At 74.6% G+C, this 100,682-nt stretch carries 59 protein-coding genes, 1 tRNA gene and 1 pseudogene (1 of these 61 running past the window's edge); 33 read left to right on the forward strand and 28 right to left on the reverse strand.

What is annotated here, in order from left to right:
* Positions 1–197, reverse strand: the beginning of a protein-coding gene (locus DEH69_RS08360) for a response regulator transcription factor (RefSeq protein WP_113686259.1). The gene continues 238 nt to the left of window position 1, outside the view; only the first 197 of its 435 coding nucleotides appear in the window; the start codon lies at positions 195–197; its stop codon lies beyond the left edge, outside the window.
* A 137-nt stretch (positions 198–334) separates the two neighbouring features.
* On the opposite strand from DEH69_RS08360, the gene DEH69_RS08365 reads away from it, so the two are divergent.
* Positions 335–406, forward strand: a tRNA-Arg gene (locus DEH69_RS08365).
* A gap of 78 nt (positions 407–484) precedes the next feature.
* Positions 485–586: pseudogene (locus DEH69_RS32485) on the forward strand (regulator); the annotation flags it as partial.
* A 107-nt stretch (positions 587–693) separates the two neighbouring features.
* On the opposite strand, the gene DEH69_RS08375 reads toward DEH69_RS32485, so the two are convergent.
* The gene (locus DEH69_RS08375; RefSeq protein WP_181727320.1) at positions 694–1,332 is read right to left on the reverse strand and encodes an NAD(P)H-dependent oxidoreductase; all 639 of its coding nucleotides are present in this window, start codon (positions 1,330–1,332) and stop codon (positions 694–696) included.
* A gap of 110 nt (positions 1,333–1,442) precedes the next feature.
* On the reverse strand, positions 1,443–2,282 hold the full coding sequence (locus DEH69_RS08380) for a helix-turn-helix transcriptional regulator (protein WP_113686261.1): 840 nt from the start codon (positions 2,280–2,282) through the stop codon (positions 1,443–1,445).
* Positions 2,283–2,505: 223 nt separating this feature from the next.
* On the opposite strand from DEH69_RS08380, the gene DEH69_RS08385 reads away from it, so the two are divergent.
* The 4 genes from DEH69_RS08385 (at position 2,506) to DEH69_RS08400 (ending at position 10,339) form a co-directional block, all read left to right on the forward strand.
* On the forward strand, positions 2,506–3,444 hold the full coding sequence (locus DEH69_RS08385; protein ID WP_113686262.1) for an SDR family oxidoreductase: 939 nt from the start codon (positions 2,506–2,508) through the stop codon (positions 3,442–3,444).
* Between the two features lie 404 nt (positions 3,445–3,848).
* A complete protein-coding gene (locus DEH69_RS08390; RefSeq protein WP_258534532.1) occupies positions 3,849–4,319 on the forward strand; it encodes a sigma-70 family RNA polymerase sigma factor in 471 nt (156 codons plus the stop codon).
* The gene (locus DEH69_RS08395) at positions 4,316–5,542 is read left to right on the forward strand and encodes a hypothetical protein (protein ID WP_113686264.1); all 1,227 of its coding nucleotides are present in this window, start codon (positions 4,316–4,318) and stop codon (positions 5,540–5,542) included. Before DEH69_RS08390 ends, DEH69_RS08395 begins: the two co-directional genes overlap by 4 nt.
* A 117-nt stretch (positions 5,543–5,659) precedes the next feature.
* Entirely contained in the window at positions 5,660–10,339 is a 4,680-nt protein-coding gene (locus DEH69_RS08400) for an FtsK/SpoIIIE domain-containing protein (protein WP_258534533.1), read from the forward strand.
* A gap of 80 nt (positions 10,340–10,419) precedes the next feature.
* Here DEH69_RS08400 and DEH69_RS08405 read toward each other — a convergent pair whose 3' ends face one another.
* The 3 genes from DEH69_RS08405 to DEH69_RS08415 all read right to left on the reverse strand — a co-directional run bounded on the left by DEH69_RS08405 (position 10,420) and on the right by DEH69_RS08415 (position 12,202).
* Positions 10,420–10,860, reverse strand: coding sequence for a hypothetical protein (locus tag DEH69_RS08405; RefSeq protein ID WP_113686266.1), 441 nt, complete (start codon positions 10,858–10,860; stop codon positions 10,420–10,422).
* A gap of 7 nt (positions 10,861–10,867) precedes the next feature.
* Positions 10,868–11,173 carry a hypothetical protein gene (locus tag DEH69_RS08410; protein WP_113686267.1) on the reverse strand — a complete coding sequence of 102 codons (306 nt, stop codon included), beginning with the start codon at positions 11,171–11,173 and terminating at the stop codon, positions 10,868–10,870.
* A gap of 66 nt (positions 11,174–11,239) precedes the next feature.
* On the reverse strand, positions 11,240–12,202 hold the full coding sequence (locus DEH69_RS08415) for a serine/arginine repetitive matrix protein 2 (RefSeq protein ID WP_113686268.1): 963 nt from the start codon (positions 12,200–12,202) through the stop codon (positions 11,240–11,242).
* 265 nt (positions 12,203–12,467) lie between these two features.
* On the opposite strand from DEH69_RS08415, the gene DEH69_RS08420 reads away from it, so the two are divergent.
* Genes DEH69_RS08420 through DEH69_RS08430 form a run of 3 tightly spaced genes read left to right on the forward strand, consistent with a single transcriptional unit; the run spans position 12,468 to position 29,216 of the window.
* The gene (locus DEH69_RS08420) at positions 12,468–26,024 is read left to right on the forward strand and encodes a hypothetical protein (protein WP_113686269.1); all 13,557 of its coding nucleotides are present in this window, start codon (positions 12,468–12,470) and stop codon (positions 26,022–26,024) included.
* On the forward strand, positions 26,021–28,342 hold the full coding sequence (locus DEH69_RS08425) for a right-handed parallel beta-helix repeat-containing protein (RefSeq protein ID WP_113686270.1): 2,322 nt from the start codon (positions 26,021–26,023) through the stop codon (positions 28,340–28,342). The genes DEH69_RS08420 and DEH69_RS08425 overlap by 4 nt, the downstream gene beginning before the upstream one ends.
* A gap of 13 nt (positions 28,343–28,355) precedes the next feature.
* The gene (locus DEH69_RS08430; RefSeq protein ID WP_113686271.1) at positions 28,356–29,216 is read left to right on the forward strand and encodes an RICIN domain-containing protein; all 861 of its coding nucleotides are present in this window, start codon (positions 28,356–28,358) and stop codon (positions 29,214–29,216) included.
* On the opposite strand, the gene DEH69_RS08435 is transcribed toward DEH69_RS08430, so the two are convergent.
* The 14 genes from DEH69_RS08435 to DEH69_RS08500 form a co-directional block, all read right to left on the reverse strand.
* Positions 29,210–29,950, reverse strand: coding sequence for a hypothetical protein (locus DEH69_RS08435; protein ID WP_113686272.1), 741 nt, complete (start codon positions 29,948–29,950; stop codon positions 29,210–29,212). The two genes, DEH69_RS08430 and DEH69_RS08435, sit on opposite strands and share 7 nt — an antisense overlap.
* Entirely contained in the window at positions 29,943–31,094 is a 1,152-nt protein-coding gene (locus tag DEH69_RS08440) for an acyl-CoA dehydrogenase (protein WP_258534534.1), read from the reverse strand. The genes DEH69_RS08435 and DEH69_RS08440 overlap by 8 nt, the downstream gene beginning before the upstream one ends.
* 5 nt (positions 31,095–31,099) lie before the next feature.
* The gene (locus tag DEH69_RS08445) at positions 31,100–32,086 is read right to left on the reverse strand and encodes a 3-oxoacyl-[acyl-carrier-protein] synthase III C-terminal domain-containing protein (RefSeq protein WP_113686274.1); all 987 of its coding nucleotides are present in this window, start codon (positions 32,084–32,086) and stop codon (positions 31,100–31,102) included.
* 23 nt (positions 32,087–32,109) lie between these two features.
* Positions 32,110–32,370, reverse strand: a complete 261-nt coding sequence (locus DEH69_RS08450; protein WP_113686275.1) for an acyl carrier protein — start codon at positions 32,368–32,370, stop codon at positions 32,110–32,112.
* 85 nt (positions 32,371–32,455) lie between these two features.
* Positions 32,456–34,021, reverse strand: coding sequence for an amino acid adenylation domain-containing protein (locus DEH69_RS08455; RefSeq protein ID WP_113686276.1), 1,566 nt, complete (start codon positions 34,019–34,021; stop codon positions 32,456–32,458).
* On the reverse strand, positions 34,018–34,461 hold the full coding sequence (locus DEH69_RS08460; RefSeq protein ID WP_113686277.1) for a holo-ACP synthase: 444 nt from the start codon (positions 34,459–34,461) through the stop codon (positions 34,018–34,020). The genes DEH69_RS08455 and DEH69_RS08460 overlap by 4 nt, the downstream gene beginning before the upstream one ends.
* Positions 34,458–35,213: a hypothetical protein gene (locus tag DEH69_RS08465; RefSeq protein WP_113686278.1), complete on the reverse strand. Its 756-nt coding sequence runs from the start codon at positions 35,211–35,213 to the stop codon at positions 34,458–34,460. Before DEH69_RS08465 ends, DEH69_RS08460 begins: the two co-directional genes overlap by 4 nt.
* A complete protein-coding gene (locus DEH69_RS08470) occupies positions 35,206–36,339 on the reverse strand; it encodes an acyl-CoA dehydrogenase family protein (RefSeq protein ID WP_113686279.1) in 1,134 nt (377 codons plus the stop codon). Before DEH69_RS08470 ends, DEH69_RS08465 begins: the two co-directional genes overlap by 8 nt.
* Positions 36,336–36,959 carry an acyl-CoA dehydrogenase family protein gene (locus tag DEH69_RS08475; protein WP_113686280.1) on the reverse strand — a complete coding sequence of 208 codons (624 nt, stop codon included), beginning with the start codon at positions 36,957–36,959 and terminating at the stop codon, positions 36,336–36,338. The genes DEH69_RS08470 and DEH69_RS08475 overlap by 4 nt, the downstream gene beginning before the upstream one ends.
* Complete coding sequence (locus tag DEH69_RS08480; protein WP_113686281.1) at positions 36,956–37,912, reverse strand: 3-oxoacyl-[acyl-carrier-protein] synthase III C-terminal domain-containing protein; 957 nt, start codon at positions 37,910–37,912, stop codon at positions 36,956–36,958. The genes DEH69_RS08475 and DEH69_RS08480 overlap by 4 nt, the downstream gene beginning before the upstream one ends.
* Before the next feature lie 2 nt (positions 37,913–37,914).
* Positions 37,915–38,202, reverse strand: coding sequence for an acyl carrier protein (locus DEH69_RS08485; RefSeq protein ID WP_113686282.1), 288 nt, complete (start codon positions 38,200–38,202; stop codon positions 37,915–37,917).
* Positions 38,202–39,530 carry a type III PLP-dependent enzyme gene (locus DEH69_RS08490; protein WP_113686283.1) on the reverse strand — a complete coding sequence of 443 codons (1,329 nt, stop codon included), beginning with the start codon at positions 39,528–39,530 and terminating at the stop codon, positions 38,202–38,204. Before DEH69_RS08490 ends, DEH69_RS08485 begins: the two co-directional genes overlap by 1 nt.
* Complete coding sequence (locus tag DEH69_RS08495) at positions 39,527–40,894, reverse strand: ATP-grasp domain-containing protein (protein WP_258534535.1); 1,368 nt, start codon at positions 40,892–40,894, stop codon at positions 39,527–39,529. The genes DEH69_RS08490 and DEH69_RS08495 overlap by 4 nt, the downstream gene beginning before the upstream one ends.
* 44 nt (positions 40,895–40,938) lie before the next feature.
* Positions 40,939–42,585, reverse strand: coding sequence for a condensation domain-containing protein (locus tag DEH69_RS08500; RefSeq protein WP_181727321.1), 1,647 nt, complete (start codon positions 42,583–42,585; stop codon positions 40,939–40,941).
* A 236-nt stretch (positions 42,586–42,821) separates the two neighbouring features.
* On the opposite strand from DEH69_RS08500, the gene DEH69_RS31350 reads away from it, so the two are divergent.
* The 12 genes from DEH69_RS31350 to DEH69_RS08550 all read left to right on the forward strand — a co-directional run bounded on the left by DEH69_RS31350 (position 42,822) and on the right by DEH69_RS08550 (position 57,404).
* The gene (locus tag DEH69_RS31350; protein ID WP_181727322.1) at positions 42,822–43,034 is read left to right on the forward strand and encodes a hypothetical protein; all 213 of its coding nucleotides are present in this window, start codon (positions 42,822–42,824) and stop codon (positions 43,032–43,034) included.
* A gap of 102 nt (positions 43,035–43,136) precedes the next feature.
* A complete protein-coding gene (locus DEH69_RS08505; RefSeq protein ID WP_113686286.1) occupies positions 43,137–43,730 on the forward strand; it encodes an acyl-CoA dehydrogenase family protein in 594 nt (197 codons plus the stop codon).
* Positions 43,727–44,887 carry an acyl-CoA dehydrogenase family protein gene (locus tag DEH69_RS08510; protein WP_113686287.1) on the forward strand — a complete coding sequence of 387 codons (1,161 nt, stop codon included), beginning with the start codon at positions 43,727–43,729 and terminating at the stop codon, positions 44,885–44,887. The genes DEH69_RS08505 and DEH69_RS08510 overlap by 4 nt, the downstream gene beginning before the upstream one ends.
* Positions 44,884–45,387, forward strand: a complete 504-nt coding sequence (locus DEH69_RS08515) for a hypothetical protein (RefSeq protein ID WP_113686288.1) — start codon at positions 44,884–44,886, stop codon at positions 45,385–45,387. Before DEH69_RS08510 ends, DEH69_RS08515 begins: the two co-directional genes overlap by 4 nt.
* Positions 45,384–45,842: a hypothetical protein gene (locus tag DEH69_RS08520; protein WP_113686289.1), complete on the forward strand. Its 459-nt coding sequence runs from the start codon at positions 45,384–45,386 to the stop codon at positions 45,840–45,842. The genes DEH69_RS08515 and DEH69_RS08520 overlap by 4 nt, the downstream gene beginning before the upstream one ends.
* The gene (locus DEH69_RS08525) at positions 45,835–46,284 is read left to right on the forward strand and encodes a hypothetical protein (protein ID WP_113686290.1); all 450 of its coding nucleotides are present in this window, start codon (positions 45,835–45,837) and stop codon (positions 46,282–46,284) included. The genes DEH69_RS08520 and DEH69_RS08525 overlap by 8 nt, the downstream gene beginning before the upstream one ends.
* On the forward strand, positions 46,272–46,856 hold the full coding sequence (locus DEH69_RS31355; RefSeq protein WP_181727323.1) for a GNAT family N-acetyltransferase: 585 nt from the start codon (positions 46,272–46,274) through the stop codon (positions 46,854–46,856). Before DEH69_RS08525 ends, DEH69_RS31355 begins: the two co-directional genes overlap by 13 nt.
* On the forward strand, positions 46,853–50,152 hold the full coding sequence (locus DEH69_RS08530) for a S41 family peptidase (RefSeq protein WP_181727324.1): 3,300 nt from the start codon (positions 46,853–46,855) through the stop codon (positions 50,150–50,152). Before DEH69_RS31355 ends, DEH69_RS08530 begins: the two co-directional genes overlap by 4 nt.
* Entirely contained in the window at positions 50,149–50,895 is a 747-nt protein-coding gene (locus DEH69_RS31360) for a 4'-phosphopantetheinyl transferase superfamily protein (RefSeq protein WP_181727325.1), read from the forward strand. Before DEH69_RS08530 ends, DEH69_RS31360 begins: the two co-directional genes overlap by 4 nt.
* A 45-nt stretch (positions 50,896–50,940) precedes the next feature.
* A complete protein-coding gene (locus DEH69_RS08540; protein WP_113686292.1) occupies positions 50,941–54,120 on the forward strand; it encodes a type 2 lanthipeptide synthetase LanM family protein in 3,180 nt (1,059 codons plus the stop codon).
* The gene (locus tag DEH69_RS08545) at positions 54,117–54,386 is read left to right on the forward strand and encodes a hypothetical protein (RefSeq protein ID WP_113686293.1); all 270 of its coding nucleotides are present in this window, start codon (positions 54,117–54,119) and stop codon (positions 54,384–54,386) included. Before DEH69_RS08540 ends, DEH69_RS08545 begins: the two co-directional genes overlap by 4 nt.
* Positions 54,387–54,464: 78 nt before the next feature.
* Entirely contained in the window at positions 54,465–57,404 is a 2,940-nt protein-coding gene (locus tag DEH69_RS08550) for an AAA family ATPase (protein ID WP_113686294.1), read from the forward strand.
* Between the two features lie 51 nt (positions 57,405–57,455).
* Here DEH69_RS08550 and DEH69_RS08555 read toward each other — a convergent pair whose 3' ends face one another.
* The 3 genes from DEH69_RS08555 to DEH69_RS08565 form a co-directional block, all read right to left on the reverse strand.
* Positions 57,456–58,400 carry a TIGR03564 family F420-dependent LLM class oxidoreductase gene (locus DEH69_RS08555; protein ID WP_113686295.1) on the reverse strand — a complete coding sequence of 315 codons (945 nt, stop codon included), beginning with the start codon at positions 58,398–58,400 and terminating at the stop codon, positions 57,456–57,458.
* Positions 58,397–60,838 carry an AfsR/SARP family transcriptional regulator gene (locus DEH69_RS08560; RefSeq protein WP_113686296.1) on the reverse strand — a complete coding sequence of 814 codons (2,442 nt, stop codon included), beginning with the start codon at positions 60,836–60,838 and terminating at the stop codon, positions 58,397–58,399. The genes DEH69_RS08555 and DEH69_RS08560 overlap by 4 nt, the downstream gene beginning before the upstream one ends.
* Positions 60,839–60,920: 82 nt before the next feature.
* The gene (locus DEH69_RS08565; RefSeq protein WP_113686297.1) at positions 60,921–62,264 is read right to left on the reverse strand and encodes a pyridoxal-dependent decarboxylase, exosortase A system-associated; all 1,344 of its coding nucleotides are present in this window, start codon (positions 62,262–62,264) and stop codon (positions 60,921–60,923) included.
* Positions 62,265–62,753: 489 nt separating this feature from the next.
* Between DEH69_RS08565 and DEH69_RS08570 the strand changes: the two genes are divergently transcribed.
* The 8 genes from DEH69_RS08570 to DEH69_RS08605 all read left to right on the forward strand — a co-directional run bounded on the left by DEH69_RS08570 (position 62,754) and on the right by DEH69_RS08605 (position 88,981).
* Positions 62,754–71,105, forward strand: coding sequence for an SDR family NAD(P)-dependent oxidoreductase (locus DEH69_RS08570; RefSeq protein ID WP_181727326.1), 8,352 nt, complete (start codon positions 62,754–62,756; stop codon positions 71,103–71,105).
* A 13-nt stretch (positions 71,106–71,118) separates the two neighbouring features.
* Positions 71,119–75,831, forward strand: a complete 4,713-nt coding sequence (locus DEH69_RS08575) for a type I polyketide synthase (protein WP_113686299.1) — start codon at positions 71,119–71,121, stop codon at positions 75,829–75,831.
* Between the two features lie 7 nt (positions 75,832–75,838).
* Positions 75,839–84,754 (forward strand): type I polyketide synthase, encoded by an 8,916-nt coding sequence (locus tag DEH69_RS08580; protein ID WP_113686300.1) that lies wholly within the window; start codon positions 75,839–75,841, stop codon positions 84,752–84,754.
* Between the two features lie 70 nt (positions 84,755–84,824).
* On the forward strand, positions 84,825–85,670 hold the full coding sequence (locus DEH69_RS08585; protein ID WP_113686301.1) for a 3-hydroxyacyl-CoA dehydrogenase family protein: 846 nt from the start codon (positions 84,825–84,827) through the stop codon (positions 85,668–85,670).
* 12 nt (positions 85,671–85,682) lie between these two features.
* On the forward strand, positions 85,683–86,012 hold the full coding sequence (locus tag DEH69_RS08590) for an acyl carrier protein (protein ID WP_113686302.1): 330 nt from the start codon (positions 85,683–85,685) through the stop codon (positions 86,010–86,012).
* A 4-nt stretch (positions 86,013–86,016) separates the two neighbouring features.
* Positions 86,017–87,147 carry an acyl-CoA dehydrogenase family protein gene (locus DEH69_RS08595; RefSeq protein WP_113686303.1) on the forward strand — a complete coding sequence of 377 codons (1,131 nt, stop codon included), beginning with the start codon at positions 86,017–86,019 and terminating at the stop codon, positions 87,145–87,147.
* The gene (locus DEH69_RS08600) at positions 87,144–88,220 is read left to right on the forward strand and encodes an HAD family hydrolase (RefSeq protein WP_113686304.1); all 1,077 of its coding nucleotides are present in this window, start codon (positions 87,144–87,146) and stop codon (positions 88,218–88,220) included. The genes DEH69_RS08595 and DEH69_RS08600 overlap by 4 nt, the downstream gene beginning before the upstream one ends.
* The gene (locus DEH69_RS08605) at positions 88,217–88,981 is read left to right on the forward strand and encodes a thioesterase II family protein (protein WP_113686305.1); all 765 of its coding nucleotides are present in this window, start codon (positions 88,217–88,219) and stop codon (positions 88,979–88,981) included. Before DEH69_RS08600 ends, DEH69_RS08605 begins: the two co-directional genes overlap by 4 nt.
* A 378-nt stretch (positions 88,982–89,359) precedes the next feature.
* Here the strand turns inward: DEH69_RS08605 and DEH69_RS08610 are convergent, their stop codons facing one another.
* The 5 genes from DEH69_RS08610 to DEH69_RS08630 all read right to left on the reverse strand — a co-directional run bounded on the left by DEH69_RS08610 (position 89,360) and on the right by DEH69_RS08630 (position 96,400).
* The gene (locus DEH69_RS08610; RefSeq protein ID WP_113686306.1) at positions 89,360–92,785 is read right to left on the reverse strand and encodes a polyketide synthase; all 3,426 of its coding nucleotides are present in this window, start codon (positions 92,783–92,785) and stop codon (positions 89,360–89,362) included.
* 110 nt (positions 92,786–92,895) lie between these two features.
* On the reverse strand, positions 92,896–93,687 hold the full coding sequence (locus tag DEH69_RS08615; RefSeq protein WP_113686307.1) for an ABC transporter permease: 792 nt from the start codon (positions 93,685–93,687) through the stop codon (positions 92,896–92,898).
* A complete protein-coding gene (locus DEH69_RS08620; RefSeq protein WP_113686308.1) occupies positions 93,677–94,510 on the reverse strand; it encodes an ABC transporter ATP-binding protein in 834 nt (277 codons plus the stop codon). Before DEH69_RS08620 ends, DEH69_RS08615 begins: the two co-directional genes overlap by 11 nt.
* The gene (locus tag DEH69_RS08625) at positions 94,504–96,036 is read right to left on the reverse strand and encodes an acyl-CoA ligase (AMP-forming), exosortase A system-associated (RefSeq protein WP_220131210.1); all 1,533 of its coding nucleotides are present in this window, start codon (positions 96,034–96,036) and stop codon (positions 94,504–94,506) included. The genes DEH69_RS08620 and DEH69_RS08625 overlap by 7 nt, the downstream gene beginning before the upstream one ends.
* Positions 96,037–96,127: 91 nt before the next feature.
* Positions 96,128–96,400: a phosphopantetheine-binding protein gene (locus tag DEH69_RS08630; protein ID WP_113686310.1), complete on the reverse strand. Its 273-nt coding sequence runs from the start codon at positions 96,398–96,400 to the stop codon at positions 96,128–96,130.
* A 172-nt stretch (positions 96,401–96,572) separates the two neighbouring features.
* Here DEH69_RS08630 and DEH69_RS08635 point away from each other — a divergent pair, with 172 nt between their 5' ends.
* From DEH69_RS08635 to DEH69_RS08650, 4 genes are all read left to right on the forward strand, one after another.
* Positions 96,573–97,730 carry a hypothetical protein gene (locus DEH69_RS08635; RefSeq protein ID WP_147255479.1) on the forward strand — a complete coding sequence of 386 codons (1,158 nt, stop codon included), beginning with the start codon at positions 96,573–96,575 and terminating at the stop codon, positions 97,728–97,730.
* A gap of 33 nt (positions 97,731–97,763) precedes the next feature.
* Complete coding sequence (locus DEH69_RS08640) at positions 97,764–98,225, forward strand: hypothetical protein (protein ID WP_113686312.1); 462 nt, start codon at positions 97,764–97,766, stop codon at positions 98,223–98,225.
* A complete protein-coding gene (locus DEH69_RS08645) occupies positions 98,207–100,444 on the forward strand; it encodes a hypothetical protein (RefSeq protein WP_113686313.1) in 2,238 nt (745 codons plus the stop codon). Before DEH69_RS08640 ends, DEH69_RS08645 begins: the two co-directional genes overlap by 19 nt.
* A gap of 11 nt (positions 100,445–100,455) precedes the next feature.
* Positions 100,456–100,682: hypothetical protein (locus DEH69_RS08650; RefSeq protein WP_147255481.1), on the forward strand; the 227-nt coding region annotated here is incomplete at its 3' end.

Raw genomic sequence — 100,682 nt, forward strand, 5'->3', positions numbered from 1 at the left:
CGCATGCCGTCGAGGCGCGGCATGGCGAGGTCGAGGGTGATCACGTCGGGCGCGAAGCGGTGGACGGCCTCCAGGCACTCCTCGCCGTCGGACGCGGTCATGACCTCGAAGCCGTCGAGCTCGAGGTTGACTTTGATCAACTGCCGGATGACCTGGCTGTCGTCGACGACAAGGACCCGGCCGACATCGCCTGGCACCCCACCAGGGTAAGCACGCCCCACCCCGCGCGTCCGGCGTTCCCCCGAAGACGTACCCGGCGGTAGCTCCCACGCCCCCACGCACGGAAATCACCCGTGCGAACCCCCACCCCCGAGCTGGTAGTGTTTCCCCCGTCGCCCCCGTAGCTCAGGGGATAGAGCAACGGCCTCCGGAGCCGTGTGCGCAGGTTCGAATCCTGCCGGGGGCACGGGTGATGCTTTGATTGAGCCCCGGTGACCAGCAGGCTTGTTGGCGGCGGGGTCTTTGTGTGTGCGTCGGAGGCGGCCGCGCCGCACGCATGGGCATCGCACGTGTGGCCACACCGACGCTCAAGGCCCAGTCCCACGCCATGGAGGCCCGCGCCCCGGCCCGCACCGGCGACGGGCGTGCCCTCGCCCTCCGGAGCCGTGTGCGCAGGTTCGAATCCCGCGCGGGGCCCGTCCAGGTAAGCGTGCCCGCATGCCTGGATCCGCTGTGACAGTGCGCTGGCCATGGTCAGCTCTCCGCCGTCTCGGCACGCACCGGAGCCAGCGCGCGACTCCACACGGCGACCTGGTCCAGGACCTTCGCCAGATCGCCCGCGTGGCGCTCGTCCGGGGCGAAGACGCCGGTGACGGTGGGCTCGGTGATGCCGATGCCGGTGTGGTCGAAGTCGGTGTAGGTGTTCAGCGCCACCTGTGCCCCGACATCGGCAAGCTTCAGGTCCCCGGCGATCTGCCGCAGCTGCTCCACGGCCCGCACGCCGCCGTGGACGCCATAGCTGACGAACCCGTTCTTCAACGGCCAGGACACCCCGTGGTTGTACCCCGGGGTTACGAACACATACCCGTCGAAGGACGCGACCGCCTCGGACCACCGTTGGGTGTGCTCGTGGGCGTAGACGCCCCAAGCACCCGAAGCGGGCTCGTCGAGGACCGGCAAGTCGAAGTCGGCCGGGTCGACCAGCTCCCCCTCGCGAAGGCGCTCCGCGTAGCCGAGGTGGTCGACGTCCCCGTGCGTCAGGACGACGCCCCTGATGTCGCCCGGGGTGGCGCCAATCGCGGTCAGCTCCCGCAGAAGCGGCCTCCAGAACCCGGGAAACCCGGCGTCGACCGCGGTGATGCCCTCGTCGGTGACGACGAGGTAGGCGGCCACGTGGTCGCTGCCGACGCGGTGGATGCCGGGGGATCTCCACGGTCCGGTGCTCCTGGGGTGGTGCGGCGGGCGCGACGCTTCGGCCGCGCCGAGTGCGTCGAGAACCCGCGTCAGCGAAGCGCCTGCGCTCCGATGACGGACAGCATCTGCAGCTTCTCGTGGCTCTCGGTGCCGGGAATGGCCGTGTAGACCATCAGCGAGTGGGCCTGCCCCGGGTCGACCAGCCGCTGGCACGTCAGCTCCAACGCGCCAACCTCGGGGTGGACGAAGCGCTTGACCTCGTGGGGGCGGATCCCGATCTCGTGCTGGTCCCACGCCCCGCGGAACTCCTCGCTGCTGGCGAGGAGCAGGTCGGCGAGGTGCGCGGCCCGTGAGCCGGGGCCGCGGAGGGTGACGAGCTGGCGCAGCCCCGAGGCGTACATGCGGGTGAGGAACGCGTGCTCATCGGGCGCGTGGCGCTCCCGGACGGCGGGCATGGTGAACCACCGGTATCCGGAGCTGCGTTCGGGCCCGGTGTACCGCGTCGTGTCGCCGGTGAGCGCGACGCCCATGGGGGTCTGCCGCAGGGTCTCGCCGAGCTCGGTGACGATCTCGGCGGGGGTGTCGTTCAGGCGGTCGAAGATGCGCAGCAGGCCGGGGCTGATGTGCTCGCTGACCCCGCCGCGGGCGGGGGGGTTGTGCCCCGCGAGCCGGAAGAGATGGTCCCGCTCGTCGAGCGAGAGGTGCAGCCCCTGCGCGATCGAGCCGAGCATCTGGCTCGACGGCTGCGGCCCGCGCTCCCGTTCGAGCCGGGAGTAGTAGTCGGTCGACATGTGGCACAGCGACGCGACCTCCTCGCGCCGCAGCCCGTCGGTTCTGCGGCGGGGCCCGCGCGGAAGACCGACGTCCTCGGGTTGCAGTGCCGCCCGGCGGCTCCTGAGGAATTCGGCCAGCCCAGCGCGGTCGATCATGAGGTCTCCCTGGTCTCGCGGTGCTGCCTCGTTTGTACCTCGCCCGGACGCCGGGTAGCCACGGATCGCCGATCCCCCCATCGGGGGCGGGGGCCGCGCCGCCAAAAGGGGTGGATCGGCGATCCGTGGACAGCGCGGCCCTGAATCCGCTGACGGAGAGGTTCGAGCATGGACTCACACGCCGACCCGCGGCACGCGCGCCGCGGAACGAAGGAGACCGCTCATGTCCCGCACCATCGACATCACCATCCCCGATCTGTCGGGGAAGCTCGCCGTCGTCACCGGGGCGAGCGACGGGATCGGGCTCGTCATCGCCCGCCGCCTGCTCGCGGCGGGCGCCGAGGTGATCACGCCGGTCCGCAACCCCGCCAAGGGCGAGAACGCCGTGGGTCGCCTCCGCGATCTCGTCCCGGGCGCCAGCGTCTCCACCCGGTCCCTCGACCTGTCCTCGCTCGCCTCGGTGACCGCCCTCGCGGACCAGCTCGTGGCCGAGGGCCGCCCGATCCATATCCTCATCAACAACGCCGGGGTGATGACGCCACCGAGCCACCAGGTCACCCAGGACGGCTTCGAGCTCCAGTGGGGCACCAACCACCTCGGCCACTTCGCGCTCACCCAGGGGCTGCTGCCGCTGCTGCGGCAGGGCGGGGCCAGGGTCACGCACCAGACGAGCATCGCCGCACGGAGCGGCAAGATCAACTGGGACGACCTGAACTGGGACCGCGGCTACCACGTCATGAACGCCTACCGGCAGTCGAAGATCGCCGTCGGCCTGTTCGCCCGCGAGCTGGACGCGCGCAGCACCGCGGCGGGGTGGGGCATCACCAGCAACCTGTCCCACCCCGGGATCTCCCCGACGAACCTGCTTGCCGCGCAGCCGGGTCTTGGGCGGCGGAAGGACACCGGCGGACGCCGCATGATCGGCCTGCTCTCCCGCTGGGGCATCCTCGCGGGCACCGTCGAGAGCGCGGCCCTGCCCGCGCTGCTCGCCGCGACGGGCCCCGACGCGCGGGGCGGCGAGTTCTACGGCCCCAACGCGCGCAGCCACCTGCGCGGCGCCCCCGCCCTGCGCGAGCTGTGGCCCCCGCTGCGCGACATGGACGAGGCCCGCAGGGTCTGGGAGGTCTCCGAGGAGCTGGTCGGCGCGCGCTTCCCGGTCTGACGAAGGGCCCCAGGGCCGCGGGCCCCCGGGGGGTGCGGAGCGATCGTCAAGACGGCCCGGGGGCGGGGCCGTTGAGGTTCAGAGGTTCTCTTGAGCTACAAGTACCCCCTTTGCCCCGATAGCGTGGCGGCCGCAACCCAAACGAAACGTCGGACACCGTTTCGCGCACATAGCCTCAGGGGTGCCCCCCGCAACGCGCCGTTGGAGCACACGCGATGACTCTGGCTCACTCGCCTCACCACGTTGCCCGGCGGGTCGGCACGCCCGGCCCCCCCCTCGCCGCACGACAGCCGCCGCCCGTGCCGCCCCCGCCGCGGGCGGCGCCCGCCCCGCGGGCGCCGGTCGCGCGCGCCGCGTCCTCCGCCGGGCCGCGGCCTCCGGCGGCCGAGCGGCACAGGGACCGGTTGCTGCGGTATGTGAACCGGCTGACGGCGGGCGACTCGCACCGCGCCGAGGACATCGTCCAGGAGACGATGCTGCGCGCCTGGCTCGCCGCCGACGAATTCGCCGGGGAGGGCAGCGGGTTCCGGCATGACGACGACCACCTCGCCGCCTGGCTGCACATCGTGGCCCGCAACCTCGCCGTCGACGCCCGCCGCCGCGACCGCAGCGTCCCCGTGGGGATCACGCCCCCTGACCTGCTCCAACGGGCCACCGATGACGCCGACGTGGCCGAGGCCGCCGTCAACCGCGTGGCCGTCGCCAGGTCGTTGGCCCGCCTCGGCCCCTGGCACCGCGACGTGCTGGTCCATGTGCACCTGCGCGACCGGTCCAGGTCCGACACCGCGCGCATCCTGGGCATACCCCAGGGCACCGTCAAGTCGCGGCTGCACTACGCCCTGACCGCCCTGCGACGGGAGTTCGCCGGAGCATGAGGACCACCGACCCCTTCGAGTTCCTCGACCGCCATCGGGACACCATCTTCCGCGTGCTCGGCCTGCTCGCCGCGCTGCTGGTGGTCTTCCTGGTGATCAGGGCCGTGGCCATGCGGTTCGGCGGCTGGAGCGCCGCGTGGGCACGCCTGCGCCGCGAGTGCGCGATCACCGCGCACGCCTTCGCCGCCCCGGTGAAGGCGTGGGTGCGCCACCGGCGTTCGCTGCGCGTCCTGGTGCACGGCCTGCGGGCGCCCGCGACCTGGCGCGACGCCGAACGGGCCGTGGCCGCCGCCCGGGAGGCCGCGGGGCCCGGCGGGCCAAGGCCCTACGCCGTGCTGGTCGCCGCGCGGACGGTGACCGTGCTGCTCACCGGGCCTCGCATCCAGGCCCCCGAGCGCGAGCCCTGGTGGATCGCCGAGGGCGAGGGCCCCGACCACTGGAGCGCGGACCGCGCCGACCTGCCGCCCGTGGTGCCGGTGCCCGACCTGGCGCTCCCTGTGCTGGTGGCGGTCGGCGAGGTCGAGGGGCAGTGCGCGTTCCTGGACCTGGCGGCGGGCCCGCCGATGGTCTGCGTGGAGGGCGAACGGCGTTCCGGCGTGGCCCTGCACCAGTCCGTGGCGGCCCAGCTGGACGCCCGGCTGCCCGAGGGCATGGTGGTCGTGGCGGAGGGCGTGCACCGGGCGTTCGACGGGCTCCCGATCCGCGCCGCGCACCGGGCGGCCGACCAGCTCAGGCCGAGGGCCGGGCTCGCCCCGGTGCTGGTGTGCGCCGAGCTGCCCTCCCCGCTGCCGCCCGAACTGACCGCGCCGCCAGGAGAGTTCCCCGAGCTGAGACTGCTGCTGCTCGGCGAGGGCCGCGGCTACGCGCGGACCCTGCTGACCGACAGGTCGGGGCAGGTCTCCGTGGTGGGCACGCCGTTGATCACCGAGGGCAACGCCCTCAGCCGCGCCCTCGCCAGGGTGCTCCCCTCGATCCCGCCCGTGCTGCCGCCAGGGCCCGGTGGGGGCGACGCGATCAGCTCGGTCCGCTTGTTCGCCGAGCTGGACGAGGAGGAGGCCGACGAGGAGGCCGAGGAGCTGCCGACCGTCCCCGCGGCCGCCGCTCCCCGGCCCCCCGCCCCCGAGCGGGAGGACGAGTTCGAGGAGGAGGCCGAGGCTCCCGCCGCCGCGGAGGAGGAGACCCGGCCGGCCCCCGCCCCCTCCGCCCACCCCGTGCGCTCCTGACCCTGGTCTCCCTGCGCCTCGCCTCCGACCCCACCGTCGGACCGCCCGTCGGACCGCCCGTCGGACCACCCGCCTGCCCCCGCCTGACTGCCCGTTGGACTGCCTGTGAAGCTCACCGTGACCACCGCCGCCCCCCAGGGGCGGCACACGGACCACCTGCTCGACCTGCCGGGCGACGCCACCGTCGGCGAGCTCGCCGCCGCGCTGGCCACCCCTCGCCTCTATCTCGGCGAACGGCCGCTCGACTCGGGCACGCCGCTCGGCGCCTGCGGCGTCCGCGACGGCGCGCTGCTCGGCCTCGGCGCCCCCGCCCCGCCGACCGATGACGCCGCCCGCGCCTGGCGCCCCCCGGCCTCCGACCCGGTGCTGCTCGAACTGCGGCACGTCTCAGGGCCGAACGCAGGACAGGTGTGGCTGCTCGGCCCCGGCAGCTACGAGGTCGGCACCGACCGCCGCTGCGCGATACGCCTGGCGGGGCCCGACCCCGACGACCCCGGCCCGGCCGTGGAGGCGGCCGAGGAGACCGGAACGCCCGCATCCGGCACCTGGATCACGGTGCACACGGACGGCTCGGCCAGCTTCCGGCTGCCCGATGACGCCGACGGGCGGTGGTGCGGCCTGCGCAGCCTCACCCCACCCCCGCCGGTGGACCCCGAGACCGGCACGCCGCTCACCGACGAGGAGCCCGCGGGCCCCAGGGACGGCGGCCCTGGCGGGCACAGCGCGGAGCCGCCCCCCGCGGGCGAGGACGGGCAGCCGATGCGCCCGCCGCTGCCACCGCCAGGGCACAGGCCGCCGCCCGACGACGGCTCGCGGCACTGGCCGGAGTTCGCCGACCTGGCCCTTGGCGACCATCTGCTGCGGCTCGGGCCCCGTTTCGAGGCGGACGCCGCCGTCAAGCCGTCGGGCGACGGGCACACCCTGGAGTACAGCCGCCCGCCGCGCATCCTGCCGCACCTGGACGCCGAGAACCTCAATCTCCCAGGCCCCCCGGGACCCCCGGGCCCCCGCCCTTTCCCGTTCCTCCTGATGATCTCGCCGATGGTCATGGGCCTGGCCATGATCACGCTCTTCCGCTCCTTCTACTTCCTCATCCTCATCGCCTTCACCCCGATCATGGCCGTGGCCAACTGGCTGATGGGCCGCCGCGGCAACCGCAAGCGGCACGAGGAGCAGCTGCGCCGCTTCCGGCTGCGCCGAGCCGCCCTGGAGCGGGAGATGCGCCGCGCCACCGTGGACGAGCGCCACCAGCGCAACACCGCGTCCCCCGATCCCGCGGCCGCGCTGCTCACCGCCACGGGCCCTGGCCACCAGCTGTGGGAACGCCGCCGCCACCACGGCGACTACCTGACCCTGCGCCTCGGCACGGTGACCCGCGCCTCGCTCAAGCGCATCACCGACCAGGCGCGGGAGAGCAACCACCGCACCGTCCACTGGCGGCTCGCCGACGTGCCCATCGGCGTCGAGCTGCCCATGCTCGGCGTGATCGGCCTCACCGGCACCGACAGGACCACGCGCGCCGTGGCCCGTTGGGCCGTCGCCCAGTCCGCCGTCCTGCACAGCCCCCGCGACCTGCGCGTCGTCATCCTCACCGACGAGGAGCACATCGCCGAGTGGGCGTGGACGCGCTGGCTGACCCATCTGCGCCCCACCCGCCCCGGCGCCGCGGGCGCACCGCTGGTCGCCCTCGGCACCGACCCCGAATCCACCGCGAAGCGGGTCAGCGAGCTGTACGCGGACGTCCAGGCGCGGGCCGCCGTCGCCGGGCAGAACACGGGGAACGCCGCAGCCCCCGGCGAGCCCGACATCCTAGTGATCATGGACGGCGCCTACCGGCTGCGCGACGTGCCCGGCGTGGTCAGCGTCCTGGCCCAGGGACCGCCGATGCGGATCTACAGCCTGTGCCTCGACGAGCGCGAGCACCTGCTGCCCGAGGAGTGCAACGCCGTCGTCACCGCCACCGGGAACCGGCTGACGCTGCGCGTCTCGGGCGCCCCCACGGTCTCCGGCATCCGCGCCGACCAGGTGGGCCCCGCGTGGTGCGAGCAGGCCGCCCGCGCCCTGGCCCCGCTGCGGGATGTCACCGTGGAGTCCGACGCCGGGATGCCCGCCGAGGTGCGGCTGCTGCCGCTGCTCGGCCAGGAGCCCCCCGACCCCGCGGCCCTGGTGCGCCGCTGGGAGCGGCAGCCCGCGAGCACCGCGTTCCCCGTGGGCACGGGCTACGAGGGCACCGCCGTGCTCGACCTGGTGGCCGACGGGCCGCACGGCCTGATCGGCGGCACCACGGGATCGGGCAAGTCCGAGCTGCTCCAGACCATCATCGCCTCGCTCGCGGCGGTGAACAGGCCGGACGAGCTGACGTTCGTCCTCATCGACTACAAGGGCGGCAGCGCGTTCCGCGAGTGCGCCGAACTCCCCCACACCCTGGGGATGATCACCGACCTGGACGGCCATCTGGTGCAGCGCGCCCTGGCGTCGCTGGACGCCGAGCTGCGCCGCCGCGAGCAGCTGCTGGCCGACGTCGGGGTCAAGGACCACCGCGAGTACCGGGCCAAGCGCGCCCGGGAGCCCGAGCTGCCGCCGCTGCCCCGGCTGATGCTGGTCATCGACGAGTTCGCCACCCTGGTCCGCGAGCTGGTGGAGTTCGTGCCGGGGCTGATCAGCCTGGCGCAGCGCGGCCGTTCGCTCGGCCTGCACCTGCTGCTCGCCACGCAGCGGCCCGCGGGCGCCGTCTCCAACGAGATCCGCGCCAACACCAACCTCCGCGTCGCGCTCCGGGTCACCGACCGCACCGAGAGCATGGACATCATCAACGCGCCCACCGCCGCGGCGATCTCGGCCTCGACCCCGGGCCGGGCCATGGTCAGGCGGGGCGACGGGCCGCCCATGCCGTTCCAGACCGCCTGGGTCGGCGCCGAACGCCCCGCCGACGACGGGAACGCGCCCGCCGCCCAGCTGGCGCCCCGCACGGTGCGCGGCGCCGAGCTGAGCCTGGAACGGCTCGGCCACCCGCTGCCGCCGCCCCGGGTCCTCCACGAGGGCGCCAAGCCGGACGCGGAGGCGGAGGCGGCCGAGGGGGAGAACGAAGGCGGGGAAGGGGACGAGGCGGCGACCGATCCGCCCACGGACCTGACCGCGCTGGTCAACGCCGTACGGGCGGCGGTCTCCGCCCTCGAGGACTTCACGCCGCAGCCGCGCCCCTGGCTGCCGCCGCTGCCCGAGGCGATACCGCTGGCGGCCCCGGACGGCGACCCGCGCCCCGGCGCCCTGAGGCTCGAGCCGGTGCCGTATGTCTACTTCGACCTGCCGAGCCGCCAGGACCAGCGGCTCGGGCACGTCGTCTTCGAGTCGTTCGGCCACCTCTATGTGATCGGCGCGCCGCGCTCGGGCCGCACGCAGACGCTGCGCACCATCGCGGGCTCGGCCGCCCTGCATGTGACGACCGACCAGCTGCACATCTATGGCATCGACGCGGCCGGGGGCGGCCTTTCGGCCCTCGAGGCGCTGCCGCACTGCGGCGCGGTGGTGCACCGGCACGACGGGGAGCGGCTGGCCCGGCTGGTGCGGCGGCTGCTGGCGGAGCTGACCGACCGCCAGGCGCTGCTCGCCCGGCACGACGTCAACTCCCTGACGGAGCTGCGGGCCAAGCTGCCCAGGCCGGAACGCCCCGCGCACCTGCTGCTGTTGATCGACGGCTGGGACGCCCTGGTGTCCATGATGGAGAAGCGGGACGGCGGGCGGAGCATCGACGACCTGCTGCGGCTGCTGCGGGAGGGCGTCACGGCGGGCATGCATGTGATCGCCACGTCCGAGCGGATGCTGCTGGGCGGCCGTGCCGGGCAGCACAACGACCGGCGGATCCTGCTGCGCCAGACGGACCGGATGGACTTCGCCGTCGTCGGCGTCAACCGCAGGGTCGTGCCGGAGAACGTGCCACCGGGCCGCGGCTGGTCCACGCCCGGCGGCGTGGAGGGGCAGATCCTCACGCTGCCGCTGTCCGCGCTGGCCAAGGGCGGGGACCAGGCGGACGCGCTGCGCGCCATCGGGCGGCAGACGACGGCCAGGGACGGCGGGGTGGCGGACGAGGCGCGGCCGTTCACCGTGGCCCCGCTGCCCGAGGTCATCGGCTTCCAGGAGGCCGCGGACCGGATCGCCGACGAGCGGCGCAGGCCGCTGTGGGCGCTGCTCGGCGTCGGCGGCGACGACGGCGACGTGCTCGGCTACGACTTCGCCGACGGCGCGGGCTCGTTCCTGGTCGCCGGGCCGCCGCACAGCGGGCGGTCGACGGCGCTCGCGGCGATGTCCGTCTCGCTGGTGATGGGCGGCACCTCGCTCGTGGTGGTCACCCCGAGGGATTCGCCGCTGCGGCGGCTGTCCGCGCACGGCCTGGCCCAGGTGATCGACGATCCCGAGCCCAGCGCGGCGGCGCTGGAGGAGGCGCTTGCGGCCGTGGGCGACAAGCCCGCGGTGGTGGTCGTGGACGACGCCGAGCTGCTGGTCAACAGCAGGCTCGACCCGCAGCTGCGCAAGGTCGGCTCGGCCGGGCGCGACCGGGGCCTCGGGTTGCTGCTCGCCGGGCCCGCGGACGGTATGACCACGATGGGCTGGATCGGCGTCGCGCGCCGCGGGCGGCGCGGGCTGCTGCTGGGGCCGAAGAACCTCAACGAGGGCGAGCTGATCGGCGCCCGGCTGATGCCGGAGCACCTGCGCCCGGCCACCACCCCGGGCCGGGCCTGGACCGCGGACGCCTCGGGTCGTCTCCTCGCCGTCCAGGTGCCGCTGACCGTGCTCACCTGACTCCCCGCCGCGCGGGGCGCGGCCGGAGGGCCCGGGTGCCGGATCTCTCCGGCTCCCGGGCCCCTCGGCGTCCCGCGCGGTCAGCCGGGTGTGATCTGGGTGCGGTCCTCGTTCCAGGTGACGGGCGCGCCGTTCAGGTTGTGCTCGTCGTCCCACTCCGGCACGGGGGGCTTGTCGGCGGTCACCTCGTCGGGTTCCAGCTCGAGGCCGCCCTCGCCGTCGATGGCGGAGAGGGTGACGGCGAACAGCTCCGCGTCGTTGTTCTCGAAAGCGGTCTTGATGTCGGTGAACAGATTGGCCCAGCCCTGGATGCCGCTGGCGGCCATCTGCATGGACTTGCTGAACTCCTCGTAGGCGGTCTTCAGCGCCGGGCTCGCCTGCTCCAGGTACAGGCCCTCGTCGAGCAGGGTGCCGACCGTGCCCATGAGGTCGTAGATCTCGGGCACGATGATGTTGCACTGCGTGCTGAGCTTGCCCGCGGTGTCCACTATGCCCTGGTAGTCGGCTGCGATGTCTGGCATGACGGCCTCACTTCGGGTTGCGGATGGCCTCGGCGTACTGCTCGTCGAAGCTGATCATGCCCTCCTTGATGTCCCTGAACTGGTTGGCGAAGCTCTCGATCGCATTGCAGAGGTCGATGAGGTTGCCGTGGAGGATGAGGTACTGGTCGTTGATCGCCGACTCGGTCTGGGGGAGGATGAGGTCCCGGCCCAGGGATTCGTCGATCGCCGTCTTGGCGGCTTCGACCGCCGGCTGGATGACCTCCGTCCTTGAGGTGTTCATCGCCGAGATCGCCGCGTCGACTTCCTCGTGGGTGATGCTGACGTTGGGCATGAGAGTTCACTCCTGTGGTGATGGGTTCATGGTGCGGCGCGGGCGCGATGGCGGGGGTGCGGCGGATCAGTCGTCTTCCTCCGTCTCCACCTCCCTCCAGACCTCGTCCTCCTCGTCGGAACGGACGAACTCCTTGACCTCGACCTCCTCGTCGCCGTCCTCGTCCCAGCTGGTGCTGGTCTCCGTCCGGGTCTGGCCGTCGTCGGAGACCTCCACCTCGACCGTGGACTTGCTGCCGTCAGGGCCGATGGTGGTCACCGTGTAGTCGCGGGTGTCGACGGAGTTGTCCGGGTTGTCGGGGTCGCTTGGCCTTGGCGGTCCGTCGTAATCGACGGTGGTGGTGACGGTCTCGCCGTTGGGCGTCGTGACGGTGCTCTTCTCCTGGAGGATGTTGTAGTCCTCGTCGTACCGCACCCAGAACTCGATGCTGCCGTCGCCGTCGGTGATCTTCATGTGGCTCGGCGGGTGCTCCGGCGGCTCGGGCGGCCGCTCACCCGGCTGCACGGGACGGTCGCCGTAGTCGTCCTCCCACGTCTTGCACCAGTCGGGGGCGTCCTCGGCGCTACAGACCTCCCAGATGTTCGCGTCCGGGTGCTCTTCGAAGTACTCGGCGGCCCCGATCTCCTCGATGTAGTTGTTCCATGCCTCGTTCCCCCGCTCCCAGTCCTCGACCGCCTCGCGCTTCGCGAGCCAGTCGTCGAAGATCATCTGGCCCGCCATGGTCGTGTACTGCCCCGCGATCATGGCGTCCTGCTGGAGCAGCGCGTCGGCGACGCCGCCGAACATGTCGCCGAAGCTCTCAAGCTTGTCCTTGCCCTCGTCGATCCGCGTCTTCGACTTCCCGTAGAACAGCTGGAACTGGTAGGAGAGCTGGTAGTTGCCGAAGATCGACTGGTTGGAGGTGGCGGTGCCTTCGCCGATCTCGGCCCACGCGCCGGAGCCACCCGCGCTGTCGGCCCGCTCGGCCAAGCCGTGCAGCCCCCGCCGCATGGCGTAGAGCTTGTCGTAGTCCATGGCGAAGTCGGGCATCGCGGCTCCTTCCCTGCCGGTTGCGTTCGCGGCCCCGCGGGGCGCGCCCTCATCCCCTCCACGCACCAGCCGGGCGGAAGGTTCATCACGTCGCGCGGATCGGGTGAACCCCCCGCCCTTCTGGTGCGTAGAGAGGGCGAGGGGCCGCCCGCAGCTGGCCGCGGGCGGCCCGTCGCAGCGCCGTTGATGTGCGAAGGCGAAGAACGCGAGCACGTCGTGCGGTGGTCGCCGTGGCGTCGTGCCGCCGAGAGAAGGGAAGCCGGTCATGCCTCGTCCGCCGGACTGGAGCGCGCTCGGCCTCGACGGCGACCCGACTCCGGGAGACCCCGACCGGATCGAGGAACTCCTCGAAGCCCAGCGGCAGATCGTCGAACTGGCCTCCGAGATCGACCGCGACCTCGACGAGCTGATGAAGGAGAACAGCCAGTACTTCATCGGGGAGACCGCCGACGCCCTGCGCGACAAGATGGACAAGCGCGTCCGCAACTTCGTCCAGGACTTCCATCAAGCCCACAGCGACGTCCACGACGCCCTGAGCGCCTATCGCCTGGTCATGATCGACCAGCAGGAGATCGCCGACAACGCCTTGAGCGCCGCCGAGGGCCTGGACGAGGACGACCCCGACGTCGAGACCTACCGGACGCTCGCCCGCAACGCGGGGGACGCCCTCGATGAGGCCGCCGCCACCGCCGCCAGCGCCGTCGCCACCGCCAACTCCAGCATCTCCTCGATGATCGACCCCTGCGAGGAGTTCTGGAAGTTCCTCACCTACTTCGTGATCGGCCTCATTCTTCCCGCCATCATCTTCGGCGGCCCCGCCGCCCTGCTCCTGATCGCCCTCAGCGGCGTCCTCCTGGTCAAGAGCATCATGGACTTCGCCTCGGGCCGGGGCAGTATCACCGACCTCCTGCTGGCCATCCTCGGCATGATCATCCCCACCACCCGGGGCATCAACATCGGCGGCATCATCCGCGGCGCCAACACCCGCATCACCGGCGCCTGGACGAAGAGCGGAGGGAGCGTCACCCAGCTGCTCCGCAACGTCAGCGACGCCTCCTGGACGGGTATCAGGAACCTCGTCGTCGTCACCGTCCCGAAGATCTTCAACACCATCAAGAGCGGCCATGTCCACGCCCGCACCGGCGGCGCCTGGGCCGACAACCCCATCTTCATCGCCATGGGCGGCAAGAACGGCTTCGCCGGATACTTCGCCGCCCACTTCACCGGGCGCGGCGCGCTGGCCCTCTTCCTCCCCGTCAACGTCACCGAGATGGGCAGCGGCATCGGCAACGCCTTCCGCATCAGCCTGTGGAACCGCGGCATCCTCGGCCAGTACCGCACCGGCGCCTACATCCACGGCACCCAGCTCATCGACATCCGCACCATCAGCGGCTTCGACGACATGGGCCGCCCCCAGGTCAACGTCGCCCTCTGGGCCCGCTACCAACCCGGCCAGGGCCACTACGCCCAGTTCTTCGGCGGCATGCACTTCTGGAGCGACGTCTCCAAGGCCCCCGTCATCACCCTCGGCGTCGACGGCCTCCGCCTGCACAACACCCCCTTCACCACCACCCCCGCCACCGGCAGCCCCGTCACCTCACCCCACTCCTCCGTCACCGACCTGTCCCTCACCCGGCCCACCACTCCCACCAGCTTCGTCGGCGCCGACAACGCCTTCCGCCCGGCCTTCACCCCCGACCCCGCCGGCGGCTCCCTCGCCGACCTCCGCCCCAGCCAGCCCCTCTCCCTCCACTTCGCCGACCAGGGCAGGTCGATGGGGGTGCCCAACCCCGCGCACGCCTTCACCCCCGACGGCCTCACCCACCTCACCACCCCCACCGCGGCGCCCGTCCACGTCGCCACCCCCACGGCCACACCCACGGCCACACCCACGGCCACGCCCGTACCCACGGCCCCCCCGACGCCCACTCCCACGCCCGCACCCACTCAGGCCACCCACTCCTTCGTCGGCAACGCCACCGGTACCGCCGGCGGCGACGCCATCGTGGACCTCAGCCAGGGCGCGTTCTCCCCCGTCCGCTCGGATACCGGCGCCAACGCCTCCGGCATCTCGCCCACGGGGACCAGCGCCACCCACCTGCCCGGGATCACCACCGCGGACATGCCCGTCCTCGGCGACACCGTCGCCGTCCCGCACACCGTCGGCGTCCCCCACACCGAGCTCAGTCCCCTGCACGCCAACGCCACCCCCGTCGCCACCCACCTCACCACCACCCCCGCCGCCGTCAACCGCCTCCCCCCGGGCGAGGCGGTCCTCGACGTCGACATCACCGCCGCGCCCTCGCTCCGCAGCCACTTCGCCGACCAGGGACTCGCCCTCAGCCCCCCCGACGTCGCCCAGACCGGCGCCGCCGCACGCCACTTCGGCGACCTCAACCCCCTCGCCCCCGTCGGCACAGGGCCTGGCGCCCTCGCCCGCGCCGACGACACCCCCCTTGCCAACCCCGCTCCCTTCGATGTCGGCCCGGCGAGCCACCTCGACGTCAACGCCGCAGACGGGCTCGACACCATCGCGGGAGAGGTGGCCTCCGCGCTCCCGGTGACGCCGCTTCCGCTGGCGGCGGGCGGACTCACCCCGCCCGCACAGGCCGTCGCCCCAGCCGCGGTCGCCACCCCGGCCTTCGGCGGCCCCCCGCCGGTCGCCCTCAGCTCGCTGGCCAACCGGCCCGGCGTCATCGCCGACGGCGTCGCCGCCCCCGTTCCGCCCCCCGCGTCCCATGTCGCGGACGGCGCCAGGGCCGAGTTCGACATCGCCCCGCCGCCGCTGCGGGAGGCGGACCGCGCCCCCCACTCGGGCGTGGTCCCGGTGGAGGGCATCACCCCCGTCGCGCAGAGCAGCACGCCCCCGCCGCCCCTCCCCACGGCCCAGCAGGGCGCCGTGCCACTGGCGGCCGTGCCGCAGGCGGTGAACGGGCGCCCCGGCGCGTTCACCACGCGCACCGTGGAGATCGGCGACGGGCCGTTGACCGGCTTCCGCGTGGTGGATCCGGGCGACGGCGTGCCGAGGCTGCTGGACGGATACGGCCGGGTCGTGGACGGGGCGACCGTCACCGTGCTGGACTCCGGCGAGTACCTGGTGCGGCGGGGAGAGGCCGTTCACCTGGTCACGGGCGACGGCCTGTCCGCGTACACGGTGGTGCGGCTCTCGGGGCGGGGCGACGAGCCGGATCTGTTCGCGCTGGTCCGCCCCGACGGGCAGTTCTACCCCTTCCCGCGCGACGCGGACCTGGGACGGCTCTCCGACCGGGTGGTGCGCCACGTCGGGGCCGACGGCGACGCGGCCCTGGTGTCCGTCTTCGGCCCGGGGCAGCGGTTCGCCACCTACGATCCCGCCACGGGGCAGTTCCGTTCCGAGGGCCCCGCCGCGGCGCCCCTCGACAAGGTGGACGCGGACGAGTTCGTGAAGCTCGACCACGTCGACCGGGTCGAGGTGGGCCGCCAACTGCTGGGCGACGCCGGGCGGTCCGACGTCCCGCTCCCCGCCGTCGGCACCGACCTCACCGTTCTGATGGTCCCCCAGATCCGCTACACCATCGAGACGGCCCACGTCCGCCCCGGGAGCTCCGGCTCCGACGGCTCGGGTGTCTCGGACGGCTCGGGCCCGGTCCGCCACGGCATGGCCGACAGCGATGTCGAGCTGACCGAACTGCCACGCCCCGTCAGGCTGTTCGGTCCCAACGACCGCCCCACCGGCACCACCCTCACCCTCCCGCCCGGCGGCGGCGCCCCCACCCTCACCCGCGACGGCCACCCCGTCGCCGCCGACCACATCCGCGTCACCGACCGCTCCATCGCCATCCGCATCGGAACCACCACCACGTTCCACAGCCACGACGGCCACCACATCGCCGACCTCCACATCCACCACACCGGCCCCCTCAGCGGCCACGCCGTCATCGCCGAAGCGGGCCAACCACCGCGCCTGATCCGCCTCGACGGCCAACCCGCCGACACCCTCACCACCGCCCCGTTCGGCGACCACCGCTGGCGCGTCGACAGCCTCGGCACCCCTGTCACCGTCCTGGACGACACCGGCGTCCCCACCCACGACATCGCCCGCCTCGCCGGTCCGGGCAACGGCCGCCACGCCCCACACGACGAATACCTCCTCACCCCCCTCACCGGCGACCGCGCCCCCACCGTTCACCAGGGCGACGGCACCCCCCTCCCCCACCGCGTCCAACCCCTCGGCGACGAATTCCTCGCCATCCACCGCACCAACACCACCACCCACACCACCGTCACCGACCTCCACGACACCCTCGGCTCCCACCACGCCACCCTCCACCGCCTCCCCGGCACGGAGCACCACGAACTCGCCCTCACCGGCAACGACCCACCCCGCGTCATCGGCCCCGAGGGCGACACCGTCCCCGGCTCCCGCGTCACCCCCCTCCCCGACGACGCCGGATGGCTCATCCACCGCCCCGACCACACCGCCCTCATCGCCGTCCCCGCCGAGGGACGCCCCGGTGGCGCCCTGGTCATCCGCGACGGCTCGGGCGGCGGGGTCACCTTTGTCCCCCTCGGCGACCGCGGCGCCTTCGTCCGCATCGGCGACAACACCCCCCACATCGTGGACGACACCGGCCACTTCCACCCCACCGTCACCCTGCGCGACGACCAAGGACGCGCCTCCGACCTGTTCCTCGCCCCGCCGACCGGCCGCGCGGACACCCCCGCCGTCTTCGGCGGCGACGGCAGCCTCCACAGCGATGACGTCCACTCGACGTTCGGCGGCGACCGCGTCGTGGTGCACACCTCCGGCGCGTACGACGTCCACGGCCCCGACGGCGTTCTGCTGGACTCCAGCACCCGGCACCCGGGCGGCCCGCTGGGCGCGGGCAACCACCTGGAGATCGCGGACGACGGGACGGCCCGCGTGGTCCGCCCCGACGGGACCCCCGTGCCCAACGCCAGGGCCGACCTGCTCGCCGACGGCGGCTACCTCGTCAACACCCCCGGCCAGCGCCCTGGCGTGGTCGACGCCCGGGGCATCCACACCCACGACGCGGTGTGGCTCCACCAGCGCGACATCCCGTACGGCTGGGCCGCCCTGCCGCTGCGCGGGGACGACCCCTTCGCGCTGACCCCGGACGGCGCCCCATGGCGGGCCTTCACGTTGGACGCCGACGCGGCCGGGATCACTGGCCGCTTGGCGGACACCTACGCCACCGTCGTCTTCGACCGGGCGGGCACCTACCTGGGGTTCCGGCTCATCATGACCGAGGGGCGGCTCGCCGACCACGAGATCCACTTCTCGCTCGCGACCGCCCAGGCGGGCGACATGGGCTTCCGGGTCGTCACCGCGGACGGGCAGGTGGTGAACGGCGCCGGGGTGAGGCGCCTGGCTCTCGGTCCTGGGCCCCACGACGCCGGGATCCTGGTGACCATCCCGGGGCGTGACCCCGCGGTCATCGACAGCGGCTTCGGGAACTACCTCTACGACGCCGCCGTGCTGCCACCCCTGCCCGGCCGGGACACCGGCAGCATCGCCATCTGGCCGACGAACGGCTCCGGCCCGGGGGCGCTCTTCGACGACTTCGGGCGCGTGCCCGGCCCGGACGTCGCGGTGCGCGACGGGCTGCTCGCCGTCACCTACGGCCCCGAGGTGACCGTGCTGTACCGCCTTGACGGGACATGGGAATCCACCGTGCGGTCAGGGGAGGGGCATGGCTCGTTCAGCGGATACAGGATCGAGCTGACCGAGCTCCCCGACGGCACCGTGACGGCCCAGGTCATCCACACCCAGACCGGCGCTCCGGTGGCGGACGTGACCCTCAGGCCGTTCGGCGAGGACATGACCGTGGTCGACGCGCCGGGAGTCGGAAGCGCTCTGGTGGGCCCTGGCGCGCACCACTCCCACATCGTGGCGCAGGTGCCGGGGGCGCCGGACCGCCTGGTCGCCGTGCCGGTCGGCACGGACCGCACGGGCCCGAGCGACGGCTTCTGGATGGACGGCGCGGCCCTGCGCGTGGAGGGCTTCCCCGACGCCGTCTTCCGCACGGCGGACGGCACCTTCCTCGGCTATGCGCACCGCATCGCTGAGGGGCCGCTCGGCGGCAACGTCCTCGCCTTCCCCGACGGCGGCACGCCCTTCGTGGTCCGCCCCGACGGGACCCCGCTCCCCGACGCCACCGTGCGCCCGCTGGACAACGACCAGTTCCTGGTCGAGGTGCCGGGCGGCGGCCATGTGCTCCTCAACAGGGGGGCGTTCAGCGACTACGACGTCGTGCCGCTGCCAGGGCGCGACGGGAACGCCACGAACGAGCTGGCGCTGCTGCCCATCGACGAGGCCCAGCACGCCCCGGTCGTGGTCCGCACCGACCGCCCGGCGACGGAAGGCGCCGTGGCCCCGGCGCCCTATGTCACGGTGCGCACCAGCTCCGAAACGGTCGAAGGCGCGGACGGCGCAACCACCGTACGTACGCTGGAGATCACCACGGGTCCCCTGGCCGGCCTCCGCGTCGTCGACTCGGGCGACGGCGCGCCGAGGCTGCTTGGCCCCGGCGATCACCCCGTGCCCGGGGCGACCGTGACCCCGCTGGACCTCGATTGGTACCTGGTGCGGTCGGCGGACGGCTCCTACGCGATCACCCAGAGCGCGCTGACGCCGATGGAGACGATACAGACGCTGAGCGGCGCGTTGTCCCGTTACTCCGTGATCCTGCCTCAGGGCGGCGGCCTGCCGCAGGTGGCGGACGCGATCGGCTTCGCTGTCCAGGGCGCACGCGTCGAACGTCTGGCCGCAGACATGTTCCTGGTCGAGGTGGACGACATCGGACGCCAGGTCGTGAACGGCACGGGAGCGCACACCCACGACGCGGTGCGGCTGCCACACCCCGACGGCACGCCAGGCGACATCGTCGTGGCCCGCCCGCTGGACCAGACAGGCCAGCCCACCGTCCACCAGGGCGGCCGGGACATCTCGGACGACGCGTGGATCGACGACGACACGATCACCGTCTACTCGGGCCCCCACACCACCGAGCACAGCCTCGACGGGGCCTTCCTCAACCGCGTCACCGAGCTCACCGGAGGACCGCTCGACGACCTCCAGATCCTGGACACCGGACCCGCCACCCCCCTCCGCCTGGTCGACACCGAGGAAAACCCCATCCCCGGCTCCACCGTCACCCCCCTCACCACCGGCGAACGCCTCATCTCCCACGACGACACCCGCTACCTGGCCGACGAACACGGCGTCGTCACCCACCGCGCCACCCTCCTCACCGGCAGGGACGGGCACCCCGACATCCTCGCGCTCTCCGGCCCCGACGGCCAGCTCTACCCGCTCCCCCGCGCACTCGACGGCACCGTCCTCGACAACCACGTCATCCGCCGCATCGACGCCACCGCCACCCCCACACCCGCCAACCCCACCCCCCGACCGGAACACCACCTCACCCTCTACACCCCCGACCACCGCGCCATCATCTACGACGCCCGCACCGGCCACTTCACCTCCGACACCCCCGCCATCCCCGGGCTCCAGGGCGTCGGCCCCGACGAATACCGCCTCCTCACCCCCCACGACCAGGCCACCATCCGCCACCAACTCGCGGAATCCACCACCAGGACCGGACCCACAGCACCCGCCCCGGGCTCCACCGACCGCACGGTGTTCATGGCGTTCACCCCCCGCGGCCCTGAGCCCGTCCAGGGCGCTCCGGTGCCGGGGCCGAGCGCGCAGCAAACCGGCTCGTTCGACATCCCGGTCGAGGAGGGCGCCGAGCTGCGCCTCGCCTTCGCCCCGGACACGGGCCGCGTCACCGCCGCCGACGCCGTCACGCCGGACGGCGGGCCGCGGCTCGGCGTGACGCTCGAGTCGCAAGGCAACGTCGACATCGTGCGCGTCACCCGGGGCGAGGCGACCGTCAGGACCGAGCGGTGGATCGCCCTCGTCGACAGCGCGAACGTCCCCCGGGTCCATCTCCGCCTGGTGGACGGCCAGGTGACGGCCTACCGGCCGGGTCCCGACGGCTCACTGACCCGGTTGAACGACGGGATCACCAGGCTCGGGGACGGCTCAGGCACCCGAGTGCTCCTGCCCGAGGACCGCTTCATCCTGGATGACGCGGGGGTCAGGACGCACGACGTGGTGGAGCTCCAGGCCACGGGCGGCACCCGGGTCAGGGACTTCGTCGACATCCCGATCCGCGACGGCGGCCAGCCCCAGGTGCGCGACCTCACGGGCGAGCCGCGGGGCTTCACCCCGGAGGTCACGGGGCAGACGATCACCGTGCCGCGCGGCGCCGTGACCACCGTCTACGACCGGGCGACCGGCGTCTGGCAGCGGGAGATCCGCGCCTTCGGCGCCGGGCCCCTGGCGGGCCACGACATCCGCGTGCCCAACACGGCGCTCGGCGATCAGGCCCGGCCGACCCTGATCGAGCGGAACACCGGAGCTGAGGTGCCGCACTCCTCGGTCGACCTGCGCCGCAACGCGGACACCGGGGCCATCGAAGGGGAGATCCGGATCGTCCGGGGCCACAGCACCGCGTTCCACGACGTCGCGAACGGCGACGCGCTCCGTCAGGTGCACCGCCTCGGCGGGGACGCGGAGTTCGACGGCGCCGACCTGGTCGTCCCCGCCCGGGGCGGTGACGACCCCAGCCTGTTGCGGGGCGGTGAGCCGGTGCCGGGCAGCCGGGTCATCGCGATCCCGGACGAGGGCTTCCTGGTGCGGGTCGGGGACCGGCAGGCGCTGCTCGACCTCACGGGCGGGCCCCACCCCGGAGCCGCCGAGGCCGCGCTGCCCGACGGCACCACGGGCCTGGTCCTGCGCTCCCCACGGGGGGACGGGCATCATGCGTTCTTCGACGCCCAAGGCCAACGGGCCGAGGCCACGTTCACCGAGGACGGCGGCACCCGGCACGTCACCCTCACCTGGGGCGACAACGGGACGCTCACCTACCGCTTCACGGGCGACCCCGGCGGCCACGCCACCCAACTGACCCACGAGACCTACCGGGTGACCGGCGGCCCGTTCGCGGGCCGGGACCTGGAGGTGACGCACGCGGACAACACCTCCACCGCCGTGATCCGCGCCACGGGGCGCGCCGATCTGCCCGCCGTGGAACAGCGGTGGGCGGGCTTCCACGGCTACCGGATCCCCGAGGGGAACGGCCCGCACCACGCGGTGATCACCTCCACGGGCGGCTTCAGCCACCGGGCCACCCCGCTGGTCACGCGCGGCGGCGAGACCGACGCGTTCGTCCACCTGCCCCCCGCGGGCACCGAGGGCGGCCCGGTGCTGCGCACGGTGGACGGCACCGGCCACCAGGCGGCGGCGTTCACCCACGACAGGACCGGCTACTCGCTCACCGACGCGGCCGGGATCACCCGGAAGAACGGGACCGACGGGCGGTTCATCGAGGAGCGCTTCACCATCGTCGGCGGGTCAGTGCACAACCATGTGCTGCGCCTCCCCGACGACCTGGGACAGGCCACGATCACCTCGCCCGGCCCCGGGAGGGCGCACCCGGTGAAGGTCGCGGTCCAGCACGACAACACGCTGCGGGTCCACTGGAACACCAAACACGTCCTCGTCGATCCGGCCACCCGCACCACCACCCACGACGTGGCGCCCCTCACCAGGGAAGGCCCCGACGGGACGCAGACCGTCGAGGGATACGCGCTCACCGACCTCGTCGCCCACCATGCCCCTCCCACCTACCGCACGGCATACGGCGACCCCATCCCCGACGGCGGCACCAGGCCGGGGGAGGACTTCGCCATCCAACGGGACGGGGTGACCGAGTACTTCGACCGCGACACGGGCGTGCACCGCTTCAGCGAGAGGCGGCTGCCGAACGACGGAAGCGGCGTGGGTGGCACCGCCGTGCGCATCCACGAGACGGTGCACAACGGCCAGTACCACCGAGCCTACGACCTGCTGGACGACCACAGGGCGGTCGTGCCCGACCGCGTGGTGACGGGCCGCCAGGAGGTGCCGACGGGCGTGGACCCGGGCACCGGCTTCCGGGCGCGCAGCGCGGACGGCTCCCAGACCTGGGCGTTCCGCGCCGACGGCACGCCGGACTTCCACATCGGCCCCCGCGACCCCGACAGCGGGCTGCGGACCGCCACCAAGCACACCCCGGACGGGACCACGACGTTCCAGGTGCGGGAGCTGGGCGACCGCGTCGGTCAGCGCTTCGCCGACGTCACCACAGGGAACGTGCGGGACCGGGACCTCAACCCGATCCCCGGCCACCGGCTCGTGGCGGAAGAGGGGAACCGCTTCCGCTACACGGGCCACGCCACCGGCCTCAGGGACGGCGAGTACAAGGTCTACGGCGAGGACGGGCGCCTGATCGAGCAGCGGATCAACATCATCGCCAAGGGGCGGCGCCTCGTCGACCACTTCTACAAGGCCGTCTACGAGCACGACGCCGCCGGGAAGATCACCGGCGGCACCTGGGAGCGCTGGCGGCCCAACCCCGAGGCGGCGCGATGGACCGAAGGCAACGGAGAGCGCCCGCCCGCCTCCATCGGGCCGCCGACGGCCGCACCCTGGCTCGACCGCGGCTGGGTCGAGGTCAAGGGCGCTGACCAGGGTCATGTCTCGCTGGTCACCTTCAACAGCGACGGACTGCGCCACCTCGTCTTCGAGCGCCGCCCGCTGGCCGACGGCGCCACCCTGGACGCGCACACCCCCGGCACCGTCACCGACTTCGCCGTCCGCTGGCATGGCACGCCGACGGGCTTTCTGAGCCAGCGCCAGCGCTGGCAGCTGCTCGACGCGGGGGGCAACGCCGCGGGGAACGGCATCCGGATCTGGGGCACAAGTCGCAGGACCTTCTTCGACTACGGCGAGCAGATCCACGTCTCGCGCTCCCTCACGGGCCCCGTCCACCACTACCGGGAGACCCCGGACGGCGGCTATGTGCTGGCCACGCGCGAGGCGTCGTCCTCCTCCCTCTTCTCCTTCCGCACCGGCCAGGGGGGCAACTGGCACCGCTACGGCGCCGACTTCTCCGTCCAGGCCAACGGCGAGCGCCGCTGGTACACGGGGGGCCACGGCTGGATCGACCGGATGCCCGACCCGCGGAAGCACGACATCGTCACGGTGAACGAGAAGTTCCCCCCGGTGACACGGCACAACATTCGCAACTTCCGCGCCTACGAGCTCGGCTCCGACGGGCTGCCGACGGGCGGCTGGACCACCGTCTCGCCGCAGGGCAAGCCCACCGGCGTCCAACAGGTCAAGCCCGACGGCTCCTGGGAACATACACACCGGATCGCCGAGCAGCGCCCGCCGAACTTCTACCGGTCGTGGCTGTCCCCGGAGTTCCGCGGGATGGACGTCGGCATCTCACACCTGAGCGACACGCTGCTGCCGCACATGTTCCGGCCGAGGAACAACCGCTACCTGGCCACCGGGACGGAGGCGGCGTTCATCCGGGACAGCAGGCTCCAAACGTTCAGCTTCGAGAGCGGCACCGGCGCGGGCACCAGCAATCCGGTCCCCACCACCAGAGGCGTCGAGGTCATCAGCTCCCGGGGCTGGAACACCGTCAGGGTGTCCTCCACCGGGCAGATGTCCCATGAGACCCGGGACCTGGCCAACGGCAACACCCTGACCGTGGGCGACGGTGTGACGCTGCCGCCGGGCGTCACGCGGAACGGTGACCTCCTGCCGTGGTCGGAGGGCCCCGGCAAGCTCTCGGGCCACCGCACATTCGACAGTGACCACTTCATCGATCCCCCGAGGGACAGCGGCAAGAAGGGGAACGACGTCCAGTGGCAGGACCAGTTCCGCACCGATGTTCCCCCGGGCGGCGATGGGTACACCCGTGACGCGGGGGGCGTGGGCCACGAGTGGCACATCGCCCGGATGGGCTTCAAGGACGGCACGATCCTCGACTACCGCCCCCGCCCGAGGAGTCAGGAGGATGGCGCGGGGAACGACGGCATCGACTTCCAGCGCACCGTGCACGCGGGCGACACCTGGCGCCCTGAGGGGCGGCAACTCGAGCCCGGCTACCAGGAGTCGGACTGGGTGCTCACCAACCACCAGGGCAAGCTGCTGGCCCGTCAGGACACCTTCCCCGGCCTCGGCCCGAACGGCACGGACCTGCGCGTCCACAGCGTCTACACGCACAGCTGGCGCAGTGACTCGGTCGACTGGACCGCGAGCGACGGGTCGAGCGGCGCCCGCAAGCTCGCCTCCCGCAATGACATGGGCCACCACGACTACTTCGACCGCGAGTCCTTCCGCGACTTCGCGGACACCGGCGCACTGACCCGCGAGGTGCGGCTGCTGGCGGACAACACCACCGATGTTGCCTGGAAGATGCCCGATGGCACCTGGCGGTGGAACAAGGTCGACCGCCATGGCACCATCATGGAGTTCGGCACCCCGGAGCAGCGGGTCCGGCACTGGTCCGATGACATGAAGCGCTGGGAGGACCGGATCGTCGTCGACCCCGCGCGGCCCGACTCCCCCTACACGGTCGTCCAGGAGCTGCCGAGCGAGGTGGGCGGCGCGCTGCGGCGGGCCTTCAACCGCCCGCCGCTGCGCGTCAGGGAGTACTTCGCCGACCCCGCCCACCTCGACGACCCCGTCGCATTCCCCCGGACCTCCGACGGGCTGCGCGGCCTCGGCTGGAAGGAGTTCGAGAGCGGCGCGGTGGCCCGCCGCAAGACCCTGCTGCCCGACGGCACCTACCTGGAGCTGGAGAGCATGGCCAAGCACTGGCGGCGGTGGGCCTATGACGACAACACGGGCACATGGAAGGTGCTCACCGAGCGGTCGATCGCCGGGTTCGTGCGGGAGCGGCCCGCCGCGTCGTTCCTCGATGGCGGGTTCGGGGGCGATCTCGGCTATGTGGGCCGGGAGACGAACTACATCGGGCTGCTCAACGACTACCGCGGCTTCGAGCGCATGATCCGCCAGCCGCGGCGCGCGCCCTGGGGACCGGGTGTCACCGCGACCGGCGAGTCGACGTACACGCCGTTCGCGGTGCGGAACACCCAGCACATGCTCCTGGAGTTCTTCCAGGAGCTGGTCCTGGACTTCGCGCTCAACATGGCCGTCTACGCGGCGATGCCCGGCCCGTTCGGCGGCCTCGACGTGCTCCAGGCGCTGCTGAGCGCAACCATCTCCAGCTCCGTGAAGAGCACGTTCATCGGCCTGCACAACCTGGCGGCCAACTACTCGCAGTTCCGGCTCGGGCTCAACTGGCAGGACCGCGGCTTCCCTTACCGCTTCCGCCAGGACGACGACGACATGGCGGGCGAGTGGGCGGCGAACGAGTTCGTGCTGCGCTGGCGCGGCGGCACCTACGACTTCTTCAAGGACGGCTTCCTGGTCTCCCCGCTCAGCGCCTTCATCGGCAGCCTCGCGGGCTTCATGGTCCTCGGCGTGAAGGACAGCGAGGGCGTCAGGCACGAGGTCACCTTCGAGGAAGCCGCCGCGATGGCGGGTGCCGCCGCGGGCGGCGCTGCCCTCGGCACCCTGTTCATCGGAGGCATCAAGGGCGCGATCCAGGGCACCGCGGGCGCCCGCTGGTACCACCGGCAGGGCGCGATCGACTTCACCGTGGCGCCCATCGTCAGCAAGCTGATCGAGAAGCCGGTGGGCATCCTGGCGCTCGGCCCCTTCGTCCGCGACTTCCTGGGCATCGTCCCGCCCACGGGCGACCCGGAGAACGCGGACGACCCGGAGAACGCGGGCGACCCGTCCCAGCCCCCGCCCGTCATCGAGTTCACCCTCGACTTTCCCGTCCTCGGCCCCACGAGCCCATACCCGCACGGCGGGACGTCCGAGCCCGACACGGAGATCGCACCATGACCGACGACCAGATCCGCGTCGCCCCCCGCAGCAAGGGGGCGCACCGGACCATCACCGAAGCGCTCGGGGCCGCCCCGGCCGGGGCGGTGATCAGCATCGCCCCCGGCGAGTACCGCGAGTCGTTCCGGCTGATCCGCCGGGTGACGCTGCTCCCGCAGCACGGCACGGGCTCCGTCACCGTCGCCGTCCCCGCCGCCGCGGGCGCCGTGACCGTGGCCGCCCCCAACTGCCGGATACGCGGCCTGGTGATCCGAGGCCACGACCCTGGCGAGGCGCTGCTGCGCGTCGAGGACGCCGCGGGGCTGACCCTGGAGGACTGCGTCGTCACCCATGGCCGGGTCGAGGTCCTGGGCTCGCGAGCCACCACTCCGAGGCCCGACCGGCCCGTCGGCGACATCCCGCTCGACCACGACCTGTCGGCCGAGCTGGCCGACCCCACCGCGGGCGGCGTCCTGGTGACCCGCCGCACCAAGCTGCGGGCCGCCCGGCACACCGCCCTGCATGTCACGGGGGACGCGCTGGCCCGGCTCGACGACACCGCCATCGAGGGCGTCGAAGGCATCGGCGTGGCCGTTTCGGGCACGGCCGTGCTCCGCGCCCACCAGCTGCGCGTGCACGGCGGCTCGGGCTCATCGCTGCGCGCCCGCGACACCTCGCGCGTGCTGCTGCGCGCCAGCGGCCTGTTCGGCCCTGGCCGCAACGGGCTGCTGGTGCAGGACGCCGCCGAGGCGCTGCTGACGGACTGCCGGGTGGAGAACGCGGCCCGCTCCGGCGTGCGCCTCGACCACACCGCGCGGGCCGAGATCGACGAGTCCACGATCGCGGGGGCGCGGCTGTCGGGCGTCGAGGTCCGCGACCAGGCGCGGGTGGCGCTGCGCGGGGTGCGGGTGGCGGGCGGCGAGACGGGCGTCCGGCTGCGGTCCACCGAGGAGTCGGTGCTGCTGCACTGCTCGGTCACGGGCCAGCAGGGCAACGGCGTGGAGCTGGGCGCCGGTTCGGACCCGAGGCTGCGGGGGGTGCGGGTGACCCGCAGCGGCAAGCACGGGGTGATGGTGGGCGAGGGCGGCCGGGGCACGTTCGACCACTGCGACGTGATCGCCAGCGGCTTCCCCGCCCTGCACATCGGCCGGGACGGCGCGCCCCGCTTCCGCGGCTGCCGCGTCTTCGACTCGGCCAACGACGTCGCCCTCTCCGAGGGCGCGAGCCCGGAGTTCGAGAACTGCCAGGCGATCAACGTGGGTTCGCCCCGGCTGCCAAGCTCATCGCACGGCGCGAGGACGGCAGGGGGTGCGAGGGGCGCGGGAAGGGGCGCCGCGTCCCGCGGGCCGGGCCGCGGGGAGCGGGAGCGGGACGGCGGGCCGCCCGGAGGCCCCGGTGCGCCCGCGCCTCCCGCGGGTCCGGCCGGGCCCGCGGGAGGCGGCGGCGCGTCCGTGGCGCGCGGCGGCCCGGCCGCGGCGGCGACCAACGCCTCGCCGCCCGAGCCCGAGCAGGGCGAGGCGCCCGAGGCCGAGTCGCTGTCCGACCTGCTGGCCGAGCTCGACGAGCTGGTGGGTCTTGAGAACGTCAAGCGGGACGTCGGCGGCATGGTCAAGCTGATGCAGACGGTGCGGATGCGCCAGGAGGCCGGGCTGCCCGCGCCGCCGCTCAGCCGCCACCTGGTGTTCGCGGGCAACCCCGGCACCGGCAAGACCACCGTCGCGCGCCTCTACGGGCGGCTGCTGCACGCGCTCGGGCTGCTCTCCCACGGCCACCTGGTCGAGGTGGACCGCAGCGCCCTGGTCGGCGAGTACATCGGCCACACGGGCCCCAAGACCACCGAGGCGTTCCAACGGGCGCGCGGCGGTGTACTGTTCATCGACGAGGCGTACGCGCTGACCCCACCGGGTGTGACCCAGGACTTCGGGCTCGAGGCCATCGCCACCCTGGTGAAGCTGATGGAGGACCACCGCGACGAGGTCGTCGTGATCGCCGCTGGCTATCCCGGCGACATGGACCGCTTCATCAGCTCCAACCCGGGCCTGGCGTCCCGGTTCACACGCAGCCTGCTGTTCGCCGACTACTCCACGGAGGAGCTGGTGGAGATCGTGGAGCACCACGCCCGCCGCCACCGCTACGAGCTGACCGCGGGCGCCCGCAAGGCGCTCGCCGCGCATATCGGGGCGATTCCCCGGGGCGACCGGTTCGGCAACGGGCGCACCGCGCGGCAGCTGTTCCAGCGGATGACGGAGAGCCAGGCGATGCGCGTGGCCGAGCTGACGTCGCCGCAGGCCAGCGAGTTGATGGCCCTCGACGAGACCGACCTCCCCGTCCCGTCCTGACCGCGAGGCACCGATGGCAGAGAAGTTGACGAAGGTGACGGAGAAGCCGGACGACGCGGATCACAGGTTCGCCGATGTCTTCACCCGCCAGCCGACCGTGGCACGCCGCGGGCTGCTGCCGGGGCGCCGCGTGTTCACCTCCCTGGTGGGGGCGGTCGCCATGGTGGTGGTGATCACCGGCTCCGTCTGGCTGGTCGGCGCCGTGCTGCCGGACGGCGGTGACGGCGAGACGGAGCCCGTCGCCGCGCCCGACCTCCCGGTGGAGTCCCCCACGCTCGGCCCCGAGGAGCCGACCGAGGAGCCCGAGCCCGAACCCGAGCCCACCGAGGAGCCCGAACCCGAGCCGGTACCCGAGCCCGAACCCGTACCCGAGCCGGAACCCGAGCCCGAGCCCCAGCCGCTCACCGCGCCGCAGAGCCTGGATCCGGCGGACTTCCCCGAGCACGGCGGCGTCTACGCGCTCTACGCGGGCACCGGGCCCGACCTGTGCGCTGAGGTGCTGAACGGCAGCGAACAGAGGGGCACCGCCGTCCAGCTGGCGGAGTGCGACCGCGGCCGGGGCCAGCAGTTCACCGCGCGGCGGAACGAAGAGCCGGTGAACACGTTCCGCCTGATCACCGCGGGCAACAACTGCCTTGACGTGCCGCAGGGCTCATCGACCGTGGGCCGCGAGATCTGGGTGTGGGAGTGCAACGGGCTCTCGCCCCAGCTGTGGCGCGCCGAGGAGGTGGGCGACGGCGCGGTGCAGCTGGTCTCCCACCGCACCGGCCAGTGTCTCGAGGTGCCCAACGACTCCGCGCAGCCGGGCCTCCAGCTCCGCCAGTGGGACTGCGACGGCTCCCCGGGACAGCGGTGGCGGATGATGCTCTACTGACGCGGCAACGCCAGCGTTCCGGCCGGTGTGGCCTGAAGGGTCAGCCAGCACTCCCTCCTCGGCCCCCGCGTGTGCAGGAGGACCCGGGTGTCCGGGGGCAGGGGGGCGTGGGACAGGGTGGTGTGGAGGGTGAGCCAGGGCTCGCTCGCCGTGCGGCCCGTGATGTGGTGGGCCGCGGGGGTCCGGGGCGGGGGGCCTTCGCCGCAGGCGATGACCCGCAGGGGCCCTGGGCCGCGGTGGATCCGCAGGCCGATGGCCGTGAACCACGCGCCGCCCGCGCGGGCGTCGGCGAACAGCGGCTCGTCGCAGATCAGCGCCGTCGCCGCGGCGGGCATCGCCCAGCTCAGCAGGTCGAACACCAGCGCGCCGCCCAGCTCGTCGAGGTGCGTGACGCCGATGTCCTCGCCGCGCCAGCCCGACGCGTGGACCAGGCCCGCGAGCGCCGCGACCTTGGCGTCGCGCGGCGGGCCCGAGCGGACCAGGAACAGCGGCTGCTCGTCGGGCGGCGGGCCGAGCGCGGCCAGGGCCAGCGCGCTGACGTCGGGGCCCTCGGCCTCGGCGTCCTCAGGCGAGGCGACGACCAGGTGCTCGAACGGGATGCCGCCCGCCTCGGCCACCCGGCGCGCGCGGGGCAGCAGCGCGGCGGGGAAGTCGTCCAACGGCCTGTAGTCGGTGTGGAGCCGGGTCGCCACGGAGAGCGCGTGAACGCTGAGGTGCGCGCCGAGGTCAGGCATCGGCGTCCCCGCTCCGGTAGCCGCGGGCGACGTGCAGGCGCTGGATGTTGCCGCTGCCCTCCATCAGCTCGAACGCGCGCACGTCCCGCGTCCACTTCTCAAGCAGCGGGTGCTCCAGCAGGCCCGCGGGGCCGAGCGCCGCGGCGGCCCAGTGGGCGGTGGCCACCGCCATCCTGGTGGCGCCGAGCTTGGCCACGCTGGAGAGATAGCCGCGCTCCGGTGAACGGTCCACGCGGGCCGCCGCCCGCAGGACGAGGCGGCGCGCCGCCCGCGCGCGAGCGGCGACCAGGTCGGCGCCCGGCGCGCCCTTGCGGTGCTCGGCCACATACGCGGCCATGGCGAGCGCCGTGCCCACCGCCGCCGCGGCGACGCGGACCCGCATCCGGTGGAACGTGGTGACCGCGCCCCACACGCCGCGCCGGGTCACCGGCAGGTGCTCGCCCAGCAGCAGGTCACCGGCCAACGGGAGCCCGTCGAAGCGGAGTTCGCTCAGAAACGCCCCGCGAAGACCCACCATGTCAAGGCGCCCCGCGTGCCAGCCCGGCGCGGGAAGCTCCACGAGCGCCGCGCGGATCGACAGCGCGGAGCGCCCCGTTCGCCCGAACACCACCCCCACGCCACCGCGCGCCCCCTGTCCGATGTACCGCTTCGCCCCGTGCAGCAGCCAGCCGCCCGACCCGTCGCGTTCGAGCCGCGTCTCCATAGCCGTCGCGTCGCTGCCCCGGCCCTCCTCGGTCATCGCGAAGAACGACCAGGTGCGCCCGTCGGCGAGGCGCCCGTAGAAGCGCTCCCGCTGGGCGGCATCGCCGAGCAGGTCGACAAACACGCCCGCGAGCCCGGGTGAGGGGCAGGCGAGGAGCGCGCCCGCGTCGCCGCGGGCGAGCTCGGTCATGCCGACGACGTTCTCCAGGCAGGAGTCGCGGTTCAGCACGGGCGGGCCATCGCGCGCGTCGCGGAACTCCTCGGGCGTCTCGGAGCGCCGCACCATCGCATACGCGGGCGCGTCCAGGTGCCCCTCCATCGCGCCGGGGTCGGCGTCGATCGCCAGCGCGCGCGACCGCAGGTCGTCGGCCGCCTCCCTGGCCGCCGCGCGGATGGCGCGCAGCCGGTGGTCGAAGTCGTCGACATCGTCAATGTCATCCACGTCGCTCATCCCCGTCGTTCCCCCTCCTCGTCGGCCACCGGGTCGGCCCCGTCGTCGGCCACCTCGACGATCGCCGCCTGGATGTAGGCGCCCTGGCCGATGGCGACCAGGGCGCAGCGCTGGCCCGGGATCAACTGGCCCGCGCGGTCGGCGTGTTCGAGCGCCATGAGCGCGTCGCCGCCGAAGTTGTGGCCGCGTTCGGCCATGAGGTCGAGGCAGATCCGCTCCCTCGGCACGCCCGTCTGGGCGCTGAACGTGCGCCAGAACATCCGGTTGGACAGGTGCGGCATGACCCAGTCGAGGCGGTCCACCGGCGTGCCCGCGGCCTCGGCGGCGCGGCGCACGGTGTCCACGACCTGCTCGGAGCAGACGCGGTTGAACAGCGCCACCTCGTCGGGTGTCATGCGCATGTTGCGGTGGAACCGCGCGTCCCGCGCGCCCGCGCCCGCCACATAGCGGTAGCGCGCCCGCCCGGTGTGGACGACGACGCCCACCGCCGCGTCGCCGCTGACGGTGGTGCCGGGGATGTAGCGCGCCCCGTCGTTGACGCTGCCCTGGTCGCCGCCGAGCACCAGCACGCGCTCGCCCGGGTCAGCGCCTGGACGGCGCAGATAGCGGCGGGCGTACTCGACGCAGCGCAGCACGGAGGCGCAGTTGACGTGGGACATCCCGTAGAACGCGGCGCGCGGCACGCCGAGCCTGGCGCGCAGCCGCGCGGGGAAGTCGTCGCCCAGGTCGCCCTCGGCCATCAGCAGGGTGTGGCCGTAGAGGACCAGCGCCGCGGTGCCGCCGTCGAGCGCGGCCAGGCCCGCCTCGGCGAGCAGGTCCTCCATCCGCTCGCCCGGGGCCAGGGTCGGGGACGCGCGCAGCCCGTAGACCTTGGCGAACATCCTGCGTTCCAGGGTCCCGCAGCCCGCCCGCGCGAGGATGTCGTCGACGGGTTCGGAGCGCCCCGGCAGCCGGACGGCGACGCGGGACAGGCCGACGGTCATGAGCGCTTCCCCGCCCCGGCCGTTCAGACCGCGGCCTTGGCGAAGCCGGACTCGACGTAGTCGCTGAGGGAGCCCACGGTGCGGAAGACCTCGGGGCCGAGGTCGTCGGGGTCGATCTCGAGGCCGATCGTGTCCTCCAGGCTCATCAGCAGCTCGATCACGCTCGTCGAGTCGAGGGCCAGGTCCTCGAAGAGGCGCATCTCGGCGGCGATGGCGGGGAATTCCTTGTTGAGCACGGCGGAGAGCGCGATCCGCAGGTGCTCGATGATGTCGGTGCGGTTCATGGTGGGTCTTCCTCTCATCGGGCCTGTCATCGGTCTGTCTTCGGGTCTGTCTTCGGGTCTGTCTTCGGATCCGTCATCGGGTCCGTCATCGGTCGGGGTGCGCGACGGCGCGCAGCCGTGCGGCCTCGGCGGCGAGGGCGGGGCGGTCGGTCTTGCGGTTGGCGTTGAGCGGGAACGCGTCGAGATGGCGGTAGCCCAACGGGATGAGGTGGCGCGGGAAGAAGCCGCCAAGCTCCTCCATCAGGTCGGCGGAGGGCCGCCGTTCGCCCAGGTAGAACGCGAACAGCTCGCCGTCGACGACGACGGCGACGGCGTCGCGGACGCCGCGGCAGCGGCGCAACCCCCACTCGACCTCGGCGAGTTCGACGCGGACACCATGGATCTTCACCTGGTGGTCGCGGCGCCCCAGATAGGCGAGTTGGCCGTCGGGCAGGCGGCGGACCAGGTCGCCCGTGCGGTAGAAGCGGGTGCCCTCGTGGGTGAGGAAGCGGCCCTCGTCGTCGGCGGGTTCGAGATAGCCGGGGAACAACTGGTCGCCGGTGACGCACAGTTCCCCGGTGTCGCCCGTCTCGGCGCCCGTCTCTGCGGTGGGGCGGCCCCGTTCGTCGGCCAGCAGGTGGCGCAGCCCCGGGTGGGGGACGCCGATGGGCACCACGTCGTTGACGCACGCGGCGGGCGACGTGGCGGGGTCCCAGCGGTGCACGGTGCAGGAGATGGTCAGCTCGGTGGGCCCGTACAGGTTCTCCAGGCGCGAACCCGGCGCCGCCGCCTGCCAGTCGGCGGCGTCGTGGCACAGCAGCGGCTCGCCGCAGAAGAGGCTCAGGCGCAGGCTGGGCAGCGCGCCAGGGGTCAGCGCCCGCAGCCGCCTGACCAGCGCGATGACGCTGGGGGAAGAGAACCACACGGTGATGCCGTGCCGGGCGACGAAGTCGGGGACGGCGGCGAACGCGCGCGGCGGCATCGGGACCAGGGTGGCGCCCGCGCCCCACGCCGCGAACATGTCGAACATGGCGAGGTCGAAGGTGAGGTCGAACGTCTGCGAGAACACGTCCCGCGGGGTGAACCGGTAGCGGTCGTGCACGAAGCGCAGATAGGCGTCGACGTTGCGGTGGAGCACGGGCACGCCCTTGGGGCGGCCCGTGGAGCCCGACGTGAACAGGATGTAGGCGATGGCGTCGGGGTCGGGGGTGCGCGGGGACTGAAGGGGCGCGCCGGTCGGCTCCCCCACGACCGGGATGCCGTCGACGGCGTCCTTCAGCCCGGGCAGCAGGGCCCGCCCCGTGGCGTCGGCCAGCAGGGCGTCGAGGCCCGCGGCCTCGATCATCCGGCGCGTCCGCTCGGCGGGGAAGTCGGGGTTGAGCGGCACCACGGTCGCGCCCGCGTACCCGGCCGCCAGCACGCCCGCGTAGGCGTCCTCGCCGCGTTCGGCCAACAGGCCGACGCGGAGCGGCCGTTCGCCCGCCGCGGCCAGCAGCGACCCGGCCAGGGCGAGGGCGCGCCGGTGCAGCCGCTCATAGGTGAGGGCGGTGGTGCCGACGCGCAGGGCGATGGCGCCGGGGTCGCGGGCCAGGCCCCGCAGGAACCAGTCGTGCAGGCATCGGCCGGTGGCCGTGGGGGCGACCGGCGCGACGAGGTCGGGTGAGGTGTTCATTGCTGTCCTCGCGTCGGGGGCGGGGTCGGGGGCGGCTTCAAGGGCTGGGGCGGGGTCGGGGACGGGGGCGCGACCTGGGCCGCGGCCACCGCGACGACCAGGTCGGCCTGGTGGGTGAGGGTGACGACCAGGTCGAACAGGCCCGCGTCGGCGGCGAGTTGGCGGGCGCCGCCGGAGAGGGTCGCGCGGGGCGCGCCCCATGCGTCGCTGGTGACCTCGATGTCGCGCCAGCGCACGCCCTGGCCGAAGCCCCGGCCGAGCAGCTTGCAGACCGCCTCCTTGACGCAGAACCGCCCCGCCAGGCGCTCGGCGTGCCGCTCGCCGCCGATCTCGCCCGCCTGGTCCAGCTCGGCCTCGGTGAACACCAGGGCGCGGTAACGCCGGTGCTCGGCGATCCGGGCGAAGCGGGGCACGGACAGCAGGTCCACTCCGATCCTCATGGCTCCACGGCCTCCCCCTGCCCAGGGCCTTGCGGCAGGTGGAGCGCGGCGGGCGAGGTGGCCTCCAACGCCAGCCAGCCCTCCCGGTCCGGGCCGCGGGTGTGGAGCAACGCCCGGTCGCCCGGCATGAGGTGGTGCTCCTCGATGGCGTCGCGCAGCGCCAGCCACGCGTCGCACGGGCCCGCGCCCGTGAAGCGGCGGCCCGCGCCGGGGGGCGGGGCGCCCTCGCCGCAGCCGAGCACGTCCAGGGGCCCGGGGCCGCGCCGGACGCGCAGGCTCACCGCGCGCAGCGGAACGGCGTTCGGGCTCTCGGTGAACGGCGGCTCGTCGCAGATCAGCGCCGTCGCCGCGGCGGGCATCGCCCAGCTCAGCAGGTCGAACACCAGCGCGCCGCCCAGCTCGTCGAGGTGGGTGACGCCGATGTCCTCGCCGTGCCAGCCCACCGTGTGGACCAGGCGGGCCAGCTCGGCGACGCGCGGGTCGCGCAGCGGTCCCGAGCGGACCAGATACAGCGGCTCGGCCTCGGGCGGCGGGCCGAGCGCGGCGAGCGCCTGGGCGGCCACTCCCCCGGTGCGCCCCGGGGGAAGCAGCCGCAGCCGTTCGGCGGGAACCCCCCGGGCCGCGGCCACCAGGTCGCCCAACGCCTGTGCGTGCGCGACGCGTTCGAGCGCGGCCACGGGGCGGTGGCCGCCGTCGGGCCTGACGGCCGCGCCGATGGCGTGCACGCTGAGGCGCGCGCGGGGCTCAGGCATCGGCGTCCCCGCTCCGGTAGCCGCGGGCGACGTGCAGGCGCTGGATGTTGCCCGTGCCGTCCATGAACTCGAACGCGCGCACGTCCCGCGTCCACTTCTCAAGCAGCGGGTGCTCCAGCAGGCCCGCGGGGCCGAGGGCCGCGGCGGCCCAGTGGGCGGTGGCCACCGCCATTTTGGTGGCGCCGAGCTTGGCCGCGCTGGAGAGATAGCCGCGCTCCGGGGAGCGGTCGAGGCGGGCGGCGGCCTCGTACACGAGGTGGCGCGCCGCCTGCGCGCGAGCGGCGACCAGGTCGGCCCCCGGGGCGCCCTTGCGGTGCTCGGCCACGTACTCGGCCATGGCGAGCGCCGTGCCCACCGCGGCGGCGGCGATCTGCATGCGCATGTTGTTGAACGTGGTGAGGGCGCCCCAGATGCCGCGCCGGGTCACCGGCAGGTGCTCCCCGAGCAGCATGTCGCCCGCCACCGGCAGCCCGTCGAAGCGGAGTTCGCTCAGAAACGCCCCGCGCAGCCCCACCATGTCAAGGCGCTCCGCGTGCCAGCCCGGCAGCGGGAGCTCGACCAGCGCGGCCCTGATCGACAGCGCGGAACGGCCCGTGCGCCCGAACACCACCCCCACGCCACCGCGCGCCCCGTGCCCGATGTACCGCTTCGCCCCGTGCAGCAGCCACCCACCGGATCCGTCACGCTCCAACCGGGTCTCCATCGCCGTCGCGTCGTTGCCCCGCCCGGCCTCGGTCATCGCGAAGAACGACCAGGTGCGCCCGTCGGCGATCCGCCGGTAGAAGCGTTCCTTCTGCGCGGCGTCGCCCAGCAGCTCGACGAAGACGCCAGCCAGCGCGGGCGAGGGGCAGGCGAGCAGGGCCGCGACGTCGCCGCGGAACAGCTCGACCAGGCCGACGATGTTCTCCAGGCACGAGCCGCGGTCGGGCGAGGCCGCGGCGGTGGCCGAGGTGCGGTACGCGGGCGGCATGCTGGACTCGCGGATCATCAGGTACGCGGGCGAGTCCAGGTGCGCCTCCATCGCCTCGGGGTCGGCGTCGATCGCCAGGGCGCGGGAGCGCAGGTCCTCGGCCGCCTCGCGGTGCCGGTCGCGGATGGCGCGCAGCCGGTCGTCGAGCTCGATCACGAAAGGCCCCCTTCCCTGTCGGCCCGGTCTTCCCCGGCTTCCCTGTCGATCCAGGTGTTGGCCACCAGGAAGGACACGTGGAGCGCCCGCGCCGGGTGGTCGGCCAGGTAGCCAGCGGCGCCGAAGAGCGTGAGGACCTGCCAGCCCAGCTCGTCGAGGCGGAGGTGGAGGTCGCAGAGGGTGGCGGGGTCGTGCGGGGCGTGCGCCTGCTCGCGCAGCAGCTCGACCTCGGCCATGGTGTCGGCGATGGTGCCGGTGATCAGCTGCTTGCGGATCAACGGCTCGTCGCCCGCGGTCCGTTCGCCCAGGTGCTCGACCGCCTGGTCGAGCAGGCGGCGGACCAGTCCGAGGCGCACGGCGGCGAGCAGCCGCCCAATCTCGGCCAGGCTCGCCGGGGCGGCGGGGGGCCGCCCCGGGCACGCGAGGAATGTCACGCCCTCGCGTTCGGCCAGGCTGTGGTGGCGGACCTCGGCTCCCGGCCGAACGCCCTCGGTGGGGACGGCCGCCCAGCGCCCAGGGGCCGTGGCGGCCACCTCGGTCCCGGCGATGGCCATGGCGAGCCCGGCGGCCAACCCCTCGTCCCTGGCGATGCGTTCGCACTGCCGCAGGCTTGTGCTCATGCGTCCTCACCTTCCTCCTCGACCTCGACGATCACTGCCTGGAAGTAGGCGCCCAGCGCGAGCGAGACCAGGGCGCAACGGTCGCCCGGGCGCAACAGGCCTGTTCCATCGGCGTGTTCGAGCGCCATGAGCGCGTCGCCGCCGAAGTTGTGGCCGCGTTCGGGGATGAGGTCCACGCGGACCCGCTCCCTCGGGATGCCGGACTCGGCGCTGAACGCGCGCCAGAACATCCGGTTGGACAGGTGCGGCATCACCCAGTCGACCTGGTCGGTCGTCAACCCGGCCGCGCGCGCGGCGCGTTCGACGGTGTCCACCACGCGCCGCTGGCAGACGCGGCTGAAGAGGCGGGTCTCGGCCGCCGACAGCTGGAGGTTGCGGTGGAAGCGCGTGTCCCTGCCGACGGCGCCGCCCAGATAGCGGTAACGCGCCCGCCCGCCCCGGACGACGACGCCGACCGCGCCGTCGCCGCCGACCGCCATCCCCGGGATGACGCGGGAGGCGTCGTGGACGCTGCCCTGGTCGCCGCCGAGCACCAGCACGCGCTCGCCCGGCTCGGCTCCGGGGCGCCGCAGATGGCGGCGGGCCAGCTCGATCGAGCGCAGCACGGAGACGCAGTTGACGTGGGAGAGCCCGTAGAACGCGGCGTGCGGCAGGCCGAGGCGGGCGCGAAGCCGGTCGGCGAACCCGCCGCGCAGCGCGAACTCCTGGGTGAGCATGGTGTGTCCGTAGAGGATCAACGTGGCGGTGCCGCCGCCGAGCGCGGCCAGGCCCGCCTCGGCGAGCAGGTCCTCCATCCGCTCGTCGGGGGCCAGGGTCGGCGAGTCGCGCAGCCCGTAGATCCGGGTGAACACCTTGCGCTCCATGGGCCCGCTCCCGGCGCGCGCCAGCACGTCGCCCACCGGCTCGGTCGTGCGCGGCAGGCGCACCGCCACCCTGGAGAGTCCGACGTCCATGGTCAGACCGCGGCCTTTCCGCCGAGTCCGGCCTGGGTTCCGGCCCGGAATCCGGCCTCGACGTAGTCGGTGAGGGTGCCCACGGTGCGGAAGACCTCGGGGCCGAGCTCGTCGGGGTCGATCTCGAGTCCGACGGTGTCCTCGAGGCTCATCAGCAGCTCGATCACGCTCGTCGAGTCAAGGGCCAGGTCGTCGAACAGGCTCAGCTCGGGGGCCAGTTCGTCGAGCGGGCGGTTGAGCACGGCGGACAGCGCGGTCCTCAGGTGGCCGACGATCTCGGTGCGGTCCATCAGGGGTGCCTTCCAGACTCGAGGGGTTCGGTGGGGGCGATCAGCCGCTGCGGGCGCAGCAGGTCGTCGGGCTCGTCGCGGCTCCTGACCAGGTGGGCCCTGCCGCCGCTGACCAGCACCTCGGCGGGGAAGCCATGGCTGAGGAAGAGGCCGGGGGACGCGGAGGGGCCGTAGGCGCCGGAGTTGAGGATGCCGACGAGGTCGCCGCGGCGCAGCGGGGGCAGCGGGGCCTGCTTGAGCACGGAGTCGTTGGGCGTGCACAGTGGGCCCGTGACGTTCCACGGCTCGGGCGGGCCCGCCTCGCGCTCGGTCAGCAGCGCGGCGGGGAAGTTCCGTTTGACGAACGAGCCGATGCCGACCGCGGCCATGTGGTGGTGGGTGCCGCCGTCGGCGATGGCGAACCGCTCGCCCATCGACTCCTTGGCGTAGCGCACGCGCGTCACATAGACCCCGGCGCGGCCCGCGAGGAAGCGGCCCGACTCCAGGATCAGCCGGGTGCCGGGGTGGGCGGTGGCGAACGCGTCGAGCAGGGGGTTGATCCGGTCGCCGACGTCGACCGGGTCGAGCTCCCGCTCGCCGTCGAAGTAGGGGACGCCCAGGCCGCCGCCGATGTCCACGGTGTCGAGGCGGATGCCGGTGGCGCGCGCGACGCGTTCGGCCAGGTCGAGGATGTAGCGGGTGTTCTTCTCGACGACCTCGGCGTCCAGGATGCGGGTGCCCATGTAGACGTGGACGCCCGCGACATCGGCGTGCGCGTAGCGGGCGGTGAGGTCGCCCGCCGCCAGGACGCGTTCCTCGTCGATGCCGAACTGGCGCGGCTTGCCGCCCATGGTGAGGCGTGAACCGCTGATGGCCAGCGCGGGGTTGACGCGCAGCAGCACCCGCTGGCGGCGCCCGCGCGCGGCGGCCAGCCGCTCGATGTCGTCGAGCTCGTCGAACGACTCGCAGACGACGGCGTACACGCCCGCGTCGAGGCACGCGGCCAGCTCGGCCTCGCTCTTGCCGGGGCCGAGGAAGATGATGTCGTCGGGTGGCGCCCCCGCGGCGAGCGCGGTGCGCAGCTCGACCAGCGAGGAGACCTCGGCCCTGGCTCCCCCGGCCCGCAGGGCGGCGAAGACGCTGATGTTGGGGTTGGCCTTGAGCGAGTAGAAGACCTCAAGCGCGGGGTGCAGGGCCTTGCGCAGCCCCTCGGCGGTGGCGGTGAGCAGGTCGCCGTCGTAGACGTAGAGGGGGGTGCCGAACCGCTCGGCCAGCTCCTCCCAGGCGATGCCCTGGATCCTGGTGTCCTGGGTGCTGGTGTCCTGGGTGCTGGTGTGCTGGGCGCTCATGACCTGGCCTCCGCCATCCCGGTGAGCCGCCGCTCGGCCTCGCCGCGCACCGCGAGCGCCTCGTCGGGCGTTCCGGCGACGCAGATGCCGTAGAGCCGCCCGTGGAAGCTGCCCGAGCCGGTGGCCGCGGCGTTGAGGGTGGCAAAGTTGTTGATCAGCACCCCGGGCCTGCCGCCGCGCCCGCCGGGGACGTCGAGCAGCAGCCCGCCCAGCGCGTCGGCGACCTCGCCGAACGTGTGCGGGCGCGAGGGGCGCAGGCCGAACGTCGCGGCGATCGCGTGGGCGCCCCGCGGGATGAGGCGTTCGGCGATCCGGCTCTGGTAGGTGGACATGTTGAACCTGGCGTTGATCTCCAGGCAGGGGTAGAGCGTTCCCTCGGGGCCCAGCATCGCGTCGACGCCGACCATGCCGTAGTAGCCCTCGTCGGCAAGCGCCGCCCCGATCACCTCGACGGCGTGGCGCAGCTCGTCCGCGGCGGTGGGCGGCAGCTCGACGGGGAAGCGGTGGCCCTGGTGAACGCCGTCGCGCAGCACGGCGGCCTTGACGGTCTCGAAGCGGACCTTGCCGCCTCTGGACACCACCAGCTGGTAGTTGAGGTCCATGGCGCGCTCGATCCAGGTCTCCACGACCAGACGGGCGGGCGCGTCGGCGCCCCGGCGCTCGATCAGGCGCAGCAGCCTCGCGGCGCCGCGTTCGCCGTCGATCACCACCATGCCGCGGCCCGAGACGCCAAGGGACTCCTTGACCACCACGCGGCCGCCGCCCGCGAGCAGCTCGGTGAGCGCGCCGCGCAGCTCGCCGACGGTCTCGCACACGCGCCCCGGCACGGCGCGCAGGCCCGTGGCCTCGACCAGGCGGCGGCTGAAGATCTTGCCGTTGACGGTCTTGCAGAGGTGGGCGGTAGGGCCCGCGAGCGGCAGCCCCGTCTCCTTGGCCAGGCTCTCCTCGGCCGGTGAGATGCCAAGCGGCATCAGGAACGTGCGCCCGTCGGCGAGGGCCCTCAGGTCGCCGAGCAGCCCGGGCGAGGCGAGCGCGTCCTCGGTGACGGTCCGGTCGGGGTCGCCGTTCTCCGCCCACACGGTGCGGCCAGCGGCGGCGCCGAGCCCGGAGAGATAGGCGGCGAACTCGGCGTCCATGGGCGCCTTGAGCACCACCACGTCGCCCTCGTCGGCGAGCAGGACGCCCATCTCCTCCATGCGGTTGACGGTGGCTCCCGCGAAGGAGATCCCGGCGCCCGGCAGGGTCGGCTCGCCGACCGCCCAGCTTCTCTCGACCTCGAAATTGTTGACAAAGACAAAGCGCGATCCGGCGTCCGACGTCAGGTCTTCTTTCAGCCGTTGGACAAAGCTCGGGGAATGATTCACGGGGTCATTCACGGGGTCATTATCGGGGGCGTTAATGGCGTTGTTCATCGGGCTCTCCCGGAACTCGGCGGTGGACAGGGGCGCAGCAGGTCGGCGGCCGTGCGCAGGGGCAGGGCGCCCGCGAGGTGCCGCTCGGCGACGCCCTCCCAGCCGCGGTCCGCGAGGGCCGCCACCACCCGGGGCAGGCGCAGCAGGCGGCCTCCCGCTGCGGCGTAGCCGACGCGGGGGTCAACGGTGGCGAGCCCGTTGACGTGGGCGACGGCCTCGGTCAACGCCCGTTCCGCGGCGGTGGGGTGGGCAACGGGTTCGGCAACGGGGTCGGCCCGGTCCACGGGTGCGGCCGCGGAGACGGTGGTGGCGGTGCGGGGCGGCGGGAAGCCGAGCGACGCCGCCGCATCGGAGACCCGCGGGTCGGCGCCTGGCTCCGCGCACGCGGTGAGCAGCGCCGCATAGCCGCGCAGGAAGCGCTCCACCGCGGCGCGGTCCATCACCTCGCCCAGGGCCTGGAGGGCGAGGGTGAGGCCGTCGGCCCACTCGTAGACCCGGAAGTAGACGTCGGACCCGGCCCGCGCCCAGTCGGCGGGCTCGGCGTTCCAGATCAGCCTGTCGCGCCGGGTGCGGCACGAACGCGGGGCGTTGTCGAGGAAGTTGAGCTCCGAGACCACCCGGACCTCCCGGCCCCTGCGGGCCCCTTCCTCGGCGATCAGCTCGGCGATCCGGTCGAACGGCACATGGGCGTGGGTCATGGCCTCGTCGACGCGCGCGGCGGCCCGGCGCAGCACCTCGCCGAACGGCGGGTCGTCGGCGAGGTCGACGGCGCACGGCATCGGGTGGGACATGCAGGTCAGCACCGCGGGGTGGCCGCTGGCGTCCCGCTGGCTGGTGTAGAGGCGGTGGGCCACGCGCCGTTGGCCCGTGTGAGCGGCGAGCGTCACGGCGAAGGCCGCCACGTGCACGGCCGAGGGCCACACCCGGTGGCGCGCGGCGATCGCGCGCGCGGCCGCGAGCAGGGAGGGGCCGGTGAACGAGGCGCTGTGCGCCGTGCGGACGTTGCGGTCGCGGTGGGCCGCGTGGACGTCGGATGGCAGCAGCCGCACCTGCTCGCGCCAGTGCGCGAGTGACGCCTCGGCGCGCGCCGCCGCCTCGGGCCCCGCCTCGTGCGCGGCCAGGTCGACGGGCTGGTGCTCGACGGGCGGCAGGGCGACGGGGCGGCCAGCGACGCGGGCGGCGAGCAGGGCGCCGAGCTCGTCCGCGAGCTGGTCGAGGCTCACATCGTCGAACGCCAGGTGGTTGAACACCAGGTGGAGACGGCGCAGTTGGCCGCCCGAGGTGATCAGGCAGGCCCGGATGGGCCACTCGCGCTCCAGCGCGAACGGCGTCTCGGTCAGCCTTCTGACCTCGGCGGCGGGGTCGTCGTCCACGGAGACCTCGACCACGGTGGGCGGCCCGGGTGGCTGGACGAGCTGCCGGGGCCAGGGCTGGGCACCAAGGTCGTAGACCGTGCGCAACACCTCGTGCCTGCGCACCAGATGGGTGAGCGCGGCCCGCACATGCGCGGGGGCGCAGCCGTCGGGCAGGGGGTAGCTGGTCGTGATGTGCGCCTCGTGGCGCGAGGCGGGCGGGGCGCACAGGTAGCGCAGCACATGGTGGTGCTGGCCCCAGCACAGCCTGGCGCTTCTCACGGTGCGCATCCGCCCTCCGTCGGGTCGTCGTGGTGCGCCGAGCCGTCGTTCGGCGCCTTCCGCTGAATGGTCACCCAAGAAATCGGAATGCGGCAGTGGCCGCCGCTGACATCTAAGGGGCGGCATATTGCTGCCATTGACAGCCGCTTTTCTCGGGCGGGATTCTCAACGCATTCCGAAGCGCCGTCACGCGGCGTCCGGTTCGGGATGTGTCCATCCACGCACCATTCACCGAGGAGAAACGCATGGCTCAGATCGCCACCAAGGCCATCGCCACCAAGGTCATCGCCACCAAGCCCGTGGCCACCAAGGTCATCGCGGCCAAGCCCGTCGCCACCAAGGCCATCGCCACCAAGCCCGTCGCGGTCAAGGCCGTCGCGGTCAAGGCCGTCGCGGTCAAGGCCGTCGCGGTCAAGGCCGTGGCCGCCAAGGCCATCGCGGTCAAGGCCATCGCCTGACAGGTCGGCGGTGTGGCGGCGGACCCGTTCCGGCGCCACACCGCCGCTGCGCGCCACCGGAGTTCGGGAGGGCAGGGAGTGCGGGGAGTGCGGGGAGGGACGATGCGGGACACGATCGAGGAGTGCGAGCGCGCCGGGCACGAGGACGGCCTCGCCGCCGGGCTCGCGCTCGCGCTCGACGGAGCCGGGGCCGCCGCGGCCCCGGGGCGGCTGGCCGCGCTGCCCCGCGCCTCGGTGCCGCGGGGCGCCCGCGTGGTGCCCCACGCGCTGGCCGAGCGCGAGGGCGTCGCCTTCGTACGCCCCGGCACGGGCGGCGCGCTGCCGTCAGGCCGACTCACCGCGCTCGGCGCCCGGTTGGCCGCGGCGCGGCTGGGCACCTCGCGGCGCCTGATGGACCGGGTGGTCGCCCACCTGGCCGCCCGCGAGTCCGGTGGCGAGCCCCTGATCCGCAAGCAGTTGGTGCGCGGCGCCCTCGCCGACGCCCTGGTCACCGTCGAGACCACCCGCCGCACGCTCGTGGTCGCCGCGGCGGTGGGCGCCGCGGTGGCCGACGCCCACGACCGGCTGACCTCACTCGACTGGGAGCTCGCCAAGCTGCTCGGCGCCTCCGGCTACGCGGGCGAGGGCGCGACCCACACCGCGTTCGTCTCCAGGCTCACCGCCAACTGCTGGGTACCGAGGGAGGGTTCACCTTGAACGAGCTGCCTGGCGAGCTGCGGCGGCTGGCCGATGGCAGCCGCGAGCTGGCCGCCGAGCTGCGCGGCCTCGCGCTGGCCGTGGACGCCGACCCGCACGACACCGCCCCGCTGCGCGCCTCGCCCGCCCTCGAGCTGCTGCGCGTCATCGGCACGCCCCGCCCCTTCCGCGCGCACCCCGTGCCCGCCTGGGCCGAGCCCTATGGCGACAGCCGCCTGGCCCGCGTGGTCGCCAACGTCGAGCTGGCGCGCGGCGACGCGGGCGCGCTCAACGCGTGCGCCGCGCCCTCGCTCGCGGGGTTCACCGTGGACGCGCTGGGCGACGCGGACCAGCAGAAGGCGTTCTACGAGGAGGTGGCGAACGAGCGGCCCTGGACGTTCTTCGGCATGACCGAGCCCGACCACGGCAGCGACGCCACCGCGATGCGCACCCGCCTCGACCCCGACCCCGAGGGCGGCTTCAGGCTGCACGGCGCCAAGCGCTATGTCGCCAACGCCGCCCGCGGCACCATCGGCGTCGTCTGGGCCCGCACCGGGCCCACCCCGCTCTCCCTGAGGGCCGTCGTGCTGCGCCGCCCCGCGCCCGGGTTCACCGGCGCGCCCCTGGAGACGCTGGGTCTTCGGGGCGCGTGCCTGGGCGAGATGGCGTTCGACGGCGTGCCCGTGCCGCCCGATGCCATACTCGGCCGCCACCTGCCCGCCTCGCGGCGCGGACTGTGGGGCGCGAACCGGGCGTTCGGCGTCGTGCGGCTCCAGATCGCCGCGCAGGCGCTGGGGTCCGCGTTCGCGCTGCGGGACGCGGTGCGCGCGCTGCGCCCCGGGTGGGCGGGCCACGCGCCCGTGTCGGCGCGCCTCGCGGCCGCGCGCGAGCTGCTGTACGACCTCGCCGCCGCGTCCGACGCGCGCCCCGACGACCGGCGCCCGCCCTCGCTCGCGAAGCTGCACACCGCCGCCCTGGCCGTCGAGGTCGGGCGCTGGGCCGAGGCGGCCCTGCCCCCGGGCTCGCTGGTGGAGCACCCGCTGCTGGAGAAGTGGTGCAGGGACGTGTGCGCGTTCGAGTTCATGGACGGCACGAGCAGCATCCTGCGCCTCGCCATCGCGCCCGAGGCCACGCCCCAGCGGGCGCCCCACGGGGCACCCCACCAGGAGAGAACATGACACAAGCCGAACCCCGCCCGCCGAGTTGGTCGAGCCGCCCGTACACCGAAGAGGACGACGACGAGGTGCTGGCCCTCTTCACCGAGCCGGACTTCCACTACCGCACGGACCAGCCCGACACCCGCCCCGCGTGGGAGATCAGGCGGCTCATCGGCGACGACACCAGGGTGCTGCTCGCCGACGGCCGCGTCACCGGCCTGTACGCCCTCAGCGCCGAGGGCGCGGACCACGGCTGCCACTACCTGCTCGCCCTGCGCCTGAAGGGCTCGGCGCCCGACGCGTGGTGGCTCGACGCCTACCGGGAGATCCTGCGGGCGGCCCGCTGGCGGCACGAGATCGTGCGGCTCTCCACCCGCTTCGGCGAGTACGACGCCCGCGGCCTTGAGATCGCCGCGCGGCTCGGGCTCGTCCGCGAGGGCACCCTGACCGGCGTGACCGCGCGGGACGGGCAACGCCACGGACTCGTGTTCTTCTCACAGATCTGGACCCCCGCGTCATGAGACTGCGCGGATACCGCGACGGCGACAGGGCGCTGCTCACGGGCCGCTGGCTGCCGGGCGAGCTGCTCGGCCTGCCGCTGCCCGGCTGGCCCGCGCTGGCCGAACCGACCGCCGTGCCACCCCCCTCGGGCCCAGGGGACGAGCTGTGCGTCGCGCCCGGCGCCTTCGTCCGCTACGCCGACATCGACTGGGTGGGCCGCAGCGCGCGCGTCGAGACCGGGCGCGCGCCCGACGCCCCCACCACGGCCGAGGCGCTGCTTGAGGCGGCCGTGGCCCATGGCTTCCACCGGCTCAACCTGCGCCGCCTCTACGGCTGGGTGACGCCCGCGGCGCCCACGCCGACGACCGCACTGACCGACGCGGGCTTCACCCGCGAGGCATCCGTGCCCGAGCACCTGTGGCTGGGCGGACGCGCCGTCGAGCGCGAGATCTGGGGGGCGCTGCGCCATGACTGACCTCACACCGCTCGACCCCGCCTCCGCCGCCGCCGGGCTGCGCGAGGCCGGGGACGGGGCCCGCGGGTTCCTCGGCGTCGACCCGGTGACGGACAACGACGCGCTGCTGGCCCGCCGCCTCGCCGCCATCGACGCCCAGGTCTTCCGCGCCGGGGACACCCTGCTCGGCGCCGCGCCCAACCCGCACCAGCCGCGGCAGGCGTATGTCGCCAGCACGTCGGCCGACGAGGCGGCGCTGCGCGCCCTGTTGGGCTTCCTGGTCACCTATCGGCGCACCACGTCCTGGGTGGCGTTGGCGGAACGCGGCGCCCCCGCCGTCGAGGCGCTGCGGCGCTGCGGCTTCGAGGAGCGCGGCGCGCTGCGCGACCACCGCTTCAGGGCGGGGGCCGCGGTGGATGTGCTCGTCTGGTTCGGAAAGGCGGCCGCGCCATGCCCTTCGTGACCGTCAGGCACTTCGCGGACGAGGACATCCCGCTGCGCCTTGAGCTGCTGCGCGAGGAGCGGTTCCAGGCCAACCTGTCGGACTTCGCGGTGGCCGCGTCCGACGACGAGCTGGTCGCCGACGTGCGCCGCACCATCGCCGAACGCCAGGACGAGCGGCGGATCTTCACCCTGTGCGGGCCCAAGGGCCAGGTGATGGGCTTCGCCTGGATCACCTCGATCGACTGGCGCAACCAGACGTGCGAGCTGTCCTTCGGCGTACTGCCGCGCCACCGCGGCGGCCCCGGCGCGCTCGGCGTCCAGGCCGCGCACGACTACATCAGGGCCGAGCTCAACATGCGGGTGATCGTCAACCAGGTGCTCGAGCACAACACCATGCTCCAGTCCGCCCGCACGATGGCCGAGAGCCGCCAGGTGCGCTGCGACTACGACTCCTACACGGTCGGCGCGTGGCGTTCCGCCTGCTACTGGTCCCTCACCGACGACGACGTGCGCGAGCAGCGGGCGCAGAAGCTCGCCCGCAGGCGCGTGCTCGCCGACCGCATCCGCGCCAGGACCGGGGAGCTGCCGTGACCGGCTATCTGCACCACCCCACGATCGAGGGCGACACCGTCGTGTTCGCGTGCGAGGACGACCTGTGGTCGGTCCCGGCCGCGGGCGGGGCCGCCACCCGGCTCACCGCGGGGGGCGCCGAGGCGGCCCGCCCGCGGCTCTCGCCCGACGGCCTGCTGATCGCGTTCACCGGGGCCGAGGACGGGCCCACCGAGCTGTATGTGATGCCAGCGGCTGGCGGCCCCGCGCGGCGGCTGACGTTCCAGGGCGCCCGCTGCGCCCCGGTCGGCTGGCACCCGCGCACCGGGGAGGTCGTCTATGCGAGCACCGCGGAGCGGCCCACGGGCTTCGGCTACCGCCTGTTCGCCATCGCCCCCGAGGGCGGCGCGCCCAGGCTCCTGTCCCAAGGGCCCGCGGACACCGTGGCGTTCGGCCCCGGGGGCGGCGTGGTCGTCGGCCGCAACACCGGGGACCCGGCGCGCTGGAAGCGCTACCGAGGAGGCTGCGCCGGGGAGTTGTGGGTGGGGCCGCGCGAAGGCGGGCCGCTGACGCCGCTGTTGGAGCTGCCGGGTAACGTCGCCTGCCCGTGCTGGGTCGGCGAGCGGGTCTTCTTTCTCAGCGACCACGAGGGCGTGGCGAACGTCTTCTCCTGCCGCCCCGACGGCACCGGGCTGACCCGCCACACCGACCACCGCGAGCACTACGCGCGCCATCTGGCGGGCGACGGGCGGCGGTTGGTGTACCAGGCGGGGGCGCGGCTCCATCTGCTCGACCCGGCCGACGGCGGGCCCCTGCCGATCGGTGTGTCGCTGCCCGCCACCCGCGCGGGCGCGGCGCGCAGGTTCGTGCCCGCGGGCGCCTACCTGGAGTCCGCCAGGCTCAGCCCCGACGGCGCCACGCTCGCCGTGGCGGCGCGCGGCCAGGCGTTCACCATGCCGCCCTGGTCGGGCCCGGTGCGGCGGCATGGCAGGACGGAAGGGGTCCGCTACCGGCTGCTCGACTGGCTCCACGACGGCGCCCGCCTCGTCGCCGTGGCCGGTGACGAACGGCCGGGCGAGCGGCTGGTGTTGCTGTCCGCCGACGGCGGCGAGGCGGAGACCGAGCTGGTCGGCCGCGACCTCGGCTGCGTGACGGAGCTGGCCGCGTCGCCCGCCTCCGGCCTTGTCGCGTTCGCCACCAGCAGGCAGCGCCTGTGGGTCGTCGACGCCGACGCCGCGTCGCCCGAGCCAAGGCCGCTCGACACCGGCGCGTTCGACCGGATCGCCGACCTGGCGTGGTCGCCCGACGGCCGCTGGCTCGCCTACACCTACCCGCACGGGCCCCACCACTCCGCGATCAAGGTGGCGGACGCGGTGACCGGGAGAGCGTTCTCCGTCACCGATCCCGTGCTGCGCGACAGCAGGCCCGCGTTCGACCCGGGCGGGCGGTTCCTGTACTTCATCGGGCAGCGCGACCCCAGCCCCGAGTACGACCAGGTGCGCTTCGACATGGGGTTCCCGTTCGGCAGCAGGCCCTATCTGGTGGCGCTGCGCGCGGGCGACCCCTCGCCGTTCCGCACCGGTCCCCCGCTGCCGGGGCCCGCGGTGGCGGACGGCGACGAGGCGGCGCCCGTGGAGATCGACCTCGAAGGCATCGAGGACCGGGTCGTCCCGCTGCCCGTGCCCGAGGGCCGCTACGCCGGGGTCGTCGGGCTGCCGGGCCGGGCGCTGCTGCTGTCCGTGCCGGTCGCCGCGCCCGACCCCGAGGCGCCCGAGGCCGCGCCCGAGGGGGTCGTCACCCTCGTCGAGTGGGCGACGTCCGAGGTGACCGAGCACTGGCTCGGCCCGCTCGACGAGATCGTCGCCTCGCGCGCGGGCGACCTGCTGCTGTACCGCCGCGCCGACCGGCTGCGGGTGCTGGCCGCCGACGACGCGGGGCGCGTGGCCGCCGAGTACCCGGCCACCGACGCCCCGCCCGGGCCCGCGACGGGCTGGGTCGACCTGGACCGGATCACGGTGCCGCTGCACCCGGCCGGGGAGTGGCGGCAGATGTTCCGCGAGGCGTGGCGGCTCCAGCGCGAGTCGTTCTGGGACGCCGGGATGGCCGGGGTGGACTGGGACGCGATGTACGCGCGCTATGCGCCACTGGCGAAGCTGGTCTCCCGCCGCTCCGAACTGTCCGATCTGATCTGGGAGTTGCAGGGCGAGCTGGCCACGTCGCACGCCTATGAGCAGGGCGGCGACCACCCCAGGGGGCCCTCCCACGCCCAGGGGTTCCTCGGCGTGGACTGGACCGTGGACCTCGGCGTGGACCTCGGCGTGGACCTCGGCGTGGACGGGGCCGTGGACGCCGCGCCCGGTGGCGAGGGAACGCCGCGCTGGAGGGTCGGGCGGATCCTGCGCGGCGACCCGTGGAACCCGATGGCGACCTCGCCCTGCAACCGCCTCGGCGCGGACATCGCCCCTGGCGACGCCGTCGTCGCGGTGGGCGGCCAGCCCGTCGGCCCCTCGGGGCCGGGCGAACTCCTGGTCGGCCAGGCCGATCGCGAGGTCGAGCTGACCGTGGTGCGCGGGAGAGGGACGCCGCGCCGCGTCACCGTGCGGGCGTGCGCGAGCGAGTCCAGGGCGCGCCTGCTTGACTGGGTCGGCGAGAACCGCGCCCTGGTGCGCCGCGCCTCGGGGGGCCGACTCGGCTATCTGCACGTGCCCGACATGATGGGCACGGGCTATGGCGACTTCGTGCGCGGCTTCCTGGCCGCGCTCGAACACGACGGGCTCATCGTGGACGTGCGCTACAACTCCGGCGGCCATGTGTCGCCGCTCCTGCTCGACCGGCTCGCGCGCCGCGGCGGCGGCACCCAGCGCGGGCGGTGGAACGGCGTGAGCCGCTACCCCGCCGAGGCGCCGGGCGGGCCCATGGCGGCGCTGGTCAACGAGCACACCGGGTCGGACGGCGAGATCTTCGCCCACCGCTTCCGCGCCCTCGGCCTCGGGCCCGTCGTCGGCAGGCGCACCTGGGGCGGGGTGATCGCCACCTGGCCGCGCCATGTGCTGGTCGACGGAACGGTCACCACCCAGCCGGAGTTCCGCTTCCACCTCGACGGCGTGGGCGACCTGCTGGAGAACCGGGGCGTCGAGCCCGACCTGTGCGTGGACCAGCCGCCGCGCCTGGGCGCCCCCGCCGCGCCCGACGCCCAACTGACCGCCGCCGTCGAGCTGTTGCTGGCCCGGCTGGACGAGGCCGACCGCGCGCCCTCGGACCGGGGGTGGACCGGCGTCGAACGCGCCGCGCCCGCGCCCGCGTTGGCCACGCCGCCGCCCCCAGGGCCGCCGCGGTGATCCCGGCGCCTGGCGAGTGCCACCTCTGGCTCGCGCCCGTGCGGCCGCGCGCCGGATGGCTGGCGCTGCTCGACCGGGCGGAGCGCGAGCGGGCCGACCGCCTCGGCGGCACCCCGGCGGGCGAGGTGTTCGTCACGTCGAGGGGCGCCCAACGGCTCGTCGGCTCCCGCTACTTGGGCGTGCCGCCCGAGGCGGTGCGCACCGACCGCTCCTGCCAGGCGTGCGCGGGGGCCGCGCATGGCCGCCCCCGGTTCGTTGGGGCGGCACGGGCCGGGCTCGACTACTCGGTCTCGCACACCGAACGCTGGCTGCTGATCGCGGTCACCAGCGGCGGCCTTGTGGGCGTGGACATCGAGGACCTGGCCGCCGTGCCCGACGCGGAAGGGCTCGCAGGGGCGGCGCTGACCGCGGGCGAGCGCGCGCGGTGGGCCGGGCTGCCGCAGGCCGAGCGGGACGCGTGGCTGCTGACCGCGTGGACGCGCAAGGAGGCCGCGATGAAGCTGACGGGCCTCGGGCTGCGGGCCGCGCCGCGCGGCCTCGACGTCCGCGGGCCCGCGGTCGCGGCGCACGGCGTTCCCCGCTGGCCCGCTGGGCCCGTTCTCCTGCACAGCCTCTCCGCGCCCGCGGGCCATGTCGCCGCCCTGGCGACCACGGCGCCGCTCGGGGCGCTGCGCAGGTTCGCGCTGCCCGACGCGCCCGCGCCGAGCCGGGCGGTGGGAAGGGCGGCGGCAGAATCCGGGTAGTGGTTACCCATCCCCGAACGGCCCGCCTCTGCCAGGCTTTTCCGCGTGACCCGACTCGCCGTCCCCGACCGGCCGCAGGACGCGGCCCTGGCCCCCTGGTGGTGGGCCCCCGGGCTCACCCTGGGGGAGCGCCTGGCCGCGCCCGACCCGCCGCCGGGCGGCGCCGCGCCCACGGGTGAGGACGACCTGGCGGCCTTGAGCCGCGGCGGGTTCGCCGCCCGCCTCGCCCGCCTCGGGCTCGACGAGGGCGCCGTCGCGGCGCTGCGCGCCGAGCCGCCCGAACGGCTCGGCGGGCGCGCGCCCAGGCCGCCATGGGCGGCGTTCGTCGAACGCGCCCTGGCGCACGAGCGGCGCGAAAGGCCCGGGCTCGCCGAACGCCCCGATGACGCACGGGTGTTCGTGCCCGTTGTGCGCCCGCTGAGCGACGCGGCCGAGCGCGAGTTGGCCGAGCGGACGCGCCAACTGCCGGGCTGGGCCGTCGACTCGGCCGCGGTGTGCGCGGGGACCGGCGAGTGGATCGCCGTCCGGCTCGCCGAACAGGCCGCGCGCACGCTGGTCCTCGAGCTCGACCGGTCCCGCGCCGCGGGTCGGCTGGACGGCGAGGGGCCGCGCGAGCGGTTCGACGACTTCGTGGCGCGGCTCGCGACGGGGCGCGGCCTGAAGGCCCTGTTCGCCCGCTATCCCGTGCTCGCCCGGCTGCTGGCGCAGACGTGCCTCGGCGCCGTCGCGGCCACGGCCGAGCTGCTGACCCGGTTCGCCGCCGACCGCGCCGTGATCGTCGCCGAGCTGCTCGGCGGGCGCGACCCCGGCGCGCTCACAGGCGTCGAGCACGGCCGCGGCGACCCGCACCAGCGCGGCAGGTCCGCGGCGGTCCTGCGGTTCGCCGACGGGCGCGCCGTGCTCGCCAAGCCGCGCTCCCTCGGCCAGCACCGGCTGCTCGAACGGCTGACGGCCTGGCTCGACGCCAAGGTGCCGGGGCTCGGCGCCCGCACCCCGCTCTCGGTCGCGGGCCAGGGGTATGGCTGGATCGAGTTCATCGAGCACCGCCCGTGCCGCACGACGGCCGAGGTCGCGCGCTTCCACCGCAGGCAGGGCGGGCTGATGGCGCTCCTGCACGCCGTGGACGCCACCGACCTGCACTTCGAGAACCTCATCGCGTGCGGCGACCAGCCCGTCCCCGTCGACGCCGAGACGCTGCTGCACCCGACGATCCCCGAGGCCGCCATCACCGGGCCCGACCCCGCGGCCGAGGCCCTGGCCGACTCCGTCCACCGCACGTGCGTCCTGCCGCAGTTGCTGATCGGCGAGCACGGCGCGCTTGACATCTCCGCGGTCGGCGGGCGGCCAGGCGGCACCCGCGAGGGCGTCACCTGGGACGGCGCGGGCACCGACCGGATGCGCCTGGTGCGCGGCGGCGTCCCGTTCGAGGGCAGCCAGAACCGCCCGCTGCCCGGCGGCGCGACCGCCTCGCCCGCCGACTTCGAGGCCGCCCTGCTCACCGGCTTCCGCGCCGCGTACGACGCGATCGTCGCCCACCGCGACGAACTGATCGGCCCAGGGGGCCTGTTGACCGGCCAGGACGACGAGCCTGGCCGCCTGATCGCGCGCGCCTCCCGCCTCTACGCCACGCTGCTCGACGAGTCCACCCACCCCGAGGTGCTGCGCGACGCCCTGGCGAGGGACGCGGTGTTCTCCGTGCTGTGGACGGACTCGGCGGGCGACCCGGTCAGGCAGGCGCTCATCGAGGCGGAGATCCTCGACCTGTGGGCGGGCGACATCCCCATCTTCTTCCACCGCCCGTCCGGCACGGAGGTGCGCACCTCCGAGGGCCAACGCCTGCCGGGGCTGCTCGCCGAGCCGAGCCTCGCCGCGGTGCGCAGGAAGATCGCCGCGATGGGCGAGGTGGACCGGCACGGCCAGGAGTGGATCATCTCCGCGACGCTCGCCACCGGGCGCCAGGGCGCGGGCCCGCCCCACCGCGGGGCCGCCGCCGCCCTGCCCCAGGCACCGGCCGTCGCGCCCGAGCCCGAGCGCTTCCTCGCCGCGGCCTGCGGCATCGCCGACGAGATCGTGGGCCGCGCCATCCACGGCCCCGACCGCGCCAACTGGCTCGGCCTCGAACTCGTCAACGACCTCCACTGGACCGTGCTGCCGATGGGCGCGGGGCTCGGCCAGGGCTACTGCGGCGTCGCCCTCTTCCTCGCCCAGCTGGGCGCGTTGACCGGGGCGAGCCGTTACACCGACCTCGCCGCGAAGGCGCTCACCGCGCTCCCCGGGCTGATCGCCTCCCTGGCCGCCGAGCCCGAGTTGGGCCGCGCCGTGGGCCCCGGCGCCTTCCACGGTCTTGGCGGCATCTGCTGGGCGACGGCCCGCCTCGCCACGCTGCTCGGCGACGACGCGCGCGGCGCGCTGCCCTCGGCCGTCGACGCGCTCGCGCTCGCCGCGACCGCCCCCGACGCGCCGCGCGGCGTGACCGCGGGGCTCGCCGGGGCGCTGGCCGCGGCCGGTGCCGTGCACGCGGAGCACGGCCTGCCGAGCGCCGCCGAGCTGGCCGCCGACCTCGCCGCGCGCCTGGCGCGCTCCGCCGCCGAGCCCCAACGAGCCGCCGCAGGCCCGGGGTTCGCGCACGGCGACGCCGGGGTCGGCTGGGCCCTGGCGCGCCACGCGCCCGACCGGGCGGCCGGGGCCGCGGGCTCGGCGCTGCTCGGCACGGCGCTCGCCGACGCAGCGGCCGCCGACGCGGCCGACGAGCCCGCGACCGGCTGGTGCGAAGGCGCGGCCGGGGTGCTCCTGGCCGCCGCCGACGGCGGCACGGCCCAGCGCCCGAACGCCCAGGAGCACGTGGGCACCCTCACAGGGCTCCTCACCCGACGGCCCCCACGAGCCGACCTCAGCCCCTGCCACGGCGAACTCGGCACCCTCGAGGCACTCGCCGCCCTCGCCACCGCGGGCCACGAGCCCGCGGCCGCGGGGTACACCAGGCGCGCCGCCGCCGTGCTCGGCTCGCTCGGCCGACACGGCCACCGCTGCGGAACGCCTGGCCATCTGCCCTCCCCCGGGCTGCTCACCGGCCTGTCGGGCATCGGCTACTCCCTGCTGCGGCTCGGGTTCCCCGGCACCGTTCCCTCGGTGCTGCTCCTGGAGCCAGGACCGCACCGCTCCCCCGCCCCCCACTCACGTCCCGTCCGCCCCACCTCCTCGCAGAAATGGATGCCATCCTCATGACGCAGCCGGAGTCGAACGAGACCACCATGACCCACCCCACCGACACCACCGCGGCCTTCGACCCCACGGGCCGGGCCGAGAACCCAGAGAACCCAGAGAACGCCGAGAGCCCCGAGAACGCCGACCCGGCGGGCCGGATCAAGCTCTCGGGCCGCAACCGCCTCGGCGCGGGCGTGCGCGTCCTCGCCGGGCTGACGCTGGGCAGCGGCATCATCGCCGGGCTCGGCAGCATCGGCGGCGGGGACACCTCGGTGTCCATCATCTGACGACCGCGGCCATCTGAGGACCACGGCGGTCGCGAAGCTTCGTCTTCCCGTCACGGTCAGGCGCTACGATCCAGCACCATGCCTGTCCATGTCGCCCGCGTCATCGGTCGTGACGGCGAAGTCGCACGCCTCACCGGCCTGTTGAGCCAGACCCGGCGGGGACGCGGCAGCGCCGTATTCCTGGTGGGCGAGGGCGGCATCGGCAAGTCGAGGCTCGCCGCCGAGGCCGCGGGGATCGCCGTCGACCAGCGCATGCGCGTCCTGCGCGGACGCAGCGGCACCATCGGGCCCGTGGTGCCGCTGCGTCCGCTGAGCGAGGCGTTGATGCCCCTCTTCCGCGGCGGCGACGTCGCCGATGTGCTGGCCGACCCCCACCTCGGGCCCTACCGGCCCGTGCTCGGCCGCCTCATCCCCGACCTCGCCGAGGGCCACCGCGAGGGCAGCTCCATGGTGGTCCTCGGCGAGGCGCTGCTGCGCCTGCTGACCGCCCTCGGCAGGGACCGCGCGAACCTCCTCGTCATGGAGGACCTGCACGACGCCGACACCGAGACGCTCGCCGTACTCGAATACCTCATCGACAACGTCGACGGCCTGCCCGTCATGCTGCTCGGCACCGTCAGGGCCGAGGAGTGCCCCGCGATGGACCTGGCGCGCGCCACCGCGCGGCGCCGGGCCAGCACCCTGCTCAGGCTCCCGCTGCTCAGCCGCGACGATGTCGCGCGCATGGTGGGCGACTGCCTGCGGGTCCCCCCCGACGAGGTCCCCGAGGAAGCCCTTGAGCGCCTGTGGAACGACAGCGTCGGAAACCCCTTCCTCGTCGAGGAGTTGCTCCAGGGCATGATCGGCAACGGGTCGCTCGTGCGGTCCGAGAGCGGCTGGCGCGCCGACGGCGACCTGCGCAGCGACGTCTCGAGCGCCCTGCTGTGGGGCACGGTGCGCCGCATCGACCGGCTCGGGCCCCAGGGGATGCGGCTGCTGTCCGCCGCCTCCGTGCTGGGGCGGCGCTTCTCCCTCTCGGTCCTCCAACGGATGACCGGGATCGACGACCACAGCCTGCTCAGCCATCTGCACGCCGGGGTCGCCGCACAGCTGGTCGTCCCCGACGAACCGGCCCCCGACTGGTACGCGTTCCGGCACCCGCTCACCGTCGAGTCGATGCTCGCGCAGCTCACCCCCGTTAGCCGGGCCGCGCTCTCCGAGCAGGCGGCCGACGCGATCGAGGCGCTGCACCCCGAGCTGCCCGGCTCCTGGTGCCCGCTGGCCGCCGAGCTGCGCGCCGCCGCGGGCGACGACGCCAGGGCGGGGCGGCTGTTCGCGACGGCGGGCCGCAGGGCGCTGGCCGGGGGCGCCGTCGGCTCGGCCATCACCCTGCTCGACCGCGCCGAGCGGCTGCTCGCCTCGGGGTCCGATCTCACCGCGCGCGCCGAGGCGTTGGAGCACCTGATCCCCGCGCTCGCCGAGGCCGGGGACTTCGAGCGCGCCTTCAGCCTGACCGAACGCCCGGGCGAGCTGGTCCGCTCGGGCCTCGGCGCGCCCCGGGTGGCCGCCCTGCACACCAAGCTCGCCAAGGCCGCGCACCTGGCGGGCCGCTGGGCCGACGGCAACGCCCAGATCGCGCTGGCCCGCGCGCAGCTGGGCGGCGAGGCCGAAGGGTCGCACACGGCGTCCGTCGACGTGACCGAGGCGTATCTGGCCGTGGACACCCCCGGGCCCGAACGCACCAGGTACGCCGAGAAGCTGGCCCGCCGCGCCATCGAGGCGGCCGAGGCGCACGGCCTGCCCGCGGTGGCCTGCGAGGCATGGCAGCTGCGCGGCATCCTGGCCAGGGAGCGCGACCTGGACGAGGCCACCGCCTACTCACGGCAGGCGCTGCGCATCGCCGAGCGGCACAACCTCCCCATCCACCGGATCTACGCCATGTCGCGGATCGGCGGCGACCGCTGGCTCGCCGACGGCTCGACCGAGGGCCTTGAGGCCGTGCGGGCCGAGGCGCAGCGGGTCGGCGCGATCACGGTCGTCCACATCACCGACGGCATCCTCTACCTGCACGCCGTCCTGGGCGGGCGGCAGGCCGACGGGGCGCGGCTGAGCGACGAGTGCCTGGCCACGGCCGCCAGGCTGCGGCTGGGCTCGGTGGCCCGCTATGTGCTGATGGCCAAGGCGACGGCGGCGGCCCACCGGGCTGACCGCGCGGCGATGGAGCGCGAGCTGGCCGAGTTCGAACGCTGGGACGGCAGCGGCTCGCCCGAGGAGCCGCTGGCGGTCGGGCTCGCCCAGGTGTTCTGCTCTCTACTTGAGGAGGACAGGGCGCGGGCGCTCCAGGAGCTGGGCGCGCTCTCGGCGTTGGAGGAGAAGAGCCCCAGCGTCTTCCACCTGGCGGGGCGGCACGGCCTCGGTCTGTTCCTCGACGTCCTCGGCGGGGCGGCGGGGCGCGCCCAGTACGAGGCGGTCGTGGACACCGCGGCGGGCCGCATGCGCTGGAACCGGCACTTTGTGCTCCTCGCGCACGCCGCGCTGCTCGGCCGCGAGGGCCGCCACGACGAGGCGCTGGCCACGGCCCGCGAGGCGCAGGAGCTCGCGGCGCCGCACCCGTTGGCGCTCCACCTCGGGCTGCGGCTCCTGGGCGAGGAGGCGCACGAGGCGGGCTGGGGCGAGCCCGTGGACTGGCTGCGCAGGGCCGAGCACTACTTCCAGCGGGCGTCCGTGCCCACCGTGGCGGGCGCCTGCCGCGCGCTGCTGCGCCAGATGGGCGCCTCGGTCCGCCAGTACCGCGACGGCAGCGACCGCATCCCGCTCCAGCTGCGCGCCCAGGGGGTGACGGTCCGCGAGTACGAGGTGTTCCAGCTGCTCGCCGACCGCCCGAGCAACAAGGACATCGCCCGCCGCCTGCACATCTCGCCGCGCACGGCGGAGAAGCACGTGGCGAGCCTGATAGCCAAGACGTTCCAGGACAACAGGGACGCCCTGTGCGACCTGTCCGCGTCCCTGGCGACCTCGAAGAGCCCCGAGGGGGCCTGAGGGGCCTGAAGGGCGCGGTCCTTGATCCGCCGTCACGGTGTTGACCCGCCGTCACCCGACCGACGTGCGGGAGGCGAGGCGGCCCGCCAGGTGCCAGGTGCGTTCGCGTTCGCGGGGCGAGCGCAGGCCCGTCTGGGTCAGCACCACCTCCGTCGCCCCCGCGTCGAAGTAGCGGCGGATGCCCGCGGCGACGGTGTGCTCGTCGCCGATCAGGGCGAGTTCGACGGGGTGCGTGGCGCCCTCGGCGGCCAGCACCTGCCGGTAGGAGGGAACGGTGGCGTAGGCGCTGAGGTGCACGGCGGCGATCTGGCGCACCACGTCGACGTCGTCGGTCACCACGGCGGGCACCGCCGCCACGATCCTGGGCACGGGCCGCGCCGCCCCGGCCGCGGCCGCGGTGACCACGGGCACGATCCGCTCGGCCAGCGTGCGCGGCCCGGCGAGGAACGGCAGGGTGCCATCGGCCAGTTCGCCGGTGACGGCAAGCGCCTGCGGACCCATCGCCGCGACCAGCAGCGGGGCCCCGGCGCCGCCCGCGACGGCGGTGGGCAGGGGGGGCCGCGCGGTGACGGTGCGCCCTTCGAGCAGCGGCCGTTCACCCGCGAGCGCCTGCCGCAGCACGGTCAACGACTCGCGCAGATGCCGGATCGGCGGCGGATACGGGGTGCCATAGGCGGGTTCGAGCAGATCACGCACGCCCGTGCCGACGCCGAGGACGAACCGCCCGCCGGTGGCCGCCTGCGCGGTCTGCGCGTGCGACGCCAGCGTCAGGGGGTGGCGCGGGTAGAGCGGGACGACATGGGTGCCCACCGTGATCCCCGGCACCTCGCGGCCCGCGATCGCGGCGAGCGTGATCGCGTCGTGCTGGAACAGCTGGCTGAACCAGACCGACGTCAGGCCCGCGTCGGCGGCCTGGCGCGCCTGGCCGACGAGCTGGTCGACGGCGTTGCCGTGCCAGACGACGTCTCCAGCGGGGAGCGCGACTCCGATGGTCATGCGGTGTGTTCCCTTCGTGTGAGCGCCGGTTGGCCCGCGGGGGCGCGGCGCGTTTCGGGTCGTGCGCGGGTCCTGGACTGCCGGGCCGTGGCCCCGCGGTCGGCGTCGTCGAACGCCGCCCTGGCCGCGAGCAGGTGGCGCAGGGCGGCCTCGCCCGCCCGGTCCCCGGCGCGCAGCGCGGCCCGCAGGGCGCACGCGCCCGCCTCGCGCCATTCGGCCGTGCGGGCCTGCTCACCGCCTGGGCCAGCGGCGGCGACCGCCAGGCCCCAGCTGTGGGCGGCCTCGCCGACCGCGGCGGCCTGGCGGACGGCGGCGAGCAGGGCCGTTCGCTCGGCCGCCCACCGGTCGCCAGGACCGGCGAGGACCGCCTCCACGACGGGCGCGGCCAGCGGCCAGCGGGCGGCGGGCCCGCGGGGCGGGCGCGGGCCGCCGCGGCGCGCCGCGGCCTCGTCGGCCAGGTGCAGCCACGCCCCGAACACCCGGCGCAGCGCGGCCCTTCGCTCCTCGGGCGGCTCGTTCGCGGCCAGCAGCTCGCGCGCCAGGAGGCGGGCCAGCGGGTGGACGCGATAGCGGGCGGCGGCGCCCGTGCCGCCCACGACGTCCACCAGGCGCGCGTCGACCAGGGTCTCCAACGCCTCGGCCGCGGTGCGGGGTTCGTCGTCGAGCAGCGGGGCGGCGAGCCACGCGGCGCAGGTGCCGGTCTCCAGCAGGCCCAGCCTGCCGAACAGGCGCCTGGCCGCGGGCGGCAGCGTCTCATAGCCGCGGCGCAGGCTCGCGCGCACGTCGATGCCGTGGTGGCCGAGGTGATCGAGCCGGGTCCGCTCGTCGCGCAGGCCCGCCACCAGGTCGGCCAGCGTCCAGTGCGGGCGCGCGGCAAGGCGCGCCGCCGCCCCGGCCAGCGCGAGCTGCAACCCCCCGCACAGCGCGGCCAGTTCGCGGGCCTCACGCGGCTCGGCGCCGACCCGTTCGGGCCCGAGCAGGGCGGAGAGCAGCTCGATGGCGCCCCGGGTGTCGAGCACGTCGAGCTCGTAACGGGCGGACCCGGGCGGCGCCGCGGTCCTCGCGCGGGTCGTCACGATCAGACGGCAGTGCGAGGCCCCCGGCACCAGCGGCCTGATCTGCGCCTCGTCCGCGGCGTCCTCGATCACGGTGAGCACCCGGCGCCCGGCGAGCGCGCTGCGGTAGAGGGCCGCGCGCCCCTCCAGGTCGGCGGGGATCTCGGCGGCGGCGAACCCCAGCGCCCACAGAAAGCTCTCCAGCACGTCCGCGATGTCATCGGCGCGGCCCGCTCGCCCCGCGCGCTCGCCGCGGTCGGCGAGCCCCGCGTAGAGCTGCCCGTCGGGGAACTCGGGCGCCAGGGCGTGCGCGGCCTCCAGGGCCAGCGCCGACTTGCCGACGCCGCCGCGCCCCGTGATCACCGCGACCCCGGCGGCGCCCGAGCCGGGGTCGGCGAGCAGCCGCGCCCGCAGCGCCGCGAGCACGTCGGCGCGTCCGGTGAAGGGCGCCGTGCGCGCGGGCAGCATGCGCGGCACGGGTCTCGCGCCGCCCGGAGGCGGGGGAACGGGCTCGCGCGGGCCGGGGTCGGCCCTCCCCGTCAGGATGTCCTGGTGGAGGCGGCGCAGCTCGGGCCCGGGTTCAAGACCCAGCTCGGCCACCAGCGTGGCGCGCAGCGAACGGTAGGCGGCCAGCGCCTCGACGCGGCGGCCACCGCGGTGGAGCGCGGTCATGAGCTGGCCCACGAACCGTTCCCGCAGGGGGTGTTCGGCGACCATCGCGGCCAGGTCGACGGCCACCTCGCGGTGCAGGCCCAGGCGCAGCTCGGCCTCGGCGCAGTCCTCGACGGCCTCGATCCGCCGCTCGGCGGCGCGCACCGCGTGGTCGCGCACCACCGGGCTGTCGACGCCCGCCATCGGCTCGCCCCGCCACAGCGCGAGGGCTTCCCGCAGCGCGCGCCTGGCGAGGTGGGGCGCCCCCGCGGCCAGCGCGGCCCTGCCGCGGGTCACCAGGTCCTCGAAGACGGTCAGGTCCAGCTCGTCGCGGTCCACCTCGATGACATAGCCGACGCCACGCGTGCGGATGCGCTCCCCCAGGCCCGCCCGGTCGAGCAGCCGCCGCAGGGCGGAGACGGCCGTCTGCACCTGAGCGCGGGCGGTCGCGGGCGGGCCCGCGCCCCACAGGGCGTCCACCAGCCCTTCGAGCGACACCAGCCTGCCCGCGTTCAACAGCAGCAGGGCGAGCACCACTTGCTGGCGGCGCGCGGTCACCAGCACCTGCTCCCTGCCGTGCACCTGCATCAGCCCGAGCACGCGGAAGCACGGGGCGGCGGCGAGGTCGCCAGGCGGGGCGGGCGCGGGCGCGCGGTAGGTGGCGTGCGCCGCGGGGCCCCGGTCCTGGCCCTGGCTCTGGCCCTGGCTCTGGCCCTGGCTCTGGTCGGTCATGAGGTCGAGAGTCCGCACTGCTTCCCCCTGGGGTCGCTGGCGGGGCGCCAGCGGAGGCGCCGCGCCATGGGTTTCGTGGCCGTCAGACGAGCACCTCGACCGGCGCCGGATGGCCGAGGAACGCGGTCGGGCTGGCCGTCAGGCCGTACGCGCCCGCCTGGAAGATCGCGATGAGGTCGCCGATCTCCGCCCTCGGCAGGTCCACCCGGTCGCCGAGCAGGTCGAGCGGCGTGCACAGGCAGCCGACGACCGTGACGGTCTCGGGGGCCGCCTCCCGATCGGCGGCGGCGCGGCCTGCGGTGGTGGCGCGGTCGGTGGCGCGGTCGGCGACCGCGAGCGGGTAGTTGCGGCGGATGACCTGGCCGAAGTTGCCCGAGGCCGCGAGCTGGTGGTGCAGGCCGCCGTCCACCACGAGGAACGTGGTGCCGCGCGACTCCTTGCGGTCGATCACCCGGGTCACATACACGCCCGCCTCGCCGACCAGGTAGCGGCCGAGCTCGATCACCACGCGGGCGTCCGGCAGTTGGGGGCGCACGCGGGTGGCCATCAGCTCGGCCAGGTTCTCGCCCACCTCGGCCAGGTCGAGCGGCTGGTCCCTCGGCGCGTAGGGGATGCCGAAGCCGCCGCCGAGGTTGAGATAGCGCAACGGGCCGGGCGCGGCTTCGGCCAGCCGCAACGCCAGGTCCACGGTGCGGCGTTGGGCCTCTGACACGCTGTCGGCCCGAAGGTTCTGGGAGCCCGCGAAGACATGGAAGCCGAGGAAGTCGAGCCCCGCGGCGGCGAGTTCGGCCAGCACCTCGGGCACGCGTTCGGCGTCGATCCCGAACTGCTGGGCGCCGCCGCCGAGGCGCATCCCGGCGCCCTTGACGGTGAAGTCGGGGTTCACCCGCAGCGCCACCCGGGCGCGCAGCCCGAGCCGTTCGGCCACGTCACGCACCCGCGCCAGCTCGTTGCGTGACTCCAGCTCGACGGTGACGCCGGCGGCCACCGCCTGGGTCAGCTCGGCCGTGGTCTTGCCCGGTCCGGCGAAGCTCACCCGCTCGGGCGGCACCGGGGTGTCGAGGGCGTGGCGCAGCTCACCGCCCGAGGCGACGTCGAAGCCGTCGACGAGCGCGGCCATGTGGTGCAGGACGGCGGGCATGGGGTTGGCCTTGACGGCGTAGCTCAGCTCGACGTCACGCGGCAGCGCGGCGCGCACGTCGGCGACGCGCCGGGTGATCCGTTCGCGGTCGTAGGCGAAGAACGGCGTGCTCCCGACGCGGGCCGCGAGCACGCGCGCGGATATTCCGCCGACCGTGATATTCCCGTCCGCGGGAATCGCGCCCGCCGGATTCTTGCCCGCCGGATTCTTGCCCGCCGGATCGGCGCCCGCGTTCCCTTCCCTATGGCCGGGAAAGGCCGTCTCCCGCACGTGTGTGTTCGCCATCGCAACAACCTCTGCTCGCCTCGAAGCTCGCCCTGAGCACCCACCCTGAGCGCGCCGGGGAGAGACACCCCGGCCCACTCATCGAGAACTGTCCCAAGCGGGTGGTGGGGGCGCATGGGTAGGCGACCCCCATATTCCCCACGGACTCCCCACACTCCCATCACGCGCCGCACGGCCCGGGAAAGCCGCAGCTCAGAGGCGTGACGGGCGAGGGCTGGGCGGGCGCCCGCGGGCATTGGGCGGGCGTTGGCAGCTTCTTGCCCACGATTACCTGCCACCGCACAAGCCCTTTGATCTTCTTGACGTTCCTCCTGGCCGGATCCAGGATCGGTATTCGTTCGGCCGGATCCGACCGGCAGGGGCGCGGCGGGGATTCCCCCGTTCTCTCCTTTCACGCCCCCGCGGAACTCCTCTTTCCCATGTCCTCCCCGGCTGCTTGATCAAGCCTTGACCAGTCCTATCCGAATGCGCGTGACGGCGGGTGATTGCATGTCTTCCAGGGGTGCGAAAAGCACGGCAGGCGAGCCGATCGCCGTGGTCGGCCTCGCGTGCAGGCTGCCGGGGGCCGAGAACCCCTCGGCGTTCTGGCGGCTGCTGAGCGCGGGCCGTGACGCGGTGGGCCCCATGCCGGATGACCGGCGCCCCGAGACGGTGGACGCCGCCTACCGCAGGGGAGGCTTCCTTCCCGCGATCGACCGCTTCGACGCGGCGTTCTTCGGGATCTCGCCGCGCGAGGCGGCGGCGATGGACCCGCAGGCGCGGCTCGTCATGGAGCTGGCATGGGAGGCGCTCGAACACGCGCGAACGGCGCCGACCGCGCTGCGCGGCACGCCGTCGGGCGTCTTCGTCGGGGCCATCGCGGGCGACTGGGAGCGCGTGCACGAGCGCGCGCACGAGCGGCCGGGGCCGCACACGTTCGCGGGCACCCAGCGCGGCCTGATCGCCAACCGCGTGTCGTACCACCTGGGTTGGCGGGGTCCGAGCCTCACCCTCGACACCGGGCAGTCGTCGTCGCTCGTCGCGGTGCACGCGGCGTGCGCGAGCCTGCGCTCGGACGCCGCGCGCGTGGCGCTCGCGGGCGGGGTCAACCTGATCCCCGACGCCGGGTCGAGCGCGGCCCTCGCCGCCTTCGGCGCCCTGTCACCCGACGGCCGGTGCCACACGTTCGACAGCAGGGCCAACGGCTATGTGCGCGGCGAGGGCGGCGCCCTGGTGGTGCTCAAGCCGCTGTCCGCCGCGCTCGCCGAGGGCGACCGGGTGCACGCCGTGATCCTGGGCGGCGCGGTCAACAACGACGGCGGCGGCGACGGGTTGACCGTTCCCCACGGGCCCGCGCAGGAGGAGGTCATCCGGCTGGCGCACGCCGACGCGGGCGTCGCGCCCGGCGAGGTGTCGTATGTCGAGCTGCACGGCACGGGCACCCGGGTCGGCGACCCGGTCGAGGCCCATGCGCTCGGTGCCGCGATGGCCGCCCACCGCCCCGGTGGCGCACCCCTGTTGGTCGGCTCGGTGAAGACGAACATCGGCCACCTCGAGGGCGCTGCGGGGATCGCGGGGCTGCTCAAGGTGGTGCTCGGGCTCAGCCACGGTGAGCTGCCACCCAGCCTCAACTTCGCCGCGCCGCACCCCGACATCCCCCTCGACCGCCTCGGCCTCGACGTGGTGCGCACGCGCGCGGAGTGGCCAGGGGAGAGTCGGCGCGTGGCGGGCGTCAGCTCGTTCGGGGTGGGCGGCACCAACTGCCACCTGATCGTGGCCGAGGCGCCCCCCGCCGCGCCGCGCGACGCCGCGCCGCGCGACGCCGAACCCGTGGGCGCCGAATCAGGCGACGCCGAACCCGTGGGAGCCCAACCCGTGGGCGCCGCGGCGCCGTTGGTGCTCTCGGCCCGCTCGGCGGCGGCGCTGCGCGCCTCGGGGAGAGCGCTCTCCGCGCACCTGGGCGCACATCCCTCGGTGCCGCTCGCCGATGTGGCGCACTCGCTGCTGCGCAGCCGCACGCTGTTCGAGCACCGCGCCGTGGTGCTGGGCGGCCACGACGGGGACCATGTCCACGGCGACTCCCTCGGCGGGCACCTCGGCGGCCACAGGGCCGCGCTCGACGCGCTGGCCGAGGGCCGCCCGGGCGAAACGGTCGCCATCGGCAGGGCCCTTCCCGGCGGCGACGTCCTGGTCTTCCCCGGGCAGGGCTCCCAGTGGCCCCGCATGGCGGCCCAACTCCTCGACGGGCCACGGGAGGTGGCCGACCGGCTGGTGGAGTGCGCCCGCGCCCTCGAGCCGTTCGTGGACCACGCGCCGCTGGACGTGCTGCGCGGCGCGCCCGGCGCGCCGGGGCTCGACCGCGTCGACGTGGTGCAGCCCGCGCTGTGGGCGGTGATGGTCGCGCTCGCCGAGCTGTGGCGGTCGCGCGGCGTCGCCCCCGCCACCGTCATCGGCCACTCGCAGGGCGAGATCGCCGCCGCGACCGTGGTGGGCGCGCTCAGCCTCTCCGACGCGGCGCGGGTCGTCGCGCTGCGCAGCCGCGCCCTGCGCGCGCTGACGGGCGGCGGGATGCTGTCGGTTGGCGCGCCGCCCGAGGCGGTCGCCGAACTCCTCGCCGAGGCCCCCGAGGTGAGCGTCGCCGCCGACAACGGCCCACGTTCCACGGTCCTTTCGGGCCCCCGCGCGGCGCTTGCCGCCCTGGGCGAGCACCTGACCGCGGCAGGGCACCGCGCCAAGCTCCTGCCGGTCGGCTACGCCTCCCACTCCCCCGCCGTCGACGCCGTCCGCGAGGAGCTGCTGACGCGACTCGCGCCCATCAGGCCCGTCTCCACCCCCGCCACCTTTATCTCCACGCTGACCGGCGCCCCGATCGACACCGCCGCCCTCGACGCCGCCTACTGGTGCGACAACCTGCGCCACCGGGTGCGGTTCGCCGACGCCACCCGCGCCGCCATCGAGCGGGGGGCGAGCCGTTTCGTCGAGGTGAGCCCGCACCCCGTGCTGACCGCCGCCATCGAGGAGACCGCGGAGGAGGCGGGCGCCGAGGCCGTCGCCCTCGGCACGCTGCGGCGCGGGGACGGCGGGCCCGAACGCCTGCTGCGCGCCACGGCCGAGGCCCTGGTCGCCGGCGCGCCCGTCACCTGGCCCGAGGTGGCCGGGGCGGCGCTCACCGACCTGCCGACCTACCCGTTCCAGCGCGAACGCCACTGGCCCGGCGAGGCCGCGCGCGCCTCCGCGCCCGAGGCGGCGTCGGCCCGGGTCGACGCCTCGCCCGCCGCGCTGCGCGCGCTGGTGACGGGCGCGGCCGCCACGGTGCTCGGCCATGGCGATGCGGGCTCGGTCGACCCGTTGCGCACCTTCAAGGACCTGGGTCTCGACTCCGCGGGGACCGTTGAACTCCGGGGCGTGCTCCAGTCGTTGACCGGCCTGCGGCTCCCTTCGAGCCTGCTGTACGACTTCCCCACGCCCCACCGGGTCGCCGAACGGCTGCGCGCGCTCCTCGGCGGCGGCGACCAACGGCCCTCGCCCGAGGCCGAGTTGACACCCGTCACAGCGGCCGAGGCGGCCAAGGTGGCCGAGGTGGCCGAGGTGGCCGAGGCGTCCGAGGGCGAGGCGATCGCGGTCGTCGCGATGGGCTGCCGCCTCCCCGGTGGGGTGACCTCGCCCGAAGAGCTGTGGTCGCTGCTGGCCGAAGGGCGGGAAGCGGCCACGGAGTTGCCGACAAACCGCGGCTGGGACCTGGACGCGCTGCACGCGGGCGCCTGCGCCACGCGGCGGGGAGGGTTCCTGCACGAGGCCGACGCGTTCGACGCCGAGTTCTTCGGGCTGAGCCCGCGCGAGGCCCTGGCGATGGACCCGCAGCAGCGCCTGATGCTCGAGGTCTGCTGGGAGGCGATCGAGCGCGCCGGGATCGACCCGACGGCGCTCGCGGGCTCGCCGACCGGCGTGTTCGTCGGCGCGATGGCCACCGACTACGGCCCCAGGCTGCACCAGCCGACCGGCGTGGCCGACGGGCACCTGCTCACCGGCACCGCGCTGAGCGTCGCCTCGGGCCGCGTCGCCTACACCCTCGGCCTGACGGGGCCCGCGCTCACCCTGGACACCGCCTGCTCGTCCTCGCTCGTCGCCGTGCAGCTGGCCACCGCGTCGCTGCGGCGCGGCGAGTGCGCGCTGGCGCTCGCGGGCGGGGTGACGGTGATGGCCAACCCCGGCAACCTCGTGGAGTTCAGCCGCCAGAACGGCCTCGCCCCCGACGGCCGCGCCAAGGCGTTCTCCGCGGCGGCCGACGGCACCGCCTTCGCCGAGGGCGCCGGGGTCCTCCTGCTCGAACGCCTCTCCGACGCGCGCCGCAACGCGCACCCCGTCCTCGCCGTCATCCGCGGCGCCGCCGTCAACTCCGACGGCGCGAGCAACGGCCTGTCCGCGCCCAACGGGCAGGCGCAGCAACGCGTCATCCGCGCCGCGCTCGCCGACGCGGGCCTGGCCCCCGCCGATGTGGACGCCGTCGAGGCGCACGGCACCGGCACCGCGCTCGGCGACCCCGTCGAGGCCCACGCGCTCCTCGCCACCTATGGGCAGGGCCGGTCCACCCCGGCCTGGCTCGGCTCGGTGAAGTCCAACCTCGGCCACACCCAGGCGGCCGCCGGGGTCGCCGGGGTCATCAAGATGGTGCTGGCCCTGCGGCACGGGCTGCTGCCGCGAACCCTGCACGCCGAGCGGCCGAGCGAGCGCGTCCACTGGGACGAGGGCGCGGTGCGGCTGCTGACCACGGAGCGGCCATGGCCGTCGGGGGAACGCCCCAGGCGCGCCGCCGTCTCCAGCTTCGGCATCAGCGGCACCAACGCCCACCTCGTGCTCGAAGAGGCCCCGGACGAGTCGGCGGCAACGGCCGAACTCCCGCAGGATCGCGGCCCGTTGGTCTGGGTTCTCGCCGCGCGCTCCGAGGCGGCGCTGCGCGCCACGGCGGCCGGGCTGCGCGCGGTCGCGGCCTCGCCCGACGCGGAGGCCGCGGGCCCGCTGCTGGCGCGGCGCGCGGCGTTCGCCCACCGCGCCGTGGTGGTGGCCGCCGACCGGGACGAGCTGGTCGCCGCGCTGAACGCGCTCTCCGAGGGCGCGCCGCACCCCGCGCTGGCCACGGGCGTGGCGCCGCGCGAGGCGCGCCCGGTGTTCGTGTTCCCAGGGCAGGGCGCCCAGTGGGCCGGGATGGCCGCCGAACTCCTGGCGGAGGACGAGGAGTTCGCCGCCGATCTGCGACGCTGCGCGGAGGCGCTGCGCCCGCACACCGGCTGGTCGGTGCTCGACGTGCTCACCGGATTGGAGAGCGCTCCATCGCTGGAGCGCACCGAGGTGGTCCAGCCGGTGCTGTTCGCGCTCATGTACGCGCTTGCCGGGCGCTGGCGCGCGGCGGGCGTGGAGCCCGCCGCCGTGGTCGGCCACTCGCAGGGCGAGATCGCGGGGGCCGCGGTCGCCGGGGCGCTGTCGCTCGCCGAGGCCGCCAGGATCAGCGCGCTGCGCGCCCGGGTCGTGGGGGCGCTCGACGGCACCGGGGGCGTGCTGGCCGTCGGGCTGCCCGCCGCCGAGGTCGCCGAGCGGATCGCGCCGTGGCGCGACCAGCTGTGGGTCGCGGTGGACAACGGCCCCATCGGCACCGTCGTCGCGGGCGAGTTGGCGGCCATCGACGCGTTCGTCGCGTCCTGCGGCGAACAGGCGCAGCTGAAGCGCACCCCCGTCGCCTACGCCGCCCACACGCCCCATGTGACGGCGGTGCGCGAGGAGTTGCTGTCCGGCATCGGGCAACTGGCGCCCAGCGACACCACGACGGCGATCAGCTCGTCCCTCGAGGGCGCGCTGATCGAGGGCTCCCGGCTCGACGCGGGCTACTGGTACCGCAACCTCGCCGAGCCCGTACGCTTCGACGCGGCGATCCGCGCGTTCTCCGGCACGGCGGATCCCCTGTTCATCGAGGTCAGCCCGCATCCGATCCTCACCGGTGCGGTCGCGGGGATCGCCGCCGACGCCGGGCTCGGCGGCGCGGCCGTGGGAACGCTGCGCCGCGGCGCGGGCGGGCGGCACCAGCTCATGACCGCGCTCGGCAACGCCTGGGTGCGCGGCGCGCCCGTCGCCTGGCCGCGCGTGCTCGGCCCCGTGCGCCGCCAACTCGACCTGCCCACCTACGCGTTCGACCGCCGCCGCTACTGGCTGCACCCCGCCGAGCGCGGCGGCCACCCGCTGCTGGACCGCGTGGTGCCCCTGGCCGAGGGCGACGGCGTGCTGCTCACCGGGCGGATCGCGCGCTCCCGCGCGCCCTGGCTGGCCGACCACGCGGTCGACGGGCGGGTGCTGCTGCCGGGCACCGCGTTCGCCGAGTTGGCCCTGCGCGCCGCCGCCGAGGCGGGCGCCCCAGGGGTGGAGAGCCTGACGCTGCACGCCCCGCTCGACCTGCCGGAGACCGGCGCCGTCACCCTCCAAGTGGCCGTCACCGGAACGGCGTTGACCATCCACGCCCGGGTCGGCGACGACGCGCCCTGGACCCGGCACGCCAGCGGCGCCCTAGCCGACGAGGCGCCCCCGCCCCACGACCTGCTGACCCGCTGGCCCCCGCGGGGCGCCACCCCGGTGGACATCGCCGACGCCTACGACCGGCTCGCCGCGCGCGGCTACGCCTACGGCCCGGCGTTCCGCGGGCTGACCTCGGCCTGGCGGGCGGAGGGTGCGCTCTGGGCCGAGGTGGCGCAACCTGCGGGCGGCGCGGGTGAGTTCGTGCTGCACCCGGCGCTGCTCGACGCGGCGCTGCACCCGCTGCTCATGGACGGTGCCCTCGACGGCACCGCGGGGGGCGCCGCGGAAGGGAGCGGGGAAGGGGGCGCGGAAGGGGGCGGGCTACTGCTGCCGTTCGCCTTCTCCGGGCTGCGCATCACCCGCCCGGGGGCCGAACGGCTACGGGTCCGGGTGGGCAACGGCCGCGTCACCGTGTGGAACGGGCAGGGCGAGCCGGTCGGCGCGATCGACGAGGTCACCCTCAGGCCCGCAGCGGCCGGAAGCGTCCCCGGGCTGCACCGCGTCGACTGGATTGAGGCACGCCCCGCCACCGAACCCCCCGGCAGCCCCTATGCGGTGGTCGAATGCGGCGACAAACTCCCGGAGAGCGCTCCCCCGGAGGGAACGCCTCGGGAGAGCGCTCTCCCAACGGTGCTGGTGCGCTGCCCCGACGCGCCCGCGCGGGCGACGCTCCACCGCGTGGCGGCGACGGTGCGGGAGTGGGCCACGGGAGAGCGCTTCCCCGGCTCCCGGCTGGTGTTCCTCGCCGATCCCGACACGCCCGCGGGGGCGCCGGTATGGGGCCTGGTCCGCTCGGCCATCGCGGAGCACCCGGGCCGTTTCGGCCTCGCCGACGCGCCCGAACGGCTCGCCGCCACCGTCCGCGCCGACCAGTTCAGGGTGCGGGACGGGCGGGTGCTGGTGCCGCGGGTGGTCCCCGGCGCGGCGGGCCAGGCCCCGCCGCCCGGCCTCGGCGAAGGCGCCGTGCTGGTCACCGGCGGCACCGGGGGCCTGGGCGCCCTGGTCGCCGCCCATCTCGTCGAACGTCACGGTGTCACCGAGCTGCTGCTCACCTCACGCCAGGGCCCCGCGGCCCCCGGAGCGGACGCGTTGGCACGGCGCCTCCGGGAGGCGGGCGCCTCGGTGACCGTCGCGGCGTGCGACGCCGCCGACCGGGAAGCGCTCTCCCGGCTGCTCGCCGGGCGGCGCCTGACGGCCGTGGTGCACGCGGCCGGGGTGCTCGAGGACGGCACCGTGGGCGCGTTGACTCCCGAACGCCTCGACGCCGCGCTGCGGCCCAAGGCCGACGCCGCCGCGCTCCTCGACGAGCTAACCGCCGACCAGCCGCTGCGCGCGTTCGTGCTGTTCTCCTCGGTCGCCGGGGTGCTCGGCAACCGGGGCCAGGCCGCCTACGCCGCGGCCAATGCCGCCCTGGACGCGCTGGCCCGCGACCGCCGCGCCCGTGGGCTGCCCGCCGTCTCGATCGCCTGGGGCCTGTGGTCACTCCCCACCGGCATGACCGCGCACCTGTCGGCGGCCGATCGGCGGCGGCTGGCCGCCGTGGCGCCGCTGGGCGAGCGGGACGGCCTCGACCTGTTCGACGCGGCGCTCCGCCCCGACGCCGACCCGGTCGTGGTCGCCAGCCGGTTCGACCCGGTGGCACTGCGCGACCTGGGCGACCAACTGCCGGATGTGCTCCGCTCGTTGGCACCCGCGCCGCGCCGGAGAGCCGAGCCGGGGACGCCTTCGGGCTCGGAGCCGGGGGCCGCGGCCCCCGCGCCCGCCGCTCGTTGGGACTTCGGCGACGCGGCGAGCGTGCTCGCGTTTGTCAGGGACCAGGTGGCGCTCGCGCTCGGCCACGCCTCGCCCGAGGCGATCGACCCGGACCGGACGTTCAGCGACCTGGGGCTCGACTCGCTGACCTCCGTGGAGTTGCGCAACCGGATCGGCGAGGCCACGGGGCTGCGGCTGCCCGCCTCCCTCGTCTTCAACCACCCCACCGTGACCCTGCTCGCCGCGCATCTCGCGGGCGAGCTGGCCCCCGACCCCGAACAGGCGCTGCGGGACGCCCTGGAGGCGGCCATCGCCGCGCTGGACCGGGAGCGCGCGCTGGCCGTGCTGACCGAGGCCCTCGACCGCGTCGGCGCCCCGCGCCCCGCGCACCCCGCCGTTGCCCAACCCACCTCGGACGACGAGCTGTTCGCGTTCATCGACGCCCAGCTCGACACCACGACCGACGCCCCGCTCGACCCCGAACTCGACCCCGAACTCGACCCCGAGGCCGACACCCGACCCGGCGCCGACCCGGCGTCGACCCGACTCTGACCAGGGAGCATCCATGGCCGGCGAGGACAAGCTGCGCGAGTATCTCAGGCGGGTGACCGCCGAGTTGACGGAAGCCCGTCGGCGTCTCGCGGACGCGGACGCGCGCGACCACGAGCCCGTCGCCGTCATCGGCATGTCCTGCCGGTTCCCGGGCGCGGAAAACGTGGACGCCTACTGGGAGTTGCTGCGCGAGGGGCGCGCGGCGGAGATCGGCGAGGTGCCGCCGGGCCGGTTCGACCTGGACCTCACGCCGGATGAGCGGCGGCGCTTCCGGCCGAGGCGGGGCGCGTTCCTGCCCGACGTCGCGGGGTTCGACGCGGAGTTCTTCGGCTTTCCGCCCCAGGAGGCGCTGCGGATGGACCCGCAGCAGCGCCTGATGATGGAGCTGGCGTGGGAGGCGATGGAGGACGCGGGCACCCCGCCGCCGACCCTGACCGGCAGCAGGACGGGTGTGCTGCTCGGCTTCTCCGACGCGTTCCAGTACGGGCAGGTGGAGACCGAGCGGCAGGGCACCGACGTGTATGCCGACCCCTACATGGGGCAGGGCAGCCTGGGCAGCGTCGTGGCGGGGCGGCTCGCCTACCACTTCGACCTGCGGGGGCCCGCGTTCTCCCTGGACACCGCGTGCTCGTCCACGCTGGTCGCCGTCCACCTGGCGGCGCGGGCGCTGCGCGCGGGCGAGTGCGACTACGCACTGGCGGGCGGCGGGTTCCTCGCGCTGCACCCGTTCCTCTACCTCTACAGCGGCGCGACGTCGCTGCTGTCGCCGACCGATCTGTGCCACACGTTCGACGCGGGCGCCGACGGCTATCTGATGGGCGAGGGCGGGGGGTTGGTGGTGCTGGCCAGGCTGTCCGACGCGCTGCGCGCCGGGCACCGCATCAGGGCGGTGATCCGCGGCTCGGCGGTCAACCAGGACGGCCGCAGCAACGGCATGACCGCACCGAGCCGCGCCGCCCAAGTGGAGGTGATCCGCCGGGCGTTGGCGAGCGCGGGAGCGACGCCTGGCGAGGTGGACTACGTCGAGGCGCACGGCTCGGGCACCCGGCTCGGCGACGAGATCGAACTCGGCGCGCTCAACGACGTGTTCGGGGGCCGCCCGGCCGAACGCCCGCTGCGGGTGGGGGCGGTGAAGACCAACGTCGGACACACGCACACCGCCGCCGGGATCGCGGGCCTCATCAAGACGGTGCTGGTGCTTGAGAACGGCGTCGTCCCGCCCAACCTCCACATGGAGGAGCCCGCGGAGCTGGTCACCGCGAACGCGGCGGTCGCGCCCGTCACCGCGCCGGTGCCGCTGCCCGACGCGCCGCTGGCCGGGGTCAGTTCGTTCGGCTGGTCGGGCACCAACGCGCATGTGGTGCTCGAACGCGCGCCGTCCACGGGCGCCCCCGCCGACGCGGCCCCCGAGGCGGCCCCCGAGGCGGCCCTCGGCACAGCGACCTTGCCCGCGCTGCTGCCCGTCTCCGCGGCGAACGAGGGGGCGTTGGCCGACCGGCTGTCCCACCTTGCGGTGCGCGCGGGCGCGTTGGGCAGCGGCGAGCTCGCCGATCTCGCCCATACCCTTCGCTCGGGCCGCGCCCACCACGCGCACCGCAGGGCCGTGGTGGCCGCCGACCCGGCCGAGGCTGCGGCGCGGCTCGCGGCGGCGGACGGCGGGGTGCGCGCGGACGCCAGGCCCAGGGTCGCGTTCCTGCTGCCCGGCGTGGGCGACCAGTACCGGGGGCTTGGGCGCGCGCTGTACCGCGACGAGCCGGTATTCGCCGAGGCGGTCGACGCGTGCCTGGCCGTCGCCGATGAACGCTGCGGGATCGACCTGCGCGCGGTGTTCCTCGCCGAGCCCGTGGAGCCGGTCGCGGGCGCGCCCTCGCTGCTCGGCGGCCCCGACGAGGATCCGCTGTTCGAACGCGCCGAGGTGGCGCACCCGTTCCTCTTCACCGTCGAGTACGCCCTCGCGCGGCTGCTCGCTCACCGAGGCGTCGCGCCCGACCTGCTGGTCGGCTACAGCCTCGGCGAGTATGTCGCGGCCTGCCTGGCCGGGGTGTTCACGCTCCCCGACGCCCTGTGGGTGGTGACCGAGCGCGCCCGGCTGATCGCCTCGGCCCCGGCCGGGCGCATGCTCGCGGTGGCCACGGGCGCCGACGCGCTCGACGCGCTCGGCCTGCCGGGCGCGTGTGGCGTGGACGTCGCCGCCGTCAACGGCCCCGGCATGACGGTGCTGAGCGGGACGCCCGCCGCGATCGACGAAGTCGCCGCGCGGCTGAGGGAGTCGGGGGTCGCGGCGCGCCCGCTGCGCTCGGCGCACCCGTTCCACTCCACGCTGCTCGAGCCCGCCAAGGACAAGCTGGCCGCGCTCATCGCGACCGTGCCGCGCGGCGCACCGGGCGTGCCGATCGTCTCCAACGCGACGGGCCGCCCGTTGACCGCCGAGCGGGCGACCGACCCGAGCTACTGGGCCGAACACCTCTGCCTGCCCGTTCAGTTCGCCGCGGGGGTCGCGCACTGCGCCGCCGAACACGTCGATGTCTACGTGGAGTTGGGGCCGGGGCAGGTGCTCGGCGGCCTGGTCCGGCAGAACCTGCCTCTCAACGCCCACCCCACCGTGCTCGGCACCCTGCCTGCGCCCTGGCCCGCGACGGGGCGCGGGGACGAGGCCACCGCCGTGCTGGAGACATGCGGGCGGCTGTGGGAGCGGGGCGTCGACCTCGACTGGTCGGCGCTCGGCCCGGGTGGGGGCCGCCTGGTGTCGCTGCCGCCCTATCCGTTCCAACGCACCCGCTACTGGCCCGAGCGCACGGTCTCCCCCGCCACCCGGGCCGATGGCGACCCGGCCGGGGCCACGGCGGGCGGGCCAGGGGCGGACGGGTCAGGGGCGGGCGGGTCCCACCGTTACGCGCCCGTGTGGCGGCGGGACTTCGGCTCCGGGCCCGGCGAACCGCCGCCGCTCACCGGCACGTTGGTGGTCTTCAGCGACGGGGTCGTCGGCACGCGGCTGGTCGAGGCGGCGGGCGTACCCGCCGTCGAGGTGATCGCCGGGAGCGCGCTGCGGCGCGAGGGGCGCCGGATCGAGATCGACCCGGCCGACCCCGGGCACCACCGCGAGGTGTTCGCCGGGCTGGCCGGGCCGCTGCACGTGGTTCACCTGTGGAGCCTGCTGGCGCCCGAGGATGGCGTCTTCGCCGATGACGCCGCGCTGCGCTCCGCCGTGCGGCACGCGTTCGACGCGCCGCTGCTGACCGTGCGGGCACTCGCGGACCGCGAGGCGCGGCTGTTGACCGTCACGGCCGGGGCCGAGGAGATCAGCGGCGGCGAACTGACCGCGCCCGCCCGGGCGTTGGCGCATGGGCTCGGCCGAGGCGTACGCGCGGAACACCCCGGGCTCTCGTGGCGCGGCGTGGACATCGAGCTTTCCCCCTCCCCCTCCCCCTCCCCCTCCCCCGACGCCGCTGCCGCTGCCGCTGCCGCCCAGTTGCTCGGCGAGCTGCGGCGCACCCCATGGGAGGCGCCCGACCCGGCGTCCGAGCCCGCGCTCATCGGCTGGCGCGGTGGCGGACGTTGGCTCAAGGGCTGGGCGGAGCTTCCCCAACTCCCCGACACACAAGGGAGTTGGTCCCCCGAGGGCACCTTCCTGATCACCGGGGGCACCAGGGGTCTCGGACTGATCCTGGCCAGGGACCTGGTCGCCCGTGGGGTGCGCAGGCTCGCGCTGGTCAGCAGGACCGGCGTCGCCGACGTGGCCGATCTGGAGGCGGCGGGCGCCGAGGTGCTGCTGATCGCGGCGGACGTGGGCGTTCCCGGCGAGCTGCGGCGCGCCCTGCGGGAGACGGCCGAGCGGTTCGGCGGGATCGACGGCGTCGTGCACGCCGCGGGCCTGCCGGGCGGCGGCCTTGCGCAGCGGCGCTCCGTGGCCGACGCGGGCCTGGTGCTGGCGCCCAAGGTGCTGGCCATGGGCCCGCTCGCCGAGCTGCTCGGGCCCGCCAACCCCCTGAAGGCGCCGCCCCGTTGGCTGATCCTCTACTCGTCCGTCGCCTCGGTGGTGGGCGGCATCGGCGAGGCGGACTACTGCGCGGCCAACAGCGTGCTTGACGCGTACGGCCAGGCGTTGGCCGCCGCGGCGCCCGGCACCCGCGTCCTCACCGTCGCCTGGGGCCACTGGCGCCACGACGCGTGGGCGGACGCGGCGACCGGCGCCGAACGCACCGCCTACCGCGAGCGGTTCGGCTTCTCCGCCGAGGAAGGCTGCGCGCTACTCGGCGAGTTGGCGGCCGGGGCGGGCGGCGCAACGGTGGCGCTGCGCCGCCCGCTGCCGACCACCGTGCGCGACCTGGCGTCGCTCAACGACCTGGAGGGGCTGCTCGCCTCGGCGATCCCGGGGACCGCGCCCCCCTCGCGCTACCCCAGGCCGCCGCTGCGCACCGACTACCTCGCGCCGCGCACCGACCTGGAGCGCGCGGTCGCGGATGTCTGGGGTGAGTTCCTTGGCATCGAACGCGTCGGCGTCCACGACCCGTTCTTCGACCTGGGCGGCAACTCCCTGGTGGGGATGGCCATGGTGACCGCGCTCGAACGCCGACTCGACCGGCGGATCGCCCCCGCCGTCCTCTTCGAGCACCCCACCGTCGCGGCGTTCGCGGGGGCGCTCGACGGCGGCCCCGGGCCGGGCCTGGCCACAGGAACGGCACGGGGCGAACGCCGCCGCGCCCGGAACTCCCGTACGCAGAAGTGAGGATGACGTGACCGAGTACACCCACCCCGATCCCCCGGCCGACGTCCCGTCGGACCTCGCGACCGGCCTCCCGACCGGCCTCCCGAGCGACCTGCCCAGCGACCTGCCGGGCGGTCCGACCGGCGGCCTCCCGGACGGCCACTCCGGCGACCTCCCGGCCGGTGAGCCGACCGACATCGCCCTGGTGGGGATGGCGGGCCGGTTCCCCGGGGCCAGGGACGTGGCCGGGCTCTGGGAGTCCATCAGGGCCGGGCGTTCGGGCATCACCGACTTCACCGAGGCCGAGCTTCGGGCCGCCGGGGTGCCGCGCGCGCTGCTGGCGGACCCGGCCTATGTCAGGTCGGGCGCGGTGATCGACGGGATCGAGGAGTTCGACGCCGACCTGTTCGGACTCGGGCCCAGGGAGGCCCAGATCCTCGACCCGCAGCACCGCCTGTATCTGGAGCACAGCTGGGCGGCGTTGGAGGACGCGGGGTGCGATCCGGCGCGGTTCGACGGGAGCGTCGGCGTCTTCGCGGGCAGCGCGTGGAGCTCCTATCTGGCCAACAACCTCACTCCGGCCGGGATTTCCCTGGACATGGGCGTCACCCTCGGCAACGAGAAGGACACCCTGGCCACCCGCGTCGCGCATGTACTCGGCCTGACGGGGCCCGCGTTCACCGTGCAGAGCGCCTGCTCCACGTCGCTGGTCGCGGTGTGTGTGGCGGCGAGCAGCCTGGCGAACTTCGAGTGCGACCTGGCCCTCGCGGGCGGCGTCTCGCTCGCCGTGCCGCAGCGCGTCGGCTACCTCTACCAGGAGGGCGGCATCGCCCCGCCCGACGGCCGCTGCCGCGCGTTCGACGCGGCGGGCCTTGGCGCGCCGCTCGGCAGCGGCGTCGGGGTGGTCGCGCTGCGGCGCCTGGACGACGCGCTGGCCGCGGGCGACCGGGTATACGCCGTGCTGCGCGGCTGGGCGGTCAACAACGACGGCGGCCGCAAGGTCGGCTTCACCGCCCCCGGCGTGGACGGGCAGGCCGCCGTCATCGAGGAGGCCCTGGCCGCGGCGGGGCTCGCGCCCGGCGACATCGACTACGTCGAGGCGCACGGCACCGGCACCGCCCTGGGCGACGCCGCCGAACTCGCCGCGCTGCAACGCGTCTTCCGCGGCGAGTCGCTGCGCATCGGCTCGGTCAAGACCAACGTCGGGCACCTGGACCGGGCGGCGGGGGTCACGGGGCTGATCAAGACCGCCCTTGCCCTGCACCACGAGGAGCTCCCCGCGACGCTGCACTTCACCGAGCCCAACCCCCAACTGGCGGACGGCGAGGCGTCGTTGGACGTGGTGACCGAGCGGCAGCCGTGGCCGCGCGCGCAACGGCCCCGGCGCGCCGGGGTGAGCGCGTTCGGCATCGGCGGCACCAACGCGCATGTCGTCGTCGAGGAGGCGCCGTTGCCCGCGAGGCCCGCCCGCGCCGACGAGGCGCCCCGGCCCGAGGTGCTGGTGTGGTCGGCCCGCTCCGAGGCCGCCGCCGACCGGGCCACGGCGGATCTCGCGGCGCACCTGGCGGCCACGGACGACGCGCTCGCCGACATCGCGCACACGCTGCGGACGGGCCGCCGCGAGCTGCCGCACCGTCGGATGCTGGTGGCCCACTCGACCGGGGCCGCTGCCGAGGCGCTGCGCGCGGGCGTGGCGGCCAAGGGCGTGGGCGGCGCGGGGCGGGCCGGGCTGCTGTTTGGCCGCCTCCCCGTGGGCCATGACCGGGTGGCCGCCCACCTCCTCGCCGACGCTGGCTCGTTGGCATCGGGGAGGAGCGAGGTCGCCCTGGGCTTCGGGCGCGCCCTCGCGTGGGCCCGCCTGGTGGCGTCCTGGGGCGTGGAGCCCGCGCTGGTGGCGGGCGGCGGCGCGGGAGCGGCCGTGGCCGCCTGCCTGGCCGGGGTGCTGTCGCGGGGCGACGCCCTCGCCCTGGCCGAGCGCCGCGCCGAGCTGGGCGAGGCGCCATCGGCTCCCCAACGCGCCGAGCTTGCCGCCTGGTTGGCCGAACGCGTCACCCTGGCGCCCGCGACGCTGCCGCTTGTCTCCGTCACCACGGGGGAGCCCGTCACCGCCGAGCGGGCGGCCGACCCGCACCACTGGGCCGAACAGGCCTGCGCGCCCGAGGAGTTCGCCGCGCCGCCCACCGAGGACGGCATCGTGCTGGCCGATGTCGGCATCGGCAGGCCGGGGGCGCTGCCCCTGCTCCCGGCGGACGACGACCCCGAGGCGGCCCGCGCGCTGCTCGCCGAGGCGGCCGGGCGGCTGTGGCTGGCCGGGGCGTCGCTCGACTGGAAGGCGTTCGGCGCCGGGCGTGGGGCGCGCACGGTCGGGCTGCCCATCTACCCGTTCCAGCGCGGGCGTTACTGGATCGAGCCGCCGGGCCCGCGGGACGGGGCGGGCGAGGCGGTGCGGCTGCTCACCCCGGGGTGGCGGCCCGCGCCCGACGCCGACTCCGCCCCACTCGGGGGCCGTTACCGCGTCGTCCCCGACGGCGGTGGCGTCGCCGAGGCGTTCGCGGCGCTCGTGCGGCGCGACGGCGGCGCCCTGGTCACCGAGCGGCCCGATGTCGTTGTGGACCTCTCGGCGAGCGAAGCGGTTGACACGGTTGACGCCGTGGCCTCGGCCGCCGCGCTGCTGGCCGCTGCCGAGGCGCCGGTCCTGCTGGTGACCTGGGGCGGGCAGCGGGTCGCCGCGGGCGAGGCACCCGCCCCCGCCCAGGCGGCGCTGGCCGTGCTGCCCGCTGTCGCGGGCCAGGAGCACCCCGGGCTCGAGCGCCGCTGCCTCGACCTCGACCCGGCCTATGGCCCCGCGGAGGCGGCCCGCGCGCTGGCCGCCGAGCTGGGCCGCCCCGCCGATGGGCCGCTGGCCGCGCACCGGGCGGGCCGCCGCCATGTGCCGGTCCACGAGCCCGCCGCCGCCCGCCCGGCGACCGCGGTGCGGAGGGGCGGCAGCTATCTCGTCACCGGAGGGCTCGGCCCGGTCGGCCTGCGGATCGCCGAGCACCTGATCCGGCGCGGCGCCGCCCGCCTGGTCCTCACCGGGCGTGGCGAGCCGGGCGACCGGGCCGACCGGCTGCGTTCCCTCGGCGCCGATGTGCTCACCCCCAGGCTGGACGTCACCGACAGGGCCGCGATGGGCCACCTGCTGGCCGATGAGCGCTTCGACGGCGTCGTGCACGCCGCCGCGGACGCGGGACCCGACACGCTGCTGCCCCTGGCCGCGCTCGAACGTGCCACCCTCGCCCGGCAGTTCGGGGCCAAGGTGGGCGGCGCCGAGGTGCTGGCCGAGCTGATCGACGCGCTGCCGCAGGGGCGGCGCCCCGACTGGTGCGTGCTGTTCTCCTCCACCTCGGCCGTGCTCGGCGGCGTGACGCTCGGCGGCTACGCGGCGGCGAACGCGGCCCTGGCCGCCTGGGCCGAGGGCCGGGCCCCCGGCACCCGCTGGATCGCCGCCGCCTGGGACACCTGGCCCGGCACCGCCGAGCGGGTCGAGGGCCGTGTCGGCTCCGCCCTCGCCGCGCACGCGATGACCGAGGCCGAGGCGCTCGACGCCTTCGATCGGGTGCTCGCCCATGGCCCTGGCCAGGTGATCGCGGCGGCGGGCGGCCTCGACGGCCGCCTGCCCGCGGTGGGCGCGGCGCCCGTCGAGGCCACGGCACCGGCCGCCCGCTTCCCGCGCCCCGACCTGCCACAGCCCTACGCGCCGCCGCTGACGGACACCCAACGCGCCCTCGCGGAGATCTGGTCGACGGTGCTCGGCGTCGAACCGGTCGGCGTGCGCGACGCGTTCTTCGACCTCAGCGGCAACTCCCTGCTGGCGCTCCAGATGCTGGCCGAGGTCAAGGGCCGCCTGGGCGTCGCGATCCCCACCGTGGCCCTCTTCGAGAAGCCCACCGTCGCGGCGCTCGCGGACCTGCTGGACGCCCAACGCGGCCTCGGCGCCCCGGAGATGGCAAACGCCGCGCCGCGCACCGCGCCCCGGCGCCCCGCCCCCGAGCCCGCCCCCGAGCCCGCCGCCGAGTCCGCCCCGCCCCTCGCCGACGACCCGGCGCCGCTGCCCGCGTGCGTCGGCGGGCTCGTCGGCCCACGAGGAACGGCCCGGCGCGCCCAGCCCGTTGAGGCCACCGCCGAGCCCGAGCCCACCGCCCGCGCATGCCCCGTCCCCGCATACGCCGTCCCCGCATACGCCGCGCCCGCGTCCGCCGCGCCTCCGTCCGATGCCGACCGGCACATCGCGATCGTCGGCATGGCGGGCCGCTTCCCCGGCGCGGGGGACGTGGACACGTTCTGGCGCAACCTGTGCGACGGCGTCGAGTCGATCAGCTTCTTCACCCAAGAGGAGCTGATCGCGGCGGGCGTGGACCCCGAGACCGCGAGGGACCCGGCCTATGTGGCCGCCCGCCCGGTGCTCGACGACGTGACCGGCTTCGACGCCGCGTTCTTCGGGCTGAGCCCTCGCATGGCCGCGCTCACCGACCCGCAGCAGCGCCTCTTCCTCGAGGTGTGCTGGGAGGCGCTGGAGCACTCCGGCTATGCCAGGCCCGAACACCGCGGCCGCGTCGGGGTGTTCGGCGGCTGCAACCTCAGCACCTACCTCCTGGGCATCGCCGACCAGTTCACCTCGGACGAGGACGCCAGCATCTACGAGCTGGTCATGGGCAACGACAAGGACGCCCTCACCACCACCGTCTCCTACCTCCTCGACCTGCGCGGCCCGAGCGTGGCGGTACAGACGTTCTGCTCCACCTCGCTCGTCGCGGTGCACACCGCGATCCGCGGACTGCGCGCCGGTGACTGCGAGTTGGCGCTGGCGGGCGGGGTCTCGGTGCGCGTGCCCGACCGGGTCGGGCACCTCCACACCCCCGGCGGCATGGAGTCGCCCGACGGCCATGTGCGGACGTTCGACGCGCGGGCGCACGGCAGCATGTTCGGCGACGGCGCCGCCGTCGTGGTCCTCAAGCGGCTGAGCGACGCGCTGCGCGACGGCGACCACATCTGGTCGGTGATCCGCGGCTCGGCCATCAACAACGACGGCGCGCTCAAGGTCGGTTACACCGCCCCCAGCGTCGCTGGCCAGGCCGCGGTCATCGCCGAGGCCATGGCCGACGCCGGAGTCGCCGCCGAGGACATCGGCTATGTCGAGGCCCACGGCACCGGCACCGAGCTGGGCGACCCCATCGAAGTCGCCGCGCTCACCCGGGCGTTCGGCCCCACAGCCACCCACCAGTACTGCCCCATCGGCTCGGTCAAGCCCAACGTCGGCCACCTGGACCGCGCTGCGGGCACCACCGGGCTGATCAAGACCTCCCTCGCGGTGCGCGAGGGCGTGCTGCCGCCCACCCTGCACTACACGGCCCCCAACCCCGAGATCGACTTCGCCCGCAGCCCGTTCTACGTCAACGCCGCGCTCACGCCCTGGCCAGGCGGCGACCGGCCGCGCATCGCCGGGCTCAACTCCCTCGGCATGGGCGGCACCAACGTCCACCTCGTCGTCGAACAGCCCCCCGCCAGGCCCGCGCGCCGGGGCGGCCAAGGCGAAGGGCGGCGCCACCAGGTGGTCCCGGTCTCCGCCCGCACCGCGGACGCCGCCGACTCCGCCGCATCGCGGCTGGCGGAACACCTGCGCGCCACGCCCCAACTCGACTTCGGCGACGCGGCGTTCACCCTCCAGGTGGGGCGCGGGACATTCGAGCACCGGCGCGTCGTGGTCGCCACCGACGCGGCGAACGCCGCCGCCGCGCTCACCGAGACCCCCGCGACGCGCTTCGACCCGGTCACCGGCCGCCCCGTGGCGTTCCTGTTCACCGGAGTCGGCGAGCAGTACCCGGGCATGGTCGGCGAACTGTACCGGCGCGAGCCAGCGTTCCGAACGGCCCTTGACGCCTGCCTCGACCTGCTGCCCGACACGCTCGGCTCACGCGACGAGCTGGCCGCGCTGCTGACCGGCGAGCGCGGCCCGCTCGGCGGCGACCTCGCCGCCCTCCTCGGCCGCCGCGCCCCGGCCGACCCCAGGGCCGCGGCGCTCCAACGCACCGAGATCGTCCAGCCGTTGATGTTCGCCGTCGGCCACGCACTGGCCACCACCCTGATGGAGTGGGGCGTGCGCCCCACCACGATGTTCGGCTACAGCGTGGGCGAGTATGTGGCCGCCTGCCTTGCCGGGGTGCTGTCCCTGGAGGACGCGCTGGCCCTGGTCGTCCACCGCGCCCGCCTGATCGAGGGCGCCGAACGCGGCGGCATGGCGGCCGTTCCGCTCTCCGAGGCGGCGCTGCGCGCCCGCGTCTCCCTCGAAGGGCTCGACATCGCCGCCGTCAATGGGCCCGAACTCACCGTCGTCGCCGGTCCTTCGGACCTGATGGCGGCGCTGTCCGAGGAGCTGGGTGCCGCCGGGGTGCCCTGCCGCCCGCTGCGCACCACCCACGCGTTCCACTCCAGGACGCTGGCCCCGCTGGCCGACGAACTGACCGACTGGGTCAGGGACAACGTCACCCTCAACGCACCCACGCTGCCCTATCTCTCCAACGTCACCGGCCGCCCCGTCGACGCCGCGCTGGTCACCGACCCGGGCTACTGGGCGCGGCACATGTGCGAGCCCGTCCGATTCCTCGACGCCGCACGGGAGTTGCTGGCCGATGACGAGCTCGCGGTGATCGAGATCGGCCCCGGGCAGTCGCTTGGCGCGCTGCTGCGCTCGGCGGGGTGCCCGCCCACCCGCTGGCCCCTGATCACCGCGACGCTCCCGGCCGAGGCCGATCCGCGCCCGGACGACGCGGCGTTCGCCGAGGGGCTGGCGCGGCTGTGGCTGCTGGGCGTCGACATCGACTGGGCGGCCCACCACGCGGGCGCGGGGCGCGGGCGGGTGCCGCTGCCGACCTACCCGTTCCAGCGGCAGCGCTACTGGATCGACGCGGCCCCCAAGGGCACGTCCCGGGCGGCCGCGATCGAGGCGCCGGGCGAACTCGGCGGCCCGCTGGGTGAGTTCGACCGCATCCCGCTGCTGCCCGAGGAGGAGTGGCTGCACCTGCCGGTGTGGCGGCAGGCGCCGCCCACCGCCCCCGAGCCCGCAACTCCCGCCTCCTGGCTGGTCTTTGTGCGGCCCGGCGCCGGGGAACGCGTCCTCGACGCGCTGCGCGGGCGCGCGGAGTCGGCGGGCGCGCGGATCACCGTGGTCCGCCCGGGCGAGGCGTACGGGGTCACCCCCGAAGCCCTGACGGTGCGCCCGGGGGACGTGGACGACGCCCTGGCGCTGCTGCGCGATCTGCGGGCCGATGGCGTTCCGCTGGAGCGCGTGGTGCACCTGTGGAACGTCGGCGAGGACGCCGCCGCGGAAGGGGATGCCCTCTCCCTGGGCCTGCACACGCTGGTGGCACTCGCCCGCGCCGCGGGTGAACTGGGCCTGGGCGACTGGCGTTTGGACATCGTGGCGACCGGCACCCAGCGGGTGCTCGACGACGCCGAGGTCCGCCCCGCCGCCGCCACGCTGACAGGGCCCGCGCTGGTCATCCCGATGGAGTACCCGACGGTGGACACGCGCCTGGTGGACGTCGGCCCCGATCCCGACCCCGCCGCCGTGGTGGCCGAGCTGCACCGCCCGGTCGCCGGGCGGACGGTGGCGCTGCGCGGCACCAGGCGCTGGCTGCCCCACCACGAGGTGCTGCCAGCCGCCGTGGACGGCCCCGCGTCGAGGGGCCCGCGCGAGGGCGGCGTCTATCTGATCACGGGCGGCCTCGGAGGGCTGGGCCTGGCGATGGCCGAGCGGCTGGCCCGTGAAGTCCACGCCAGACTCGTGCTGTTCGGGCGGCGCGGCCTGCCGCCGCGCGAGCGCTGGGCGGCCGTCGCCGAGGGCGCCGAAGAGGCGCCCGAGCGGATCCGCGACCGGGTCAGGCAGGTGCTCGACCTGATCGCCCTCGGCGCCGAGGTCGAGGTCGTCGAGGGCGACGTCGCCGAGCCCGCCGATGTCCTTGCGGCGGTCCGGCTGGCCGTCGAGCGGTTCGGCGCGCTGCACGGCGTGCTCCACACGGCCGGGGTGCCGGGCACGGGGCTGATGCAGTTCAAGCGGCCCGGCGACGCCGAGCAGGTCCTCGCCCCCAAGCTGGCGGGCGCGCGGGCGATCGCCGAGGCCCTGCGCACGGCCGGGGTGGCGCTCGACTTCCTGGCGCTGTTCTCGTCCATCACCTCGGTCACGGGCGGCGGCCCCGGGCAGGTCGACTACTGCGCGGCCAACGCGTTCCTCGACGCCTACGCCCCCACCCTCGACCAGCCGACCGTGTCGATCGCCTGGGGCGAGTGGACATGGAACGCGTGGGACGAGGGCCTGTCCGGCTACGAGGAGGGCATCAGGACGTTCTTCCGCGAGCACCGGGCCCGTTTCGGCATCGACTTCGAGCCGGGCTGGCGCACGCTGCTGCGCGCCCTGGCCTCCGGCGAGCCCCATGTGGTCGTCTCCACCCAGGAGTTGCCCGCGGTGGTGCGGGTCGCCAGCAGGTTCAGCGTGGATGCGGTAACCACGTCCCAGAGCGCGGGGGACGCGTCGGACCGGCACCCGCGCCCCGACCTGGTCACCCCGTTCCAGGAGCCGGGCGGCCCGGCCGAGGAGGCCGTCGCCGCGGTGTGGTGCCAGGCGCTGCGCCTCCAACAGGTGGGCGCGCTCGACAACTTCTTCGAGCTCGGCGGCACCAGCCTGCTCGGGATCACGCTCCTGGCGACGCTGCGCCAGTCCTTCCCCGAGGCGGACCTGCCGCCCCATGTCATCCACGAGGCGCCGACGGTCGCGGCGCTCGCCCGCGTCATCGAAGGAACGCCCGCCCCCGGTGGGCCAGGTGGCGAGGGCGAACGGGACACCGCCGAGCAGGGCCGACTGCGCCGCTCCGGTCTCAGGGCCGCCGCGGCCCGACGGCGCAGGCCCTGAGACACACCGAACGGCACATCAACAGCAACAGCACGGCAATCGAGCGACACGCAAGGGAAACGGAGGAGTCATGGCCACAATCGGCGTGGTGGGCGCGGGGGTGATGGGCATCGGCGTCGCCCAGAACCTCGCCCAGGGCGGACACGAGGTGGTCCTCGTGGACCGCGACGAGGCGGTGCTCGCCGAGGCCAGGGCGGCCATCGCGCGGAACAGCAGGATGAGCCGCCTCATGGGCGGCCCCCCGCTCGACGCGGACGCCATCCTGGCCGCCATCTCCACGGCGGTGGGCGTGAGTTCGCTCGCCAAAGCGGACATCGTCATCGAGAATGTCACCGAGAACTGGGACGTCAAGCGCGCGGTGCACGCCGAACTGGACGAGGTGTGCTCCGACGACACGGTGCTGGTGGCGAACACCTCGGCCATCCCGATCACCAGGATCGCCTCCATCGGCGCCCACCCCGAGCGCGTCGTGGGCGTGCACTTCATGAACCCGGTCCCCGCCAAGCCCGTGGTCGAGCTGATCCCCGGCGTGCACACCAGTGAGCAAACGCTCGAGCGCACCAGAGAGTTGCTGCGCTCCATGGGGAAGCGCTGGGTGGACGTCAAGGACGCCTCGGGCTTCGTCTCCAACCGCGTCCTGATGCTCACCGTCAACGAGGCGGCGTTCCTCGTGCACGAGGGCGTCGCCACGGCCGAGGCCGTCGACGAGGTCTTCAGGGGCTGCTTCGGCCACCCGATGGGCCCGCTCGAGACGGCCGACCTCATCGGCGTCGACACGATCCTCTACAGCGTCGAGGTCCTGTACGAGTCCTACGCCGACAGCAAGTACCGCCCGTGCCCGCTGCTCAAGCAGATGACGGACGCCGGGCTGCACGGCCGGAAGACCGGCCGCGGCTTCTACACCTACGAGAGCTGAGGAGAACGCACCATGACCCACACCACCACCACGGACCACACCACGGACCACACCACGGACCACGCCGTGGGCCACGAGACGGACCACGCGACCGGCGCCACGGCCGGGACGATCACCGGCTTCATCACCGGCCGCTTCCCCAACGCCGAGATCGACCCCGCCAGGGACATCTTCTCCCTCGGATACATCAACTCCCTCTTCGCGATGGAGCTGGTGATGTTCATCGAGAAGACCTTCCAACTCACCATCCCCAACGAGGAGCTGAGCATCGACAACTTCCGCACGGTTGAGGCGATGACCGCCCTTGTCGACCGGCTGCGCCCCGCCGTCACGACGGGCTGAGCCGATGACCGACCAGCTGACCGCGCTCGACCGCGCCACCGCCCGACGGTTCGTGGACGAGCACATCGCCCCCTTCGCCGACGCCTGGGACCGGGCGGGCGCCGTTCCCGAGGAAGCGCTCACCCGGATCGGCGACGCGGGCCTGTGGGCGCCGTTCTTCCCTCCCGAACTCGGCGGCTCAGGAACGGACATGGTGACCCTGGGCGCCATCCACGAGGAGGTCGGGCGTGGCTGCTCGTCGGTGCGCAGCCTGCTCACCGTGCACACCATGCTGGCCTGGGCGCTGCGCCGTTGGGGCAGCGAGGCCCAACGTGACCGCTGGGGCCCGGAGTTGGCCGCCGGACGGGTGCTGGGCGCGTTCTGCCTGTCCGAGCCCGGCGCCGGGAGCGACACCTCGGGTATCACCACCACGGCGCGCCTGGACGGCGGCGCCTGGGTCGTCGACGGCGTCAAGAAGTGGATCACGGGCGGCCAACGCGCCGATCTATTCCTGGTGTTCGCCCGCGGCCCGGCCGCCACCGTGGCGCTGCTCGTGCCAAGGGCCACCCCCGGCGTGACCGTGACGCCGATCGACGACATGCTCGGCACCCGCGCCTCGATGCTGGCCGAGGTGTCCTTCAACGGCGTGCGGCTCGGGCCCGACGCGCTGCTCGGCCCCAGCGGCTTCGCCTCGGGCATGGTGCTCACCGGCACGCTCGACCTGGGCCGTTACAGCGTCGCCGCGGGCTCGGTCGGCATCATCCAGGCGTGCCTCGACGCATGCGCCGACTACACCGCGCGGCGCCGGGTCGGCGGGACGCCCCTGGGCGAACTCCCCCTGATCCAGGCGAAGATCAGCGACATGGTCACGGATGTCAGGGCGGCGAGGCTGCTGCTGGCCGAGGCCGGGCGCCTCAAGGACGCGGGCGATGAGGCGACGCTCATGGCCACCTGGGTCGCCAAGTACTTCGCGTCCACCGCCGCGGCGCGCCACGCCTCGGAGGCGGTCCAGATCCACGGCGCCAACGGCTGCGGCACCGGCTACCCGGTGGCGCGCTACTACCGGGACGCGAAGGTGATGGAGATCATCGAGGGCAGCAACGAGATCCAGCGGACGACGATCGCTGGCGAGGCGTATCGGAGGCAGATTCCGTGAACGCGAGTACCGTGAACGCGGCGGTGGCCGCGCCGCCGAAGCCGGCGCGGGGCAGGATCAAGTGCGTGGTGTGGGACCTGGACAACACCCTGTGGGACGGAGTCCTGTTGGAGGACGGCGACGTGCGCGTGCGCCCCGCCGTGGTGGAGCACATCCGCCGCCTCGACGCCCTGGGCGTGCTCCACTCCGTGGCCAGCAAGAACGACCCTGAGGCGGCGATGGCGGCGCTGCGCCGCTTCGGGCTCGACGAGCTGTTCCTCTACCCGCGGATCTCCTGGAACCCCAAGTCGGCCGCGATCCAGCAGATTTCGGCGAAGCTCAACCTCGGCCTCGACGCGTTCGCCTTCGTCGACGACCAGGAGTTCGAGCTGGCCGAGGTCGGGCACGCGCTGCCCCAGGTGACCCGGGTGAACGCGGCGGACATCGACGTGGCCCTGCACCGGCCGGAGTTCCTGCCGCGCTTCGTCACCGACGAGTCCGCGCGGCGCCGCGAGATGTACCGAGGCCAGCTGGCCAGGGACGAGGTGCAGGCCGAATTCGTCGGCACCAGCGAGGAGTTCCTTGCCGGGCTCGGGATGTCGTTCACGATCGCCAGGGCGGGACGCGACGACCTCCAGCGGGCCGAGGAGCTGACCGTCAGGACCAACCAGCTCAACTCCACCGGCCGCACCTACTCCTACGACGAGCTGGACGCGCTGCGCTCCTCCCCCGACCATCTGCTGCTCGTGGCCTCGCTCACCGACCGCTTCGGCTCCTACGGCAAGATCGGCCTGGCCCTGGTGGAGAAGGGCGACCCGGACTGGCGGCTCAACATGATGCTGATGTCCTGCCGCGTCATGTCGCGCGGCGTCGGTACGGTGCTGCTCGGCCATGTGATGGGCCTGGCAAGGGCGGCGGGCGCGGGCCTGGTCGCCGACCTGGTCGAGACGGGCCGCAACCGGATGATGCAGATCACCTACGCGTTCAGCGGGTTCACCGAGGTGGCGAGGGACGGCGCGCGGGTCACCCTCGCCGCCGACCTGGCCGCCGTCCAGCCCCCGCCACCGTATGTGCGGCTCGAGGTGATCCCGTGACCGCGCGGGCGTCGCGCTGGCTCCCGTTCCCCGTGGCGGCGGGAGCCCCGCGGCTCTACTGCCTTCCGCACGCGGGGGGTTCGGCCTCGGCGTTCAGGCCATGGCTGGGGCGGCTCGGCGGGGTGGCGGTGTGCCCCGTCCAGCCGCCCGGCCGGGAAACCCGCCCCGACGACGCGCCGCCCGCGAGCATGGCCGCCCTGTGCGCCGACCTCGCCGACCGCGTCATCGCCGAAACGGCAGGCCCCTACGCGGTGTTCGGGCACAGCCTCGGCGCGCTGACGGGCTTCGAGCTGATCCGCGCGATCAGGGAGCGGGGCGGCCCGCTCCCCGAACACCTCGTCGTCTCGGGCTGCTCGGCGCCGCAGACGCTCACCGGGGACGCCGAGGGGCTGACCGACGAGCAGGTGCTCGGGCTGATGCGAGGGCTCGGCGGCACGCCCGAGTCGTTCCTCGACGACCCGCGCGTGGTGCGGATGATCCTGCCGCGGGTCCGCGCGGACCTGACCGTCAGGAACAGCTTCCGCTACGCGCCCGGCCCCCCGCTCGATGTGCCGATCACCGCGCTGGCGGCGGACGACGACCCGCGCGCGGACGTCGCGTCGGTCGCGGCCTGGCGCGACCAGACGATCCGCAGGTTCCGCCTCCACACCTATCGCGGCGGCCACTTCGCGGTGCTCGAACAGGAGGACCGCACCCTCGCCCACCTGCGCACCGCGCTTGCCCCCTGGCTCCCGGCCCTCACCACGACCGCGCCTGCCTGAGGCGGGCGGGCGATAACGGCCACACGCCCCGGACATGCGGGAGAGCACTCTCCGCTGCGGGGCGTGCGGCCGTTGCAGGGGCGGGGTGGGTGGGCGGGAAGGCTGGCGGCAGGAGGCCGCGGGAGGCCGCGCGGAAAACGGATTCCAGCGGTGGGCCCGAACCGATGTCTTCGACGGGGGCGCGGGGGTGGGGCGGAGTGAGGCGGGAGAGCGCTCTCCCACTCTCGGGGCGGCGGTCAGGACCCGACCGCATGGAGCGCACCCGCGGGGGAGAGCGCTCTCCCCCGCGGGTGCGCCCTGACGGCATGCCCACCCCTTACCGGAGAGCGCTCTCCCAGCCCAGCCCCACCCCACCCCCTCCCCCCGACGGCCGCCGCTTCAGCCGCCCAACTCCTCGATGTGCACAGCCAGTTGGCGCACGGTGGGGTACTCGACGAGGGCGGTCAGGGGCAGCGCGACGGAGAACGCAGCCGCGAGGCGTGTGGCGATGCCCACGGCCGCCGCCGAGCGCCCGCCAAGCTCGAAGAAGTTGTCGTCCACGCCCACCTCCGCCAGGCCGAGGCCAGCGCGCCACAGCTCGGCCACGGCACGCTCGCGGTCCGTTTCCGGCTCGGCCAGCGGGGTGGACAGCGCGGGGCGGGGCCGCGACGCCCGCGCGCCGTTGCCCGGTCGGGGCCGCTGGGACCGCTCGGACCGCTCGGACTGCTCGGACCGTTCGGGCCGATCGCCCCCACCGTCCTCGCGCGGTGGGTCGCCGCCGATCACCACATGGTCCAGGTGGTCCGCGGCGGCCAGCAGGCGGTCGAGCGCGGCGTGGGCCCGTTCGCCCTCGGCCACGATCCACCGGCCCACGCCGCGCAGCCGCGCCACCCTGGCGTGCGCGGCGACGGCGCCGCGCGGGGAAAGGGCGACGCGCGCCCTGGGCGCCCGGTCGCCGAGGGCGGCCTGGAGCGCGTGGAAGCCCTCGACGGTGGCCGGGGAGAGCACCGCCGCGTCCACCCGTTCGTGAAGGGCGACCGCGTCCCCGGGGCGCGCGCGAACCAGACGCGCGCCCGCGTCGGCCAGCCATCCGGCGGCGGCCTCGTCGTCTCCGACGAGCAGCACGGTCAGGCCCGATACGGTTGCGGCATCGGGGAGTTCACACTCCCGGAAAGCGCTCTCCCACACCCCTCCCCCACGCACGGCGAGCGGTCCTGCGCCCTCCGTCAGCGCCGCCGCGAGCGCCTGGTCGATGTCAATCGCCTGGAGGGTGTCGTTCTCCCCGGTGGCGCCGGGGTCGAGGTCCACGTGGACGGCGTTCGGCGCGCCCTCCGCGAGGACGGCGTGTTCCGGCCGCGTGAGGTCAGGTCCGAGCACGCCGAGGGCGCCGCCGGTGAACACCACAGGGCGCGCGTCCGCCAGCACCGGTTCCTCGGAGGCGGCAAGCGCGGCGATCCACGCCGCGGCGTCGTCGGCGCCGCCCGCTTCCGCGGGGTCAAGGGCGAACGCGTGCGCCACGGTCCTCGGCACGGCGATCAGTGAACGGACCAGCAGCGAAGCGTCGTTCGCCCCGGCGACGGTGAAGTCGCCGCTCGTGTGCGCCTCGAACGCGGCGCCACGCCGGACGGCGACCACTTCGGCGCCCGCGGCGATCAGCCGCTCCCGCAGCGCGTCCGCCCGTTCCCCGGTGCCCAGCAGCAGCCAGGGACCGGCCAGTCGGAGTCGCCGGTCCAGGTCGGCGACCGGCAGCGGGCGGCGGCGCCAGGACGGCAGCAGGGCGCCCGGCGCGCGCGGCGCCCCGGTCGCGGCGGGCTCCACCCAGTGGCGGCGGCGTTGGAAGGGATAGGTGGGCAGCGCGACGCGGCGCCCCGTTCCGCCGTGCAGGGCCGCCCAGTCGAGCACGGCCCCCGCCAGCCAGAGGCGGGCGAGCACGGTCAGCAGCCACGCATCCACGCCATCGACGCCGCCACCGCCCTCGACGCCGCCACCGACACCGGCGCCATCGATGCCCACCCCGCCGACCGCCACCACCTCGGTGCTGACCTTCTCGGCGCTGACCTTCTCGGCGCCAAGGCCATCGGCGCCGACGCCATGAACGCCGACGCCGTCGGAGCCGTCGTTCGCGACGCGGACGCCGATCCGTCGCAGCCCGGAGGCCAGGTTCTCGGTGCCGAGCAACCGGCGTATGGCGACGATGAGTTCGGGGCCCTCGCGCCCGGTGATCCGCACCAGGGGGTCGCGTCTGCGGGTCTCGCCCTCGATCCAGCGGTCCGGGTCGGCCAGGGCCGCCACGGCGTCCTCGCGGTCCCGCACGACCACGGCGCGGCGCAGGGCGAAGCGCCCGCGGGAGACCTGGAGGGTGTGGGCGACATCGGCCAGGTCGGCGCCGGGGTGCTCGGCGAGATACGCGCCGAGCCGCCGGGTGGCGGCCGAAAGCGCCTCGGGCCCCGCGGCCGACAGGGTCAGCAGGTGCGGGCCCGGGCGCGGCGCCAACTCGGGGGTGGGCGGCGGCTCTTGGAGCACCACATGGGCGTTGGTGCCGCCCACGCCGAACGAGCTGACCCCGGCCCTGCGCGGCTCGGCGCCCGCGGGCCAGGGGCGGTTCTCGGCGAGGACGACGAGGCGGCCCCCGGCCGCCGCGAGGGCGGGGTTGGGCGCGGTGAACCCCGCCGTCGCGGGCAGCACGCGGTCGCGCAGGCTCAACGCGGCCCGCAGCAGGCCCGTCACACCCGCGGCCCTGTCCAGGTGGCCGATGAGCGGCTTGGCCGATCCGAGCACGCAGGGCTCGTCCCGCGGGGTGTCGAACACCCTTGAGAGCGCGGCCAGTTCGATGGAGTCGCCCAGCGGCGTGCCCACCGCGTGGCACTCGACATAGCCGATGGACTCCGGCTTGACCCCGGCGACCGCCTGCGCCGTCTCCACCACGGCGGCCTGCCCCGCGGCACCGGGGGCGGCGTAACCGGCGCGCTCCCGGCCGTCGTTGTTGACGGCGGAGCCCAGGATGACCGCGTGCACAACGTCGCCGTCGGCCACCGCGTCGGCCAGCCGCTTGAGCGCGACCAGCGCGGCGCCCGAGCCCATGACGGTGCCGTTCGCGGAGGCGTCCAGGCTGGCGACGCGCCCGTCGGGCGAGAGGATGCCGCCCTCCTCGTGGCGGTAGCCCGCCGTCTGCGGCAGCGGCAGGTGCGCCCCACCGGCCAGAGCCATGTCGCACTCGTAGGTGAGCAGGCTCTGGCAGGCCAGGTGAACGGCGACCAACGAGGTCGAGCAGTACGTCTGCACGGTGAGGCTCGGGCCGCGCAGGCCGAGCTTCCATGAGATGAACGACGTCAGCGAGTCGCGTTCGACCCCTGCGGCCAACAGCCTTCCGCCGTCCGGTTGTTGGGCCAGGTCCGGCACATGGCGGGTGAGATAGTCGGGGAAGGCGCACCCGGCGAAGACGCCGACCGGGACGCCGGGGTCAGTCGGCGGGTATCCGGCGCTCTCCAACGCCTCCCAGGCGCACTCGAGTAGCAGCCTGTGGTGGGGCTCCATCGTCTCGGCCTCGCGGTCGGTGAGCCCGAACGCGGCCGCGTCGAAGTCCTCGATCCCCGCCACCGGGCCGCCCACCCGCACATGGCCGGGGCCCGACTGAACGCCAGCGGCGGCGAGTTCGGCGTCGGTGAGCGGGCGAAGCCCGGATGCCCCGGCGAGCAGGTTGCGCCACAGCTCGCCGACGCCGTCGGCGCCGGGGAAGCGCCCCGCCATGCCGACGACGGCCACGGCCGCGTCGTTCTCGACCTCGGTCCCCGCACCCGGAGCGTTCTCGTGTCTTGACTCGGTCACTGATCCCGTCCCTGCGTCGGTCACGGCCCTCACACCACCCGCGGCTTCCACACCACCCGCGGCTTCCACGCCGCTCACGGCGCTCACGGCGCTCACACCACCCACACCACTCACACCAGGTGGCTGCGGCCCCACCCGTGGGCGAGGCGGTAGGTGGCGAACGCGCCGGTGACCAGCACGATCGCCAGGCAGACCAGGGCCGGGCGGAACGTCTCGGCGACGTCGCCCTCCACCGCGGCGCGCAGCATCGACAGGCCCCAGTAGCCGGGCGAGAACGGCGCGATGTCCTGGGCCCAGCCGGGCATCAGATCCACGGGCAGGAACGTTCCGCCGACCGTGCTGACCACGATCGCGCCGACATCGCACGCGACGATCAGGTCGCCCCTGCTGCGGACCAGCGTGGCGAGCGCCGCGCCCATGGCGAGCAGCGTGACGCCCCAGATCGACATGGCGGCGAGCAGCAGCGGCAGCGAGACGGGCAGGGGCATGCCGATCACGGCCACGCCGTAGACGAACAGCACCGCCTGCTGGAACAGCAGCACCACAAACACCGGAACGCCCTTGCCGACCAGCAGCTCCCAGCGCGCGGCGCGGCTGGCCCGCAGCCGGTCCCAGGTGCGCCACTCGCGTTCGACGAAGATCGCGTTGCCGACGATGGCCATGGCGAAGACGGAGAACATCACCAGCTGCCCGGTGACCGCGTGCACGGTGCCGGTGTCCAGCGCCTCCTCATAGAGCGGCTGGAGCATCAGCATGAACACCATGGGCGTCACCAGGTAGCTGATGAGCTGGGAGGGGTCGCGCAGGCGCAGTAGCAGGTTGTAGGTGACCAGGGCGCGGGTGCGGTGGATGGCCTCGCCCAACCGCGTTGCGGTGGGGGCGAGTTGGGCTTCAGTGGACATGGTCGGCCGCCAGGGAGTGGTAGAGGTCATCGAGGGTGGGGTGGCGCAGCTCGACCGACTCGACCGGTCGCCGCACGCTGCCGAGGATCTCGAGCAGGGTGCCCGTGGGGTCCTGCGACGAGACGTGGACCTCGCCGTCAGCGGCCGTCACCCGCACCTCGCCGGGGAGCCCTTCGAGGAGCTCAGCGCTGGTGCCTCGGGCGATCACCCGGCCCTTGGCGGCCACGGCGATGGTGGCGTCGAGGTCCATCAGCTCGGCCAGGTAGTGGGTGGTGTAGACGACGGCGGTGCCCTCGCCCGCGCGTTGCTTGACGACGTCGAGGAGCGCCTGGCGGGTCTCGGGGTCGGCGCCCGCGGTGGGCTCGTCGAGCAGCAGGAGCGAGGGGCGGTGGATGAGGGCGGTGGCCGCCTGGGTGCGGCGCTGCTGGCCGCCGGAGAGCAGCCCGGCCCTGCGGTCGATGAAGGAGGTGAGCTGGAGGGCGACGGCGAGCTCGTCGATCGCCTCGCGCAGCGCCGCGCCGCGTATTCCGGCGATCCCGCCATAGAGTGCGAGGTGTTCACGGACGGTCAACGGGCGGTAGAGCGCGATGTGTTGGGGCGAGATGCCGATCTCGCCGCGGGTGTCGGCCGGGGGGCGCCCGCCGACGAGGACGGTTCCGCTGTCGGGTTGGAGCAGCCCGGAGACCATCTCGACCAACGTCGTCTTGCCCGCGCCGTTGTGGCCGACCAGGCCGACGATCTCGCCAGCGGCGACGTCCAGGGTGAATCCGTCGAGCGCCCGCACCTCGTCGTAGCGCTTGGTGAGTTCGTTGACCTCTAGCACGCCGGCTCCTGGGAGGTTCGTCGGACGGTCCTGCGGAGTTCGACGCGGTCGAACTTGCCGTTGACCGAGCGGGGCAGCGCCGTCAGCGCCTCGAAGCGGCGCGGCAGCATGTAGGCGGGCAGCTCGTGGGCGAGCGCGCGGGAGAGTTGGGGGACGGTCAGGCCAGGGTGGCGTGGCGTGAAGGCCAACACGACTTCCTGGCCGAGCCGTTCGTCGGGAACGCCGAGCGCCACCGCCTCGGCGACGAGCCCGGTGGCGTAGGCGGCCTCCTCGACCTCGGTGGGGCTGACCCGGTAGCCGGAGGTCTTGATCATGTCGTCGTCGCGGCCGACGAAGTAGAGGTAGCCGTCCTGGTCGCGGTAGGCGGTGTCGCCCGACCAGACGGCGAGTTCGGGGCGGCCCGTGGGCGGGGCCCCCGGCACGGGCCTGAACCGTTCGGCGGTGCGCTCCGGGTCACCCCAGTACCCGAGGGCGACCAGGGCGCCGCGGTGCACCAACTCCCCGTGCTCGCCCGGCTCGCAGGGCGTGCCGTCGGAACGCACCAGCAGTATCTCGGCGTTGGGGATCGCCTTGCCGATGGAGTCGGGGCGGCGGTCGACCTGCGCCGGGTCGAGATAGGTGGAGCGGAACGCCTCGGTGAGGCCGTACATGAGGAACGGCTCGGCGTTCGGGAACGTTCGCCGCAGCGCCGCGAGGGTGGCGCGGGGCATGCGGCCGCCGGTGTTGGCGAAGTAGCGCAGCGCGGAGGTCGCCTCGTCGGGCCAGTCCTGTTCGGCCAGCCGCAGCCACAGCGGGGGGACGCAGGTGAGCGCGGTGACGCGGTGGCGGGCGCAGAGGCGGACAATGTCGCGGGGGCCGAGGTAGTTGACGAGCACGAGGTGTGCCCCGGCGATGAGCGACGTGGTGAGCTGGCTGAAGCCCGCGTCGAAGCTGAGGGGCAGCGCGGCGAGGATCACGTCGTCGGGGGTGTGGCGCAGATAGCCCGCGACGCTCTCGGCGCCCGCGAGGAGGTTGCGGTGGGAGAGCACGACGCCCTTGGGGCCTCCGGTGCTGCCCGAGGTGTAGAGGATGGCGGCGGGGTCCTGGTCGATGACGTCGGCGTCGCCGGGGTCGGGCTCGGCGCTGGCGAGCCGGTGCCAGGCGTCGGTGCCGATGGCCACCACGTGTGCGACGGGGGCGCGTTCGGGCAGCGCGGCGGTGACGGCGCCCCGCCGCTCGGCCGTGGTGATCAGCACGCGGGGCGCGCAGTTCTCGATGACGCCGCGCAACTGCCGTTCCTTGTAAAGGGGGTTGATCGGCACGAAGACCGCTCCCGCGGCCGATGCGGCGAGCAGGGCCACAACCGTCTCGATCCGCTTCTCCGCGTGGACGGCGACGCGGTCGCCGCGCGCCACGCCGAGGGCGCGCAGCCCGCCAGCGACGCGGGCGACGCGTTCGGCCAGCTCGGCGTAGCCGACGGTCTCGTCCCTGAACGTGAGCGCGGGGCTCTCGGGGGCGCCGTGCGCGAGGAGTTGGTCGACGCGCACGGGTGCCGACCGGCGAACGGGTGCGGACCGACGCGCCGGAGCGGAGCGGCGCGCGGGAACGGACCGGCGCGCGGGCGCCGTTGGCGTCGGCTCACGCATCGGCGAACCTCTCGGCCGGGACGAGCCCGCCGACCGCCGCCCACAGGGAGCCGACCGTCTCGAAGGTCTCCTCGGTGATCAGCTCGTCGGGGAGATCGACGCCGTATGTCTCCTCAAGGTCGGTCAGCAGCTGGACCACGCCCATCGAGTCGAGGCCCAGCGCGGCGAGGTCGTCCGTGGGGGCGATGCCCTCGTCGGTCGCGTACGGGAGATGGGTCACCAGGGTCTTTCTGAACGTGTGCGGTATGTCCATCGTCGTCACCATGTTCTCCGTCGGACGGCGGGGTCACCCGCCACTGCGCCGACACAACCACCCGGCGTCCTCACCGCGCTCTCGCCCCGCTATCGCCGGAGTGGTGGCGGACGGGTAGTGGCGTGATGAGCGGCTCTGCGACGGTGATCCGGCTGAGCCCTCTCACACAGGCTTCGGAGGAGACATGGCTACGGTTGCCCTGCCGCGGATCGGGTTGGCCCCTGACGTGGACGAACCGGTCGGCGCGCGCCTTGACGACCACGCGGCGGCGCTCTACCACTACGCGGTCGGCCGTGGGGAGTTGGGCGCGCTCGAACTCGCGTCGGCGGAGCTGGGGTTGCCCGTCGCCACGCTGCTCGCGGCGGCCACCCGGCTGGTCGAGCTGCGGCTGCTCGGCAGCGAGGCGTCGGCCGAGGGGCGTCTGGTGCCCGCGTCCCCCTCGGTGGCGACGGCCCTGCTGGTGTCGCCGGTCGAACGCGCCATGTACCGGCGGCGGGAGCTGGCCGACCGGCTGCGCGACCGCATCGGCGCGGTCGCGGGTGGCGCGGTCGCGGGCGGCGCCGTTCCGGGAGGCGCCGTTCCGGGAGGCGGCGGGGCGGGAGGCAGCGTGGCGGGCGGCGTGGCGGGCGGCGTGGCGGGCGGCGTGGCGGGCGGCGTGGCGGGCGGCGAGATCGACGCGTTGGACGGCGGCGCCGAAATCCGCGGCCTGTTCAAGCTGGCCGCCGAGACCTGCCGGGACGAGCTGGTGGTGCTGCGGCCCGGGCACCGGCAGGAGGACGCGCTCGACGAGCTGCTCAGCCCGTGCTTCGACGTGCTGGAGCGGCAGGTCGCGGTCCGCGTGGTGTGCCCGCACCGCAGCAGGACGGGATTCGCGGCCCGCGCCAGGGCGACGCGGCTCGCCCGGGGCGGCGCGGGCATCAGGACACTGAGCCAAGTGCCGCAGGCCGCCGTGGTGTTCGACCGTTCGCTGGCCGTGCTGATCGACCTGCCGGAACACGGCGGGGAGCCCACCGCGCGGCGGGTGCGCGACGCTGAGGTGGTGCGTTTCATGGTGGAGCTGTTCGGCCAACTCTGGGAGAGCGCCACGCCGTTCACCGTGGGCGGCCCCGGCTACGCGGACGCGGCCGACGACCTCAAGCAGTCGCTGGCGCGGCTCATGGCCGAGGGCCTGACCGACGAGGTGGTCGCGCGCCGCCTCGGCATGTCGGTTCGCACCTGCCGCCGCCATATCGCGGGCCTGCTGCGGGACTTGGACGCGGTGAGCAGATTCCAGGCGGGCGCCCGCGCGGCCACCCGCTTCCCCCTGACGGGCACCCGGGAGGACCGCGCGGAGAACGGGTGATGCTCTAGGATGCCCCCCCGGGGGAGGATCCGCATGACCTTCGACGAGGAGTGGGCCCGTTTACAGGCGGCGGCCCAGGACGAGCTGAACGCGACACACCCGAACAGCGAGGGCGGAGCGGGGGACGGCGCGGACTACGCGGTCTCCGAGGGGGAGTTGAGGCCGGTCCACGAGGTCGCGGCCGGACTGGCCGACGAGCTCGACCGCAACGGCTACCTGGCGCACAATCCCACCCATGTGGCGGGTATCTTCCTGCGCACGCCGGGACTTGAGACGGGCTACGCGCTCATCGAGGTCGCCGATCGCTGGCAGTCCCAGGCCGACGCCCTGCGTTCGGCGTGCGGGCGCATCGCGGGCCATGTCGACGAGACCGTAAGGACCCACGGCGCCACCGAACAGGAGACGCTCGCCGACCTCGGATCCGCCTCGGCTCCTGCCTCCAACCCGGCCATCGACGCGCTGGACGGAGGCCCGTCATGGCACGAGGCTCGCTGACGTTCGATGAGCTTCTCCACCTGCCCCTGGGCCAGTTGGAGGAGGCCGTCGGGGAGTGGGACCTCCAGGTCCAGCACCTCGACGAGATGAGGGAGAACGCCGAGGCCATGGTGCGGCGCACCCGCCAGGCGAACTGGGCGGGCGAGAACGCCGAGGTCACCACCCAGTTCGTCACGGAGCAGGGGGAGCAGTTCGAGGCCGCACGCAAACAGGCCGCCTCGCTGCGGGAGTTGGTCCGCGACGGGCACCAGCGGCTCAGGATGTCCAAGGACCGGCTCACGACGCTGGTCGAGACGGACGCACCGGCGCTCGGCGTCCACATCAGCGCCTCGGGCGAGGTCACGAGCGACCTCACTGGGCTCGATCCCGAGACCCGAAGGACGCGCCAGGACGCGGTGATCGAGGTGTCGGAGCGGATCACCGAGATCCTGCGGACCGTCGCGGAAGACGACGCGGAGATCTCCCGGGCCCTGCGCATGGCGATGGGCACCGACCCCGACCGTTTCACCCCCGTCGACTACACGTCGATCCAGCAGGCCACCCTCGCGCACGAAGACGCCCGTCGGGCCCTGGAGTTGATGGAGCGGGGCGGGGAGCTGAGCGCGGACGAGATGAACGACCTCGCCCTCCTCCTCGAACTCCACCAGGACGACCCGGCCTTCGCGGAACTCATCGCCACAGAGCTGGGCCCTCGCGGCGTGCTGGAGTACTGGGCGGACCTGACCACCTACGCCCCAGGCGGCGACGGCGACGCGTGGACGGCCTCGGCGGGCGCCCTGCAAACGAGCCTCGGCGCGGTCCTCGGCACGGCGACCCGGTCGGACTCGGCGGCGATGGAACGCTGGGAACGCGAGCTCATCGACCTCGCCGACGACCCGATCGGCGACGGCGCCTACCCGCTGGGCTTCCACGTCACCAGCGCGCTGATGCACGGCGGCACTTGGGAGGACTCCTTCCTCCTCGACTACGGGGAAGCGCTCTTCGCCCACGAGCAGGACTCCGGCGCCGCGCCCGCCTCGCTGTGGGACATCAACGGCGGACCCGCCGTGAGCTTCGTCGGCGACGACCCGGGCCGCGACCCGATGGTGGGTTTCCTCAGCAGCCTGTCCCACGCACCCGCGGCGGCCACCGAGTTCTTCGCCCCACCGGGGGACTTCGACCCGACGGCGGACGACACGGAGATCAACGAACGCCTCCGGTACCTCGCGCTCGACCGCGACTGGTGGACGGACCACGGCGAAGACCGCGCGGCCCCGTCCCAGCTCGGCGCCGCCCTGCTGGCGGCCACCACGGGAACCTCGTCGGCGGGCTTCTCCGTCGGCGACCTCGAGGACATGGAGAGCGCTCTCCAGCTCGATATGCGCAGCGCGGATTCGGCGGCCGTGATGGAGCAGGTCGTCCACCTCTACGGCACCGCGGCCCCCGACCTGATCCACGACCAGCCGGAGATGGCCGAGAGCCTGGGCCTGATGGCATCGATGTACATGGACGACATCGGCTACTGGGTGACCACGAATTCGGACGAGCAAAGAAACGACGTCGCCGACATCTACGAGACCTCGTACGGAGGGCACCTCAGGAACGGACACTTCGGCGCGATCGACTTCCTGATCGCCCTCGGCGAGTCGCAGACCGCACACGCGGTGGTCAACGAGGGAATCTTCGCGCACACCGTGGGGAACCTGGGTGCCCATCCGCCGGTTGACGACGAGAGCTTCGGCGCTGGCTCGGAGTTGTTGCACACCGGGATCAAGATGCGGGGAATCGTGGACGAGGCGCGAATCCTCTACGTGGAGCAGGAGTACGCGGCGGACCAGACCGCGCAGCAGCAGGAGTTGGCGCAGAGCGCCGGGTGGCTGAAAGCGGCCAGCGGCGGGCTACTCGGCGTCGCGGCGGGTGGGGCGGCCGTCTTGCTCACCGGAGGCGCGGCCCCCGTCGTTGTGCCGATCGTGGCAGGCGGCGCAAGCCCTCTCGCCGCCGAGTTCATCAACCAGAACATCGACGCACTCATCGGCGGTCCCGATGTCGATAGGCAGATGGACCCAAGAGAGTTCCGTGAGACGGCGTATACCGAGATCGCGGAAGTGGAGGACCAGTACTGGTCCCAGATCGGAGAGGGCGTGGACGGAAGCCTGACAGGAATCAGAGCCGATCTGATGGACGGCGCCTACGGCCTGGGCGGCCAGCTCGTGCGGGATTTGGCCTCGGATGGGGAGTGAATGGAGTCGCAGTGCTGAGTCGCCACTCGAGACGGAAGCCCACCCTGCTCTCGTTCATCGGCGCGTTGCTCGTCAGCGTGCCCGGCTGCACGACGGGCGGCGACGGCGGGGAGAAGAGCGACGACGGGTTCGTATACGACATGACAGCCGACGAGGTATGCCAGGGCACCCTCGCCGGAAGCGCGGACAGCCTCGAAGCACGAGCGCGCGGCGAAGAGTTCGGAGAGATCGACATGGC

It is taken from the genome of Streptomyces sp. PT12 (assembly GCF_003311645.1).
Lineage (GTDB): Bacteria > Actinomycetota > Actinomycetes > Streptomycetales > Streptomycetaceae > Streptomyces.

Excerpts from the sequence above, each read along its gene's own strand:
- DEH69_RS08380 (WP_113686261.1), bottom strand. The coding sequence starts at position 2,282 with ATGATCGACCGCGCTGGGCTGGCCGAATTCCTCAGGAGCCGCCGGGCG.
- DEH69_RS08385 (WP_113686262.1), top strand. The coding sequence starts at position 2,506 with ATGTCCCGCACCATCGACATCACCATCCCCGATCTGTCGGGGAAGCTC.
- DEH69_RS08395 (WP_113686264.1), top strand. The coding sequence starts at position 4,316 with ATGAGGACCACCGACCCCTTCGAGTTCCTCGACCGCCATCGGGACACC.
- DEH69_RS08405 (WP_113686266.1), bottom strand. The coding sequence starts at position 10,860 with ATGCCAGACATCGCAGCCGACTACCAGGGCATAGTGGACACCGCGGGC.
- DEH69_RS08410 (WP_113686267.1), bottom strand. The coding sequence starts at position 11,173 with ATGCCCAACGTCAGCATCACCCACGAGGAAGTCGACGCGGCGATCTCG.
- DEH69_RS08415 (WP_113686268.1), bottom strand. The coding sequence starts at position 12,202 with ATGCCCGACTTCGCCATGGACTACGACAAGCTCTACGCCATGCGGCGG.
- DEH69_RS08420 (WP_113686269.1), top strand. The coding sequence starts at position 12,468 with ATGCCTCGTCCGCCGGACTGGAGCGCGCTCGGCCTCGACGGCGACCCG.
- DEH69_RS08425 (WP_113686270.1), top strand. The coding sequence starts at position 26,021 with ATGACCGACGACCAGATCCGCGTCGCCCCCCGCAGCAAGGGGGCGCAC.
- DEH69_RS08430 (WP_113686271.1), top strand. The coding sequence starts at position 28,356 with ATGGCAGAGAAGTTGACGAAGGTGACGGAGAAGCCGGACGACGCGGAT.
- DEH69_RS08435 (WP_113686272.1), bottom strand. The coding sequence starts at position 29,950 with ATGCCTGACCTCGGCGCGCACCTCAGCGTTCACGCGCTCTCCGTGGCG.
- DEH69_RS08445 (WP_113686274.1), bottom strand. The coding sequence starts at position 32,086 with ATGACCGTCGGCCTGTCCCGCGTCGCCGTCCGGCTGCCGGGGCGCTCC.
- DEH69_RS08450 (WP_113686275.1), bottom strand. The coding sequence starts at position 32,370 with ATGAACCGCACCGACATCATCGAGCACCTGCGGATCGCGCTCTCCGCC.
- DEH69_RS08455 (WP_113686276.1), bottom strand. The coding sequence starts at position 34,021 with ATGAACACCTCACCCGACCTCGTCGCGCCGGTCGCCCCCACGGCCACC.
- DEH69_RS08460 (WP_113686277.1), bottom strand. The coding sequence starts at position 34,461 with ATGAGGATCGGAGTGGACCTGCTGTCCGTGCCCCGCTTCGCCCGGATC.
- DEH69_RS08465 (WP_113686278.1), bottom strand. The coding sequence starts at position 35,213 with ATGCCTGAGCCCCGCGCGCGCCTCAGCGTGCACGCCATCGGCGCGGCC.
- DEH69_RS08475 (WP_113686280.1), bottom strand. The coding sequence starts at position 36,959 with ATGAGCACAAGCCTGCGGCAGTGCGAACGCATCGCCAGGGACGAGGGG.
- DEH69_RS08480 (WP_113686281.1), bottom strand. The coding sequence starts at position 37,912 with ATGGACGTCGGACTCTCCAGGGTGGCGGTGCGCCTGCCGCGCACGACC.
- DEH69_RS08485 (WP_113686282.1), bottom strand. The coding sequence starts at position 38,202 with ATGGACCGCACCGAGATCGTCGGCCACCTGAGGACCGCGCTGTCCGCC.
- DEH69_RS08490 (WP_113686283.1), bottom strand. The coding sequence starts at position 39,530 with ATGAGCGCCCAGCACACCAGCACCCAGGACACCAGCACCCAGGACACC.
- DEH69_RS08500 (WP_181727321.1), bottom strand. The coding sequence starts at position 42,585 with ATGCGCACCGTGAGAAGCGCCAGGCTGTGCTGGGGCCAGCACCACCAT.
- DEH69_RS31350 (WP_181727322.1), top strand. The coding sequence starts at position 42,822 with ATGGCTCAGATCGCCACCAAGGCCATCGCCACCAAGGTCATCGCCACC.
- DEH69_RS08505 (WP_113686286.1), top strand. The coding sequence starts at position 43,137 with ATGCGGGACACGATCGAGGAGTGCGAGCGCGCCGGGCACGAGGACGGC.
- DEH69_RS08515 (WP_113686288.1), top strand. The coding sequence starts at position 44,884 with ATGACACAAGCCGAACCCCGCCCGCCGAGTTGGTCGAGCCGCCCGTAC.
- DEH69_RS08520 (WP_113686289.1), top strand. The coding sequence starts at position 45,384 with ATGAGACTGCGCGGATACCGCGACGGCGACAGGGCGCTGCTCACGGGC.
- DEH69_RS08525 (WP_113686290.1), top strand. The coding sequence starts at position 45,835 with ATGACTGACCTCACACCGCTCGACCCCGCCTCCGCCGCCGCCGGGCTG.
- DEH69_RS31355 (WP_181727323.1), top strand. The coding sequence starts at position 46,272 with ATGCCCTTCGTGACCGTCAGGCACTTCGCGGACGAGGACATCCCGCTG.
- DEH69_RS08545 (WP_113686293.1), top strand. The coding sequence starts at position 54,117 with ATGACGCAGCCGGAGTCGAACGAGACCACCATGACCCACCCCACCGAC.
- DEH69_RS08550 (WP_113686294.1), top strand. The coding sequence starts at position 54,465 with ATGCCTGTCCATGTCGCCCGCGTCATCGGTCGTGACGGCGAAGTCGCA.
- DEH69_RS08555 (WP_113686295.1), bottom strand. The coding sequence starts at position 58,400 with ATGACCATCGGAGTCGCGCTCCCCGCTGGAGACGTCGTCTGGCACGGC.
- DEH69_RS08560 (WP_113686296.1), bottom strand. The coding sequence starts at position 60,838 with ATGACCGACCAGAGCCAGGGCCAGAGCCAGGGCCAGAGCCAGGGCCAG.
- DEH69_RS08565 (WP_113686297.1), bottom strand. The coding sequence starts at position 62,264 with ATGGCGAACACACACGTGCGGGAGACGGCCTTTCCCGGCCATAGGGAA.
- DEH69_RS08570 (WP_181727326.1), top strand. The coding sequence starts at position 62,754 with ATGTCTTCCAGGGGTGCGAAAAGCACGGCAGGCGAGCCGATCGCCGTG.
- DEH69_RS08575 (WP_113686299.1), top strand. The coding sequence starts at position 71,119 with ATGGCCGGCGAGGACAAGCTGCGCGAGTATCTCAGGCGGGTGACCGCC.
- DEH69_RS08585 (WP_113686301.1), top strand. The coding sequence starts at position 84,825 with ATGGCCACAATCGGCGTGGTGGGCGCGGGGGTGATGGGCATCGGCGTC.
- DEH69_RS08590 (WP_113686302.1), top strand. The coding sequence starts at position 85,683 with ATGACCCACACCACCACCACGGACCACACCACGGACCACACCACGGAC.
- DEH69_RS08595 (WP_113686303.1), top strand. The coding sequence starts at position 86,017 with ATGACCGACCAGCTGACCGCGCTCGACCGCGCCACCGCCCGACGGTTC.
- DEH69_RS08615 (WP_113686307.1), bottom strand. The coding sequence starts at position 93,687 with ATGTCCACTGAAGCCCAACTCGCCCCCACCGCAACGCGGTTGGGCGAG.
- DEH69_RS08630 (WP_113686310.1), bottom strand. The coding sequence starts at position 96,400 with ATGGTGACGACGATGGACATACCGCACACGTTCAGAAAGACCCTGGTG.
- DEH69_RS08635 (WP_147255479.1), top strand. The coding sequence starts at position 96,573 with ATGGCTACGGTTGCCCTGCCGCGGATCGGGTTGGCCCCTGACGTGGAC.
- DEH69_RS08640 (WP_113686312.1), top strand. The coding sequence starts at position 97,764 with ATGACCTTCGACGAGGAGTGGGCCCGTTTACAGGCGGCGGCCCAGGAC.
- DEH69_RS08645 (WP_113686313.1), top strand. The coding sequence starts at position 98,207 with ATGGCACGAGGCTCGCTGACGTTCGATGAGCTTCTCCACCTGCCCCTG.